90 protein-coding genes and 2 pseudogenes (1 of these 92 running past the window's edge) are annotated in these 115,343 nt (G+C 72.9%); 39 read left to right on the forward strand and 53 right to left on the reverse strand.

Annotated features, from left to right (window positions below):
* The 3 genes from CP969_RS28755 to CP969_RS28765 form a co-directional block, all read right to left on the reverse strand.
* Positions 1-1,060, reverse strand: the 5' portion of a protein-coding gene (locus CP969_RS28755) for a hypothetical protein (protein WP_016824266.1). 140 nt of this gene lie to the left of the window's left edge; the window shows 1,060 of its 1,200 coding nt (coding positions 1-1,060); the start codon lies at positions 1,058-1,060; its stop codon lies off the left edge, out of view.
* 210 nt (positions 1,061-1,270) lie between these two features.
* Complete coding sequence (locus CP969_RS28760; protein WP_016824265.1) at positions 1,271-1,489, reverse strand: hypothetical protein; 219 nt, start codon at positions 1,487-1,489, stop codon at positions 1,271-1,273.
* Positions 1,490-1,600: 111 nt separating this feature from the next.
* Positions 1,601-1,966: a YybH family protein gene (locus tag CP969_RS28765; protein ID WP_016824264.1), complete on the reverse strand. Its 366-nt coding sequence runs from the start codon at positions 1,964-1,966 to the stop codon at positions 1,601-1,603.
* Between the two features lie 101 nt (positions 1,967-2,067).
* Between CP969_RS28765 and CP969_RS28770 the strand changes: the two genes are divergently transcribed.
* Positions 2,068-2,958: a LysR family transcriptional regulator gene (locus CP969_RS28770; protein ID WP_026084803.1), complete on the forward strand. Its 891-nt coding sequence runs from the start codon at positions 2,068-2,070 to the stop codon at positions 2,956-2,958.
* 174 nt (positions 2,959-3,132) lie between these two features.
* Here the strand turns inward: CP969_RS28770 and CP969_RS28775 are convergent, their stop codons facing one another.
* The gene (locus CP969_RS28775; protein WP_016824262.1) at positions 3,133-5,973 is read right to left on the reverse strand and encodes a SpoIIE family protein phosphatase; all 2,841 of its coding nucleotides are present in this window, start codon (positions 5,971-5,973) and stop codon (positions 3,133-3,135) included.
* A 335-nt stretch (positions 5,974-6,308) separates the two neighbouring features.
* Here CP969_RS28775 and CP969_RS28780 point away from each other — a divergent pair, with 335 nt between their 5' ends.
* Positions 6,309-6,488, forward strand: coding sequence for a hypothetical protein (locus CP969_RS28780; protein WP_004982133.1), 180 nt, complete (start codon positions 6,309-6,311; stop codon positions 6,486-6,488).
* On the forward strand, positions 6,485-6,856 hold the full coding sequence (locus CP969_RS28785; protein WP_016824261.1) for a hypothetical protein: 372 nt from the start codon (positions 6,485-6,487) through the stop codon (positions 6,854-6,856). The genes CP969_RS28780 and CP969_RS28785 overlap by 4 nt, the downstream gene beginning before the upstream one ends.
* A 129-nt stretch (positions 6,857-6,985) precedes the next feature.
* On the opposite strand, the gene CP969_RS28790 is transcribed toward CP969_RS28785, so the two are convergent.
* Positions 6,986-8,122, reverse strand: a complete 1,137-nt coding sequence (locus CP969_RS28790) for a hypothetical protein (RefSeq protein ID WP_016824260.1) — start codon at positions 8,120-8,122, stop codon at positions 6,986-6,988.
* Positions 8,123-8,443: 321 nt separating this feature from the next.
* On the opposite strand from CP969_RS28790, the gene CP969_RS28795 reads away from it, so the two are divergent.
* Positions 8,444-9,304: a sulfurtransferase gene (locus CP969_RS28795; protein WP_016824259.1), complete on the forward strand. Its 861-nt coding sequence runs from the start codon at positions 8,444-8,446 to the stop codon at positions 9,302-9,304.
* Between the two features lie 119 nt (positions 9,305-9,423).
* Here CP969_RS28795 and CP969_RS28800 read toward each other — a convergent pair whose 3' ends face one another.
* The 10 genes from CP969_RS28800 to CP969_RS28850 all read right to left on the reverse strand — a co-directional run bounded on the left by CP969_RS28800 (position 9,424) and on the right by CP969_RS28850 (position 21,839).
* Positions 9,424-10,692 carry an ABC transporter substrate-binding protein gene (locus CP969_RS28800; protein WP_016824258.1) on the reverse strand — a complete coding sequence of 423 codons (1,269 nt, stop codon included), beginning with the start codon at positions 10,690-10,692 and terminating at the stop codon, positions 9,424-9,426.
* Positions 10,689-11,711: a hypothetical protein gene (locus CP969_RS28805; RefSeq protein WP_016824257.1), complete on the reverse strand. Its 1,023-nt coding sequence runs from the start codon at positions 11,709-11,711 to the stop codon at positions 10,689-10,691. Before CP969_RS28805 ends, CP969_RS28800 begins: the two co-directional genes overlap by 4 nt.
* Positions 11,708-13,096 (reverse strand): vWA domain-containing protein, encoded by a 1,389-nt coding sequence (locus CP969_RS28810; protein ID WP_039831427.1) that lies wholly within the window; start codon positions 13,094-13,096, stop codon positions 11,708-11,710. Before CP969_RS28810 ends, CP969_RS28805 begins: the two co-directional genes overlap by 4 nt.
* Positions 13,097-13,276: 180 nt before the next feature.
* Positions 13,277-15,586 (reverse strand): tetratricopeptide repeat protein, encoded by a 2,310-nt coding sequence (locus CP969_RS28815; RefSeq protein WP_026084802.1) that lies wholly within the window; start codon positions 15,584-15,586, stop codon positions 13,277-13,279.
* A 46-nt stretch (positions 15,587-15,632) separates the two neighbouring features.
* A complete protein-coding gene (locus CP969_RS28820; RefSeq protein ID WP_016824255.1) occupies positions 15,633-16,955 on the reverse strand; it encodes a S1 family peptidase in 1,323 nt (440 codons plus the stop codon).
* Positions 16,956-17,358: 403 nt separating this feature from the next.
* Positions 17,359-18,276, reverse strand: a complete 918-nt coding sequence (locus tag CP969_RS28830; RefSeq protein ID WP_016824254.1) for an SDR family oxidoreductase — start codon at positions 18,274-18,276, stop codon at positions 17,359-17,361.
* A gap of 214 nt (positions 18,277-18,490) precedes the next feature.
* Positions 18,491-19,285 carry an SDR family NAD(P)-dependent oxidoreductase gene (locus tag CP969_RS28835; protein WP_016824253.1) on the reverse strand — a complete coding sequence of 265 codons (795 nt, stop codon included), beginning with the start codon at positions 19,283-19,285 and terminating at the stop codon, positions 18,491-18,493.
* Positions 19,286-19,665: 380 nt separating this feature from the next.
* The gene (locus tag CP969_RS28840) at positions 19,666-20,538 is read right to left on the reverse strand and encodes a cytochrome c biogenesis CcdA family protein (protein ID WP_016824252.1); all 873 of its coding nucleotides are present in this window, start codon (positions 20,536-20,538) and stop codon (positions 19,666-19,668) included.
* The gene (locus tag CP969_RS28845; RefSeq protein ID WP_026084801.1) at positions 20,535-21,293 is read right to left on the reverse strand and encodes a DsbA family protein; all 759 of its coding nucleotides are present in this window, start codon (positions 21,291-21,293) and stop codon (positions 20,535-20,537) included. Before CP969_RS28845 ends, CP969_RS28840 begins: the two co-directional genes overlap by 4 nt.
* Positions 21,294-21,344: 51 nt before the next feature.
* Positions 21,345-21,839, reverse strand: coding sequence for a hypothetical protein (locus CP969_RS28850; protein ID WP_026084800.1), 495 nt, complete (start codon positions 21,837-21,839; stop codon positions 21,345-21,347).
* Positions 21,840-22,669: 830 nt separating this feature from the next.
* Here CP969_RS28850 and CP969_RS28860 point away from each other — a divergent pair.
* From CP969_RS28860 to CP969_RS34000, 7 genes and pseudogenes are all read left to right on the forward strand, one after another.
* On the forward strand, positions 22,670-22,948 hold the full coding sequence (locus CP969_RS28860; RefSeq protein WP_016824249.1) for a heavy-metal-associated domain-containing protein: 279 nt from the start codon (positions 22,670-22,672) through the stop codon (positions 22,946-22,948).
* A 97-nt stretch (positions 22,949-23,045) separates the two neighbouring features.
* Positions 23,046-25,307, forward strand: a complete 2,262-nt coding sequence (locus CP969_RS28865; RefSeq protein ID WP_016824248.1) for a heavy metal translocating P-type ATPase — start codon at positions 23,046-23,048, stop codon at positions 25,305-25,307.
* A gap of 202 nt (positions 25,308-25,509) precedes the next feature.
* Positions 25,510-25,830: a WXG100 family type VII secretion target gene (locus CP969_RS28870; RefSeq protein ID WP_016824247.1), complete on the forward strand. Its 321-nt coding sequence runs from the start codon at positions 25,510-25,512 to the stop codon at positions 25,828-25,830.
* A gap of 207 nt (positions 25,831-26,037) precedes the next feature.
* The gene (locus CP969_RS28880; RefSeq protein WP_016824246.1) at positions 26,038-26,391 is read left to right on the forward strand and encodes an RNase A-like domain-containing protein; all 354 of its coding nucleotides are present in this window, start codon (positions 26,038-26,040) and stop codon (positions 26,389-26,391) included.
* Between the two features lie 54 nt (positions 26,392-26,445).
* Positions 26,446-27,117 carry a hypothetical protein gene (locus CP969_RS28885; protein WP_016824245.1) on the forward strand — a complete coding sequence of 224 codons (672 nt, stop codon included), beginning with the start codon at positions 26,446-26,448 and terminating at the stop codon, positions 27,115-27,117.
* Between the two features lie 29 nt (positions 27,118-27,146).
* Positions 27,147-27,281: pseudogene (locus CP969_RS34670) on the forward strand (contact-dependent growth inhibition system immunity protein); the annotation flags it as partial.
* 319 nt (positions 27,282-27,600) lie between these two features.
* Positions 27,601-27,943, forward strand: a pseudogene (locus CP969_RS34000) (hypothetical protein); the annotation flags it as partial.
* Between the two features lie 189 nt (positions 27,944-28,132).
* Here CP969_RS34000 and CP969_RS28895 read toward each other — a convergent pair.
* A complete protein-coding gene (locus tag CP969_RS28895) occupies positions 28,133-29,662 on the reverse strand; it encodes a helix-turn-helix domain-containing protein (RefSeq protein WP_004982073.1) in 1,530 nt (509 codons plus the stop codon).
* Positions 29,663-29,726: 64 nt separating this feature from the next.
* The gene (locus tag CP969_RS28900) at positions 29,727-29,936 is read right to left on the reverse strand and encodes a DUF4236 domain-containing protein (RefSeq protein WP_004982066.1); all 210 of its coding nucleotides are present in this window, start codon (positions 29,934-29,936) and stop codon (positions 29,727-29,729) included.
* Positions 29,937-30,551: 615 nt separating this feature from the next.
* Here CP969_RS28900 and acnA point away from each other — a divergent pair.
* Positions 30,552-33,275, forward strand: coding sequence for an aconitate hydratase AcnA (gene acnA, locus CP969_RS28905; RefSeq protein ID WP_016824243.1), 2,724 nt, complete (start codon positions 30,552-30,554; stop codon positions 33,273-33,275).
* 249 nt (positions 33,276-33,524) lie between these two features.
* The gene (locus CP969_RS28910) at positions 33,525-33,863 is read left to right on the forward strand and encodes a hypothetical protein (RefSeq protein WP_016824242.1); all 339 of its coding nucleotides are present in this window, start codon (positions 33,525-33,527) and stop codon (positions 33,861-33,863) included.
* Between the two features lie 33 nt (positions 33,864-33,896).
* Here CP969_RS28910 and CP969_RS28915 read toward each other — a convergent pair whose 3' ends face one another.
* Positions 33,897-34,928: an acetylxylan esterase gene (locus CP969_RS28915; RefSeq protein WP_016824241.1), complete on the reverse strand. Its 1,032-nt coding sequence runs from the start codon at positions 34,926-34,928 to the stop codon at positions 33,897-33,899.
* 262 nt (positions 34,929-35,190) lie between these two features.
* Here CP969_RS28915 and CP969_RS28920 point away from each other — a divergent pair, with 262 nt between their 5' ends.
* The 6 genes from CP969_RS28920 to CP969_RS34770 are packed head-to-tail and all read left to right on the forward strand — an operon-like array spanning position 35,191 to position 41,428.
* Positions 35,191-36,183 (forward strand): ABC transporter permease, encoded by a 993-nt coding sequence (locus CP969_RS28920; protein ID WP_004982062.1) that lies wholly within the window; start codon positions 35,191-35,193, stop codon positions 36,181-36,183.
* A gap of 56 nt (positions 36,184-36,239) precedes the next feature.
* The gene (locus CP969_RS28925) at positions 36,240-37,112 is read left to right on the forward strand and encodes a carbohydrate ABC transporter permease (RefSeq protein ID WP_026084798.1); all 873 of its coding nucleotides are present in this window, start codon (positions 36,240-36,242) and stop codon (positions 37,110-37,112) included.
* A gap of 44 nt (positions 37,113-37,156) precedes the next feature.
* Positions 37,157-38,815 carry an ABC transporter substrate-binding protein gene (locus CP969_RS28930; RefSeq protein WP_016824239.1) on the forward strand — a complete coding sequence of 553 codons (1,659 nt, stop codon included), beginning with the start codon at positions 37,157-37,159 and terminating at the stop codon, positions 38,813-38,815.
* Entirely contained in the window at positions 38,812-40,329 is a 1,518-nt protein-coding gene (locus tag CP969_RS28935) for a GH39 family glycosyl hydrolase (RefSeq protein WP_016824238.1), read from the forward strand. Before CP969_RS28930 ends, CP969_RS28935 begins: the two co-directional genes overlap by 4 nt.
* Positions 40,326-41,009 (forward strand): hypothetical protein, encoded by a 684-nt coding sequence (locus tag CP969_RS28940; protein WP_016824237.1) that lies wholly within the window; start codon positions 40,326-40,328, stop codon positions 41,007-41,009. The genes CP969_RS28935 and CP969_RS28940 overlap by 4 nt, the downstream gene beginning before the upstream one ends.
* A complete protein-coding gene (locus CP969_RS34770; RefSeq protein ID WP_026084797.1) occupies positions 41,006-41,428 on the forward strand; it encodes a beta-galactosidase in 423 nt (140 codons plus the stop codon). Before CP969_RS28940 ends, CP969_RS34770 begins: the two co-directional genes overlap by 4 nt.
* Positions 41,429-41,446: 18 nt before the next feature.
* Here the strand turns inward: CP969_RS34770 and CP969_RS28950 are convergent, their stop codons facing one another.
* Together CP969_RS28950 and CP969_RS28955 are read right to left on the reverse strand one after the other, a co-directional pair.
* Positions 41,447-43,438 (reverse strand): alpha-glucuronidase, encoded by a 1,992-nt coding sequence (locus CP969_RS28950; protein ID WP_016824236.1) that lies wholly within the window; start codon positions 43,436-43,438, stop codon positions 41,447-41,449.
* Between the two features lie 248 nt (positions 43,439-43,686).
* Positions 43,687-47,490 (reverse strand): GH92 family glycosyl hydrolase, encoded by a 3,804-nt coding sequence (locus CP969_RS28955; protein WP_078495341.1) that lies wholly within the window; start codon positions 47,488-47,490, stop codon positions 43,687-43,689.
* Between the two features lie 439 nt (positions 47,491-47,929).
* Between CP969_RS28955 and ngcE the strand changes: the two genes are divergently transcribed.
* From ngcE to CP969_RS28990, 7 genes are all read left to right on the forward strand, one after another.
* Positions 47,930-49,396, forward strand: a complete 1,467-nt coding sequence (ngcE, locus tag CP969_RS28960) for an N-acetylglucosamine/diacetylchitobiose ABC transporter substrate-binding protein (protein WP_004982047.1) — start codon at positions 47,930-47,932, stop codon at positions 49,394-49,396.
* Between the two features lie 82 nt (positions 49,397-49,478).
* Positions 49,479-50,405 (forward strand): carbohydrate ABC transporter permease, encoded by a 927-nt coding sequence (locus tag CP969_RS28965; RefSeq protein WP_004982045.1) that lies wholly within the window; start codon positions 49,479-49,481, stop codon positions 50,403-50,405.
* Positions 50,406-50,408: 3 nt separating this feature from the next.
* Positions 50,409-51,332, forward strand: a complete 924-nt coding sequence (locus CP969_RS28970; RefSeq protein ID WP_004982043.1) for a carbohydrate ABC transporter permease — start codon at positions 50,409-50,411, stop codon at positions 51,330-51,332.
* A gap of 193 nt (positions 51,333-51,525) precedes the next feature.
* Positions 51,526-52,737: an ROK family transcriptional regulator gene (locus tag CP969_RS28975; RefSeq protein ID WP_004982042.1), complete on the forward strand. Its 1,212-nt coding sequence runs from the start codon at positions 51,526-51,528 to the stop codon at positions 52,735-52,737.
* Between the two features lie 134 nt (positions 52,738-52,871).
* The gene (locus tag CP969_RS28980) at positions 52,872-53,978 is read left to right on the forward strand and encodes a substrate-binding domain-containing protein (protein ID WP_016824233.1); all 1,107 of its coding nucleotides are present in this window, start codon (positions 52,872-52,874) and stop codon (positions 53,976-53,978) included.
* Between the two features lie 182 nt (positions 53,979-54,160).
* Complete coding sequence (locus CP969_RS28985) at positions 54,161-54,952, forward strand: ATP-binding cassette domain-containing protein (RefSeq protein WP_039830834.1); 792 nt, start codon at positions 54,161-54,163, stop codon at positions 54,950-54,952.
* Entirely contained in the window at positions 54,949-56,241 is a 1,293-nt protein-coding gene (locus CP969_RS28990; RefSeq protein WP_016824231.1) for a sugar ABC transporter permease, read from the forward strand. Before CP969_RS28985 ends, CP969_RS28990 begins: the two co-directional genes overlap by 4 nt.
* A gap of 269 nt (positions 56,242-56,510) precedes the next feature.
* Here CP969_RS28990 and CP969_RS28995 read toward each other — a convergent pair whose 3' ends face one another.
* Positions 56,511-57,056 (reverse strand): DoxX family protein, encoded by a 546-nt coding sequence (locus CP969_RS28995; protein WP_016824230.1) that lies wholly within the window; start codon positions 57,054-57,056, stop codon positions 56,511-56,513.
* A gap of 492 nt (positions 57,057-57,548) precedes the next feature.
* Here CP969_RS28995 and dxs point away from each other — a divergent pair, with 492 nt between their 5' ends.
* On the forward strand, positions 57,549-59,516 hold the full coding sequence (gene dxs / locus CP969_RS29000) for a 1-deoxy-D-xylulose-5-phosphate synthase (protein ID WP_004982029.1): 1,968 nt from the start codon (positions 57,549-57,551) through the stop codon (positions 59,514-59,516).
* A 147-nt stretch (positions 59,517-59,663) separates the two neighbouring features.
* Positions 59,664-61,187, forward strand: a complete 1,524-nt coding sequence (locus CP969_RS29005) for an amino acid permease (RefSeq protein ID WP_004982028.1) — start codon at positions 59,664-59,666, stop codon at positions 61,185-61,187.
* Between the two features lie 78 nt (positions 61,188-61,265).
* Here CP969_RS29005 and CP969_RS29010 read toward each other — a convergent pair whose 3' ends face one another.
* Genes CP969_RS29010 through CP969_RS29035 form a run of 6 tightly spaced genes read right to left on the reverse strand, consistent with a single transcriptional unit; the run spans position 61,266 to position 67,293 of the window.
* Entirely contained in the window at positions 61,266-62,495 is a 1,230-nt protein-coding gene (locus CP969_RS29010; RefSeq protein WP_016824229.1) for a beta-ketoacyl-[acyl-carrier-protein] synthase family protein, read from the reverse strand.
* Positions 62,492-62,752 (reverse strand): acyl carrier protein, encoded by a 261-nt coding sequence (locus CP969_RS29015; RefSeq protein ID WP_016824228.1) that lies wholly within the window; start codon positions 62,750-62,752, stop codon positions 62,492-62,494. Before CP969_RS29015 ends, CP969_RS29010 begins: the two co-directional genes overlap by 4 nt.
* An 8-nt stretch (positions 62,753-62,760) precedes the next feature.
* Positions 62,761-63,762 carry an NAD-dependent epimerase/dehydratase family protein gene (locus CP969_RS29020; RefSeq protein WP_016824227.1) on the reverse strand — a complete coding sequence of 334 codons (1,002 nt, stop codon included), beginning with the start codon at positions 63,760-63,762 and terminating at the stop codon, positions 62,761-62,763.
* On the reverse strand, positions 63,759-65,336 hold the full coding sequence (locus CP969_RS29025; RefSeq protein WP_016824226.1) for an AMP-binding protein: 1,578 nt from the start codon (positions 65,334-65,336) through the stop codon (positions 63,759-63,761). Before CP969_RS29025 ends, CP969_RS29020 begins: the two co-directional genes overlap by 4 nt.
* Complete coding sequence (locus CP969_RS29030; protein WP_223887118.1) at positions 65,333-66,274, reverse strand: alpha/beta fold hydrolase; 942 nt, start codon at positions 66,272-66,274, stop codon at positions 65,333-65,335. Before CP969_RS29030 ends, CP969_RS29025 begins: the two co-directional genes overlap by 4 nt.
* Positions 66,271-67,293 carry a 3-oxoacyl-ACP synthase III family protein gene (locus CP969_RS29035; protein WP_026084795.1) on the reverse strand — a complete coding sequence of 341 codons (1,023 nt, stop codon included), beginning with the start codon at positions 67,291-67,293 and terminating at the stop codon, positions 66,271-66,273. Before CP969_RS29035 ends, CP969_RS29030 begins: the two co-directional genes overlap by 4 nt.
* A 161-nt stretch (positions 67,294-67,454) precedes the next feature.
* Here CP969_RS29035 and CP969_RS29040 point away from each other — a divergent pair, with 161 nt between their 5' ends.
* Entirely contained in the window at positions 67,455-74,828 is a 7,374-nt protein-coding gene (locus CP969_RS29040) for a type I polyketide synthase (protein ID WP_016824224.1), read from the forward strand.
* A 61-nt stretch (positions 74,829-74,889) separates the two neighbouring features.
* On the opposite strand, the gene CP969_RS29045 is transcribed toward CP969_RS29040, so the two are convergent.
* Entirely contained in the window at positions 74,890-75,261 is a 372-nt protein-coding gene (locus CP969_RS29045; RefSeq protein ID WP_004982016.1) for a PIN domain-containing protein, read from the reverse strand.
* Positions 75,262-75,642: 381 nt separating this feature from the next.
* Here CP969_RS29045 and CP969_RS29050 point away from each other — a divergent pair, with 381 nt between their 5' ends.
* The gene (locus CP969_RS29050) at positions 75,643-75,843 is read left to right on the forward strand and encodes a hypothetical protein (protein ID WP_016824223.1); all 201 of its coding nucleotides are present in this window, start codon (positions 75,643-75,645) and stop codon (positions 75,841-75,843) included.
* 119 nt (positions 75,844-75,962) lie between these two features.
* Here CP969_RS29050 and CP969_RS29055 read toward each other — a convergent pair whose 3' ends face one another.
* The 4 genes from CP969_RS29055 to CP969_RS29070 form a co-directional block, all read right to left on the reverse strand.
* Entirely contained in the window at positions 75,963-78,092 is a 2,130-nt protein-coding gene (locus CP969_RS29055) for a 3-hydroxyacyl-CoA dehydrogenase NAD-binding domain-containing protein (RefSeq protein WP_016824222.1), read from the reverse strand.
* Complete coding sequence (locus CP969_RS29060) at positions 78,089-79,306, reverse strand: thiolase family protein (protein WP_004982009.1); 1,218 nt, start codon at positions 79,304-79,306, stop codon at positions 78,089-78,091. The genes CP969_RS29055 and CP969_RS29060 overlap by 4 nt, the downstream gene beginning before the upstream one ends.
* Before the next feature lie 118 nt (positions 79,307-79,424).
* A complete protein-coding gene (locus tag CP969_RS29065; protein ID WP_016824221.1) occupies positions 79,425-80,465 on the reverse strand; it encodes a LacI family DNA-binding transcriptional regulator in 1,041 nt (346 codons plus the stop codon).
* The gene (locus CP969_RS29070) at positions 80,462-82,885 is read right to left on the reverse strand and encodes a glycoside hydrolase family 2 protein (protein WP_016824220.1); all 2,424 of its coding nucleotides are present in this window, start codon (positions 82,883-82,885) and stop codon (positions 80,462-80,464) included. Before CP969_RS29070 ends, CP969_RS29065 begins: the two co-directional genes overlap by 4 nt.
* 150 nt (positions 82,886-83,035) lie before the next feature.
* Between CP969_RS29070 and CP969_RS29075 the strand changes: the two genes are divergently transcribed.
* Genes CP969_RS29075 through CP969_RS29085 form a run of 3 tightly spaced genes read left to right on the forward strand, consistent with a single transcriptional unit; the run spans position 83,036 to position 86,129 of the window.
* Positions 83,036-84,352, forward strand: a complete 1,317-nt coding sequence (locus CP969_RS29075; RefSeq protein WP_016824219.1) for an ABC transporter substrate-binding protein — start codon at positions 83,036-83,038, stop codon at positions 84,350-84,352.
* The gene (locus CP969_RS29080) at positions 84,352-85,302 is read left to right on the forward strand and encodes a carbohydrate ABC transporter permease (protein ID WP_016824218.1); all 951 of its coding nucleotides are present in this window, start codon (positions 84,352-84,354) and stop codon (positions 85,300-85,302) included. Before CP969_RS29075 ends, CP969_RS29080 begins: the two co-directional genes overlap by 1 nt.
* Positions 85,299-86,129: a carbohydrate ABC transporter permease gene (locus CP969_RS29085; protein ID WP_016824217.1), complete on the forward strand. Its 831-nt coding sequence runs from the start codon at positions 85,299-85,301 to the stop codon at positions 86,127-86,129. The genes CP969_RS29080 and CP969_RS29085 overlap by 4 nt, the downstream gene beginning before the upstream one ends.
* 39 nt (positions 86,130-86,168) lie before the next feature.
* Here CP969_RS29085 and CP969_RS29090 read toward each other — a convergent pair whose 3' ends face one another.
* The 5 genes from CP969_RS29090 to CP969_RS29110 form a co-directional block, all read right to left on the reverse strand.
* Positions 86,169-87,650 (reverse strand): TrkH family potassium uptake protein, encoded by a 1,482-nt coding sequence (locus CP969_RS29090; RefSeq protein ID WP_016824216.1) that lies wholly within the window; start codon positions 87,648-87,650, stop codon positions 86,169-86,171.
* 62 nt (positions 87,651-87,712) lie between these two features.
* Positions 87,713-89,026 (reverse strand): Trk system potassium transporter TrkA, encoded by a 1,314-nt coding sequence (gene trkA, locus CP969_RS29095; RefSeq protein WP_016824215.1) that lies wholly within the window; start codon positions 89,024-89,026, stop codon positions 87,713-87,715.
* A gap of 342 nt (positions 89,027-89,368) precedes the next feature.
* Positions 89,369-90,667 (reverse strand): ribonuclease D, encoded by a 1,299-nt coding sequence (locus CP969_RS29100; protein ID WP_004981996.1) that lies wholly within the window; start codon positions 90,665-90,667, stop codon positions 89,369-89,371.
* 220 nt (positions 90,668-90,887) lie between these two features.
* Positions 90,888-91,550, reverse strand: a complete 663-nt coding sequence (locus CP969_RS29105) for a helix-turn-helix transcriptional regulator (RefSeq protein ID WP_004923664.1) — start codon at positions 91,548-91,550, stop codon at positions 90,888-90,890.
* 279 nt (positions 91,551-91,829) lie between these two features.
* The gene (locus CP969_RS29110) at positions 91,830-92,462 is read right to left on the reverse strand and encodes a DUF3000 domain-containing protein (protein WP_016824211.1); all 633 of its coding nucleotides are present in this window, start codon (positions 92,460-92,462) and stop codon (positions 91,830-91,832) included.
* A gap of 203 nt (positions 92,463-92,665) precedes the next feature.
* Here CP969_RS29110 and hemE point away from each other — a divergent pair, with 203 nt between their 5' ends.
* Together hemE and CP969_RS29120 are read left to right on the forward strand one after the other, a co-directional pair.
* A complete protein-coding gene (hemE, locus tag CP969_RS29115; RefSeq protein WP_004981993.1) occupies positions 92,666-93,736 on the forward strand; it encodes a uroporphyrinogen decarboxylase in 1,071 nt (356 codons plus the stop codon).
* Positions 93,737-93,865: 129 nt separating this feature from the next.
* Positions 93,866-95,944: a SpoIIE family protein phosphatase gene (locus CP969_RS29120; protein ID WP_016824206.1), complete on the forward strand. Its 2,079-nt coding sequence runs from the start codon at positions 93,866-93,868 to the stop codon at positions 95,942-95,944.
* 10 nt (positions 95,945-95,954) lie between these two features.
* Here CP969_RS29120 and CP969_RS29125 read toward each other — a convergent pair whose 3' ends face one another.
* Positions 95,955-96,779 (reverse strand): rhomboid family intramembrane serine protease, encoded by an 825-nt coding sequence (locus CP969_RS29125; RefSeq protein WP_016824205.1) that lies wholly within the window; start codon positions 96,777-96,779, stop codon positions 95,955-95,957.
* 133 nt (positions 96,780-96,912) lie between these two features.
* On the opposite strand from CP969_RS29125, the gene CP969_RS29130 reads away from it, so the two are divergent.
* On the forward strand, positions 96,913-97,293 hold the full coding sequence (locus CP969_RS29130) for a hypothetical protein (RefSeq protein WP_004981987.1): 381 nt from the start codon (positions 96,913-96,915) through the stop codon (positions 97,291-97,293).
* 40 nt (positions 97,294-97,333) lie between these two features.
* Here the strand turns inward: CP969_RS29130 and CP969_RS29135 are convergent, their stop codons facing one another.
* Both CP969_RS29135 and CP969_RS29140 read right to left on the reverse strand, forming a co-directional pair.
* Positions 97,334-98,725 (reverse strand): FAD-dependent oxidoreductase, encoded by a 1,392-nt coding sequence (locus CP969_RS29135; protein ID WP_016824203.1) that lies wholly within the window; start codon positions 98,723-98,725, stop codon positions 97,334-97,336.
* A gap of 55 nt (positions 98,726-98,780) precedes the next feature.
* Complete coding sequence (locus tag CP969_RS29140) at positions 98,781-99,800, reverse strand: DUF4349 domain-containing protein (RefSeq protein WP_016824201.1); 1,020 nt, start codon at positions 99,798-99,800, stop codon at positions 98,781-98,783.
* Positions 99,801-99,991: 191 nt separating this feature from the next.
* Between CP969_RS29140 and hemG the strand changes: the two genes are divergently transcribed.
* Both hemG and hemQ read left to right on the forward strand, forming a co-directional pair.
* The gene (gene hemG, locus CP969_RS29145; RefSeq protein ID WP_016824199.1) at positions 99,992-101,449 is read left to right on the forward strand and encodes a protoporphyrinogen oxidase; all 1,458 of its coding nucleotides are present in this window, start codon (positions 99,992-99,994) and stop codon (positions 101,447-101,449) included.
* Between the two features lie 5 nt (positions 101,450-101,454).
* A complete protein-coding gene (gene hemQ / locus CP969_RS29150; RefSeq protein WP_004981978.1) occupies positions 101,455-102,183 on the forward strand; it encodes a hydrogen peroxide-dependent heme synthase in 729 nt (242 codons plus the stop codon).
* A 35-nt stretch (positions 102,184-102,218) separates the two neighbouring features.
* Here the strand turns inward: hemQ and CP969_RS29155 are convergent, their stop codons facing one another.
* From CP969_RS29155 to CP969_RS29165, 3 genes are all read right to left on the reverse strand, one after another.
* Positions 102,219-103,853: an alpha/beta hydrolase gene (locus CP969_RS29155; protein WP_016824197.1), complete on the reverse strand. Its 1,635-nt coding sequence runs from the start codon at positions 103,851-103,853 to the stop codon at positions 102,219-102,221.
* 87 nt (positions 103,854-103,940) lie between these two features.
* On the reverse strand, positions 103,941-104,762 hold the full coding sequence (locus tag CP969_RS29160; protein ID WP_016824196.1) for a TIGR04222 domain-containing membrane protein: 822 nt from the start codon (positions 104,760-104,762) through the stop codon (positions 103,941-103,943).
* A 114-nt stretch (positions 104,763-104,876) separates the two neighbouring features.
* Positions 104,877-106,163 (reverse strand): MbnB/TglH/ChrH family RiPP precursor modification enzyme, encoded by a 1,287-nt coding sequence (locus CP969_RS29165; RefSeq protein ID WP_252991198.1) that lies wholly within the window; start codon positions 106,161-106,163, stop codon positions 104,877-104,879.
* Between the two features lie 346 nt (positions 106,164-106,509).
* Between CP969_RS29165 and CP969_RS29170 the strand changes: the two genes are divergently transcribed.
* A complete protein-coding gene (locus CP969_RS29170) occupies positions 106,510-107,019 on the forward strand; it encodes a GNAT family N-acetyltransferase (RefSeq protein ID WP_016824193.1) in 510 nt (169 codons plus the stop codon).
* A gap of 198 nt (positions 107,020-107,217) precedes the next feature.
* On the opposite strand, the gene CP969_RS29175 is transcribed toward CP969_RS29170, so the two are convergent.
* The 10 genes from CP969_RS29175 to CP969_RS29220 all read right to left on the reverse strand — a co-directional run bounded on the left by CP969_RS29175 (position 107,218) and on the right by CP969_RS29220 (position 115,279).
* Complete coding sequence (locus CP969_RS29175) at positions 107,218-109,278, reverse strand: neutral/alkaline ceramidase (RefSeq protein WP_016824192.1); 2,061 nt, start codon at positions 109,276-109,278, stop codon at positions 107,218-107,220.
* 321 nt (positions 109,279-109,599) lie between these two features.
* Positions 109,600-110,880: an ArsB/NhaD family transporter gene (locus tag CP969_RS29180; protein WP_016824189.1), complete on the reverse strand. Its 1,281-nt coding sequence runs from the start codon at positions 110,878-110,880 to the stop codon at positions 109,600-109,602.
* Positions 110,881-111,470: 590 nt separating this feature from the next.
* Positions 111,471-111,767: a gas vesicle protein K gene (locus CP969_RS29185; protein ID WP_004981966.1), complete on the reverse strand. Its 297-nt coding sequence runs from the start codon at positions 111,765-111,767 to the stop codon at positions 111,471-111,473.
* On the reverse strand, positions 111,764-111,973 hold the full coding sequence (locus CP969_RS29190) for a gas vesicle protein (RefSeq protein ID WP_004981964.1): 210 nt from the start codon (positions 111,971-111,973) through the stop codon (positions 111,764-111,766). The genes CP969_RS29185 and CP969_RS29190 overlap by 4 nt, the downstream gene beginning before the upstream one ends.
* 35 nt (positions 111,974-112,008) lie before the next feature.
* Positions 112,009-112,905, reverse strand: coding sequence for a GvpL/GvpF family gas vesicle protein (locus CP969_RS29195; RefSeq protein ID WP_016824187.1), 897 nt, complete (start codon positions 112,903-112,905; stop codon positions 112,009-112,011).
* The gene (locus CP969_RS29200; RefSeq protein ID WP_004981959.1) at positions 112,902-113,249 is read right to left on the reverse strand and encodes a gas vesicle protein; all 348 of its coding nucleotides are present in this window, start codon (positions 113,247-113,249) and stop codon (positions 112,902-112,904) included. Before CP969_RS29200 ends, CP969_RS29195 begins: the two co-directional genes overlap by 4 nt.
* 91 nt (positions 113,250-113,340) lie before the next feature.
* Positions 113,341-113,646 carry a gas vesicle protein GvpG gene (locus tag CP969_RS29205; protein WP_016824183.1) on the reverse strand — a complete coding sequence of 102 codons (306 nt, stop codon included), beginning with the start codon at positions 113,644-113,646 and terminating at the stop codon, positions 113,341-113,343.
* Between the two features lie 4 nt (positions 113,647-113,650).
* Positions 113,651-114,403: a GvpL/GvpF family gas vesicle protein gene (locus CP969_RS29210; RefSeq protein WP_016824180.1), complete on the reverse strand. Its 753-nt coding sequence runs from the start codon at positions 114,401-114,403 to the stop codon at positions 113,651-113,653.
* Complete coding sequence (gvpJ, locus tag CP969_RS29215) at positions 114,400-114,924, reverse strand: gas vesicle protein GvpJ (RefSeq protein WP_026084792.1); 525 nt, start codon at positions 114,922-114,924, stop codon at positions 114,400-114,402. The genes CP969_RS29210 and gvpJ overlap by 4 nt, the downstream gene beginning before the upstream one ends.
* 34 nt (positions 114,925-114,958) lie before the next feature.
* Positions 114,959-115,279, reverse strand: coding sequence for a gas vesicle protein GvpO (locus CP969_RS29220; RefSeq protein WP_026084791.1), 321 nt, complete (start codon positions 115,277-115,279; stop codon positions 114,959-114,961).
* Positions 115,280-115,343: the final 64 nt, after the last annotated feature.

Below are 115,343 nucleotides of genomic sequence, written 5' to 3' on the forward strand. Positions count from 1 at the left end.
CGAACCGCTCGTGCGCCTCGCGCACGTAGCCCGCGCCCAGCGTGGTCAGGTCCATCTGGGTGTCCAGCAGCTCGCGCAGGTACTGCTTGTTCGGCTCGAAGGTGAGCACGTTCGGCAGCTCGGGGGCCAGGACCTCCTGCGGTTCGCGGCCGTCGTGCCGGCGCATCAGGTCGCAGGCGGTGTGCAGGTGCTCCAGCTCCATGTTCAGGTGCAGCTCCCAGATCGCCTTGACCTTGGGGTCGCTCTCCTGCTGCATGAACGAGTAGTACAGGTAGCACTCGTTGTACTCGTGGTTGACCAGCTGCTCCCACCACGTCTCGCCCGGGTCGACCAGCGACTCGTAGTGCGTGACGTGCTCCTCCTCGATCAGCCCGATCTCCTGGTAGAGCTGGCGGGCGATCGGCTCCATGTAGGTGGGGCCGGTGTTCATGTAGAAGTTCATCGTCTGCTGCTCCGCCGACATGATCGTCAACGCGTGCAGCTTCGACAGCGGATGCGCGACGTTCCTGTCGTAGGGGTCGCGGACGTTGTCGACCGGGTTGCGGTGGTGGTACTTCGTCGGCCGGCCGGGCATGACCTCGGTGAGGTTGTCGACGATCGACTCCGCCTTGCGGTGCTCGATCATCTCGTACAGGTTCGCGTACCGGTACAGGTGGTCGAAGTCCTCCAGCACACCGAACTCGTACGCCTGCTTCAGGTACGGATCCGGTTCCATCCGCGCCACCCATGCCGTCAGGTCCACCGCGACCTGCTCGTAGGCGATCGTCGTCTCCAGCACGGAGGAGACGCCGGGAAGGAGCCAGTTGACGGCCTTCTGCTGCTGGGCCTCGATGTAGCGGGTCTGGGCCAGCTGCCGCTTGATCTCGGGGTCGGGCGTGTGGCGGGCGAGCTGGTGGCTGAACAGGATCGCCTCGACCTCGATGCCGTTCATCGTGATGATGCGGCACCGGGTGTACGGGTCGCAGCGGTCCGGGTCGATCGGGTCCACGTTCAGCTCGCGCCAGCTGCGCAGTTGGCGGTCGAGCGGGATGCCCCGCTGTTCCAGGGGATTGAACGTCACGGGCACTCTCCTCGTCGAAGGGCCGAGCGGGCGGAGTGCCCCGTGACCGTCGTCCCTGTCCTGGAGGAGGCAGAGGCACCGGTCTCATGCTTGGGCCGTTCGGGAGGGCCTGCCACCGCGGTCGCCCGTACGGGTTACCCGGGCCCCGGGGACGGGGGTGGTGCCGTTCGCCCAGGAGGCACACGGCACCACGGCGTTCCGCGCGTCCGCCTACTTGGCCGCGTTCAGGGCGGCGAGTGCCTGCGCCCAGCGTGCGTACTTCAGCTCGGCCAGGTCGGCCACGGTCTTCACCCCGAACGCCTCCTGGAGCAGTTCGCCGTCACGGTCGGACACCCCCTTCAGCGCCGCCACCGGCGCGGCCAGGATCTCGGGCAGGCTCTTGTCCGCCCACGCCTTGTCCAGCACCTTGTCCAGGTCGATCGAAGCCATGTGTGTCGTCTCCCAAGGGATGAGGCGCACCCTGCGCCAACTTCTACAAATCTGTAGAAGTATAGGGCTGCCGGCGACCGCGCAGGACGCGGTTTTCGGCCGTTCGGCACCTCAGCGCGCGGGGGGCCGGAACTCCGGCCGGTCGATCAGGCGCAGCCAGCTCCCGTCGGGCCGGCGGCGGACCACCTGGGCGCGGGCGCCCGCGCCGTCGCGGGGCGGGGTCGAGGTGAGGGCGATGTCACCGCTGACCAGGGTCGGCAACGGCTCCTCCGGCTCGAAGTGCGGCGCGTCGGCGAGCACCTTCTCCCACAGCCGGCGGATGGCGTCCCGGCCGACGGTCACGGTGCCCGGCGGATACGCCATGACGGCGTCCTCCTCGTAGAGCGCGGCGATGCCGGCGGCGTCACCGGCGTTGGCGCGTTCGACGAAGAGGCGGGTGAGGTCCTCCGGCTTCATGGCCTTCTCGTAGGCGTCCACCACTGTCCTTTCCACGGGCCGATTCCTGGTGCACCCATGCTCCGTCGGCGCCCCGCCACAAGTCCAAGCAATGGTTCTGATCGGATCTACAATCAACGGTTATGGAACTGAGGCAGTTGAAGTACTTCGTGGCCGTCGCCGAGGAGGCCAATTTCACGCGCGCCGCGGAGCGCGTCCACATCAGCCAGCCCGGCATCAGCGCCCAGATCCGTCAGCTCGAACAGGACCTCGGCGCCACCCTCATCAACCGCTCCGGCCGCACGGCGGCACCGACCGCGGTCGGTGAGGTCGCGCTGGGCCACGCGCGGGCGGTCCTGGCGGCGGCACAGGCGCTGCGGGAGGCCGTCGACGAGATGAACGGGCTCGTCCGGGGCAGGCTCGTGGTCGGCATGGTCACCGCCTGCACCGTCACCCCGCTGTTCGACGCCCTGGCCGCGTTCCGCCGGGCCCACCCCGGCGTGGAGATCAGCCTGGTCGAGGACGACTCCGCCGTCCTCGTGGAGCGCGTCCGGGAGGGAGCCGTCGACCTGGCGCTGATCGGCGCGGCCGGCCGGCCGCCGCAGGACCTGGACGGCTGGCCGGTCGTCAGCGAACCCCTCGTCGCCGCCGTCCCGTCGGACCATCCGCTGGCCGCCCGGGAGGAGATCACGCTTACCGAGCTGTGCGGCGAACCGGTCATCTGCCTCCCTCCGGGAACCGGTGTCCGGGCGGTGCTGGACCGGACCGCCGCCGAGCACGGCCTCTGCCCGGCCGTCGCCCTCCAGGCGAGCGCCCCCGACGCGGTGATCGACCTCGCGCTGCGCGGGCTCGGGGTCGCCGTGCTCTCGCGGTCCATGGTCGCCGGGCGCACGGACCTGCGCGCCCTCTCCCTCACCGGCGCCGACCTCCCCGCGGTCCTGGCGCTGGTCTCCGCCCCCGCCGCGAGCCCGGCCCTGCGCGAACTCCTGGTGCACTGCCGCGCGTCCTTCCGCCTGCCCGCCGAGGACCGCTGAGGAGCCGCCACCGGGACGCCGACGTCCCCACCGGGCGGGAGATCACCGGGCCGTCGCTGCCGGACCGCGCCGCCGCGGCCGTCCGCAGGCCGCTCCCCGTCCTCCTCGGAACCGCGGGTCATGAAGGGCCTTCCCGCCGGTACGGGGCACCGCGACCGCGGGTGTTCGCCGGGCTCACAGGGCGGCGTCGGACCACTGCGCGAGCAGGTCGTCGTCGCTCAGCGTCCCCTCGGGCTCCCCTCGCCCGCCGTCCAGGAGCTGCTCGGTCCAGATGACCTTTCCCGTGGCGGTGTACCGGGTGCCCCAGCGTTCGGCGTACCGGGCGACGAGGAACAGGCCGCGTCCGCCCTCGTCGGTGGTCGCCGCGTAGCGCAGGTGGGGGGAGGTGCTGCTGCCGTCGGACACCTCGCAGATCAGATGGCGGTCCCGCAGCAGGCGGACGTGGATGGGGGTGCTGCCGTAGCGGATGGCGTTGGTGACCAGCTCGCTGAGGATGAGCTCGGTGGCGAAACCCACCTCCGTCAGGCCCCATGCCTCCAGCTGCCGGGAGACGTCCGCGCGGACGCGGGACACGTCCGAGGCCTCGCGGGACACGCCCCAGTCGGCGACCTGATCGGTGCCGAGCACCCGGGTGCGGGCGACCAGCAGGGCGATGTCGTCGCTCGCGTGGTCGGGGGGAAGGGCGTCGAGGACGGCCCGGCAGGTCTGCTCGGGGGACAGGTCGGGCTGGGACAACGCGTTCTGCAGGAGCGCCAGGCCGACGTCGAGGTCCCGGCCGCGCTTCTCGATGAGCCCGTCGGTGTAGAGCACGAGCCGGCTTCCCTCGGGCACCTGGACCTCGGCGGCCTCGAAGGGCAGGCCGCCCAGGCCCAGCGGCGGGCCGGCGGGCAGGTCCGGGAAGGTCACGGTGGAGTCCGGACGGACGACGGCGGGCGGCGGGTGGCCGGCCCGGGCCATGGAGCAGGTGCCGGAGGCCGGGTCGTAGATGACGTACAGGCAGGTGGCCCCGAGGATCGTCTCCTCGTCGTCCAGCTCCACCTGCTCCCGGTCGAGACGGGCCACCAGATCGTCCAGACGGGCCAGCAGCTCGTCCGGGGGGAGGTCGAGGGTGGCGAAGTTGTGCACCGCGGTGCGCAGCCGTCCCATGGTGGCCGCCGCGTGCAGCCCGTGCCCGACCACGTCCCCGACCACCAGGGCCACCCGGGCACCGGACAGCTCGATGACGTCGAACCAGTCGCCGCCGACCCCCGCCCGGGCCGGCAGGTAACGGTGCGCCACGTCCAGGGCGCTCAGTTCCGGCAGGCCGCGGGGCAGCAGGCTGCGCTGCAGGGTGACCGCCATGGTGTGCTCACGGGTGTAGCGGCGGGCGTTGTCCAGTGCCACCGCGGCCCAGGCGGCCAGCTCCTCGGCGAACGGCACGTCGCTCTCGTCGAACGACTCGGCCCGCCGCGAGCGCCAGAAGTCCACCACCCCCAGGATCGTGCCGCGGGCCCGCAGCGGCACCGCGAGCAGGGAGTGGATGTCATCGTCCAGGGCGCGCTCCGTGCGCCCGGCATCCAGCGTCCGCCACGTCTCGGCGGCGCCCGGACCCGTCTCCAGCACCGCCCGCCCGCTCTTCATGCACCGGGCCTGGGGCATGTCGGCGGCGATGGGGATCCTCTCGCCCACCGCCACCGGTGGCTGGTCGGCATAAACGCTGCTCAGAGCGACCCGGCACATCCCGGTGGGCACCCCGGACGGCTCCTCCCCGCGCAGCACCTCCTCGGCCAGTTTGACGGTGACCAGGTCGGCGAAGCGCGGCACCGCCACGTCCGCCAGCTCCCGCGCGGTGTGCACCACGTCCAGGGTGGAACCGATCCGCGACCCGGCGTCGTAGAGGAGCGTCAGGCGCTCGCGCGCCATCTCGGCCCTCCCGGACAGCTTCCGCAACTCGGTGGTGTCCCTGAGCGTCACCACGTTCCTGGCGCGTCCGTCACCGGGGGCCGTGCGCCGCTTGTTGATCGCCAGCAACCGGTCGGCCGAGAGACGCACCTCGTCGGTGACCGTTTCCTCGGACAGCAGCAGTTCGACGATGCCCGGATCCAGGCCCAGGTCGCCGACGTCCCGCTGCTCCGCGTCCGGCGGGAGGTTCAGCAGCCGTAGTGCCTCGTCGTTGGCCAGCACCAGCCGCCCGTCGTCCTCCGTGATCAGCACGCCCTCCCGCACCGCGTGCAGCACCGCGTCGTGGTGGTCGTACATCCGCGTCATCTCCTCCGGGCCGAGACCACGGGTCTGGCGCAGCAGCCGCCGACTGACCAGCGCCGTGCCGCCCGCGCTCAGGGCCACCGCCCCGGCCGCGGTCCCCAGGAGGACCGGAAGCTGCTCGGCCGCGGCGCTCGCCACCTTCTGCACCGTGATCCCGACCGCCACCGAGCCGAGGACCGTCCCGTCCGCCCCGGTGACCGGCACGAACGAGACCTCGGAGAGCCCTTCACTGGTCTCGATGGCGTCCGTGCGCGGAGCGCCCACGGGCCTGTGCGGGGCCGGTACGAGTGTCCCGATCAGCGAGGGATCGGGATGGGCGTAGCGGACCCCGTCCGGCGAGAACACCACGACGAGGTCGACACCGGTTCCCCGCCGGATCCTCTCGGCGAGGGGCTGGAGCGTCCTGGCCGGATCGGGGCCGGCCAGCGCCGACGACGTGTCCGGGGAGTACGCGAACGTCTTGGCGATGTCCATGGACCGGAGCCGGGCCTCACGGGTGCTGTTGTGCTGAGCCTGGAGCACGAGCACCACCAGCGCGGCGGCGACGACCAGGACCGTGACCACCACCTGCAGCAGGAACACCTGGCCGCCGACGCTGCGCACGCGGAACAGCGACCGCAGCCACCCCGCGGGCCGCCGTGGCCGGGAGCGGCCGGCATCCCGGCCCCGCTCCTTGCTCTCGCCCCGCCGCCGGTCGGACACCGGGCGTGCCCGGCGGCGGACGGTGAGGCCGGACGACGGGGCCGGAGGGCGACGGGGATGTGCGCTCACTGCTGCGTCTTCCTCCTCCCGATCGTCCGACCCGGGCGAGGTACCGGAATGTTCTTCGTATTCCTCACGAACAAGTCAAAGGTACTCTTCCCGGCCCACCCCGGTACGGTCACGGTCGGTCACCGAAGACGTCCGCCGCGACGGTCCGGCCCCCTTCCGCGGAGGAACGGACCGCGGCGCTTCCCGCGGTCCCCGTCCCCGGGCCCCCACCTCGGCCTCCCCGAACCGGCGGACGCCGTCGGCCCTTCCCCTTTCCCCCGGGTGGGCTACGATCTTGGCCGGCGTGCCGAGAAGTCCGGTCGGCCACGTGGTCCACGGTCCCCGGGAGTCACCCCATGACGATGTACTCCGCACGACGCGCGCACGCGTGGTGGGCGTCGATCGCGGCCGTCCTGCTCACCGCGGCCGGGCTGGTGACATGGGTCCTGCCCGGGCCCGGACTGCCGGTCCTCGCCCTGGGGCTGCTGTGCTCGGCCGTCGCCGGCGTCCTCTGGTTCCGCGCCCGATCGCGGTGAACGCGACACGGCCCGGGTCCACGCCGTCCCCCGGACGGCGGGCGTGTGTCCTCCTGGGCTTCTTCTGGCTCGCCCTCGCCCTGTCGTACGCGGCGCTGACGCTGATGGGGGAGGCGCAGCTCCCGGTCGTGGGGCCCGCGGCGATGACGACGGCGATCGTGTTCTTCCCCTGGCTGCGCGCCCACGGCCGGGCCTCGCTCGGTGCGGGCGCGGTCGGTGCCGTGGCGGCCTTCTCCCTGCTGGACGTGTTCAGGGAGCACGCGGAGAGGCTGACCGCCGACGCCGTCACCTGTGCCGTGGCCGCCGTGCCCGCCGTCGTGGTCTACGGCGTCCTGGCCGGACGCTTCCCGCGCCGCGCCCCCCGCTGAGCGCCCGGAGGACTCACCGGGGGCGGGAGCCGGGGCCGCCGACGGTGGCACGGCGGGCGGGTGCGCGGACGGGGCGGGCGGCCACCCGGCCTTCGTGTGCGCCGCCCCGCGCGTCACCCACGACGGGTGTCAGCCCTGTGCGTCCTCCGGGAACTCCTCTTCTCCGAAGCCCTCCTCGAAGCCCTCTTCTTCGAAGCCCTCTTCCCCGAACGCCTCCTCCGGGATGCCGCCGAAGAAGCCCTCCATGAGCTCGTCGATCCGCACCTCGGTGGCTCCCGCCGGGGCCGCGGCCTTCTCGCCCTTCCCCATGCGCAACACCAGCGCGAACTTCTTGACCTTCGCGTTCTCCGCCAACTTGGCCAGGTCCACGGAGACTTCGGTCAGCTCGCCGTTCTTCAGCGTGAAGTCGGCCGTGACCTTCTTGTTCGGCGCGTCCTTGAAGTCCTTGGCCGTCGGCAGCTCGGCCCCCGGCGGCAGTTCCTTCGCCAGCGGGCGGAGCTCCTCGAACAGCTCGGTCATCAGCGTGCGGAAGGGGGCCGTGGCCTTGATGTGCTCGGTGCCGTCCGACCCGCCGGAGGTCTTGAAGTCGACCTCCTGGGCGATGACCCGGCGCAGTGCCTTGACGATCTTCTTCTGCGTCCTGGCGTCGAGCGTGGGTTCCGCCGAGGGCGCCCCGCCCTCGGGGTCCTCGGCCCCCGCCATGCCCTCGCCGACCTCCTCCAGCTCCTTCGTCGCGATCTTGATCCACTCGCCCTCGAGGAGCTTCTTGAACGCCCCGGCGCTGTCGGGAAGTTCGTCGACGGGCGGCATCGGGGCGCCCATCATCTGCGGGAACGCGTCCACGTCGACGCGGAGGTAGGTGTAGTCGCCGACCATCCGGTACTCGAACAGGGCCCCGTCCGGGCCGCTGAGCTTCACCGCCACGGCGCTGAGGTCCTTCTCCTCGGACTTCTCGAGCGGCTTCTTGGACTGCACGGAGAAGGAGATCCGCGCGTCGCTGAACAGTTCGGCGATTTCGTCGGGCATCTCCTCGCCGGGCTCCGCCTCGGCGTCCATCGCCTTCAGCGTCGCGGCGTCGGCGTCCAGGTCCAGCTCGAAGGAGAGCGAACGCTCCTTGCCGAGCTTGTCGAAGGCCCGGTCGAGCTTCTGTCCGGCGGACAGGTTCTCCACCGTTCCGCAGGCAGCGGAACCGGCCAGGACCGCGGTGGCGACGGCGGTGGCGGTGAGGGTCTTGCGTATGGCGGAAATGATGGTCTCCTCATGCATGCGATCAGGAAGATCGCTGAGGAGACCGCTCACCGCCCCAAAAGGTTGCACGCCGCGTGCGGGCCGAGCCGCCGACGCGGAACCGGGAGAGGTCGTACCGGAGTTCGAACGGGGTGCCGTGCCCCGGGGAAGAGGTCCGCCGCGCTCCCGACGCGGAGCGGCTCCGGCCGGCCCGCCCGCACGGCCGCATGCCGCGTCCGGGGCCCCCGAACTACCCAGGTGTCCACCTACTGAGACATGTTTCTCAAACAGGTACGTTTGCAGGACACCTCGGCGTTTCGTCGGGGTCCGTAAGAACGAATGCAAGAAAAGGAAACCCGCATGTCTCACCCCCTGCTGGTGGACCCGGCCTGGCTGCACGAGCGCCTCGGGGACCCCGCGATCCGGATCCTCGACGCGACCACTTTCCTCACCCAGCCCGAGGGCGACGGCTACTACGACGTCGAGTCGGGCCGCCAGGCGTACGAGAAGGCCCACATACCCGGTGCCGTCTTCGCCGACCTGCTGAACGACCTCGCCGACCCCGACGCGGCCACCACGTTCACCGCGCTCGACAGCGAGACGTTCGCCGCCCGGCTCGGCGCTCTCGGCGTCGGCCCCGGCACCCACGTGGTCGTCTACGACCAGGGCCCGAACATCTGGGCCACCCGGCTGTGGTGGAACCTGCGGTACGAGGGCTTCGACGACGTGTCCGTGCTGAACGGCGGTCTCCCCGCCTGGATCCGGGCGGGTCACGAGGTCAGGAGCGGCGTGGAGTCCAACGAGCCCGCCGTGTTCACCGCCCGGCGCCGTCCCGAGCTCCACGCCGACAAGGACGCGGTCCTCGCCGCGATCGAGGACCCCGGCACCCGGCTGGTGAACTCCCTCGACCGGCCGACCTTCGCGGGCACCCGCCAGACCTACGCCCGGCCGGGCCGCATCCCCTCCAGCACGAACGTCCCCTTCCCCGACCTCGCCGACTCCGACGGCCGTCTCCGCGGTCCGGACGAGGTCCGCGGGCTCTTCGAGGAGGCCGGAGCCCTGGACGAGTCCAAGAAGGTCATCACGTACTGCGGCAGCGGCATCGCCGCCACCGCTCTGGCCTTCCAGCTGGCCGCCCTCGGCCGCCCCGACGTCGCCGTCTACGACGGCTCCCTCACCGAGTGGGCCGCCGACCCGGCCCTCCCCCTCGAAGTCGACTGACGCGGCTCACCCGGCCTCCCCGGACCCGAACCGTCGGGGGAGGCCGCCGGCCGCAGGCCGTCCGGCGGCCCGACCGGTTCCGGCCGGCCGTCCGGCGTGCGGGAGTGCTCTCCCCCCGCTCACCGCGTACTGCACACCCGCTTCGGCGCCGCTCTGCTGTCGACGCCTTGCGCGGACTGCGCGTCCTGCACCCTCTGCACATCCCGCAGGAGGCCCGGGATGTCGGGGTCCTGACCGTCGGCGGTCCTCGCGATGGTCAGCAGGACGGCCTCGTAGAAGGCGTCCCGCACGGCGGGCGCCATGACGTCCGAGGCGTCCAGGCAGCGGGGCCCTTTCCCGAGCCGCCGGGCGATCTCGCGTTCGACCGCGTCGCCCGGTGGTCCCACCCGGCGGTTCGCCGAGAAGACGTTCGCCCGCTCGGCCCACTTCTGCTGGCCCTCCTCGGAGGCCAGCCGCCGGATCAGCGCACGGGCCTGGGGGCGGTCGCTGAACAGCGCCGCGAAGTCGCCGGTCACCTCGTGGGCCCGGGCCCGGTCGCCGCCTCCGGGCAGCAGCGGAGCGGAGTCCGTCAGGCCGGCGTGCTCCGCGTCGTCCCGGTAGAAGGAGAGCGCGAAGGAGCCCTGGTGCTCCAGGGTGCACCCGCCCCGGTCGTCGAACAGCAGCCCGTTGCCGTCCGGGGCGCCGCGGTGGTCGGTGAGCAGGGCGTTCTCGGCCGCCTTCTCGTCCTGTCCGAGCAGATCGGCCCACGCCTCCCAGGCGGTGACTACCGGAGCGCTGCGCCACCACTCCACCTCGCCCGTGTCCAGCGCCCACTTCTCGTAGACCTTCGGGCCCGCCCGTTGCAGCACGAGGTCCTCGATCCAGTCGGTGCCGGGCCAGCCGGAGGCGCCGTCATCGCCCATGCCGATGCACCAACTCCTCATCGGGGCCGGTGCGTCGTCCGGCCGGTGCCCCTTGCGGTACCAGACGATGCTCTTCAGGTCCGCCTTGACCGGGACCCAGTAGACGTGTTCGGAGGGCGAGCCGGTCGACTTCCAGGGTGCGCCGTACTCCCGCGGGTCGTAGAGGCCGTCCAGCGGTTTGAGGAGGTTCTGGTCGGCGTACTCGGCGAGTTCGCCGAGACCCGGCATGATCACGATGTCCGGGGGCTCCCCCGACTGCACCTGGGAGAGCAGCACCTCCCGTTGGGCCGCGGTGCCCTGGTAGCGGAAGGGGATGCCGAAGTCCCGCAGCACGGTTTCGAACTGCTCCGCCTGCTTGGCCGTCCACGTCCCGAGGATGGTCACCGGTTCCTCCTCGTCGTGCTGGGCCCAGACCACCACCATGCCGCCGGCGGTGATCAGCAGCATGACCACGACGAGGACCAGCATCTTGAACCGTCGGGTCACCGCCGCCTCCAGTAGTCGTTGTCGAGCCGGAGACCGAGCCCCAGCGCGGGCAGGACGATGGCCAGCAGGCTGCCGACGAGAGCGCCCCGGTACACCCGGTCGGTCCAGGCGCCGTCGGCCATCTTCTGCCGGACGCCCTCCGACACCTCCGTGACGGACTGCTGCGCCTCGGCCGGTTCCGGGCCGCTCTGCCAGGACGTCTCGGTGATCTGCCACAGATCCCCGATCACCCCGTCGAGGTCGTCCTGGGTGGAGGACGTCGCCATCAGCGGGACCACCGCGAGCAGCACGGTGAGGACGAAGGCCGCGAGCAGGTACGGGTTCCAGTCGCGGCCGCAGCGGTCGCGCAGCACGAACAGCGCCGAGAGCAGGGTCAACGCCACCAGGACCAGGGAGAGTTCGGCGAGCCACCACCCGCCGCGCTGCCACCGCCCCATGGTGACCGTGGCTTCGGCGTGCTTCATCTGGACCTGCTGCAGTGCCTTCAGGCGGGGCGCGAGCCCCACCCCCTCGCGGGTGAGCAGCGAGTCCGCTTCCACGAGCTTCTGCTCCTGCATCAGGGGCTGGTCGCGGTAGCGGGACGTGCCGAGGCTGAGCGAGTCGCTGTAGGTGGCGAGCAGTCCCTTGACCGTGCCGAGGTCCTGGTCCGTGCGGTCGGCGATCCGGGACAGGCCCTGGTCGGCGGCCGAGAGCTGGGACCGGTAGGTCTCGCCCGAGCCCGCGACGCCGATGAGGTCCATCTCCACCAGGGCGTGGGCCTCCTGGTTGGCCCGCAGGGCCGCGAGCCGGGTGGCGGCGAGCCCCTGCACGGCCGGTGCCTCGCGGGACGCGAGGGCTTCGGCGCCGTGCTGGGCCTGACGGCAGGAGAGGAACAGGGCGGTCGACGCCACGGCCGTGAGCAGGAACAGGACCAGCAGGTGCACCTCCAGCAGCCGGCGGGTCCGCCAGGGGCGCAGACGCCGGCGCCAGAAAGCGGCGGGGGAGAGCCGGCGCCAGAAGGCGGCGCGTTCGGTCGTCACAGCAGCCTCTCCCCGCACGCGATGCAGTAACGGGCCTCGCTCCCGGCCGGGGTGCCGCAGTCGCCGCAGCGCGGGCCCGGCCGCGCGCCGACGGCGTCGGCCAGGGGGCCGCCGGGACGGGACCCGGCGCGCAGGATCAGCGGGCCGAGGGTACCGGCGTCGACGGCGCGCAGCCGGACCCGCCCCGCGGCCGCGTCCTCGATGTCGGCGACCGTGCGGATCTCGTCCAGCACCCAGTCCGTGCCGAACCGCGCCGCCAGCCGGGCGGCCTGCCCCAGGCGGTCCTCGGCGGTGTCCCGCTGGTGTTCCTGGAGGGCGACGAGCCCCTGGCGCAGAGCGCTCCGCATCCGGGCGGTGGCGTTGAGGCCCCGCACGCTGTCGGCGCCCGCCGGGTCGTGGGGCGGGGACTGCCCGGGCAGGTGCCAGCGCGCGGTGACGGGCGCGTGGACGTCGCCGATGGAGACCATGGCGAACTGCAGCTCGGTCTCCAGCGGATCGGCGTCGGAGTCGGCGACCAGGGTGAGCAGGTAGTCGCGTCCGCCCTGCTCCCACTGGTAGGTCGGGAAGCTCCAGCGGTGCGGCCGGCCGGGCTGGAGCAGCCCGCCGAGGCGGTGCGGCCGGGGCGCCTTCTCGCTGAGCGAGACCTGGCGTACGGAGGGCCGCACGGTCACTTCGATCGGAAGGTGGGGCGTGTGCACCCGGCGCAGCCGGTGGATGGCGGCAGTGATCGCATGGCCGAGACCGTCGTCCACGAACTCGGCCGTGCCGTGCAGCCGTTCGGCGAGGGTCAGCAGCGGATCGGGAGCCCAGTCCGCGCCCACGGCGAACACATCACAGGTGAACTGTCCCGCGCAGGCGTCCAGTTCCTCCTCGAGACGGGTGTCGCCGGCGGCGCTGCTGCCATCGGTGATCAGCACCAGATGGCGTACGGACACCGGTCGGCCGGCGAGCAGGGCGCGCGCACCGGCCACCCAGGCGGCGTACCCGGCAGGACGCGGCCCCTCCCGGTGCAGCGGGAGCGATCCGGCGACGAAGGCGGCCCGGCGCCGCTCCTCCCGGTCGGCGACGGCCCACTCGTCGTCGCCCCGCGGATAGCACCGGACCGGCTCGGGGCCGCTGCCGAGCACGGCGAAGGAGATGCGGTCGGGCAGGGCGCGCAGCGCCGACGGCAGGGCGTGCCGGACGGCTGCCCGGTTGTGTTCGGCGACGTCCACCGCGATGATCACGGCGAGCTGGACCGCGGGCAGGTCGGTGGGAGCGCCGTCGGCGGCCACGTCGACCCGCAGATGCGCCTCGATCTTCGCGCTCCGGTGCGGGCGCAGATCGCCGCCGAGGTCGACGCGCAGTCGGATGCCCGGCTGCGGCGGCCGGGTGTGGCTGCTCATGTCGTACGTCACCGCTCCTTCGCCTTCGTCGCCGCGGCACACCGTGTGCCGGGTGCCGATCCGGTCGGTCGTGCCGTGCGGTCGGTCGGTCGTACCGGGGGTCGATCTGTGGTGCGGTCGGTCGGTCGTGCCGTGGAGCCGATCCGGGGTGCCGTGCGGTCGGTCCGGGGTGCCGTGCGGTCAGAACACGGTCTGGGGCCGTACCGCGTGCATGAGGTCCACCAGGTGTTCGTGGGCGGCGGCCGGCTCCTGGTGGCGTGCCGCCAGCCGCCGGTAGAGCGACTCCATCTGTCTGCGCAACTCGCGCTCCGGCGTGCTCAGACGCCGCAGACCGCGGGCGTCGAGCCGTCCGGCGCCCCTTCCCGGGGAGCCGGGCCGGTCGCTGAGGCCGTGCACCGCGTCCAGTTTCCACTCGTGGAGTTCGGTGCTCAGGCGCAGCGCCTCGTCCTCGGACAGGCTCGGCTCCCCGGCGCCCGGTCTTCGGCCCACGAGGCCGCGCAGTTCGGCCAGCGCCGCGTCGACCTCGGCGGGCGCGGGCAGCGGATCACCGTCTCCGGGCAGCCGCGCCGCGCGGATGCGCAAGGAGGCGATCCGGGCGACGGTGTGGTCCAAAGTGCCCTGCCGGACCCGGCCGAGCACGTCGATGGCCGCCCGGCGGTCGCCCGCCCGGAGCGCGAGCCTGGCCAGGCCGAGGGCGGCGCCGCCGTGCGCGGGGTTGCGGGCGAACACCGCCTCGTACAGTTCCTCGGCCGTGGGCTCGGCCGGGTCGTCGCCGAGCCGCTCCGTGCAGTAGGCGAGGGCCAGTTTGGGCGCGTACTCGCCGGGCAGTTCGAGGTGGACCTGCGTGAAGTGGCTCCTGGCCTCGGCGACCTGCCGCGGGTCGTCGTCGAGGCCGGCGCTGCGCAGCGCGAGCAGGGCGCGGTGCCACTCCAGCCGCCACCGGCGCACGGCGGGCGGCCCGGGGACGGAGTCGGCCGTGTCGAGTTCCTCCTGGGCCCGCTCCAGGTCCTCCCGGGTGTTCCGGCCCAGCAGGACGCGCACGTTGTGCAGGCAGATCTCCACCGAGCGCGGCCTCACGCCCTCCTGCTCGAGGAGCTGGCCCGGGTCGTAGCCGCTGCTCACCTCGAACCGCGCCGTCTGCGGATCGCCCGGATACGGCCTCGGCACCGGCAGACAGGCGGCGATCTCGGTGGGCGTGGGGGCGCCGAGGTCGAGGGCCGGTGCCACGGGGGGCTCGTACCGGTCGCGGCGGGGGCGGTCCAGCCAGTGCTCGATGCCGGGCACCGTGCCGAGCCGGGCGCCGAGCAACTGGGTGGACGGCCGGAAGTAGTCGGAGGGCTCGGGCGGGTCGCTCTTGCCGCGCAGCGCACGGATCTCCCGCAGGGCGCCGCGCAGTTGGCCGACCATCTCACGGGCGTCGGCGAAGCGCCGGCCCGGGTCGGTCCGGACGGCACGGTCGACGACCCGCTCGAAGGAGGCGGTGCCGAGGCCGGGCACCTCGGTGACGGCCCAGCGGGCGAGTTCCCGCAGGGTGACGCCGACGGTGTGCAGGTCGTGGGCGACGGTGGGCACGGCCGACGTCCCGGTCTCGGGCGCCATGTAGTCGGGGGTGACGTGGGCGGGCGGCTGGGTCTGGCCCTGTTCGCGCATGCCGCCGAGATCGATGACCTTGATGCCGTCCCTGTGGTGCACGACGTTGGAGGGCTTCATGTCCCCGTACACGAAGACCCGTTCGCCGTCGGCGTGCAGGTGGTCGAAGGCTTCGAGGATCTGACAGCCGTACGCCGCGACATGCTCGATGTCGAGGACGGATTCACCGCGCCGGACCTCCTCGACGACTTTCGCGAGGGTGCCGTCACCGACGTCGTCCATGACGATGTAGCCGCCGGTGATCTGACCGGTGTCGTCGCTCCGGGCGACGAAGTCGCGGATCTGCACGATGCGGGGGTGGCGGATGGCGACGAGGTTGCGGCGTTCGACGTCGGCGAGCCGGGCGCCGTCGTGCTCGTACCGGTTGAGCAGCCCCTTGACGGCGACGACGTCTCCGAGATGGGTGTCCTCGGCGAGGTAGACCCAGCCCTGGCCGCCGTGCGCGATGGGCCCCATGATCTTGTACTGGTCGCGCAGCGTGTCGCCCTCGGTGAGTTCGGGCCGGTAGGAGTAGCGCGCGCCGCAGGCCGGGCAGAACCCCGTGACCGGCACCGGGCCCTCGGTGTAGGGCGGGGCGAAGGTGATGCCGCAGTCGGCGGACGAGCAGCCCATGCGGATGAGCAGCGGTGCCTCGGGGCGGACGAGGCGTTCCTCGGCGGGGCGGGGCTCCCGCTCGGGGAGGGCGAGGAGTTCGCGGGGGCCGAGTTCCCGCGGGTCCTCGGGCAGGGCGGGCAGCCCGGGGTCGTTCTCCGCGCGGCCGCACACGGCGCAGTGGCCGGTGGGCAGCACGGTGCCGCCGCAGGGGGCTCCGGTGAAGCACCGGTGCGGGCAGGTCGTCATCCTCTCGTGGTCCTCCTCCCCGGCCCGGGCCGGGCGGAGCACCGCATCACCGGTCCCCATGGCGGCTCAGGTCGGCGCGCAGGGTCCTGATCAGCGCGCGCAGCCGGGTGAGTTGCTGCTGCGGGTCCCGCACGTCCTCGATCAGGCGGAGCGTGGCCCGGTGCCGGTCGGCCGTCTCGGTCACGGAGCCGAGGGAGGCGCTGTCCACGACGTCGCGGCGGATCGCCCGGCTGAACTCCGCGCGCCGCAGGCGGTCGAGCAACATGTCCGCGTGGCGCAGGAGCGCGGGCCGCAGGAGCCGGTCGCGGGACGCGGTCCAGCCGGGGCCGCCCTCGTGGCGGAAGACGAGCAGCAGCCGGAAGCCGAACAACCGCAGCCGGGCCAGGACGTCGATCAGGGGACCGGGCCGGGGCTCCTCGTCGAGACCGTCGACGAGGACCGTGACCGGCCGGACGGGCGCGCGGTCGGCCGCCCGTGCGGGCGGGGGCTTGGCGCCGCGCAGCCAGTCCCAGTACGCCAGGTACTCGCCGGCCGGGAAGGTGACCTGGTCCAAGGCGTGGTCGATGAGGTCCGGCCTGCTGGCGCCGCCGCGGTGGACGACGTGGGCGCGGTGCGTCAGATGGCGCAGCGAGCGGTCCCTGCCGCTGCCCGGAGGCACCACGGTGATCTTCACCGGGTCCTCGTCCGGGTCGTCGAACCACCGGGTCAACCGCTCCTCGAAGCCGTGGTCCCAGGCGTGCGGGCTGATCAACTCCTTGATGAGCGGCGATAATTCGGCGATGCGGTCGAGGGGGATCAGATAGGAGAAGGAGAGCCGGTTGTCCTCGGGCAGCAGTCTGCCGAGGTCGCCGCGCCAGCTGACGACGAGGCCGACCACACGGGTGGGGCGGCCTTCCTGGGGCCGGGTGCACACGGCGGCGCCGCTGAAGCCGGCGCGCACCACCTCCGCCCTGGTGACGGCGTCGAGCTGCACCCGCTCACCGCTGGCGCCGCCGATGCGCCCCCACAGGCTCATGCCGTCGTCGAAGCCCTCCGCGTAACCGGTCGCGTAGACCTCCATCCCGCCCCACAGCCTGGGCTCCAGCGGGGCGCGGCGCGCCTGCGGGCGGGGACTGTCCAGACGCAGCACGGCGACGTCCTCGCCGCTCGCGCACTCCGGCAGCCAGCCGCCGGGCATGACGCGTGCCGCGACCGGTTCGAGCGCGCTGTTCTCGGCGAACTCCAGCCACATGACGGCGTCCGGGTGGCGCACCACGTGCGCGCAGGTCAGCGCCGTGTACTGGTCGACGAGCACACCGGCGCCACAGACGGGGCCGTTCGCGTCCTCGCGCCGCAGCCTGAGTCTCCAGTCCGCACGCAGTTCCCCCATGCTTCCTCACATTACGTGCAAAGCACGGTGCGTCCCTAGACTCGTGAGCCGGGTGGATCGGTCGACCGCCTCGTCGCAGGGCGGCGGCCGGCCCGGCGGGCCGAGCACGTACCGGGCGGTGGAGGCCGCGTCCGTGCCGTCGCCCCGGACCGTCTCGACGTCGCCCGCCCGGGGGTGGTCGAGGAGCCTGCCGGGGAAGCGCGTGCTCGGCCTCCCGCCCACCCGGTGCGCCGGGCCCGCCCCGCGACATCTCCCGCCGAAGGTATCGGGCGGTGTCCGCACCGCCCGCGCACCCGCTGCCGGCCCGGGGACGCGGCCCCGTCACCGGAAGGCGCCCGGCACCGACGGGCTCCGGCACCCGGGCCGGCCGGACGCGTCCGCCGCGCTCGACAGCACCGGCCGGCTACCGCGCGTCCCCGTCCGGCAGGTCCCGGCCGGGCCGGGACCTGGAGGCCGTCCGACCGGTCCGGCCGTCCGCGCCCAGGACCCCCGTGGCCTCGAACGGCTCGACGGCGGCCAGCCGCGGCAGTTCGCGTCGCGACAGCATCGTCACCACCGAGGGCATCGCGGCGCGGACGAGTTGGGCCGACCGGAGCCAGCCGGGCACGTACACCGACGGGCGGCGCCGTTCGATCGCGGTGACCAGGCGGCCCGCCACGTGCTCGACGGAGTACACCCTGCGCGCCGGCGGCGGCATGTGGCCGCGGAGCTCGCGCAGCACCGCGTACTCGTCCACGTCGCGGACCATGTCGGTGTCGGTCCAGTTGATGTAGGCGATGCCCACGCCCACGCGCCGGTGGGCCACCTCGGCCCGCAGCGCGTGGGCGAAGGACTCGACCCCCGCCTTGGAGGCGCAGTACGCGCTCATCATCGGCGCCGCACCGAGGGAAGCGAGCGACGCGACCTGGAGGAAGTAGCCGGAGGTGTCCAGCAGGTCCCCGATGAACGTCCGGGCCGTGGCGGCACTGCCGATGAGGTTCACCTCGACCACCCGGCGCCACACCGCGGGATCGGACTCGGCGAACGGGCCGCCCTCGGCGATGCCCGCGTTGGCGACCACGACGGAGGGAGGGCCGAGCCGCGCGCGGACGCCCTCGCCGGCCCGGGCCAGGCCCCGGTCGTCCGTGACGTCGGCCTCCCAGCACTCGCAGACGCCCGGCAGGGAGCGCTGGACCCGCCTCAGCGTCCGTTCCTCCCGCCCGAGCAGCGCCACCCTCGCTCCCCGTGCGGACAGTTCCCGTGCGATCGCCGCTCCCAGACCGCGTGCCGCTCCGGTCACGACGGCGGTCCTTCCCCGCAGAGGACTCTCGGTGCCCGGCACGGCGGCTCCTCTCACGCGGTGCGGACGGCCTTCTCCCGACCACCGTAAACACGGACGAAGCCGACGGCATGCCGGCGGCCCTGCTCCCGCCCCGCGCCCGAAGGCCACGGGCGGGGCTCCGGGCGGTCCGGGCGGTCCTCGGGCCCCCGTGGCCCTCACGGCCCGGCGTGCCGCCCCGGCCGCGACCGGGTCCGTGCGACGCGAGGCGGACGGGCTAGGGAAGCATGGCGCGGCGTCCGGGCGCGGCGCAGGACTGCATGGTCATGCCTCCGTCGACCACCAGGAGCTGGCCGGTGAGGTAGCGGGACTCGTCGGAGGCGAGGAAGACCATGGTGTGGCCGATGTCCTCGGGGGAGCCGAGGTAGGGGAGGGCGTTGCCGCTCCTCAGGCTGTCGACGACCTCCTGGGGGAGGTTGTCCTCCAGGGCGGGGGTCATCACGGCGCCGGGCGCGATGGCGTTGCAGCGGATGTTCCGGGGTCCGTACTGGGTGGCGACGGACTTGGTGATGCTGACCACGGCGGCCTTGACGGCGCCGTAGGAGGTCTGGAGGACGTCACCGACGAGTGCGGCGACGGACGCGGTGTTGATGATCGAGCCGCCGCCGGCGCGGATCATGTGGGGAACGGCGTACCGGGAGCCCAGGAGGGTGCTGCGCACGTTGAGGTCGACCGCCCGGTCGAACTCGGCCATGTTCATGCGGAGCAGGTCGAGGTCGGTGCGGGGGTCGGTGCCGCCGACGTGGTTGCACAGGACGTGCAGGGCGCCGTACGCGTCGACGGTGGCGGTGATCATGTCGGCGATGGAGTCCTCTTCGAGGACGTTCACCCCGAGGGGCAGGGCCTGGCCGCCCGCGGCGGTGATGAGGTCGGAGGTCTCCCGGGCCGCCTGCGTGTCGTGGTCGGCGACGACGACGCGGGCGCCCTCCCTGCTCATGAGTTCGGCGGCGGCGCGGCCGATGCCGCTTCCGGCTCCGGTGATGACGGCCACCTTGTCCTGCAGACGGTTCACGGTGGTGCTCCTTGCTGGTGGGGGATGCCCGTGTCGGTTCAGTGCTTCCCGGTCACGGCCGGCTTCCCGCGCGTCGTACTGCAAGTCGTACTGCAACCGGCGCCGCCGCCGTTCCGTCCCCGGCCACTTCGCACCGGCCGGGGGCGACCAGCACATGATCACGTCACGCACGCCGCCACCCGTCGCACGGGACCGGCGGGAGCGCCGCGCCGGACCGGAGCGGCCTCCGGGATTCTTCCGGACCCGCAGGCAGCGGCCACCCTCGCCGCCCCGCGCGACCGCCGCACCACGGCACCGTCACCGCGTCCGCAACGACGGTGGCCCCGGGGAGCGCCCCGGGGCCACCGTCTGCGCGACCGCCCAGGCGAACGGAGAGAGCGTCAGTCGCCCGCCACCGGACCGGGGGCAGTCTCACCGGTTCCGTCCTGCGCACGTGCGCGGTCCGGCCGCAGCAGGACGACCAGAGCTGCCAGAGCGCCGATCCCCGCGAGGACGAGCAGCACGACACGGTCGGAGACCGCGCCGCCGACACCCGACAACCACTCCTCCAGGGCGAACTCGCTGTCCACGCTCAACAGCGACGGCAGCGCCGACGTCCCGTCGAACGCGAGGAACGCGGCCCCCAGGACGATGAACAGCGTGCCGCCGACCAGAGACGTGCTGTGCAGTGACAGACGCCCCACGGTCAGCGTCCTCCCGCGCAGCCACCGCTTCCTGCCGAGGTCGAAGCGGTCCCACAGGCAGGCCAGCACGAACATCGGCAGGGCCATCCCGAGCGCGTAGACGGCGAGCAGCAGTCCGCCGTGTGCGGGGTCCCCGTTCACGGCGGCGACCGTGAGGATCCCGCCGAGGATCGGCCCGGCGCAGAACCCGGCCAGCCCGTACACCGCGCCCAGCACCACGACGGACACCGCCGATCCCGAGCGGCGCTTCCCGGCGGCCTGCTGGAGCCGGCGTGAGCCGAACCCCAGACCGAGGATCTGGGCGGCTCCCAGCACGATGACGGTCCAGCCGCCGACGGTGACCAGCACGTCGCGGTGCCCGTAGAACAGGCGGCTGGCGAAAGCCCCGGCGACCCCCAGCGGCACCAGCGTGGTGCACAGTCCCGCGTAGAACAGCGCCGTGCGCGCCACCAGCCTGGTGCGGTTGCTGAAGGAGTAGGCGAAGAACGCGGGCAACAGCAGGGCGCTGCACGGACTGAGCAGAGCGAGCAGTCCGCCGCCGAACGCCACCAGCAGCCCCACCTCGCTCATCGCCCGGCCGCTTCCGCCGCCGCGTCGACGGCCTCCTCGAAGGTGTCCGTGGGCTGCGCGCCCAGAACCGGCCGGCCGTTCACCAGGAACGCCGGCGTGCTGGCGACCCCCAGCGAGTAGCCCTCCTCCCGATCGCGCCGCACGGCCTCACGGGCTTCGGCGGACGCCATGTCCGCCCGGAACCGGCCGATGTCGGCGACGCCTGCCTCCCGGGCCATGCCGACGAGCCGGTCCTGGCTGAACTCGTCGGCGTTCCGCGCACGCGGCTTGCCGTACACCACGTCGTGGAACTCCCAGAACTTCTGCTGCCGCCCGGCCGCCCAGCCCGCCAGGGCGGCCCGCTCCGACTCCTCGCCGAAGACGGGAAAGTTGCGCCACTCGATCCGCAGAACGCCCTTGTCGACGTACGAGCGCAGCAGTTCGGGCTTGGTCTCCCGGGCGAACTTCCCGCAGAACGGACACTGGAAGTCGGAGTACTCGATCATCACGACCGGAGCGTCGGCCCGGCCGATCGCCAGGGCGTCCGACGGCTCACGACGCGCCAGGGCCAGCAGGCCGTCCTCGACCGGCGGCATCCGGCTGGGCTCGCTCACGACGGCCGGAGGCTGCTCGGACCGCGTGCCGCCCCCACTGCTCGTGCTGTCCAGGGTGAGGGCGAAAACCGCGGTCGCCGCCGCCACGACGAGGGCGGCGGAGGCCAGAACGGTCCGTCGACGGCCTGTACGGAGTGAACGCGGAGTGTTGTTGGTGGGCATGACATGCCTCTCCTGATGCGGAGGAAGAACGAAAGGAGGGGGAGCCCGACGTCAGGCGGAAGCCGGCACGGGGCACACGACCTGCGCCGACAAACGGCGCAGCGCGGCTTCGGCGAGCAGGGCAGCGGAGACGAGGGCCACCAGCGGCTGCACGGGGGCCCAGTAGCTGAGCGCCCCGGAGGCGCCGAGCAGCAGCAGGACCACCTTGTTGCAGACCGGGCAGCCGACCGCCAGGAACGACAGCAGACCGCCCAGCCATCCCAGACGGTCGCCGCGCGGGGGTCGCTCCGTTCCGGCCGGGGAGGGCCGGCGCACATAGGTGCTCAGCACGAGGCCGGCCAGGACGGCGGTGACGGCAAGTGCCGGGTAGTTCCACCACGGCACGGGAACCGACCGGGAGAACAGCGGGCTGGGGACCACATCGGTCGGCACGCCGATCACCACCGCGGTCATCAGCGCCCCGGCCCCGGCCGTGGCCCACTGCCGGGGCCGCCAACCGCGTAGCGCCGTACCCGCCCGGCTCAGTGAGCGCGCGGAAGAGGACATGTTCGGTTACTCCGTTCTGCGGGATTCAGGGACACGACGCAGCGGTCGGCCTAGATCCGCAGAACGGAGAGGAGCACAAGGGGGGAAGGAGGCGCGGGCCCCGCGGGCGGGGGCCGGGAACCGAAGGCGGACCTCGGCGTGGATGCCGGCTCCCGGGGGGACGGGCAGGACGCGACAGCCACGGGAGAATGGCCGTCGGCGCGGGGGGCGCTCTGCTCGAGAACCGCCTTCTTGCCGCACGGCGGCGCGGAGACGTCACCTTCCGCGACGCGTGAGGCCTGCCCCTGGAGCCGCACCTGTTCGGCGCCGACGGAGAACCCGGTCTGCGCGACTCCGTGCTCGGCCCGCCCCGCTTGGCGGGACACGCACAACAGCGCCACCACGGCGACGAGCAGGCCCAGCAGGGCGCCGAAACCGGCGAACGCCGGTCCACGTGCCGCTGGCCGCCTCATCATCACCCATCCACAGGTCGTACGAGCACAGCCACCATAAGCCAGCCGATCCGGCTCCCCCGCACCCCCGCCACCCCGTGTCCGCGTCCGTCTCGTCCCCGGCACCGCTTCCTTCTCCCTCCTCCTCCTCTGCTGCTGCCGTCGGCGTGCGCAGCGCGGATCGCCTCCCGCCCGCCCGCTCCACGCCGGTGGTCATGAGGGCTTTTTCTCCGCGGCGTCGCGCCTTCCGTGGCTGACATCCTCGACCCTGGTACCCCCTAGGGGTATGGCGGGAGAGTGCGGTGGGCGCTTGCCATGCATACCCCTAGGGGGTATACCTATGAATGTCATCAGTACCCCCCAGGGGTACCTGTACGCTCGCATTCTCCAGGAGGAACCATGTCCTGCTGCACCCCCGACGGCGGCTGCTCCACCGGCACCGCACCGGCCGAGGTCACCACGGGCAACACCACCGTCTACAACGTCTCCGGAATGACGTGCGGGCACTGCAAGGCCACGCTCACCCAGGAGATCGGCGCCCTGGACGGCGTCCTGGCGGTGGACGTCGACGTCGAGGCCGGCCGGGTCTGCGTCACCACCTCGAGCGAGCCCGACGACGCGCTGCTGACGAAGGTCGTCGACGACGCCGGCTACGAGCTCGTCGGCCGCGCGGCCTGAAGGCTCCGCCTGCCTGCCGGGCCCGCCCCCGGGCCCGGCTCCTTCTTCCCGTTTTCTGCACACCCACTTTCCTGCACACCCCACCCGAGGAGCGGTGATGGCCACCACGGTCCCTGACACAGCCGAGGTCGAACTCGCCATCGGCGGTATGACCTGCGCCTCGTGCGCGGCCCGGATCGAGAAGAAGCTCAACCGGATGGACGGGGTCACCGCCACCGTCAACTACGCCACCGAAAAGGCGAAGGTCACCTTCGACGCGGACGTCACCGTCGACGACCTGATCGCCACCGTCGAGGCCACCGGCTACACCGCCCGCGAGCCCCAGCCGGAATCCGCGCGCGGCGCGGCCGGTCCCGGCCAGGACGACGACTCGGGCCAGGACGACGAACTGCGGCCGCTGCGGCAGCGGTTGGTCACCGCGGTGCTGCTGTCGGTGCCCGTCGTCGCGATGGCGATGGTGCCGGCCCTGCAGTTCGAGTACTGGCAGTGGCTGTCGCTGACCCTGGCGGCGCCGGTCGTCACCTACGCCGCCTGGCCCTTCCACAAGGCGGCCTTCACCAACGCGCGGCACGGCGCGGCCACCATGGACACGCTGATCTCGGTCGGCACCTCGGCGGCGTTCCTGTGGTCGTTGTGGGCGCTGTTCTTCGGCACCGCCGGCACCCCGGGCATGACCCACCCCTTCGAGCTGACCATCGCCCGCACCGACGGCGCCGGCAACATCTATCTGGAGGCCGCCGCGGGCGTGACCGCGGCCGTCCTGGCCGGCCGCTACTTCGAGGCCCGCGCCAAGCGCAAGGCCGGCGCCGCGCTGCGGGCGCTGCTGGAGCTGGGCGCGAAGGACGTCACCGTGCTGCGCGGCGGCCACGAGGAGCAGATCCCGGTCGGCGAGCTGCGGGTCGGCGACCGCTTCCTGGTCCGCCCGGGCGAGAAGATCGCCACCGACGGCACGGTCGTGGAGGGCACCTCCGCCGTCGACGCCTCGATGCTCACCGGCGAGTCGGTCCCGGTGGAGGTGGGCGCCGGGGACGCGGTCACCGGGGCGACCGTGAACGCGGGCGGCCGCCTGGTCGTGGAGGCCACCCGGGTCGGCGCCGACACCCAGCTCGCCCGGATGGCGAAACTGGTGGAGGACGCGCAGAACGGCAAGGCCGCCGCCCAGCGCCTGGCCGACAGGATCTCCGCCGTCTTCGTCCCCGTGGTCATCGCCCTGGCCCTGGGTACCCTCGGCTTCTGGCTGGGCAACGGCGCCGGACTCACCGCCGCCTTCACCGCCGCCGTGGCGGTGCTGATCATCGCCTGCCCCTGCGCCCTCGGGCTGGCCACGCCCACCGCGCTGATGGCCGGCACCGGGCGCGGCGCCCAGCTCGGCATCCTGATCAAGGGCCCCGAGGTGCTGGAGAGCACCCGCAAGGTCGACACCGTCGTGCTGGACAAGACCGGCACCGTCACCACCGGCAAGATGACCCTGCTCGCCGTCCACACCGCCGACGGCACCGGCGAGGACGAGGTGCTGCGGCTGGCGGGCGCGCTGGAGCACGCCTCCGAACACCCCATCGCCCGGGCGGTGGCCGCGGGCGCCGCCGACCGGGTCGGTGACCTGCCGACACCGGAGGACTTCGCCAACGTGCCCGGCCTGGGCGTGCAGGGCATCGTCGAGGGCCACGCCGTCCTGGTGGGCCGCGAGCGGCTGCTGGCCGAGTGGGCCATGGGCCTGCCGGCCGCCCTGGCGCGCGCCAAGACCGAGGCGGAGTCCGCGGGCCGCACCGCGATCGCGGTCGCCTGGGACGGCGAGGCCAGGGCCGTGCTCGAGGTCGCCGACGCGGTCAAGCCCACCAGCGCCGAGGCCGTCGCCCGGCTGCGCGCCCTGGGACTGACGCCGATCCTGCTCACCGGCGACAACAAGGCCGTCGCCGAGGCGGTGGCCGCCGAGGTCGGCATCGACGAGGTCATCGCCGAGGTCCTGCCGGAAGGCAAGGTCGACGTCGTCGAGCGCCTGCAGGCCGAGGGCCGCAGCGTGGCGATGGTCGGCGACGGGGTCAACGACGCCGCCGCGCTCGCCCGGGCCGACCTCGGGCTGGCCATGGGCACCGGCACCGACGCCGCCATCGAGGCCGGCGACCTCACCCTGGTCCGCGGCGACCTGCGCGCCGCCGCCGACGCCATCCGGCTGGCCCGCAGGACGCTCGGAACCATCAAGTCCAACCTGTTCTGGGCCTTCGCCTACAACGTCGCCGCCCTGCCGCTGGCCGCGGCCGGACTGCTGAACCCGATGATCGCCGGAGCCGCCATGGCGTTCTCCTCCGTCTTCGTCGTCGGCAACTCCCTGCGCCTGCGCACCTTCAAGGCCGCCGCCTGAAACCCCGCCCGCACCCCCGCGGACGAGGGGCGGACCCGGTCCACCGGGCCCGCCCCTCGTCCGCGCACCGGCTCCCCGGCGGGACAGCCGCTCGGACACACGCGAAGGACGCATGCGCGACTTCATGCACAGCGAGCAGCGCGGGCCCGTGCCGGGTGAGCATGGTTCCGGCCCTTTTCCCGGACTCGCTCCGGCTCACCGGATGACGCCTTCGGTCCCGACCAAAAGTTCCAGAGGCGCCACCCTGCCTCTTCTGAACTCGCGTGAACTCGCCGGCGAACTGGAGGACATCCTCAAGAAGCTCAACGACAAGCTCGACGACCTCTATGACCGTGTCGTCCCGGTCGTGCTGTCCTGGGAAGGCGAGGCCCGCGAAGTCTTCGTCGACAAACTCGACGAGTGGGACCGCTCGGCGCAGGACCTGCGGGCGGCGCAGAAGTGGCTTCACGCCTGTGCGACCACCAGCCACGCCAATTGCACGGCCGCGCATCGGGCCGTGCTGCGGGGCTGGGGTGCGCGCTGATGGCCGGCCCACAGCCGGGCGCACAGGGGCCCGGAGGGCAGAACGGCACCATCGACGTCAAGCCGTCTGACCTCTACCGGGTGTCGGCGGGTGTCGCCGCCCAGCAGACGCCGATGGACAGGGGGGCCAAGACCCTTCTGGACGAGCTGAACAAGTACCCGGACGCCGGCGGTTACGGTACCGCTCCGCAGGCGTTCGCGACCTCGTATGCCAAAGTGGGCAATCGCCTCCACGTACAAGGACCTGACGTCCGCGCAGCGCCTGACTCAGGCGGCACTCGACGGCATCGACAACGCCCAGCGCGTCGAGGACTGGATCAAGATGGTGGAGAGGCGGATGGCCAACAACCCGAACTGGAACCCCGACAACTCGAAACTCGACCCGGCTCTCAAACTCACCGTGAGCGAGGTGACCGGTCGCACGGTGGAACGCGGTGACTACACCTCGCACGGTATGAATGCCTCGGCAAGCGAAGTACATTCCGTGCAGGTCGCGCTGAAGTACAAGAGGGGTATCGACCCGCCCTTCGTCGTCGTCACGTCGTACCCTGTCAGTCCTTAGTAGGTCGTAAGTTCGTTCGTGCTTCATGTTCGTGGCAACGAGGATGGCGACAGCTTGATCCCGCACACCGGAGCTCTCTTCACCGATGGTCCGGTGAGGAGGGTCCTGGACCTCGCCGCCGCGGTGCGGAACTCTGAGGGAGCGCTGTCCCTCGACGCCGAGCTGCGGCGTTTCATCCGGACCACGCGCGTAACCGTTGCGACGGACTGGGTGTGTCCGATCGAAACCGTGACCGCGCTGCTCGACCATGTCGCCGGTCTCTGCGCCGACGCTGCAAAAGCCGCGCCGCAGGAGTTACATCGGCTCCTGGAACGAGTCGGCGCCGGAACGGACGCCGCCGCGTACCTGCATTCCCTGGCGGAGAGGATCCGGGTCCTGGCACAGGATCCGCGGGACGACTACGACGAGCTTCCGTTGACCCGCTGGGAGATCGACGTCAGATTTCCCCGGCTTTCCGGATTCGGGGTCAACTGGGTGTACGAGGGGGAATACGCGACCCTTCAGGATTCCATTCAGGCCGCGATCGATTCCGAGCACCCCTACTGTGGCGAGTTCCTGGCCCCGCTCGCCGCCGAGGCCCAGTCCGCCCTCGTGCTCTTCCCGGGAGAGCAGGCGATGGCGGACGGCCTGTCCGCTGTCGTCGGCTGGACGTCCCCAACGGCGCTGCGTCACCTGCTCCGGGCCGTCGACGAGCACATGCAGCGGGAGCACACCGCCCTGCCATGACCCCCCATCTTTCGGAGGCTCCCTCCGCCATGCCGTCCCGGAACCGGTCCGCCACCTACCCCGACCGTGAAACCGCCCAGTGGGCCACCTACCGGGCCTCCACCGACCCCCAACTCGTCGCCCGCCTCGTCGGCGAGCTGCACGAGTTGCTCGCCCTCGACCTCGACGAGTCCGACTGCGCCCTGGCCGTCGCGGAGCTGGGCATGGAGGTCGACCCCCCCGGCGCCGTACGCCCCGAGCGGTTGGCTCGCCCACCTTGCCGACCGGCTCGCCCGGTCGAGCGCGGAGTACGGGCCGTCATCGCGGGCCGGGCAGGAGTAGCCCGGCTCCTGCACACATATCCGCCCGTCCGGAACTACCGGACCACACCGCCGTCGTCAGAAGAACAGATAGACATGGCCCAATCAAGCCCAGTAGCGCAGAGAGCTGCGGGTCCGGGGGCCGGCAGTGGGGGTTGCCCCGCCGGAGGTGGGGAGCGGCGACATCCCCGGCATCCGCCTGCGCAGACGCGTCCGCACCACCGTCCCGGACCCGGCGGCCTCATGGGTTCCCGACCTGTTCCAGCGGGATTTCACCGCCGCCCGGCCCGGCCGGAAATACATGGGCGACATCACCTGCCTCCCCCCTCGCGGGCGGGGAGTTCCTCCATCTCGCGACCGTGCTGGGCTGCTTCAGCCGCAAGGTCGTCGGCGCCACCTGCAGAAGAACGGTCTTCGTCTGGCTGACCCGCTGCAACACCCGCCGCCGGCACTCCGCCGACGGCCATCTCAGCCCCGACGCATACGAACGCCGACACCACGCCGTTGAACTCACGCTCGCCGCGTGATCAATGACCGCGTGCCTACCATCACGGGGGAAGGTCCGGGAAGGCCTCCTCATGTCGAGTGCGCGGAGACTGGAAGCCTTCGGTCCCGGCCGAAAGTCCCAGAAAAGTCCCAGAGGCGCCGCCACCGCCCCTCCCACCTCGCTTTCACGCAGGTCAGCATGGGCGTGACGGCGCTTTTTCTGAAGAGTCTCAGATGTCCCGGAAGGTCTCGATCTGTGCCCCGATCGAGTTCAGGCGTTCCGCCAGGTCCTCGTAACCGCGGTTGATGACGTACACGTTGCGCAGGACGGACGTGCCCTCCGCCGCCATCATCGCCAGCAGGACGACCACCGCGGGGCGCAGGGCCGGCGGGCACATCATCTCGGCGGCACGCCAGCGGGTCGGGCCCTCGACCAGGACGCGGTGGGGGTCCAGCAACTGCAGGCGCCCGCCGAGGCGGTTGAGGTCGGTCAGGTAGATCGCGCGGTTGTCGTAGACCCAGTCGTGGATGAGGGTCTTGCCCTGGGCCGCCGCCGCGATCGCCGCGAAGAACGGGACGTTGTCGATGTTCAGGCCGGGGAACGGCATCGGGTGGATCTTGTCGATCGGCGCCTCCAGCTTGGAGGGGCGCACGGTGAGGTCCACCAGCCGGGTGCGGCCGTTGTCGGCGAAGTACTCGGGGGAGCGGTCGTGGTCGAGGCCCATCTCCTCCAGGACCGCCAGCTCGATCTCCAGGAACTCGATGGGCACCCGGCGCACCGTCAGCTCCGACTCGGTGACGACGGCGGCGGCCACCAGGCTCATCGCCTCGACCGGGTCCTCGGAGGGGGAGTAGTCCACGTCGACGTCGATGGTGGGCACGCCGTGCACGGTGAGCGTGGTGGTGCCGATGCCGTCGACCTTGACGCCCAGGGCCTCCAGGAAGAAGCACAGGTCCTGGACCATGTAGTTGGAGGAGGCGTTGCGGATGACGGTGGTGCCGTCGTGCCGGGCGGCGGCGAGCAGCGCGTTCTCGGTGACGGTGTCCCCGCGCTCGGTCAGCACGATCGGGCGGTCGGGGCGGACGGCGCGGTCCACCACCGCGTGGTACTGGCCCTCGGTCGCGGCGATGTCCAGGCCGAACCGGCGCAGCGCGATCATGTGCGGCTCGACGGTGCGCGTGCCGAGGTCGCAGCCGCCGGCGTAGGGCAGCATGAAGCGGTCCGTGCGGTGCAGCAGCGGGCCGAGGAACATGATGATGGAGCGGGTGCGGCGGGCGGCGTCCGCGTCGATGGCCGCGAGGTCCAGCTCGGCCGGGGGGACGATCTCCAGGTCGACGCCGTCGTTGATCCACCGGGTGCGCACGCCGATGGAGTGCAGCACCTCGAGGAGGCGGTACACCTCCTCGATGCGGGCCACGCGCCGCAGCACCGTGCGCCCCTTGTTGAGCAGCGAGGCGCACAGCAGTGCCACGCACGCGTTCTTGCTCGTCTTCACATCGATGGCCCCGGAGAGCCGGCGGCCGCCCACCACGCGCAGGTGCATCGGCCCGGCGTAGCCCAGGGAGACGATTTCGCTGTCGAGTGCCTCTCCTATACGGGCGATCATCTCAAGGCTGATGTTCTGGTTCCCGCGCTCGATGCGGTTGACGGCGCTCTGACTGGTGCCGAGTGCCTCGGCGAGCTGCGCCTGCGTCCAGCCACGGTGCTGCCGGGCGTCACGGATGAGCCTGCCGATGCGTACGAGGTAGTCGTCTGCCATGGGGTTGAGGCTATCTCAGATATGAGATGGCACCTCTTGGGGGGTCCATTCGGGTGACGTGATGTCAGTATCCCCTGTCGCGCCCCTTGCTGTGGCGCGTGCGACGCCATCCGAAAGGTCCGGGCAAATCCATCGATGTCGTACGACGTCCGGTACTGCTCCGGGTGTAGCGCGGCCCGTTCCTGCTGCCCGTGGTGATGGACCACGAGCGCTTGTTGATGTTCAGCCGCACTCCCGGAAGGATCCGAAAGCTCTTGCGAAAAGTGAGCGGCATCCTGCCTCCCTCCGTATTCCGTGCCGTGGGAAGTGACCCTGTCTCAGCTCGGTTACCCCGCCGGGGCGGGGTCATGAGGGTGCGCGGCCGAGTCTCGCGGGCGGATCGGGTGGTCCGGCCGGGCGGGTCGGACCGTTCGGCTGGGCGGATCGGGCCGTCCGGCCGGGTGGGTCGGGCGGTCCGGCTTCGGGTGGGTTGGAACGTCCGGCGCCCCGGAGGGCGGCCGGTGCGCCGCGCCGGGTCGGGCCGGTCCGTCCGCGGTGGCGCCGGCGGGGTGGCTCGGCGGCGCGGCGGGGCCGTGAGGCGGCCGGGCCGGGACGGCGGGAGCGGGTGGATGGGACAGCGAGACGGCCGGGACGGGGCGGTGAGGTGGCCGGGGTGGGGAACCCGGAGCGGGGCGTGCGGAGCGAGTGCCGGGCCGGATGTGCCGGGTCCGGGCATGACCATTCGAGCGCCGTGTACTAGAGTTATCTCGACATCGAGATATCTGCCGAGGAGCACCGCAGCTGCCACACCGGTAAGGGTTACCTAACTTAGCCATACCTTAGCGGATCGGCCGAGATGCCGTGGCGGCAGGATCGTGGTGGTACGCGCACATCAATGAAGGAGACTGTCGTGTCGGCGAACAGCTTCGACGCCCGCAGCACGCTGCAGGTGGGCGACGAGTCGTACGAGATCTTCCGGCTGGACAAGGTCGAGGGCTCCGCGCGCCTTCCCTACAGCCTGAAGGTGCTGCTGGAGAACCTGCTCCGCACCGAGGACGGCGCGAACATCACCGCCGACCACATCCGCGCCCTGGGCGGCTGGGACTCGCAGGCCCAGCCGTCGCAGGAGATCCAGTTCACGCCGGCCCGCGTGATCATGCAGGACTTCACCGGCGTGCCCTGCGTCGTGGACCTCGCCACGATGCGCGAGGCCGTCAAGGAGCTGGGCGGCGACCCGGCGAAGATCAACCCGCTGGCCCCGGCCGAGCTGGTCATCGACCACTCCGTGATCGCCGACAAGTTCGGCACCAACGACGCCTTCAAGCAGAACGTCGACCTGGAGTACGGCCGCAACCGCGAGCGCTACCAGTTCCTGCGCTGGGGCCAGACCGCGTTCGACGAGTTCAAGGTCGTCCCGCCCGGCACCGGCATCGTCCACCAGGTGAACATCGAGCACCTGGCCCGTGTCGTCATGGTCCGCGACGGCAAGGCGTACCCCGACACCCTGGTCGGCACCGACTCGCACACCACCATGGTCAACGGCCTCGGCGTCCTCGGCTGGGGCGTCGGCGGCATCGAGGCCGAGGCCGCCATGCTCGGCCAGCCGGTCTCCATGCTGATCCCGCGCGTCGTCGGCTTCAAGCTCACCGGTGAGCTCCAGCCGGGCACCACCGCCACCGACCTGGTGCTCACCATCACCGAGATGCTGCGCAAGCACGGTGTCGTCGGCAAGTTCGTCGAGTTCTACGGCGAGGGCGTCGCCGCCACCTCGCTGGCCAACCGCGCCACCATCGGCAACATGTCGCCGGAGTTCGGCTCCACCGCCGCGATCTTCCCGATCGACGACGAGACGCTGAGCTACCTGCGCCTGACCGGCCGCAGCGAGCAGCAGGTCGCGCTGGTCGAGGCGTACGCCAAGGAGCAGGGCCTCTGGCTGGACCCGAAGGCCGAGCCGGACTTCTCCGAGAAGCTCGAGCTGGACCTGTCCACGGTCGTCCCCTCCATCGCCGGCCCGAAGCGCCCGCAGGACCGCATCGTCCTCGCCGACGCCAAGGCCCAGTTCGCCCAGGACGTGCGCAACTACGTCAAGGACGGCGGCGACGTCGACGAGGCCAGCAAGGAGTCCTTCCCGGCCTCCGACGCCCCGGCCATCTCCAACGGCGCCCCCTCCAACCCGGTCGAGGTCACCGCCCCCGACGGCACGACCTACACGCTCGACCACGGCGCCGTGACGGTCGCGGCCATCACCTCCTGCACCAACACCTCCAACCCGTACGTCATGGTCGCCGCCGCCCTGGTGGCCAAGAAGGCGGTCGAGAAGGGCCTGACCCGCAAGCCGTGGGTGAAGACCACCCTCGCCCCGGGCTCCAAGGTCGTCACCGACTACTTCGAGAAGGCGGGCCTGACCCCCTACCTCGACAAGGTCGGCTTCAACCTCGTCGGCTACGGCTGCACCACCTGCATCGGTAACTCCGGCCCGCTGCCGGAGGAGGTCTCCCAGGCGGTCAACGAGCACGACCTCGCCGTCACCTCGGTGCTGTCCGGCAACCGCAACTTCGAGGGCCGGATCAACCCCGACGTCAAGATGAACTACCTGGCGTCCCCGCCGCTGGTCGTCGCCTACGCCCTCGCGGGTTCGATGAAGGTGGACATCACCCGGGAGTCGCTGGGCCTGGACCAGGACGGCAACCCGGTCTTCCTGAAGGACATCTGGCCGTCCGAGGCCGAGGTCAACGACGTCGTGGCGAACGCCATCGGCGAGGACATGTTCTCCAAGTCCTACGCCGACGTCTTCGCGGGCGACGCCCAGTGGCAGGCGCTGCCGATCCCGACCGGCGACACCTTCGAGTGGGACCCGGAGTCCACCTACGTCCGCAAGCCCCCGTACTTCGAGGGCATGGGCATGGAGCCGGCCCCGGTCGAGGACATCGCCGGCGCCCGCGTGCTCGCCAAGCTGGGCGACTCGGTCACCACCGACCACATCTCCCCGGCCGGTGCCATCAAGGCCGACACCCCGGCCGGCCAGTACCTCACGGAGCACGGCGTCGAGCGCCGCGACTTCAACAGCTACGGCTCGCGCCGCGGCAACCACGAGGTCATGATCCGCGGCACGTTCGCCAACATCCGCCTGCGCAACCAGATCGCGCCGGGCACCGAGGGCGGCTACACCCGCGACTTCACGCAGGCGGGCGGCCCGGTCTCCTTCATCTACGACGCCTCGCAGAACTACCAGGCCGCCGGCGTCCCGCTGGTCGTCCTGGCCGGCAAGGAGTACGGCTCCGGCTCGTCCCGCGACTGGGCGGCCAAGGGCACCGCGCTCCTCGGCGTCAAGGCCGTCATCGCCGAGTCCTACGAGCGCATCCACCGCTCCAACCTCATCGGCATGGGCGTCCTGCCGCTGCAGTTCCCGGAGGGCCACTCCGCCGACACCCTCGGCCTGACCGGTGAGGAGACCTTCTCCATCTCCGGCGTCACCGAGCTCAACGACGGCACCACCCCGCGCACGGTGAAGGTCACCACCGACACCGGCGTCGAGTTCGACGCGGTCGTCCGCATCGACACCCCCGGCGAGGCGGACTACTACCGCAACGGCGGCATCATGCAGTACGTGCTGCGCAGCCTGATCCGCAAGTAAGCAGGCCACGGCCGCAACCAGGCGGTCGCGCAGGACGGTTGAGGGCCGCATCCCCGGTGACGGGGGTGCGGCCTTCGCCGCTGTGGGCGTTTACAACGGGAGCGCTCGGCGCTACCTTCCCCTCACGGGTGAGGTGGGAGCGCTCCCATCCCCGGTGGACCGGAACCCGCCGTCGGAGCGCCCCCCTCGCCCGGCTCCGCGGACCCATGCGCACGACCCGACAGACCCGCAGCGAGCGACAGGTGTGTCATGACCACGACGAGCCCTCGAGGTGAGCCCGTCCTCCGACCGGCCCTCTCCCGACCGGCCCTCTCCCGACCGGCCCTCTCCGTCCGTGCCAGAACCCTCTTCCTCGTCCTGGTCGTCCTGCTCGCGGCCCTGCCGGCCGCCGGGCTGGCGGTGGCGACGGGCGGCGGGGCCGGCGGCCACCGGTCCGAGGTGACCGTCACCGGCAACGGCACCGGCATCGGCGACGTGCCGGTGCCCGGCCGGCCGGCCGACCGGTCCCTCCCCGGCCCCGGCGGGGACGGCGGGACGCTCCTGTCCTGCCGGGCGGCCGAACCGCCGCACGGGGGACCGTCCCGGTGACGGCCGGACGCGCCGTCACCGCGGCGGCCCCGCTCAGGGACCCAGCAGGGAGCGCAGCCAGTCCAGTTGGCGCCGCACGTGCACCGCGTCCCCGCCCTCGTGCCCGTTGAACGGGTAGGCGTGGATCTCCTTGGCCGGCTCCGCGCCCGTCAGGCCCGCGTAGTGGTGGAACGCGGCGTACGCCCCGCTCGGCGGACAGACCGTGTCGCGCAGGCCGACCCCGAAGTGGGCCGGGGCGTGGGCGCGGCGGGCGAAGGAGACGCCCTCGACGTAGGAGAGCGTGCGGCGGGCGGCATCCTCGGCGCCCCGGTGGACCGCGAGGTAGGCGGCGATCTCGCCGTACGGGCCGGTGTCGGTGAGGTCCAGGGCGCGGGGGATGCCGCACAGCAGCGGGGCGGTGACCAGCACCGCCGCCAGGTCCGGCACCAGCCCCGCCACCGCCAGCGCGAGCCCTCCGCCCTGGCTGTTGCCGACCACCGCGACCCGTGAGGGGTCCACGCCCGGCAGGGTGCGCACGGCGGCGACCGCGCGCACCGCGTCGGTGATCAGCCGGCGGTAGTGGTAGTCCCGCGGGGCGAGCAGCCCGCGGACCGCCGGGCCGGGACCGCCCGGCGCGGTGGCGTGCGGGTCGGGGGTGTCACCGCCGCAGCCGTACTGGTCGCCCTGGCCCCGGTTGTCCATCAGCAGATGCGCGTACCCGGCGTTCACCCAGGTCAGCCGCTCGTGCGGCAGACCGCGTCCGCGTCCGTAGCCGGCGTACTCGACGACCGCCGGTACGGCGCCGGCCCGGCGGTCCGCGGAGTTCCCCCCGGCCCGGGCGGAGCCGGGGGCGCGGGGGAGGCTGAACCAGGCGCGCACCGGGTCGCCGGCGAAGCCGCGGAACGTCACGTCCCAGGTCTCGGTCAGCCGCAGCCCGCTCTCCACCGGGCGGGCCGAGACCAGCGGATCCCCCTCGGCCGACGCCTCCTCCAAGGTGGCCTCCCAGAAGGCGTCGAAGTCGGCGGGCTCCTCGATGTCCGGGCGGTGGCGCTCCAGTTCCGCCGGGGGCAGGTCGAACGCGGGCACGGGGGCACACCTCGCAGGGTCGGGGCGGACAGGAGGGCCGATCGTTGCGGGATACTGCCAGAAAGTTCCGGGGAGCGTAACGGGGCGGAGCCGCCCTTCGCCCCGGGTGCGATACCGGTCCGACCTTGCTCAGTCCTCTCAAAAACCCAGCGTGCACCACCCATTGACAGCGCTTACTGCTCCCCTTAGGTTGCCGCGAGGTTACCGACAAAAGCTCGAAAGTTTCGGTTCTGCGTCCTACGGCACGGAAGGCCCGAGCGCTATGAGCACCCCCACCACGTCGGCTCCGCCCCCCGGCACGCAGGACCCCCCGCCGTCGAGGACCCCGCCGCGCCGCACGCGTTCGCCCTCCCGCACCGGGTGGCGGCGGGCGCTGCGCAAGGACTGGCAGCTGTACTCGCTGGCCGTACTGCCGCTGCTGTTCTTCCTGGTGTTCCGCTATCTGCCGATGATCGGCAACGTGATCGCCTTCCGCCGCTTCGAGCCCGGCGGTTCGATCCTCGGCGAGCACTGGGTGGGCCTGCGCTACGTCGAGATGTTCCTCAGCGACCCCACCTTCTGGCAGGTGTTCAGGAACACCCTGTGGCTCGGCGGCCTCACCCTCGTCTTCTGCTTCCCGATCCCGATCGTGCTCGCCCTGCTGCTGAACGAGGTGCGCAGGAGGTCCCTGAAGCGGTTCGTGCAGTCGGTGTCCTACCTGCCGCACTTCCTGTCGATCGTGATCGTCGCCGGCATCACGCTGCAGATGCTCGCCACCGACGGCCCGGTCAACCACGTCCTGGGCTGGTTCGGGCACGACCCGATCCGGTTCATCCAGGAGCCCGAGTGGTTCCGCACCCTCTACGTCGGCTCGGAGATCTGGCAGACCGCCGGCTGGGGCACGATCCTCTACCTCGCCGCGCTCACCACCATCGACGAGGACCTCTACGAGGCCGCCCGCATCGACGGCGCCAACCGCTGGCAGCAGACATGGCACGTCACCCTGCCCGGCATCCGCCCGACCATGGTCACGCTGCTGATCCTCAACATCGGCACCTTCATGGCCGTCGGCTTCGAGAAGGTCCTGCTGCTGTACAACCCGCTGACGTACCCGACCGCCGACGTGATCTCCACCTACCTCTACCGGACCGGTGTGGAGTCCAACAGCTTCAGCTACGCCGCCGCGATCGGCCTGTTCGAGGCGGTCATCGGCCTGGTGCTGATCACCTCGGCCAACCAGCTCTCGCGCCGCACCGTGGGGACGAGCCTGTGGTGAACACCGTGACCTCCGGCCGCCGCGACCGAGGCCCCGGGGCCGCCCGCCGCCCCTTTGTGACCAGTCCCTCGCGCGGCTACCGGATCTTCCAGGGCGTCAACGGCGTCGTCCTCACGCTCGTCGTGCTGGTGACTCTGTACCCGTTCGTCAACATCATCGCCCGCTCGTTCAGCGGGGAGCGGCAGATCCGCTCCGGCGAAGTGACCCTGTGGCCCAAGGGGTTCAACCTCACCACCTACGAGATCGTCGTCTCCGACCCGATGTTCTGGCGGAACTACGGCAACACCGTGCTCTACACGGCCGTCTCCACCGCCGTCGCCATGGTGCTGACCACCTGTTACGCCTACGTCCTGTCGAAGAAGAACCTCAAGGGGCGCGGCGCGCTGGTCGGGATCGCCGTGTTCACCATGTTCTTCACCGGCGGCCTGATCCCCCACTACGTCCTCGTCACCAGCCTCGGCCTGAAGAACAGCGTGTGGGCCATCGCGCTGCCCAACGCGATCAGCGTCTTCAACCTGCTGGTGATGAAGGCCTTCTTCGAGAGCCTGCCGACCGAACTGGAGGAGGCCGCGCAGATCGACGGGCTCAGCACCTACGGCATCCTGCTGCGGATCGTGCTGCCGTTGTCCAAGGCGGTCGTGGCGACCATGGTCCTCTTCTACTCGGTCTCCTTCTGGAACTCCTGGTTCTCGGCGTTCCTCTACATGGACCGCACCGAGCTGATGCCGGTCACGGTCTACCTGCGCAACCTCCTCGCGGGCGCCACCGGGGGCACCGGCGCCGGCGCGGCCACCGAGCAGCTCACCCAGGTCTCGGCGAACATCCAGGCGGTCACGATCGTGCTGACCTCGCTGCCGATCCTCTGCCTCTACCCCTTCGTCCAGCGCTACTTCGTCTCGGGCGTGATGCTCGGCGCGGTCAAGGGCTGACGCCGCACCCCCGGTCGACCCGCCGACGGAACAAAGGAGTCCTCGTGAACCACAACGGACGGCTGTCACGGCGCCAGATCCTCGCCGCCGCCGGATTCATCGGCCTGGCCGGCCTCACCGCCTGCGGCAGCGGCGACGACGGCGACGGCGGCAAGGACCTGTCGAAGAAGCGGAACGGCGCCATGAAGGACTACCGCGTCGGCGACCAGTTCAAGGCCACCGAGCCGCTGTCCTTCAGCCTCCTGCACAACGACAACCCGGTCTACCCGATGAAGGGCGACTGGCTGTTCTGGAAGGAGCTCACCCGGCGCACCGGCGTCACCCTCGAGGCCACACCGGTCCCGCTGAGCGACTACGAGAAGAAGCGCAGCCTGCTCATCGGCGCGGGCGACGCCCCCCTCCTGATCCCCAAGACCTACCCGGGTGCGGAGACCGCGTTCGTCTCCTCGGGCGCCGTCCTCCCGGTCAGCGAGTACGTGCACCTGATGCCCCACTTCCAGGCCAAGGTGAAGAAGTGGCGCCTCCAGCCGGAGGTGGACTCGCTGCGCCAGTCCGACGGCCGCTACTACCTGCTGCCCGGCCTGCACGAGAAGGTCAAGGCCGGCTACTCGCTGGCCTTCCGCACCGACGTCCTTGAGCGCCACGGCCTGAGCCTGCCCACCACCTGGGACGAGGTGTACCAGGTGTTCAGGGCGCTCAAGGAGGAGTACCCCGACCGCTACCCCTTCTCCGACCGCTGGAGCACCAACACGCCGTTCCCCGCCGGCGCCCTGTTCCAGTACCTCGGCCAGGCGTACGGGGTGCGGGCCGGCTGGTCGTACCTGAACACCAGCTGGGACGCCGAGGCGGAGAAGTTCGTCTTCACCGGCGCCACGGACGCCTACCGCCAGGTCGTCGAGTACCTGCACACACTGGTCGCCGAGAAGCTGATGGACCCCGAGAGCTTCACCCAGACCGACGACGAGGCGGTCAAGAAGCTGCTGGCCCAGAGGTCCTTCGCGATCAGCGCCAACCCTCAGGAGCTGGTGCAGAACTACCGCTACAACCTCGGCAAGCAGGTCGAGGGCGCCACCGTCGAGATGATCCCGGTGCCGCTCGGCCCCGCCGGACCGGTGGTGCTGGGCGGCTCGCGCCTGGAGAACGGCATGATGATCTCCAGCAAGGCGCTCGACGGCGACGACTTCGTCGCCCTGATGCAGTTCGTGGACTGGCTGTGGTACTCCGACGCCGGCCAGGAGTTCTGCAAGTGGGGCGTGGAGAACGTCACCCACACCCGCTCCGGGCCCGGCGCGTACGAGCTGAAGCCCGGCATCAGCCTCATGGGCTCCGACCCCGACGCGCCCGAGGACCTCCAGAAGGACTTCGGCTTCTCCAACGGCGTCTTCGCCTACGGCGGCAGCTGGGCCCTGGTCTCCTCCTCCTTCGGCCCGGACGAGAAGGAGTTCCAGGACGCCATGGCCGGCCGCGAGCAGCTGCCCGTCGACCCGCCGCACCCGCTGCGCGCCGAGGAACAGGAGCGGGCCACCCTGTGGGACACCCCGCTGAAGGACCACGTCACCCAGAACACCCTGCGGTTCGCCCTCGGCAAGCGCCCGCTGTCCGAATGGGACGACTACCTCGCCGAGCTGCGGGCGAAGAACATGGATCAGTTCATCGACCTGCACAACCAGGCCCACGAGCGGTTCCGGAAGGAGAACGGATGATCCGCGTCCCCGCCGGGCCGGGCGACCGGCTGCCCGGCGCCTGGCGGAGCTGCGTCGGCACCGGCCGCCTCGACCTCGCCCTGCGCCGCGACTACCAGGACTCCCTCGCCCTCCTCCAGCGCGACATCGGCTTCGGGTACCTGCGCGGCCATGGCCTGCTCAGCGACGGCCTGGGCATCCACCGCCCCTACGCGTGGCAGGGCGTCCACCGCACCCACCACTCGTTCACCTACCTCGACCAGGTGATCGACGCCTGCCTCGGCCTCGGCATCCGCCCCTTCCTCGAACTCGGCTTCATGCCGGACCGGCTGGCCTCCGGGGAGCAGACGGTGTTCTGGTGGCGGGGCAACGTCACCCCGCCCGCCGACGAGAAGGAGTGGACGGCCCTGGTCCGCGCCGTCCTCGCCCACCTCGTGGACCGCTACGGCGCCGACGAGGTGCGCACCTGGCCGGTCGAGGTGTGGAACGAGCCCGACCTCCCCGACTTCTGGCAGGACGCGGACGAGGCGGCCTACCACCGGCTGTACGAGGCGACCGCGCACGCCGTGAAGGAGGTGGACGCCGCCCTGCAGGTCGGCGGTCCGGCGCTCTCGCCCGGCGCGGACGGCTGGCTGGAGCGGTTCGCCGAGTTCGCCGAACGCCGGGACGTGCCCGTCGACTTCGTCTCCCGGCACGCCTACACCTCCGGCCCCGCCCGGCACGTCCCCTTCGGCGTCCACCAGACCCTGGCCCCGGCGAGCGCCCTCCTGGACCAGTTCGCCGAGCCCCGCAGGACGCTCGCGGGCACCCGCCTGGCCGGACTGCCGGTGCACATCACCGAGTTCAACTCCTCCTACCGGCCCGACAACCCGGTCCACGACACCGCCTTCCACGCCGCCTACCTGGCCCCGGTGGTGGCGGCCGGCGGCGACCACGCCGACTCCTTCTCCTACTGGACGTTCAGCGACGTCTTCGAGGAGACCGGCATACCGACCGCGCTCTTCCACGGCGGCTTCGGCCTGCTCACCCACCGCCAGGTGCGCAAACCCACCTACCACCTCTACGCCTTCATGGCCCGCACGGGTGAGGAGCGACTGGCCCGGGGAGAGGACCACCTGGTGACCCGGCACCCCGACGGCCGGGTCACCGTCCTCGCCTGGGCCCCCGTCGACGAGACCGGCCGGACCCCGGGCCCGGACCGGCACACCGTGCGCCTGTCGGTGCCGGTCGGCACCGCCCCGCGCGGCGAGGCGTTCGTCCGCCGCTCCTCGGTCGACGAGGAGCGCGGCAACGCGTACACCGCCTGGCGGCGCATGGGCAGCCCGCGCTCGCCGCGCCCCGGGCAGCTCGACGTCCTGCACGAGGCCGCCGAACCCGCCCGCACCCACCACCGGCTGCCCGTCGAGGACGGCCGCGCCGTCCTCACCCTGACGCTGGCCCGCCACGAGATCACCCTCGTCGAGCTGACCCCCCTCCTCGACGAGACCCCGCCCTGGTGGGACGAGCGGCGGCTGCTCGGCGGGGAGGCGCCGTGAGCACCGCGGGGGCCGACGCCTTCGGCACCGGGGTCCTCTCCCGGGCCGCCGCCCTGATCCACACCCTCGTCACCGTCGAGGCCCTGCTGCTGCTCGCCGCCTCGCCGGGCCTCGCCGGCCTCCTCCTGCTCGGCCCCGACCCGGCCAACCTGCCCCTGGCCGCCCTCTGCCTGCTGCCCCTGGGCCCGGCCGTCTGCGCCGCCCTCCACGCCCTGCACCACCGCGGCCACGACCTCACCGACCTCCACCCGGCCCGCGCCTTCCGGCGCGGCTGGCGGCTGGGCGCCCTCCCCGTGCTGAAGCTGTGGGCACCGCTGCTCGGCTGGCTCACGGTCATCGCCTTCACCCTCACCCACTTCTCCGCCACCGGACTGCCCCGCTGGTGGGCGGCCCTGCTGGCGCTGACCGGCGCCGGCTCCCTGTTGTGGGGCGCGCACGCCCTGGTCCTCACCGCCCTGTTCGCCTTCCGCGCCCGCGACACCGCCCGCCTCGCCGCCTACTTCCTGTTCCGGCACCCCCGCGCCACCCTCGGCGCCGCCTCGCTGCTGGTGCTGACGGCCGCCGGGACCGTCCTGCTCACCGAGGCCCTGCCCGCCCTGCTCGCCGCCCCGCTGCTGCTGTCCCTGCTGCACGGCAGCCGTCCGGTGATCGCCGAGACCGAGAAGGACTTCACCGCATGACGCCCCGCACCCCGAAGATCCCCCACGGCGGCGACTACAACCCCGAGCAGTGGCCCGAGGAGGTGTGGGACGAGGACCACCGGCTGTTCACCCGGGCCGGCATCGACACCCTGACCGTCGGCGTCTTCTCCTGGTCTCTCACCCAGCCCGCCGAGGACACCTACGACTTCACCGTCCTGGACCGCGTCCTGGCCCGCCACGGCCTCCTCGGCCCGTACGCCGGACACCCCGGCCTGGAGACGGCCGCCCGGGTCGCCCCCGACGGCACCCGCCTGCTGTTCCTGCTCAACCACTCCACCGAACCGGCCCGCCCCACCGCCCGCGACACCGTCACCGACCTGCTCACCGGCAAGCGCACCGAGCGGGGCGAGCCCCTCGGTCTCGACCCGCTCGGCGTGGCGGTCCTGCGCCTGGAGTAGGGGCGCCCCGGACGGAGGTCAGTGGATGGTCCGCCCCCGCGCGTCCGGCACCCCGGACTTGCGCAGGAAGTAGCTGTTGACCTGGTCGCGCCACTCCCGGGCGCTGCGGAGCTGCTCCTCGTACCGCTCCGCCACGCGCGCGTGGCGCGCCGGGTCCACCAGGTCCGCGAGCCCGGCCCACACCCGCCGGGCCTCCTCCACCTCCGCCACGCCCTCGAAGCGCGTGTCGTAGATGTGCTGGATCACCGTCCGCCCGCTGTGCAGGACGTGCCCGTACGGCACGTGGTGGAAGAACAGCAGCAGTTCGTCCGGACAGGTCTCCACCGACCCGTACACCTCGGCCCACGGCCCGGCGTACTGCCCCGCGTACCCGGTGCCGGTGGCCGTGCTGCGGTCGACGCCGACGCCGTCCCGGTCGGCGAAGTGGTAGGTGCCCCAGGGGCTGTACTCGTAGCCGTCGACGCTCGGGCCGTAGTGGTGGCCCGGCTGCACCATGAAGCCGACGCCGAGCGGCGCGGTGTACTTCTCGTACGTCGCCCACGACCCGTCGAGCACGGCGTGCAGCCCGTCCGTCAACCGGACCGGATCCGCGCTCCGTTCGGGGGTGAAGGTGAGCCGGATCCACTCGTCGAGGACCGCGCCCGGATCCGCCCGCGGATCCCAGGCCAGCCGGCCGAAGGTGTACAGGTTGGCCTGGGCCAGCGGATGCCCGGTCCAGAACGGGTCGTCGCCGGCGTTGGACACCGCCACCAGCCCGCCCCGCGCCAGCTCGCCGACCCGGGGCCCCGACCCGCCCTCCGGCCGGAACCGCAGCACCTCGCTCCACATCGGGCCCAGCCAGCACACGTGCCGCTGCTGCCCGGTGTACTCCTGGGTGGCCTGCACCTCCACCGCGAGCCGGGTCCGGGGCATCGCGCCGATCAGCGGGGAGACCGGCTCCCGCACCTGGAAGTCCATCGGCCCGTGCTTGACCTGGAGCACGGCGTTGGGGGCGAACTCCCCGTCCAGCGGGGTGAAGTGGTCGTACGCGGCCCGTGCGCGGTCGGTGCTCCGGTCCCGCCAGTCCTGGTGGTGGTCGTAGACGAACGTCCGCCAGTGCACGGTGCCGCCGTACGGCTCCAGCGCGGCGGCCAGCGCGTTCGCGCCGTCGGCGTGCGAGCGGCCGTAGGCGAACGGTCCGGGCCGGCCCTCCGAGTCGGCCTTCACGACATAGCCGCCGAAGTCGCCGATCGCCTCGTACACCCGCGCCGTCGCCCCGCGCCACCAGGCGCGCACCGCCGCGTCCAGCGGATCGGCGGTGGGCAGCGAGCCCAGCACCATCGGCGCGGCGAAGGTGACCGACAGGTGCGTGCGGATGCCGTACGGGCGCAGCGCGTCCGCGATCGCGGCGACCTCGCCGATCCGGTCGGTGAGCAGGTGCGCCTCGGTCTCGTGCACGTTGACGTTGTTGACCGCGACGGCGTTGACGCCGCAGGCCGCGAGCAGCCGGCCGTACGCCCGCACCCGCCCGAGATCGCCCCGCGCCCGGCCGTCCGCCCAGAACAGCGAGCCGCCCGCGTACCCGCGTTCGACCTGGCCCATGACCGGGTGCACGGCCACGTTGTCCCAGTGGTCCAGCATGCGCACCGCGAGCGCCGGGCGGTGCTCCTCGCGGGGCCGTTCACCGCGGAAGGCGTCCTCCCCGAGCCGCACCACGTGGAACAGGCCGTACAGCAGCCCGCGCCCGCCGGACGCCGTGACGGTCGTCGTGCCGCCCCGCCGGGCCAGCGCGAACCCCTCGTCCCCGAGCCCGGCGCCGGCCGGTCCGCCGGTCACCTCGAGGACCAGTTCCGCGTCCTCGCCGCCGTCCCGCACGACCCGGCCGCCGAACCGCCCGCAGGCGTCGGCGACCTCGCCGTGCACCGTGTCCACCAGCGGCCCGTCGCCGGCGCGCAGGAGCGTGCGCCGGCGGCCGACCGCACGGAACGCGGCGGGCGGCAGCCAGGCCGCGTCGAAGTCCCCGGTGCGCATGTCAGGCGATCGCCCCGCCCGCGCCGCGCGCCGCCGTCACGAGCGGTCCCGTGCCCCGTCCGCCGATGGCCATCCGCGTCCTTCCCCCCGCCGTGGGCGTACCGCCCGCCGTGCGCCCCGCGCCGGCGGTCCGCCCCATTCTGGGGCACCGGACACGCGAGAGGTAGCTGTTGTGCCGGGGAGACGCACGGCGGGGGCGGGTTCGAGCCAGGCCCGTACCCACCCCCGCCACAGCGCCCTCGGACGCGTCAGCCCAGCAGCTCCACCTCCGTCAGCGCGGCCTCACCGGTCAGCACCAGCCGGTAGTGGCCGTAGGCCTTCGGCTCGGCGATCGAGAAGGCCCGGGTCTGCCGGTCCCAGCGGAAGGACTCCTCCGCCCGCTCGTCCAGGTCCCTCCACGTCGTCCCGTCGGCCGATCCCTGCAGCACCCAGCCCGTGGGCGCCTCGGCGCGGTCCGCGGACGTCAGCGTGTACTGCACCGCCTTCGTCTCCCCGGTGACGGGCAGCTCCACGGTGGACACCGTGGCGCCGGTCGCCGACGTGTCGTCGAACAGGGCGCCCCCGCCCTTCAGCGCGTCCTTGCGGGGCGTGGGCACCTCGTCGTCCCGGGTGATCGACACGGGGGCGGCGTCCTCGCCCGTGCCCCACGCCGACGGACGCGGGCCCATGTCGAACTCCAGGACGCCGCCCTTCGCGATCAGCGCGTGGGGGAGCGCGGTGGAGTTCCAGCGCTTGCCGTTGACCTTCAGGCCCTGCACGTAGACGTTCTCCGCACTGTTCTTCGGCGCCTTGACGACCAGGTCGCGGCCGTTCTCCAGGTGCACGGTCGCCTTCTTGAACAGCGGGGAGCCGATGGCGTACTCGCCGCTGCCCATCACCAGCGGGTAGAAGCCGAGCGAGGAGAACAGGTACCAGGCGGACTGCTCGCCGTTGTCCTCGTCGCCGTGGTAGCCCTGCCCGATCTCGCTGCCGGTGTAGAGCCGCGACAGCACCTCGCGCACGTTCTTCTGCGTCTTCCAGGGCTGCCCGGCCGCGTCGTACATGTACAGGGCGTGGTGGGCGACCTGGTTGGAGTGCCCGTACATGCCCATCCGGACGTCCCGCGCCTCGGTCATCTCGTGGATGACGCCGCCGTAGGAGCCGACGAACTCCGGGGAGGCCGTCTCCGGGGTGGCCAGGTACTCGTCGAGCTTGTCCGCGAGGCCGTCCCGGCCGCCGTAGAGGTTGGCCAGGCCGCGGCTGTCCTGCGGGGCGGTGAAGGCGTAGCCCCACCCGTTGGTCTCGGTGTAGTCGTGGCCCCACACGCGCGGGTCGTACTTCGAGGACTCCACGCGCCAGTCGCCCTCGGCGTTCCTGCCCTGGAAGAAACCGGCCTCGGAGTCGAAGAGGTTGACGTAGTCCTGGGCGCGGTCGAGGAAGTAGGCCGATTCCTCCTGGTAGCGCTTGTCGCCCGTCTTCCGGTGGAGGGCCTCGCCCATCTTCGCGATGCCGTAGTCGTTGAGGTAGCCCTCCAGCGCCCACGACAGGCCCTCGTGCGTCTCGGTGCCGGTGTAGCCGAGGAACGGCGAGGTCGCCATGCCCTTGCGGCCCACGCCCGAGGACGGGGGCACCACGGTGGCGTTCTTCACCGCCGCGTCGTACGCCGCCTCCGCGTCGAAGTCGACGCCCTTGACGTACGCGTCCGCGAACGCGACGTCCGAGGAGGTGCCGGTCATCAGGTCGGCGTAGCCGGGGGAGGACCAGCGCGAGGTCCAGCCGCCGTCCTTGTAGTGCTGCACGAACCCGTCGACCAGCTCACCGGCCTTGGAGGGGGTCAGGAAGGAGTACGCCGGCCAGGTGGTCCGGTAGGTGTCCCAGAAGCCGTTGTTCACGTACACCTTGCCGTCCACGATCCTGGCGCCGGTGTGCGTCGGGGTGTCCGGCTGCGGCATCCTCGAGAACGGGGAGGCGTACTTGTAGGTCCCGCCGACCTTCTCGAAGCCCGAGTTGGGGTAGAGGTACAGCCGGTACAGGCTGGAGTAGAGGGTGGTCAGCTGGTCCGGCGTGGCGCCCTCCACCTCGACCTTGCCGAGCAGCTCGTCCCACTGCCGCTGGGCGCTGCGCCTGACCGACTCGAAGGACCGCGAGCGGGGCAGCTCCTGGCGCAGGTTGTCCTTCGCCTGGTCGACACCGATCAGCGAGGTGGCCAGGCGCAGCGTCACGGTGCGGTCCTCGCCGGCGTCGAACCGCAGGAAGCCCTTGACGCCCTCCGCGGAGCCCTCCGTCACCGGCTTGTCGAACTCGCCGTACACGAACAGCCGGGTCGCGCCGGTGGACAGCCCGGACTTGACGTCCGAGTAGCCGGTTACGGTCCCGTTCTCCCGGTCGAGCGTCAGCCCGGCCTGGTCGGTGACGTTGTCGAACAGCACGGCCGCGTCGTCGCCGGGGTAGGTGAAGCGCAGCGCCGCCGCGTGGTCGGTGGGCGTCATCTCGGCCTTCAGGCCGTTCTCGAACCGCACCCCGTAGTAGTACGGCCGGGCGGTCTCGTTCTCGTGCCGGAAGGCCAGTTCGCGTTCCTCCCGCCCGAGGGCGGGGGTGCCGCCGGCGACGGACGGCATCACCTGGAAGGTCTGCCGGTCGCCCATCCAGGGGCTCGGCTCGTGGCTCGCGCTGAACGCCTGGATCGTCGGCAGGTTGTCCGCGTTGTTGCCGCGCGCGTAGTCGTACAGCCAGCTCAGCGAACCGGCGTTGGTCACCGGGGTCCAGAAGTTGAAGCCGTGCGGCACGGCGGTCGCGGGGAAGTTGTTGCCGCGCGAGAAGGCGCCGCTGGAGTGGGTGCCCCGGGTCGTCACGGCGTAGTCGGAGAGGTGGGCCCTGGGCCGTTCGGGGGCCACCCGCCGCAGCGCCACGTCGTCCAGCCAGCCCCGGAACTTCGCCGGGCCCTCGGGGGAGTCGTACGCCACCAGGATCCGGTCGACGGTCCTGCCGGCGGCCACCGAGCCGATCCGGGAGACCACGTTGTTCCACTGGTTGACGTAGAGGACCTTCGACGCGCCCTGTCCCCGCGGGGTCAGCGGGAACCCGTGCTGGTCGGTGGCGCGCAGGTCGCTCAGGTAGGTGCCGTCGGTGAAGGCGAGGTCCACGGAGACGTGGGTGGCGTCGTAGTCGAGGTCGCCGTCGGCCATCGAGGGGAAGATCCGGTACGACAATTGGGTGTTCCGGTCGACCGCCACGTGGACGTCGAACACCTTGTTGTACGAGTACGCCCGCCCGTCGGCGGTGTGCCGGCCGGCGTAACGCAGGGCACGCTTTCCGGTGAATCCGGCGCCCGCCTTGGCCGTGGGCGATCCGCTCGGGCCGCGGTCGACCAGCGAGAGCATGTCCTGCGGAACGGGTCCCTCGCTGTCGCCGGTGGAGAACTGGACGTCGGCCAGCTGGATGATGTCGCCGCCGTGGTTCTTCGTGAACTCGAGGCGGAAGTGCCGGTGGGCGGCGACGGCCGACGCGTCGAGGTCGTAGGTCTTCGTCTGGAACCGCTCCGCGAAGGACTCGCCCGAACGGGTGTCGAGGGTCTTCCACTCCTTGCCGTCGGCGGAGCCCTTCAGGGTCCAGTCCCGCGGGTCGCGTTCGGCGTGGTCGTTGGCCGAGGTGAGCGCGTACCGGACCGTCTCGACCGGTGCGTCCAGGTCGAACTCCACCCAGCCGGTGGGCGCGAAGGCCAGCCACTTGGTGCCGGGCTCGCCGTCGACGAGGTTCTCCTTCACCTCCCCGCCACCGGTGTTCTCCGCGCTGGCGCGGACGTCCGTGACGTGGTCGGTGACGTTGCCCGGAATGCCGGTGCTGTACCCGCCGTCGACGCCCGAGGCGCGTTTGCCGCCGCGGCGTGTGGTGTCGACGGTGTTCAACCAGTCCGGAGCGGGGTCCCCGGACTCGAACGACGAGGCGAACTCCCGGTCCGCCTTCGGCGGCGCCTGGGGCAGCGCCACCGCGACTCCCGGTGAGCCCGCGGCCAAAGCGAAGGCGGCCGCCGCGACGACCGCCGTTCCCCATCCGTGCCGAACCCTGTGCTGCATGCGCGAGCACCCTCCCTGCGCTGGACAACGTTGTCAGCCTCGATGCGCAAGCACCAGTAGTGGTCCAAGTGGCTTCTGGTGTCAAGGGTGTTGAATGCGGGATTCAGGCCCGGCGGCGAGGTTTTCTCCTTCGGGGGGACACGCCGACCGCTGGTATTCCCGTGAGGTCTCAACTCGGAAAAGACCCGCGGGGAACCTTGCATTCGATCTTGCTCCGTTGGCGGGAAGTGGACTATACCTGTCGGCACTCCGGGGCATCTTCACAGCACCCGATCGTCACCGACGCGTACCACGAGGAACGTCCCGCACCCGCGGCGCCGCGGCGCCACCGGTGCACCCCGTACGGCCGCACTTCCTGCACGACCCAGCTTGACCCGAACGCGGTGCCGGGAAGGATCCGGTTCACCGCCTGAGTCCTGGAGAAGGCGAGGACTTGAGCATGGGATCCACTTCCGCCGAGAACACCGGCGCCGGCGACAAGAGCACCACCGGCGTCGGCCGCCGCGCTCTGATCAAGCGGTCCGCCGCGCTCGGCCTGTTGTCCGTACCGACGATGAGTTTCCTGTCCGCGTGCGCCAGCGGGGGCGGGGAGGACCAGGAGAAGGCCAAGGCGGGCAAGAAGACCGCGAAGAACCCGCTGGGCGTCAATGACGGCGCGCAGATGGAATTCGTGCTGTTCGACGGCGGTTTCGGCAAGGAGTACGCCGAGGACGCCGTGAAGGTCTACGAGAAGAACTTCCCCAAGGCGAAGGTCGATTTCTCCGCCACCCAGAAGATCCAGTCCACCCTGCAGCCGCGGTTCAACCAGGGCAATCCGCCCGACCTCATCGACAACTCCGGCGCCGAGCAGATGGACATGGGCGTACTGGTCGGCAAGAACCAGCTCGCCGACCTCACCCCGCTGCTGGACGCCCCCTCGTACGACGACCCGGGCAAGAAGGTCCGGGACACCCTGCGCCCCGGCATCGTGGAGATGGGCCAGTTCGACGGCGAGAAGGTGTGGATCCTCTACTACGCCTACACGGTGTACGGCGTCTGGTACTCGCAGAAGGCCCTGGACTCGCTCGACGAGCAGTACCCGGAGACCTGGGACCAGATGCTCGCGGTCTGCGCGAAGGCCAAGAAGAAGGGCATGGCGGGCTGGACGTACGCGGGCAAGTACCCGTACTACCTCCCCTTCTCGCTCTACCCGATGATCGGCAAGGTCGGCGGCCGCGAGGTGCTCGACGCCATCGACAACCTCGAGCCGAACGCCTGGAAGCACCCGGCGGTCAAGGCGTGCTTCGAGGCCTACTACGAGCTCTACAAGAAGGGATACGTCCTCAAGGGGACCCCGGGCCTGGACCACATCCAGTCCCAGACCGCCTGGGCCCAGGGCAAGGCGCTGTTCCTCCCGAACGGCTCCTGGGTGGAGAACGAGTCCGCGAAGGTCATCCCCGCCGACTTCGGCCTCGCCGTCTCCGCCCCCACCGGTCTCGACTCCTCCGACAAGCTGCCCTTCGGCACCATCTGGGCCTCCGGCGGCGAGCCCTTCATCGTCCCGGCCAAGGCGAAGAACGGCGCCGGCGGCATGGAGCAGCTGCGCATCATGCTCAGCGAGGCGTCCTCGAAGAACTTCACCAGCAAGGTGAAGTCCCTGACGGCGTACAACGGCGGCACCGACGGCATCGAGCTCACGCCCGGGCTGCAGGCCGGTGTCGCCGCGTTGGACAAGGCGGGTGACAACGTGGTGAACCCGCGCCTGCAGGACTGGTACGTGCAGCTGCAGAAGGAGAAGATCGGTGTCTCCGGGCTCGGCGAGATGATGGCCGGCCGCATCACCCCGGCCGAGGCCATCAAGAAGATCCAGGGCTTCGCCGACGAGACGGCCAAGGACTCGTCGATCAAGCACTACAAGCACCAGTGAGGACCCGTCACCGGGGTCCGTCCGGCGCGTCCGCGCCGGGCGGACCCCGGCGGCACCCGCGCGCAGAACGGGGTCGGTAGCAATGCAGCACGGCAAGTACCGGTTCATCGTGGGGTTCCTGACGGTTCCCCTGGGGCTGTACGCGCTCTTCGTCATCTGGCCGTTCATCCAGTCGATCTACTACTCGTTCACCGACTGGACCGGCCTGAGTCCCGATTTCACGATGGTGGGGTTCGCCAACTACGAACGGATGCTGGACGACGACATCTTCTGGAAGTCGTTGCAGCACAGCCTGCTGTTCGCCCTGCTGCTGCCGGTGGTGACGATCGGTCTGGCCCTCTTCTTCGCCTTCATGATCAATGTGGGCGGCCGGCGGCGGCGCGGCGGTCCGGTGATCTCCGGGGTGCGCGGCTCCGCCTTCTACAAGATCGTCTACTTCTTCCCGCAGGTGCTCTCGATCGCGATCGTCGCCCTGTTGTTCGCGTTCGCGTACAACCCGGACAGCGGTGCGATCAACTCGGTCCTGCGGGCGGTCGGGCTCGACGGGGTCCAGCCGCTCTGGCTGGGCGACCCCGACCTCGCCCTGTGGGCCGTCATGGCGGTGCTCGTCTGGTCCACGGTCGGCTTCTTCGTGGTCCTCTTCTCCGCGGGCATGGCGTCCATCCCGGCGGAGCTGTACGAGGCCGCGCTGCTGGACGGCGCCAACCGGGTCACCACCTTCTTCCGCGTCACCCTGCCGCTGCTGTGGGACACCGTGCAGTCGGGCTGGGTCTACGTGGGCATCCTCGCCCTGGGCGCCGAGTCGTTCGCAGTCGTACAGATCATGACGACCGGCCCGGGCGGTCCCGACTACTCGACCACGGTCCTGGTCCTGTACGTGTACCAGAAGGCCTTCCGCGACGGCCAGGCCGCCTATGCCACCACCATCGGTGTCGCCCTGCTCGTCGTCACGCTGGCCTTCGCCGCCGTCGTGATGCGGCTGGGGCGGCGCGAGCGGCTGGAGTACTGAACGATGAAGACGACCGAGACGCCTCCTCCCGTCCCCGCCGAGCCGGGCGCCGCCCTCACCAAGACCGGCGTCCCGGCGGCCGCGCCCCCGAAGGAGAAGAAAGAGGGCACCGTCCTCAACGTCTTCTCGCACGGGATCCTCGTCATCTGGGCGATCATGGTGGTCATGCCGCTGGTGTGGGCGGTGATGACGTCCTTCAAGGACGACGCCTCCATCTTCGGCTCGCCCTGGTCGCTGCCGGACAAGCTGCACTTCGACAACTGGTCGCGGGCCTGGACCCAGGCCCACATGAGCGACTACTTCCTCAACACCGTGCTGGTGGTGGGGGGTTCCCTCATCGGCACGCTGGTGCTGGGGTCGATGGCGGCCTATGTGCTCGCCCGCTTCGACTTCCCGGGCAACCGGTTCATCTACTACCTGTTCATCGGCGGCATGAGCTTCCCGATCATGCTCGCCCTGGTCCCGCTGTTCTACGTCGTCAACAACATGGGACTGCTGAACACGATCCACGGGCTGATCCTGGTCTACATCGCCTATTCGCTGCCGTTCACGGTGTTCTTCCTCACCGCGTTCTTCCGGACCCTGCCCAGCTCGGTGGCGGAGGCCGCCTTCGTGGACGGGGCCTCGCACACCAGGACGTTCTTCCAGATCATGCTCCCGATGGCCAAGCCGGGCCTGATCAGCGTGGGCATCTTCAACTTCCTGGGGCAGTGGAACCAGTACATGCTGCCCACCGTGCTGAACACCGACGAGGACAAGCACGTCCTCACCCAGGGCCTGGTGCAGCTGGCCGTCAGCCAGGGCTACAAGGGGGACTGGTCCGGCCTCTTCGCGGGCCTGGTGATGGCCATGCTCCCGGTGCTCGCCGCGTACATCGTCTTCCAGCGCCAGGTGGTGCAGGGCCTCACCGCGGGGGCGCTGAAGTAACCCTCCGGAACCGCTTCCGCACACGCCGCTCCCGCCTTCGGGGGCGGCGTTCGTGTATGTGTCCGGGTACTCGGATGTGCCCGGAAACGGTTCAACCTCTTGACGGGAGGCGACACGAACAGCTCAGCTTAGAGTTCACTAGTTGGACATGAACGGGGTCTCGTCGAAGCGGCCCCGCGCGCAGGAGGTCGTCGTGGAGACTCCGGGGTCGCAGTCGTCGCTGCACCGAGCCAACCTGGAGCGGGTCGTCCGAGCAGTACGTCTTGCGGGTTCCCTCACCCAGGCCGAGATCGCGAGGACGACGGGCCTGTCCGCGGCGACGGTCTCCAACATCGTCCGGGAACTGAAGGGCAGCGGGACGGTCGAGGTCACGCCCACGTCGGCGGGCGGGCGCCGGGCGCGCAGCGTCTCGCTGAGCGGGGACGCCGGCATCGTCATCGGCGTCGACTTCGGGCACACGCACCTGCGGGTCGCGGTCGGGAACCTCGCCCACCAGGTGCTGGCCGAGGAGTCCGAGCCCCTGGACGTGGACGCCTCCTCGACGCAGGGCTTCGACCGGGCGGAACAGCTGGTCAACCGGCTGATCGCGGCCACCGGGGTGGACCGGTCCAAGATCACCGGGATCGGCCTCGGCGTGCCCGGCCCGATCGACGTGGAGTCCGGGAGCCTGGGCTCGACCGCGATCCTGCCGGGGTGGACCGGCACCAAGCCCGCCGAGGAGCTGCGGGGGCGGCTCGGCGTACCGGTGTACGTGGACAACGACGCCAACCTCGGCGCCCTCGGCGAGCTGGTCTGGGGCAGTGGCCGGGGGGTGCGCGACCTGGCGTACATCAAGGTGGCGAGCGGCGTCGGCGCGGGCCTGGTGATCAGCGGGAAGATCTACCGCGGTCCCGGCGGCACCGCGGGAGAGATCGGACACATCACGCTCGACGAGTCCGGCCCCGTCTGCCGCTGCGGCAACCGCGGCTGCCTGGAGACCTTCACGGCCGCACGCTACGTACTGCCGCTGCTCCAGCCCAGCCACGGGAGCGACTTGACGATGGAGGGCGTGGTGCGGCTGGCACGGGACGGCGACCCGGGGTGCCGTAGGGTGATCGCCGACGTCGGCCGCCACATCGGCAGCGGGGTCGCCAACCTCTGCAACCTGCTGAACCCGAGCCGGGTGGTGCTGGGCGGTGACCTCGCCGAGGCCGGTGAGCTGGTGCTCGGGCCGATCCGGGAGTCCGTCGGCCGTTACGCGATCCCCAGTGCGGCACGTCAACTGTCCGTTCTCCCCGGGGCGCTGGGGGGCCGGGCGGAGGTGCTCGGAGCACTGGCCCTCGCGCTGAGCGAGATGGGCGATTCGACCCTTCTTGACGGCACCGCCGCCGGGTCGCCGGCGATGGCCACTCCTGCCTTCACTTAGAGAACGGATGGCACCGTTGCCATCTCGTTAAGGATTTACTTCTTGACGTCGCACATGCGGCCGAGTTGACTTCCATCCACCTCGGCCGCAACGACGCGGCCTCGTCAGGGAGGTTTGAAGAAGTGAACAAGCGTATGCGTCGTGCCGCCGTCGCCATCGCCGCGGGTGCGATGGCCGTCTCGCTGGCCGCCTGTGGCAACGCCGCCGAGTCGGACGGCAAGAAGGACTCCGGCGACGCCGCTGCCAAGGGCAAGGGCGACGCCATCAAGGTCGGTCTGCTCCTGCCGGAGAACCAGACCGCGCGGTACGAGAAGTTCGACAAGCCCTTGATCGAGAAGAAGGTCAAGGAGCTGACGAACAACAAGGGCGAGGTCGTCTACGCCAACGCCAAGCAGGACGCCACCCTGCAGAACCAGCAGGTCGACACGATGATCACCAACAAGGTGGACGTGCTGATCCTGGACGCGGTGGACGCCGCCGCCATCAAGAACTCGGTGCAGAAGGCCAAGGACGCCGGCATCCCGGTCGTCGCCTACGACCGACTGGCGCAGGGCCCGATCGACGCCTACACCTCGTTCGACAACGTGACCGTGGGCAAGACCCAGGGTGAGGCCCTCCTCGAGGCGCTGGGCGACAAGGCCAAGGACGGCCAGATCGTCATGATGAACGGGTCCTCCACCGACCCGAACGCCGCCCAGTTCAAGCAGGGCGCCCACGAGGTGCTCGACGGCAAGGTGAAGATCGGCCGCGAGTACGACACCAAGGAGTGGAAGCCGGAGAACGCCAACGCCAACATGGAGGGCGCCATCTCCGCCCTCGGCAAGAAGAAGATCGTCGGCGTCTACTCCGCCAACGACGGCATGGCGGGCGGCATCATCACCGCCCTGAAGGCCGCCGGCCTCAAGGACATCCCGGTCACCGGCCAGGACGCCGAACTCGCGGGCGTGCAGCGCATCGTCACCGGTGAGCAGTACATGAGCGTCTACAAGCCGTACGGCCCGGAGGCCGCCGCCGCCGCGGAGATGGCCGTCGCGCTCGCCCAGGGCAAGTCGCTGGACCCCATCGCCAAGGACAAGGTCGACAGCCCGACCACCAAGGGTGTCCCCTCCGTTCTCGTCCCGGTCGTCTCGCTGACCCAGGAGAACATCAACGACACCGTGATCAAGGACGGCGTCTACACCGTCCAGGAGATCTGCACGGGCAAGTACAAGGCCGCCTGCGACAAGATCGGTCTGAAGTAAGCAGTCCCGAAGTCCCGTGACCCGAGCGGGAGTCCGCGATCCGGGCTCCCCGTACGGGACCGACTGCCACGCGCTCCGCCGGCGCCCCGCACACACCAGCCCCGCAAGCTACGCGGGGCGCCGGACGGAACACCCCCCCCAATTCTCTGCACAACCTTCCGCCGGGTCAGGCGGCGAAGGAGATGGTTCACGTGTCCGCTACGCCCGTGCTGGCGTTGCGCGGGGTCTCCAAGCGGTTCGGTGCCGTCCAGGCGCTCACCGACGTAGAGCTTGAGGTCCACGCCGGTGAAGTGGTCGCCCTGGTGGGCGACAACGGCGCCGGAAAGTCCACGCTGGTCAAGACGATCGCCGGCGTGCATCCCATCGATGAGGGCGTCATCGAGTGGGAGGGCAAGGCCGTACAGATCGGCAAGCCGCACGACGCCCAGAACCTGGGCATCGCGACGGTCTACCAGGACCTCGCGCTGTGCGACAACATCGATGTCGTCGGCAACCTCTACCTGGGCCGGGAGCTGCGCAAGCGCGGCGTCCTGGACGAGGTGGAGATGGAGCGCCGCTCCCGCGAGCTCCTCGACACCCTCTCGATCCGCATTCCCAGCGTCCGGATCCCGATCGCCTCGCTCTCCGGTGGTCAGCGCCAGGTCGTGGCCATCGCCCGGTCCATGCTCGGCGAGCCCAAGCTGGTGATCCTCGACGAGCCCACCGCCGCCCTCGGCGTCGAGCAGACCGCGCAGGTCCTCGACCTGGTCGAGCGGCTGCGCGAGCGCGGCCACGCGGTCATCCTCATCAGCCACAACATGGCCGATGTGAAGGCCGTCGCGGACAAGGTCGCCGTGCTGCGCCTCGGGCGCAACAACGGTGTGTTCGAGGTCAAGTCGACCTCGCAGGAAGAAATCATCTCCGCCATCACGGGCGCCACGGACAACGCCGTGACCCGTCGTGCGGCGCGCACCAATGGGGAGATCAAGAAGTGAGCACCGACAAGACCACGACGCCCGCCGAGGAACCCGTCGTGGAGAACCCCGAGGCGGCCCCCGCGGCGGTCGCCGCCGTCGACCCCCGGCTGCTCGTGCGCGAGCAGGGTCTCGCCGGCTACGTCAACGAGTTCAAGCGGAAGACGAAGGCCGGTGACCTCGGCTCCCTCCCCGTCGTGGTGGGCCTGCTGATCATCTGGGCCATCTTCACCAGCCTGAACTCCAACTTCCTCACCGCGGGCAACTTCTCCGACATGTCGGTCGCCATGGTCGGCACGGGCATGATCGCGGTCGGTATCGTCTTCGTCCTGCTGCTCGGCGAGATCGACCTGTCGGTCGGCTCGGTCAGCGGTGTCGCGGGCGCCACCTTCGCGGTGCTGAGCGTCACGCACGGGATGAACGAGGTACTGGCCCTGGTGCTGGCCATCCTCACCGGCACCGTGGCCGGAGCCATCCACGGCTTCGTCTTCGCCCGCATCGGTGTCCCGGCCTTCGCCGTGACGCTGGCCGGACTGCTGTTCTGGCAGGGCTTCATGCTGCAGATCCTGGGCGACAACGGCACCATCAACCTCGACTCCGAGGGCCTGGTCGCCCAGCTGACCAGCTACTACTTCTCCGACGTGGCCGCCGCCTACGGCCTGGCGATCGTCGTGACCGCGGGGTACTTCCTCACCGCCTTCTTCGACAACCGCCGCCGCGAGGCCGCCGGTGTGCCGTCCCGGCCGCTCAACGAGATCATCGTGCGGACCGTGCTGCTCGCCGTCCTGGCGTTCGCCGTGGCGATCGTCTTCAACCAGTACAAGGGCCTGCCGCTGGCCGTGGTGATCTTCCTCGCGGTCCTGCTGCTCACGGACTTCGTGCTGCGCCGCACCGCCTACGGCCGCAAGGTCTTCGCGCTCGGCGGCAGCGTCGAGGCGTCCCGCCGCGCCGGCATCAACGTGGACCTGGTCCGGATCTCGGTCTTCGCGATCGCCGGCACCTTCGCCGCGATCGGCGGTCTCTTCGTCGCCTCGAAGATCGCCTCCGCCAACCAGGGCGCGGGCACCGGTGAGTTCCTGATGAACGTCATCGCCGCGGCCGTGATCGGCGGTACGTCCCTCTTCGGCGGCCGCGGCCGCACCTGGGACGCGCTGCTCGGTGTGATGGTCATCATCTCGATCCAGTACGGCCTCGCGCTGGAGGGCATCGCCTCCCCGGTGCAGTACATGATCACCGGTGGCGTGCTGCTGGCGACGGTCGTCATCGACGCGGTCACCCGCAGGACGCAGAAGACGGCCGGGCGGGCCTAGGAACGCCGCTCCGGGACGCCGGTGACCCGCTCGCCGGGCGCTGGAACGAGTGAGGGCCTTCCGGGGCCGGTGTGGATCACGACATCCACCACCGGCCCCGGAAGGCCCTCGTGTTTGCCCGGGACGGCCCGCCGGCACCGACCGGCGGGCCGCCTCCGTCCCCGGGAGACGGACCCGGCACCCGGCCGGACCGCCGGGTGCGGTCCGGCGGTCCGGGCGGGCAGCCGCGGCCCCCGGCCGCCACGGCCCGGAGCCGTCGTCGGCCGTCGTCAGCCGCGGACCAGCAGGACGATGCCGGCGACCACGGCACCGAGGACGACGGCGGCGACGCCGTGCGTGAGCCGGTGGACCCGCAGCACGGGCAGGAAGCGGTCGACGGCGAGCCGGCCGGGGCCGGTGAGGGTCAGTCCGGCCGCGGCGACGGCCAGGAAGAGCTCGTACTCGACGCCGTCGGGGGCGAAGAAGCCGCCGCCCCACTTGACGGCCATCGCGTTGATCATGGTGCCGAGAACGGCGGCGCCGGCCAGCGGAGTGAGCAGGCCGAGGGCGAGAGCGAGCCCGCCCAGGGTCTCGGAGAGCCCGGCGATCAGGGCCATGGCCTCGCCCGAGGGGTAGCCGACCATCGCGAAGAACTGTCCCGTGCCCTCGATCCCGCCACCGCCGAACCAGCCGAACAGCTTCTGCGCGCCGTGCGCGGCCATGATCAGCCCGAGGCCCACCCGCAGGACCAGCAGCCCTGCGTCGTAGGCGGGCGAGGAGGTGCCCTCGACGCCGACGGCGGCGGAGGAGCTGGTGCGGTCGAGCGTGGAAGTCATCGCAGGGGTGCCCTTCTGGACGGAGAGATCAAAGGTTGAACTTTCAAATTCGACATCGACACTAACCGATGCGTGAAGTTTCAACAAACAGGGGTCCGTGCGCCCGCCGCGCCCCCTCGTCGGCGCGCGCCGCTCCGGCTTCGGGCCGGCGGAGCGGGCGTGGGGATGACGTGGGGGTGAGGGCCGGTCAGTCCGCCGCGCCGGCACGGCCGTTGGGCCCGAAGGGGTCGTCACCGCACTTCGCGGCCCGTTTCGGAGCGCCCGGCGGGGCGCCCCGCGGAAGTACCCGGCCCGCCCGTGGCGCCCGGCGCGCCCTCCCGGGCCCCGCGGGCGCCGGACGCCGTGGGGAACCTGTCGTAGGACGGGGCGATCCTGGGTACTGCCGAACGCGTGACGTACGACGCACCGCCCGGGCACCGCCCGCGGGAGCGGAACATTAGACTCGACCCGCCCGGCAACAGCTCGATCAGCTCTTACTGCAAGGAGGCACGGGTGCCGCTGCTGACCCGCATCAGGGGACCGCGCGATCTGGACCGGCTCAGCCTGGAGGAGCTGAACCAGCTGGCCGAGGAGATCCGGACCTTCCTGGTCGACGCGGTCTCCAAGACCGGCGGCCATCTCGGCCCCAACCTCGGCGTGGTGGAGCTCACCATCGCCCTGCACCGCGTCTTCGAATCCCCCAGGGACAAGGTCCTGTGGGACACCGGCCACCAGTCCTACGTGCACAAGCTGCTGACCGGCCGGCAGGACTTCTCCAAGCTGAAGATGAAGGGCGGCCTGTCCGGCTACCCCTCGCAGGCCGAGTCCGAGCACGACGTCATCGAGAACAGCCACGCCTCCACCGTCCTCGGCTGGGCCGACGGCATCGCCAAGGCCAACCAGCTGAAGAAACGCGACAGCCACGTCGTCGCGGTCATCGGCGACGGCGCGCTGACCGGCGGCATGGCCTGGGAGGCGCTGAACAACATCGCCGACGCCAAGGACCGCCCGCTCGTCATCGTCGTCAACGACAACGAGCGCTCCTACTCGCCCACCATCGGCGGCCTCGCCAACCACCTGGCGACCCTGCGCACCACCGACGGCTACGAGCGCTTCCTGACCCGCACCAGGGACCTGCTGGAGCGCACCCCGGTCGTCGGCCGCCCCCTCTACGACACCCTGCACGGCGCCAAGAAGGGCCTGAAGGACTTCATCGCCCCGCAGGGCATGTTCGAGGACCTGGGCCTGAAGTACGTCGGCCCCATCGACGGCCACGACATCGAGGCCCTGGAGTCCGCCCTGGCCCGCGCCAAGCGCTTCGGCGGCCCGGTGATCGTGCACTGCCTCACCGAGAAGGGCCGCGGCTACCAGCCCGCCCTGGCGGACGAGGCCGACCGCTTCCACGCCGTCGGCAAGATCCACCCCGACACGGGCCTGCCGATCGCCAGCTCCGGCGCCGACTGGACCTCCGTCTTCGGCGAGGAGATGGTCAGGCTCGGCGAGGAGCGCGAGGACATCGTCGCCATCACCGCCGCGATGCTCCAGCCGGTCGGCCTCGACAAGTTCGCCAAGCGCTTCCCCGAGCGGGTCTACGACGTCGGCATCGCCGAGCAGCACGGCGCCGTCTCCGCGGCCGGTCTGGCCCACGCGGGCGTGCACCCCGTCTTCGCCGTGTACGCCACCTTCCTCAACCGCGCCTTCGACCAGGTGCTGATGGACGTGGCCCTGCACAAGTGCGGCGTGACGTTCGTCCTCGACCGGGCCGGCGTCACCGGCACCGACGGCGCCTCCCACAACGGCATGTGGGACATGTCGATCCTCCAGGTGGTCCCCGGGCTGCGCCTGGCCGCCCCGCGCGACGCCGACCAGGTCCGCGCCCAGCTGCGCGAGGCCGTCGCCGTCGAGGACGCCCCGACCGTGGTGCGCTTCTCCAAGGGCGCCGTCGGCCCCGCCGTGCCCGCCGTGGGCCGCGTCGGCGGCATGGACGTGCTGCGCGAGCCCGGCACCGACACCCCCGACGTGCTGCTGGTCTCCGTGGGCGCCCTCGCCCCGATGTGCCTGGAGATCGCCTCCCTCCTCGACCGGCAGGGCATCTCCACCACCGTCGTCGACCCGCGCTGGGTCAAGCCCGTCGACGAGGCCATGGCCCCGCTCGCCGAGAAGCACCGGGTGGTCGTCACCGTCGAGGACAACTCCCGCGTCGGCGGTGTCGGCTCCGCCGTCGCCCAGGCCCTGCGCGACGCCGGCGTGGACGTGCCGCTGCGCGACTTCGGCATCCCGCCGCGCTTCCTCGACCACGCCTCCCGCGCCGAGGTCCTGGCCGAGATCGGGCTCACCGCCCCCGACATCGCCCGCCAGGTCACCGGCCTGGTGGCCAAGCTCGACGGGATCCCCCACTCCCGGCTCCGCTCGGGCGGGGGCGCCCCCGCCGAGCGCTCCGCCGCCGGCGCGGTCGACCCGGTGGAGTCGGCCCGCGACTGACCGACCGCCACGCGTCGCCCGGATGGGCCGCCCGTGCCACTGTGAGGAGTGGCGGGGGCGGCCCGTTTGCGTGAGGGTTCCTGTACCGGGGCATGCGACCTACGCCCCTCTCGATCATGTCGAGGACGACAAGCGTGGGAGGTACCCGTGACCAGCCCTCTCTTCCGGACGAAGAACGTCGAGCAGTCCATCCTCGACACCGAGGAGCCGGAGCACGCGCTCAAGAAGTCCCTGTCCGCGCTTGACCTGACCGTCTTCGGCGTCGGCGTCATCATCGGCACCGGCATCTTCGTCCTCACCGGTACGGTCGCCAAGAACAACGCCGGACCCGCGGTGGCCCTGGCCTTCCTGGTGGCCGGGGTCGTCTGCGCGCTCGCCGCGATCTGCTACGCGGAGTTCGCCTCCACCGTCCCGGTGGCGGGCTCCGCCTACACCTTCTCGTACGCCTCCCTCGGCGAGCTGCCCGCGTGGATCATCGGCTGGGACCTGGTCCTGGAATTCGCGCTCGGCACCGCGGTGGTGGCCGTCGGCTGGTCCGGCTACATCCACTCGCTGCTGGACAACGCGGGCTGGCGGCTGCCCGCGGCGCTCGGCACCCGGGACGGCGCCGAGGGCTTCGGGTTCGACATCCTCGCCGCCGCCCTGGTGCTGGTGCTCACCTGCATCCTCGTCCTCGGCATGAAACTGTCCGCCCGGGTCACCTCGATCGTCGTCGCCATCAAGGTGACCGTCGTCCTCGTCGTGATCGTCGCGGGTGCCTTCTTCATCACCGCCGACAACTACGACCCCTTCGTCCCGCAGGCGCAGCCCGTGCCGGCGGGCGACAACCTCGCCGCCCCCCTCATCCAGCTGATGTTCGGCTGGGCGCCGGCCAACTTCGGCGTCATGGGCGTCTTCACCGCCGCCTCGGTGGTCTTCTTCGCGTTCATCGGCTTCGACATCGTCGCCACCGCCGCCGAGGAGACCAGGAACCCGCAGCGCGACATGCCCCGCGGCATCCTCGGCTCCCTGTTCATCTGCACCGTGCTGTACGTCGCGGTGTCCCTCGTCGTCACCGGCATGCAGAAGTACACCCAGCTGTCCGTGGACGCCCCGCTCGCGGACGCCTTCAAGGCCACCGGGCATCCCTGGTTCGCGGGCTTCATCAGCTTCGGCGCCGCCGTCGGCCTGACGGTCGTCTGCATGATCCTGCTGCTCGGCCAGACCCGCGTGTTCTTCGCGATGAGCCGCGACGGGCTGCTGCCCCGGTTCTTCTCCCGGGTCCACCCCCGGTTCAAGACCCCGCACCGGCCGACCATCCTGCTCGGCGTCGTCATCGCGGTCCTCGCGGGCTTCACCCCGCTGAACGAGCTCGCCGCGCTGGTGAACATCGGCACCCTGTTCGCCTTCGTGATCGTCGCGATCAGCGTGATCATCCTCCGCAGGACCCGCCCCGACCTGCACCGCGCCTTCCGGGCCCCGCTGGTGCCGTTCCTGCCGATCCTGTCGATCGCCGCGTCGCTGTGGCTGATGCTGAACCTGCCCGCCGAGACCTGGCTCCGGTTCGCCGTCTGGATGGTCCTGGGCTTCGTCGTCTACTTCCTCTACGGCCGGAACCACAGCCGCCTGTCCCGCGGCGCGGGGGTGCGGCCGGGGGAGCCGCTCGAGCCGTCCGGCCCGGGCTCCCCCTGAACCGACGGGCCCCGAACCGACGGTCCGGCCCGGAACCGCCGGGCCTTCCGTCCGGACCGGGCCGGGCCGTGGTGCCGGTCAGGAGGCCCTGGCCAGGACCAGGACGACGTTGTGGCCGCCGAAGCCGAAGGAGTGGCTGACGGCGACGCGGACGTCCTGCCGACGGGGCTCCCCGGTGACGCAGTCGATCGTGAACCCGGGTGCCGGGGCGTCCAGGTTCGCGATCGGCGGCACCGTGCCGTGCTGGAGGGTGAGCACGGTCAGGGCCGCCTCGACGGCACCCGCCGAGCCCAGGCCGTGGCCGAGCACGCCCTTGGGCGCGGTGACGCTGGGGCGGTGCGGCAGCACCCGGGCGATCAGGGCCGCCTCGCCGGCGTCGTTGAGGGGGGTGGAGGTGCCGTGGGCGTTGACGTGGTCGACGTCGTGCGGGGCCAGGCCCGCGTCCGCCAGGGCGGTGCGCAGGGCCGCCTCCGCGCCCCGGGCGTCCGGAGCGGGCGTGGTGGGGTGGTGGGCGTCCGAGGTGCTGCCGCAGCCCACGAGCCGCGCGCGGACGCGTGCACCGCGGGCGGCCGCGTCCTCGGCCCGCTCCAGGACGAGGACGCCGGCGCCCTCCGCCAGGACGAAGCCGTCGCGGTCGGCGGCGAAGGGCCGGGACGCGGCGGTGACCGCGCCGGTGCGCCCGGACAGGGTGCCCATGCGCCAGAAGGCGGTGGCCGCCAGCGGGGTGACGGCGGCTTCGGTGGCCCCGGCCACCGCGATGTCGCACCGGCCGGAGGCGAGGAGGTCGCGGGCCACGGCGACGGCGGTGGCGCCGGAGGCGCAGGCGGTGGCCGGGGCGAGGCCGGGGCCCCGCGCCCCGAGGTCGATGGAGACCTCTCCGGCCGCCATGTTCGGGATGATCTGGGGGACGGTGAGCGCGGAGACCATGTCGGCGCCCTGTTCCTCCAGGCGCCTGGCCTGCTCCTCGCGCACCGCGTCCGAGCCCAGCCCGCAGCCGATGACGACGGCGACCCGGTCGCCGTCCCACGTCCGGGGATCGAGGCCGGCGTCGTGCACCGCCTCGCGGGCGGCGAGCACCGCCAGCACGGCGTTGCGGGACATGCGCCAGGCGGTGCGCCCGACACGGCGGTCCAGGTCGTCGCGGGCGAGGGGGACGCGGCAGGAGAAGTCCACGGGCAGGCCGGCCAGCGTCGGGTCACGGTCCGCCGCGGTGCCCGCACCGCGGCGGACCGCCTCCCAGGTGGTGTCGGCGTCCTCCCCGGCGGGGGTGATCAGGCCGAGGCCGGTGACGGCGACGGGCCCGGTCACGAGGAGGTCACCGCCCCCGTGCCGCCCGCGCGCAGGGCGTCGAGGCGGGCGACGACCTCGGCGAGGGTCGTGCCGCGGGAGGCGTGCTCGCTGCTGACCCTCACCCCGAGGCGTTCGTGGAGGATGAGCACCAGCTCCGTCAGGGCCAGGGAGTCCAGGTCCAGTTGCTCCAGGGTGAGTTCGGGCCGGATCTCGTCCTCGGGGACGCGGAAGGCGTCGGTCAGGATGGAACGGAGGGTGTCGTAGGTGTCCGGCATGCTGTGTCCTAGCTGCGGTCCGGGGAGGGGGAGGCGGAGCGGGTGAGCTCCGCGATGCCGGCCTCGAATCCGATCGGCGGCTCGAAGCCCAGGTCGCGGCGTGCCGCGGTGAGGTCGAAGTGGTGCGGATGCAGTAGTTCCGCGACCAGGAAGCGGCTCAGGGCGTGGGTGCGGGGGCTGCGGACCGCGCGCAGGAGCGCGTCGCTGATCGCGGCCCCGGCGGTGGCCAGCCGGGGCGGGACGGCGCACCAGCGGGCGTCGATGCCGGCGGCCCGCAGGAAGTGCCGGACGATCTCGCGCAGGGGGCGCGGGTCGCCCTGACCGACGAAGTAGGCCCGGCCGCCCGCCGCCGGCGACTGCCGCAAGTGGTCCAGGGCGAGCAGGTGGGCGTGGGCGGCGGTGCGGACGTGGGTGGTGTCGACGAGGTTGCCGCCGTCGCCGGGCATCGGCAGGAGGCCGGCCCGCACGGTGCGGGCGAGGGCGGGGGCGAAGTGGGGGTCGCCCGGCCCCCAGATGATGTGCGGGCGCAGCGAGACGGTGGCCAGCTCCGGGCCGTGGGCGGCCAGGACCAGGGCCTCGGCGCGCGCCTTGGTCGCGGGGTAGGCGGCCAGGTGGTGGAGGGCGAAGGGGAGGTCCTCGGTGACGCCCTCCAGGCCGCCGGGCCGGAAGGCGACGCTGGCGGTCGAGGTGTACAGGAGCGTGCGCACCCCGTGGGCGCGGCACTGCTCGAGCACGTGGCGGGTGCCGACGACGTTGGTCCTCCAGTAGGGCCGCGCCGGGCCGCTGACGCCGGCCAGGGCGGCGTTGTGGACGACGGCGTCGCAGCCGGCGACGGCACGGGAGACCGCGGCCGCGTCGGCGAGGTCGCCCAGGTGCTGGTGGACGCCCAGCCGTTCCAGCGCGGTGCTGGGGCGGCGCCCCAGGGAGGAGACGACGTCGCCGCGTGCGCTCAGTCGCCGGCAGATCTCCAGGCCGAGGAAGCCGCTCCCCCCGGTGACCAGTACCTTCATCGGACCCTCCCGCGCAGGCGCCGGGCGGCCCAGCCGGCCAGGCGCATGCGGTCGATCTTGGAGTTGTGCCGGGGGTCGGTGGGGAAGCCGGAGCGGATCAGCAGGGCGCCGACGCGGTGCCCTTCCGGATGGTCCTCCAGGGCGGCGCGGACGGCCGCCAGGACGGTGGCGCGGGGCGTGGCGGGCAGGGGCTCCACGCACAGCACGGGCAGTTGGCACACGGCCGTGCCGACCCCGACCAGGGCGGTGCGGCGGACGCCGGGGGCGGCGTCCGCCGCGGCCTCGATGTCCTCGGTGGCCAGGGTGAAGCCGGTGCCGGTGATCAGGTGGGCCCTGCGGCCGAGGAACCACAGCCGTCCCTCGTCGTCGAGCCGGCCGAGGTCCCCGGTGCGGTGCAGCACCCCGTGGTCGGTGGTGCTCTTGGCGGCGGCGTCGGCGTCGGGGCGCGCGTGGTAGGCGGGGCTGACGGTGGGACCGGCGACGGCGATCTCGCCGAGCCCGGTGGCGTCGGCGTCCAGGATCCGGGCGCGGACGCCGGGCAGCGGCTGGCCCAGGCAGGTGCCGGCGTGCCCGCCGGGCGGCCGGACCCGCGCGGCCCGCAGCTCGTGGTCGCCGATCGCGGAGACGGGCAGGCACTCCGTGGCGCCGTACACGCTGAGGATCTCGGCGTCGTCCGGCACGGCTTGGCGCAGGGCGTCGGCGAGACCGGTGCGCAGCGGGGCGCCGAAGGACAGGATCTGCCGGACCGAGGGCAGGGTGATCCCGCGGCGACCGCAGTGACGGGCGATCAGGGTGAGGACGGCGGGCGAGGCCAGGACGATGCTCGCCCCGTGTTCCAGGATCGGCCCGACGAGTTCCTCCGGCGAGGTGCGGGCCGGGGCCAGGTGGTTCACGGCCGGGGCGACGGTGGTCAGGCCCAGCAGCGGGCCGAGCAGCGCGACCGGCAGGAATCCGGCGAGGAGTACGTCGTCGGGCCGGGGGCCCATCAGTGCCGTCAGCGCGTCGAGCTGTCCGGCCAGGGTGGCGTGGCGGTACTCCGCGCCCTTGGGCCGCCCGGTGGAGCCGGACGTGAAGGCGATCATGGCCAGCTCGTCGCCGTCGGACTCCCGCACCCGCAGGGACGGGATGCCGCCGGCCGGTGCCCGGGTGGCCAGCCGCTGTCCCGGAAGGAGCGGCGCGGGACCCGTGACCAGGGGGATCCGGACGTGCGGACGGCCCCACCGCAGGGCCCGGCGCCCGAGGTGGGCCAGGGGTTCGCCGATGAAGACGTCCGGGGCGACGTCCTCGAGGCAGCGTCCCACCCCGGCGCGCGGTTCGATCAGGACGGGGACGGCGCCGAGGGCGACGAGGGCGTACGAGACGGCCGTGAGGTCGTAGGCGTCCCGGGTCATCACGACGGCCTTGTGGCCGGGCCGCACACCGGCGTCCCGCAGGGCCTGCGCGATGCGGTGGCAGCCCCGCACCAGTTCGCCGCGACTGATCCTCCGGGAGGTCCCCTTGCGGCACTGGACGAGGGCGAGGGTGTCGGGCCGTTCGGCCAGGTGTGCGGCGATGCCGGGAACGGTCACGGTCATGAGGCTCCCTGGAGGAAGTCGCGGACGAGGTCGCTCAGTTCGACGGCGGCGTCCTCCATCACGAAGTGCCCGGCGTCGGGGAAGCGGTGGATGACGGCGTGGGGGTGGCGGCGCGCCCACTCCTCCAGCAGGACCGGAGTGAAGACGGGATCGCGCATGCCCCAGCCGATGAGCAGGGGCAGTTCCGACAGTCCGGCCCCGGCACCGGGAGGTTCGAGCAGCCGCCACGCGGGGTCCGCGGGGTCGCGGGGGATCGCGCGGACGGCGTCGGTGACCGCCCGGCGCTCCGCGCGGCGGGCACAGGGCCTGAGGTAGGCCCGCCGCTCGGACGGGAGCAGCGGGCGGTGGACCCCGGCGCGCACGGCGATGCGGGCGAACGCGTTGGTGGCGTGGACGAGTTCGGCGACCGGCCGGTGGTCACGGATCCAGCGCAGGTAGAACGGCAGCCGGAAGCCGTCCGGGAAGGGGAAGGCCACGGTGTTGCAGACGACCAGCCGGGCCACCACGCCCGGATTGCGCAGTGCCCAGGCGACGCCGAGCGGACCGCCCCAGTCGTGCAGGACGAACGTCCAGCCCCGCCCGGGCAGGCCCTCGTCGCGCACCAGGTGCCGGTGGAGGATGTCCAGGTTCTCCAGCTGGGCCTCGTAGGGGTCGGGGACCCCGTCCGACGGCCGCAGGTGCCGGGACAGCCCGAAGCCCGGCAGGTCGGGTGCCAGGCAGCGGGCGTGCGGGGAGAGCCGGTGCAGCAGCTTGCGCCAGACGTAGCTCCACGACGGGTTGCCGTGCAGGAACAGCACCGGCTGCCCGGAGCCGAGGTCGAGGTAGTGCTGTCCGGTGACCGGCACGCGCCGCCAGTGCCGGGGCGCGGGGTAGTCCGGCAGCAGCCGCTCCAGGGAAGCGGGATCCGGGACCGGGACGTGCCCGGTTCGTGCGCTCACCACCGGACGAGGGCCAGGCCGAAGCTGAAACCGCTGGCCAGACCGATCATCGCCACCAGGTCCCCGCTCTCGATGCGGTCGGCCTCCCGCGCCTTGACCAGTTGCAGGGGGAGGGAGGCCGCCGCGCAGTTCCCGTGCTCGGCCACCGCGGGCATGCACCGGTCCTCGGGGAGGGAGAACAGCTCGAGCATCTCGCGGTACTGCGGCATGGCGATCTGGTGGAAGGCGACGAAGGCACTGGTGCGCACCGTCTCGAGTTCTTCGCCGGCGGTGGCCAGGATCCGGGGGGCCGCGTCGAGTGCCCCCTGGCGCAGGTCCCCGTTCAGCCGCAGCGTGGTGTGGTCGTCGTGCACGGAGAGGTGGTGCATGCTTCCCCCGCCGGCCACGGTGCAGGCCTCCCAGGCGTCGGAGTTGCTGGCGAACCGCAGGGCCAGGACGCCGGGGTCGCGTTCGCCCGCGGGACCGGCGGTGAGCACCATCGCGGCACCGGCGTCGGAAGCGGTGTAACCGGGCAGGGCCCTGAGGAGGTCCTGCCGGTCGGGGACGTGCCAGCGGGTGGCCAGGGTGGAAAGTTCGCCGCAGGCGATGAGGACCGTGCGGTAGCGGCCGTTCTCGATGAACGAGGCGGCCACCTCCATGGCGTTGAGGAAGCTGTTGCAGGCGTTCTTGACGTCGAACACCGGGCAGGAGGCGCCCAGTTTGGTGGCCACGAGGTGGGCCGTGGCGGGTTCGATCAGATCCTGTGAGGTCGCGGCGAACAGCAGCAGGTCCACATCGCCGACCTTCAGGCCGGCTTCGTCGAGCGCGCTGCGGGCGGCCGTCACGGCGAGGTCGGAGGCGTTCGCGCCGTCCTCGTGCACATGGACTCCGCGCACCCCGGTGAGATCCTCCAGCAGGCCGGGCGGCGGCGCGTAGCCACCGGTCTCGGCGACCTTGACGCGGGTCTCGTCCAAGGTCCGGTAGCGGGACGGCAGATGGGCGGAAACAGCTGCGATACGGGCACGGAGGGCTTCGGGCACCGCGTCACCGTAGCGGCGTCACGACCGCCACCGGGCCGTAATGCCGTTTGTACGACGTTCTCCACTCCAACGAGTGACCCACAGTGGATTTTTCACCCGTCACCCCTTTTCAATCCGCACAAAGGACGTGCAACCGGCGTGCGGAGGCGGGGGACTTGACGATGCATCGACTCGAGCGGGCCGTGGCGGTGGTGGGTGTCGGTTGCCGGCTCCCCGGCGGCATCACGGACCTGGACGGACTGTGGTCCGTGCTGCGCGACGGGCGGGACGTGGTCGGCGAGATGCCCGCCGACCGACTGCCCCGCGACCGGACGGTCGACCCGGGGACCGTCCGGCCCGGCCGCAGCTACACCGCCGCCGGCGGCTTCCTCGAGGACGTCGCCTCGTTCGACGCCGCCTACTTCGGCATGTCCCCCGCGGAGGCCCGGCACGTCGACCCGCAGCAGCGGCTGCTGCTGGAGATGGCCGCCGAGGCACTGGACGACGCGGCCGTCCCCGCCGAGTCGCTGGCCGGGTCGGACACCAGCGTGTACGTGGGCGTCTCCGACGTCGGCTACGGCACCAACATGATGATGATGCAGGACCACACGAGCCCGCACACCATGCCCGGCGCCACCCTGTCCATCACGGCGAACCGGATCTCGTACGCCTTCGACCTGCGCGGGCCGAGCATGGCCGTCGACACGGCCTGCTCCTCCGCCCTGGTCGCCCTGGACCGGGCCTGCCGCACCCTGCACGAGGGCGTCGGCCGCGTCGCCCTGGCCGGCGGCGTCAACGTGCTGTCCACCCCGTACCCCTTCGCCGGGTTCTCGTACGCGGGCATGCTGTCGCGACGCGGACGCTGCGCGGCGTTCTCCGCCGACGCCGACGGCTTCGTCCGCGCGGAGGGCGGCGCGGTGCTCGTCCTCAAGCGCCTCGCGGACGCGGTGGCGGACGGCGACCGCGTCCACGCCGTGCTGGCCGCCACCGGCAACAACACCGACGGCCGCAGCACCGGCATGATCGTGCCCAGCGCCGAGACGCAGGAGGCGCTGCTGCACGCGGTCTACGCGGAGGCCGGGATCGACGCGGACGACCTGGTCTACGTCGAGGCCCACGGCACCGGCACCCAGGTCGGGGACCCGGCGGAGGCCGAGGCCATCGGCCGGGCGCTGGGCCGGCGCCGCCGCGGCGGCCCGCTGCCGATCGGCTCGGTGAAGTCGAACCTCGGCCACCTGGAGCCCGCCTCCGGGATGGCGGGCCTGCTCAAGGCGATCCTGGTGCTGCGCCACCGGCTGGTGCCGGCGTCCCTGCACGCCCTCCCCCTCAACCCCCGGATCGACTTCGACGGCCTGGGCCTGGCCCCCGCCGTCGCCCCCGTCCCGCTGGACCCGGGGGAGAGGGCCGCCGTGGGCGTGAGCTCCTTCGGCTTCGGCGGGGCCAACGCCCACGCCGTCGTCACCCCGCCCCCCGCCGCGCCGCGGCCCGAGCCGGCCCCGGTGCCGGAGGGGCGCCCGCTGCCGCTGGTCGTCTCCGCACGGTCCCCCAAGGCGCTGAAGCAGATGGCCGCCCGCCTGGCGGAGCGGCTGCGCGAGACGGAGCCCGGGGACTTCTACGACCTGGCCCACACCAGCACCGTGCGGCGCACCGCACACCCGCACCGCGCCGCCGTACTGGCCGCCGGCCCGCAGGACGCCGCCCGGCAGCTGGACCGGCTGGCGGCCGCGGAGCCCGCCCGCGGAGCCGTGGTGCGCACGAGCGAACGGGACGGGACCGCGTTCGTGTTCTCCGGCAACGCCTCCCAGTGGCCGGGCATGGCCGCCGACCTGCTGGAGGGCGAACCGGCCTTCCGCCGGGCCGTCGAGGAGGCCGACGCGGCCCTGGCACCCCACCTGGGCTGGTCGGTGGCCAAGGAACTGGCCCACCCGTCCCCGGGGAAGTGGCGGCGCACCGAGGTGGCCCAGCCGGCCCTGTTCGCCGTGCAGGTGGGCCTGACCGCGCTGCTGGCCTCGTACGGCGTGCGCCCCCGGGCGGTGGCCGGGCACAGCGTCGGCGAGGTCGCCGCCGCCCACGCCGCCGGGGCCCTGACCCTGGAACAGGCGGCGCGGGTGATCGCCGAGCGCAGCCGCACCCAGGGCGCCACGGCGGGCCGGGGCCGCATGGCCGCCGTCGGCCTGCCCGAGGAACGGGCCCGGGAGGAACTGCTCCGTCACCACGACGTACTGGAGATCGCGGGGATCAACAGCGAGGGCGACGTGACCGTCGCCGGGGACGCCGACGCGCTGGCGGCCTGGGGAGCCGAACTGACCGGCCGCGGCGTCTTCTTCCGCGAGCTGGACCTCGACTACGCCTTCCACAGCCGGGCCATGGACCCCCTGAGGCAGCCGCTGCTCGACGCGCTCGACGGGCTCGAACCCGCCCCGGCCCGGATCCCGTTCGTCTCCACCGTCACCGGCACCCCGCTGAACGGGCCGGAACTCGACGCCGCGTACTGGTGGCGCAACGTCCGCGAGCCCGTCCGGTTCGCGGAGGCCGCCGCCCACCTCGCCACCGAACACGCCGGCGTCCTGGTCGAGATCGGCCCGCACCCGGTGCTGCGCCCCTATCTGCGCCGCACCGGCGCCACCTGCGTCACCACCCTGCACCGCGACGGGGACGGCCCCCGCGAGACCGCGGCGGCCGTCGCCGCCGTGCTCGCCGCCGACACCGCGACCGACTGGCGGCACCACTTCCCCCGCCCCGGCCGGGTGGTCGACCTGCCCGCCTACGCGTGGCAGCACGAACGGTACTGGCACGGCACCGCGCAGGACCGGGTGGTGGGCACCAGCGGCAGCGGCCTGCTGGACCACCCCCTGGTGGGCGAGCGGATGCCCGCCCCGCACCCCGTGTGGCACGGCACCGTCGAACCGCAGCTGGTGCCCTGGCTGGGCGACCACCGGATCGGGGACGACGTCCTCATGCCGGCCGCCGCCTACGTGGAGATGGCCCTGAGCGCCGGCCGGCGGGCCCTGGACCGCCCGGTGGAGGTACGGCACCTGGAGATCGGCCGCCCGCTGTCCGTGCCGTGGCCGGACCCGACGCCGGTCGCCCTGCAGACCGCGGTCACCCCCGACGACGGCCTCCTGACCATCAGCGTCCGCGAGGAGCACCGCGGGGAGTGCCTGCCCGTCGTACGCGCCCAGGTCCGCACCCTGCTCGGCACGGCACCGGACCCGCTCGACGTCGGCGCGCTCCGGGCGCGCTGCGACCGGCGCGTCGACGGCCCGGACTTCTACCGGACGTGCCACGGCATCGGCCTGAACTGCGGGCCGGACTTCCAGCTCATCGACCGCATCGACGCCGGCGACGGTGAGGTGCTGGTCAGCTACCGGCTGGAGCACACCGCCGACGCCTACACCGCCCACCCGGTCCTGATCGACGCGCCGTTGCAGGCCACCGTGGCCCTCGCCGGCGCGGAGGCGGAGTCCGCCGCGTTCCTGCCGACCGTGTTCGGCTCCGTACGCGTGTGGCGCACCCCCGCGCCCACCGGCGTCGTGCACCTGCGCCGCCGCAGCCGCAGCGCCAACGAGATGTGCTGGGACATCACCTACGCCGACGAGGACGGCACGGTCACCGCCGAGATCGAGGGCTGCCGCACCCGCCGCGGCCACCTGGCCGGGCGCACCCCGCTGACCGTCCAGCGCACCGTCCTGAGGGCCGCCCCCCACCGGGGGACCCCCGCCCCGCCCTCCCCGCTCCCCGAGCCCACCGAGGTGGCGCGCGCCGCCGGGCCGCGCATCGCCGCCGCACGCGCCGCCCTGGACGACAGCGGCCACCACCGCTTCACCACCGCCGCCGAGCAGGCGGGCGCCCACTGCTGGGCCCGGACGCTGCGCGGCCTCCTCACCGACCCCGCGGCCCCGTTCTCGATGGACGACCTGGTGGCCGGAGGCCTGCAGCCCCGGCACCGCCGGCTGGTGCGTCTGATGCTGCCGCTGCTGGCCGAGCACGGCCTCGCCCGGCCGGTGGGGGAGGTCTGGCAGCTGACCGGCGCGGAGGTGCGGGCCGAGGCGCTGCTGCGCGGCCTGGTCGAGGACCACCCCGCGTACGGCGCCGAGACGCTGCTCCTCAACCGGCACCTGCGCCGGCTCCCCGACGTGGTGCGGGGACGCGCCGACGCGCGGGAACTCCTGCCGGCCGGGGACAGCGCCCACGAGCAACTCCGCGAGACCGGCCCGGCCCACCGCTTCGCCCACCGCGCCGTGCAGGCGCTGCTCGGCGGCATCGTCGCCCGCTGGCCCGCCGACCGCCCGCTGCGCGTCCTGGAGATCGGCGCGACCACCAGCGCCCTGACGGCCGCGGCCCTGCCCGTGCTGCCGGCCGACCGGACCCGCTACACCTGCGCGGCCGCCACCGGCAGTGTGCTCACCCGCGCCGAACACCGCTTCGCCGCCCACGACTTCGTCGACCACCGCACCCTGGACCCGGACGCCGACCTGATCGGCCAGGGCCTGCCCCGGGGCGGTTTCGACCTCGTCCTCGCGGGCGACGCCCTGCACGCCACCACCGACCTGGCCACGACCCTGCGCCGGCTGCACGCCGTGCTGGCGCCCGGCGGGCACCTGCTGGCCACCGAACCGCACCACGCCCCGCTCCAGGCCCTGCTGTCCGGCACGCTGAACGACTTCTGGGAGCGCGGCGACCACACGCTGCGCCCCGTCTCCCGCGTCCTTCCCCGCGACCGATGGGCGCCGCTGCTGCGGCAGTGCGGCTTCTCCGGCGTGGTGCAGACCGGGCCCGAGGACCGCTCCGTCCTCCTCGCCGCGGCGGACCACGGCCACGGGCCGGCCCCCGAGCCGCTGCGGGCGGTTCCCGGCACCGCCTGGGTGGTCGCGGTCGAGGACGGCACCGAGACGGCGACCGCGCGGGCGCTGGCCGCACACCTCGGGAAGGCCACCGTCGTCACCGCACCGGACGAGGCCGCCGTCTGGAGCGAGTCCCTGCCCACCGGAGGCGATCCGCACGTCGTCCTGCTGCTCGCCGAACCCGGCCCGCACGAGGCCGTCCCCCGGACCACCCGCCGCGCGGCCCTCCTGCGCTCCCTGGCCACCGCCTGCGACGGCCTGGAGGGCGCCGCGCGCCCCCGGATCTGGCTCGTCACGCGCCCGACCGGCCTGTTCCCGGCCCCGGAGCAGCCGGCGCACCCGGTGGACGCGGCCGTCTGGGCGGCCTGCCGCACCCTCGCCAACGAGCGCCCCGACCTGTCCCTGCGGCGCCTGTCGTGCCACCGCACCGGTGACGCCGACGCCGACGCCCGCCGCCTGGCCGGCGAGCTCCTCGCCCCCGGCGACGACGACCGGAGCGCCCAGGAGGACGAGATCGTCCTGACCGCCCGGGGCCGGTTCGTCCCCCGGCACCTCCAACACCCGGCGGACGAACCCCCCGGCGTCCCCGCCGGCACGCCGTTCCTCCTGGAAGTCCGCGACCCCGGCCTGCGCCGGCGGCTGGTCTGGCGGCGGACGGACATGCCCGAACCCGGGCCGGGCGAGGTGGCCGTCGAGATGCGGGCCGTGGCCCTGAACTACCGCGACCCCATGCGGGCCAACGGCCTGCTGCCGCCCGAAGCGGTGGAGAACAGCCCCCTCGGCCGCGGACTGGGCACCGACGGCGCCGGCGTCGTGCGCGCCGTGGGGGAGGGGGTGCGGGGACTGAAGCCGGGCGACCGGGTCTGCGGCCTCGTGCCCGCCGCCCTCGCCTCCCACGCGACGACCTCCGCCACCGCCGTCGTCCGCATCCCCGACGGACTGGGCTTCACGGAAGCGGCGACCTTCCCCGTCGCCTTCCTGACCGTCCACCAGACCCTGGTCAACCAGGCTCGCCTCGCTCCCGGGGAGACCGTGCTGGTGCACGGCGGAGCCGGGGCGGTGGGCCTGGCCGTCCTGCAGTGCGCCCGCCGCCGGGGCGCCCGCGTCATCGCCACCGCCGGCACGGAGACCAAGCGGGACCTGCTGCGCACGCTCGGCGCCGAGCACGTGCTCGACTCCCGCAGCCTGGACTTCGTCCCCCGCGTGCGGGAGCTGACCGGCGGCCGGGGCGTGGACGTGGTGGTGAACTCCCTCAGCGGCGAGGCCATCACCCGGGGGATCGATCTCCTGCGTCCCAACGGCCGCTTCGTCGAACTCGGCAAGAAGGACATCTTCCTCAACAACCCGATCACGCTGCGCCCCTTCGACCGCAGCCTCACCTTCATCGGTTTCAACCTCGACGCCGTCATCGGCTCCCCGGAACTCGGCGCCCTCCTCCTCACGGACTTCGAGGCGGAGGCCGCCTCCGGCACCTACCGGCCCCTGCCCCACACGGTCTACCCCGCCGCCCGCATCGAGGAGGCCTTCCACCTCCTGCAGCACTCCCGGCACACCGGGAAGGTCGTCGTCACCTTCGACCCCCTGGACGAACCCGTCCCGGTGGAACCCGCACCCGGAACCCTCCGCCCGGACGGCGAGGGCACCTACCTGGTCACCGGCGGACTGAGCGGACTCGGGGCCGCCACCGCCCGTCGGCTGGCCGACCGCGGGGCCCGGCACCTGGTCCTGCTCTCCCGTCGCGGACCCGACGCCCCCGAGGCGCCCGCCCTGCTGCGGGAACTCGCCGACCGGGGCGTGCACGTCACCGCCCACGCCGCCGACGTCACCGAGGAAGCCGCGGTGCGCCGGGTCATCGAGGCCGTGGACGCCACCGGGCACCCCCTGCGCGGCGTCGTGCACGCGGCGATGCACATGGACGACGCGGTGCTGTCCGACCTCACCGACGACCGGTTCGCCGCCGTGCTGGCGCCCAAGGCGGCGGGCGCGGCCCTGCTGGACCGCCTCACCGCCGACCGCGACCTGGACCTGTTCCTCGTCCACTCCTCCGTCTCCGCGGGCATCGGCAACCCGGGGCAGGCCGCCTACGCGGCGGCCAACGCCTACCTGGAGGCCCTCGTCCGGGCCCGGCGCGGCGCCGGCCGGCCGGGTACGGCGCTGGCCTGGGGGCCGGTCGGCGGGACCGGCTACGTCGCCCGCAGCGGCACGGGAACCGCCATGACCGAGCGCGGCCTCGAACTCCTCACCCCCGACGAGGTCCTGACCACCACCGATCGCCTCCTGGCCGCCGGCACCGACGTCGCCGGAGCGGGCCGCTACCGCTGGGGAGCCGCCCGCCACCTGCTCCCCGCCCTGGCCGCCCCCCGGTTCGCCCCGCTGGTCCCGTCGGCCTCCGCGGCCTCCCCGGACGCCCGCGACGAACTCCTGCGCGCGCTGGCGGGCCTTCCGGCGGACGAGGCGGTGCACAGGATCACCGACGCCCTCGCCCAGCTCCTCGCGGGCGTCCTGCAGACCGATCCGGCCGACCTGGACCCCGCGCGCAACGTCACCGACTTCGGACTGGACTCGCTGCTGGGCATGCAGTTCCTGGTCCAGGCGAGGGACCTGCTCGGTGTCCGCCTCTCACCGGCCGACCTGGCCACCGGACGCACCCTGGCCCACTTCGCCCGCCTGGTCCACCAGCGGCTGGAGCCGGCCGTCGGCGAGCGGGAGTAGACGCGGGCGGGCGTCCGCCGCACCTACCGGGGCCCCGGTACGGCGGGCGGGCCCGCGGGCCTCAGCGGGGCACGGACCGCGGGCCGGTGACGTCCGCTCCCAGGGCCGTCACCCTGCGGCGCAGTTCGCGGTCGGCCGTGACGACCAGGACGGGGCGGTCGCCGGCCCCGTCCACCAGGGCGACCAGGTGGTCGTCGCCGCTGCCCGGGGCGGACTCCACCCGGACGCCCGGCACCGACTCCACCCCGCGGGCCGCGCCCTCGACCACCAGGACGATCTCCACCGGGCCGCGGCGGCCGGGCAGACCGTCCGACGCCAGCCGGTCGCGCAGGCGTTCCGCGGCGCCCCGGCGGTCCCGCCACCAGCCGTCGGGCACCGACCCGACGACGTTCGCGGCGTCGACGATCACGAGCGGGGCGGCGGTGTCGTCCATGCCGTCAGGGTCCCACGGAACGGCCGCCGCACCGGGACCGGACCGTCGTGCGGGGTCCGCCTGCGCGGGGTGAAGCGGTGGACGGCGCCCGGCTCCCGCGCGGCCGCGACGGCCGCCGCACCGTCCACCTGCCGTCGGACGGCGCCGTCCTGCGTCGTGCGGAGCCCGCCCCCGGCGGACCGCGGGAGGCGCCGCGCGGGATCGGCGGCATCCGGAGGCCGCGCTCCTCTCGTCGCCCGGCGGCCCCCTCGCGCCCGGCCTCGCCGTCTGCCCCACGGTGGACGGCCGCTGGCAGATCCACGCCGAGCGGCTGTCCCGCCTCGCCGCGGGCCCCACCCCGAGGCCGGCACGCTCGTCGCCTGCCGCAGCGACCTCGGCGGCGTGGCCCACCGCTTCCTGCCCGGTGACCGGCCCTGGCGGGAGCTGTCCGTCGCCGTCCTCGGCGGCACGTTCACCGGCGCCCCCGCCGCCGCCTTCGACGCCCTGGGCCGCGCCACGATCGCGGTCGTCGGCGCCGACGGACGCCTGGCCGTCGCCCGTCGGGCCGCCCCGGCTCCGCGGAGTTCGGACCGTGGACGGTGACGGGCTGAGCCGAGGGCACGGCTCGCGCGAGGCGGGACGGCACCGCGCAGCAAGAGGGCCCCCGCGGAGTGCGGGGGCCCTCTTCAGCCGTGTGCGACAGCCGTGTGCGACGGCGACGGCTACGCCGGGACCGAGGCCACCCCGGGCTCCAGGAACCGCTTCCCGTTCACCCGCTCCGAGACGCCCTCGCGGTCCAGGTACGGCGTGATGCCGCCCAGGTGGAACGGCCAGCCGGCGCCCGTGATCAGGCACAGGTCGATGTCCTGGGCCTCGGCGACGACGCCCTCCTCGAGCATGAGCCCGATCTCCTGCGCCACCGCGTCGAGGACGCGGGCGCGCACCTGCTCCTCGGTCAGGACGGTGTCGCCCTGCTCGAGCAGCGCGGCGACCTCGGGGTCGAGCTCGGGCTTGCCGCTGTCGTAGACGTAGAAGCCGCGCTTGCCCGCCTCGACGACCGCCTTGAGGTTCGGGGAGACCGTGAAGCGGTCCGGGAACGCCCCGTGGAGCGTCTCGGAGACGTGCAGGCCGATCGCCGGGCCGACCAGCTCCAGCAGCACCAGCGGCGACATCGGCAGACCGAGCGGCTCGACCGCCTTCTCGGCGACCTCGACCGGGGTGCCCTCGTCGATGACGTTCTGGATCTCGCCCATGAAGCGGGTCAGGATGCGGTTCACGACGAACGCCGGGGCGTCCTTCACCAGGACCGCGGTCTTCTTCAGCTTCTTGGCGACACCGAACGCGGTGGCCAGCGAGGCGTCGTCGGTCTTCTCGCCGCGGACGATCTCCAGGAGCGGGAGGATCGCGACCGGGTTGAAGAAGTGGAAGCCGACGACCCGCTCGGGGTGCTTCAGCTTCGAGGCCATCTCCGTCACCGACAGCGAGGAGGTGTTGGTGGCGAGGATCGCGTGCGCCGGGGCGACCGCCTCGACCTCCGCGAACACCTGCTGCTTGACGCCCATCTCCTCGAACACGGCCTCGATGACGAAGTCGGCGTCCGCGAAGCCCTCGGCCTTGTCCAGGACACCGGAGACCAGCGCCTTGAGGCGGTTGGCCTTGTCCTGGTTGATGCGGCCCTTGCCGAGCAGCTTGTCGATCTCGGCGTGGACGTAGCCGACGCCCTTGTCGACGCGCTCCTGGTCGATGTCGGTCAGCACGACCGGCACCTCCAGGCGGCGCAGGAACAGCAGCGCGAGCTGGGAGGCCATCAGACCGGCGCCGACGACGCCGACCTTGGTGACCGGGCGGGCCAGGTTCTTGTCCGGGGCGCCGGCGGGGCGCTTGCCGCGCTTCTGCACCAGGTTGAACGCGTAGATGCCGGAGCGCAGTTCGCCGCCCATGATGAGGTCGGCGAGCGCCTTGTCCTCGGCGTCGTAGCCCTGCTGGAGGTCGCCGTTCTTGGCGGCGGCGATGATGTCCAGGGCGCGGTAGGCGGCCGGGGCGGCGCCGTGCACCTTGGAGTCGGCGATGAAGCGGCCGCGCTCGACGGCCTGGTCCCAGGCCTCGCCGCGGTCGATCACCGGGCGCTCGATCTCGATCTCGCCCTTGAGGACGGCCGCGGTCCAGATCAGCGACTGCTCCAGGAAGTCCGCGCCCTCGAAGATCGCGTCCGCGATGCCGAGTTCGTAGACCTGCTTGCCCTTGAGCTGCTTGTTCTGGTTGAGGCTGTTCTCAATGATCACCGAGACGGCCTTGTCGGCGCCGATCAGGTTCGGCAGCAGCGTGCAGCCGCCCCAGCCGGGGACCAGGCCGAGGAAGACCTCGGGCAGCGAGAACGCCGGGAGCGCCGCGGACACCGTGCGGTAGGTGCAGTGCAGACCGATCTCGACGCCACCGCCCATGGCGGCGCCGTTGTAGTACGCGAAGGTCGGCACGGCCAGCTTCGACAGCCGCTTGAAGACGTCGTGGCCGCCCTTGCCGATGGCGAGCGCGTCCTCGTGCCGCTTGAGCAGCTCGACGCCCTTGAGGTCGGCGCCGACGGCGAAGATGAACGGCTTGCCGGTGACGCCGACGCCGGTGATCTCGCCGTCCGCGGCCTCCTTCTCGACCTGGTCGATGGCGGCGTCGATGTTCGCCAGCGACTGCGGGCCGAGGGTGGTCGGCTTGGTGTGGTCGTGACCGTTGTCGAGGGTGATCAGGGCGAAGCGCCCGGCGCCCAGGGGCAGGTCGAAGTGGCGTACGTGCGCGCTGGTGACGACCTCGCCGGGGAACAGCTCGGCCGCGCCCTTCAGAAGCTCTGCGGTGGTGCTCACTTGTCCCCCTCGAAGTGCGGGTTCTCCCAGATGACCGTCGCGCCCATGCCGAAGCCGACGCACATGGTGGTCAGGCCGTAGCGGACGTGCGGCTGCTCCTCGAACTGGCGGGCCAGCTGCGTCATCAGCCGGACGCCGGAGGAGGCCAGCGGGTGGCCGAAGGCGATGGCGCCGCCGTACTGGTTGACGCGCGCGTCGTCGTCGGCGATGCCGTAGTGGTCCAGGAACGCGAGGACCTGGACGGCGAAGGCCTCGTTGATCTCGAACAGACCGATGTCGGAGATGGACAGGCCCGCCTGCGCGAGGGCCTTCTCCGTCGCCGGGATCGGGCCGTAGCCCATGACCTCGGGCTCCACGCCGGCGAAGGAGTAGGAGACCAGGCGCATCTTGACCGGCAGCCCATTCTCGCGGGCGAAGTCCTCGGAGGCGATGACCGAGGCGGTGGCGCCGTCGTTCAGACCGGCCGCGTTGCCGGCGGTGACCCGGCCGTGGACGCGGAACGGCGTCTTGAGGTTCGCCAGGTTCTCCAGGGTGGTGCCCGGACGCATCGGCTCGTCGGCGGTGACCAGGCCCCAGCCGGTCTCCCCGCCCTCGGGGCTGGTGCGGCGCACCGAGACCGGCACCAGGTCGGCCTGGATCTTGCCGTCGGCGTACGCCTTGGCGGCCTTCTCCTGCGAGCGCACCGCGTACTCGTCGGCACGCAGCTTGGTGATCTGCGGGTAGCGGTCGTGCAGGTTCTCCGCGGTCATGCCCATGAACAGGGCGGACTCGTCGACCAGCTTCTCGGAGACGAAGCGCGGGTTCGGGTCGACGCCCTCGCCCATCGGGTGGCGGCCCATGTGCTCGACACCGCCCGCGATGGCGACGTCGTACGCGCCGAAGGCGACGGAGCCGGCCACCGTGGTGACGGCGGTCAGGGCGCCCGCGCACATGCGGTCGATGGAGTAGCCCGGGACCGAGGTGGGCAGGCCCGCGAGGATGCCGGCCGTGCGGCCGATGGTCAGACCCTGGTCGCCGATCTGCGTGGTCGCGGCGATGGCGACCTCGTCGATCTTCTGGGGGTCGAGACCCGGGTTGCGGCGCAGCAGCTCCCGGATCGCCTTCACGACGAGGTCGTCGGCGCGGGTCTCGTGGTAGACGCCCTTCGGGCCCGCCTTGCCGAACGGGGTGCGGACGCCGTCGACGAAGACGACGTCCCTGACGGTACGAGGCACGATGGCTCTCCTCCAGGGTGCGGGGTGGCACTGCTGCGTTGCGCTGAGCGCGCGCTCAGGACCCATGCTACTTGTGGGTAACGTAACAGCCCAGTCCCCCCGCCCCAAGCGGTGAAGGTCACACCTTCGGCGGAGCCGTCGAGCCGCGCGGGGTGAGGACGGGGGTCGGCACCGGGTGCGATCCGGGCCCCTCACCGGTGATCACTTCGAACAGCGTCCGCGCCACGTCCGCGCCGAACCCGTGCACGTCGTGGCTCATCGCGGAGAGCGTCGGATGGGTCAGCCGGCACAGCTGGGAGTCGTCCCACGCCAGCAGGGACACGTCGTCCGGGACCCGCAGCCCCATCTCCGCCGCCACCGACAGCCCGGCCACCGCCATGATGTCGTTGTCGTACACGATCGCCGTCGGCCTCTCCGGCGGCGCGGCGGTCAGCAGCGAGCGGGTCGCCCGCGCGCCCGCGTCCCCCGAGAAGTCGGTGGCCACCTGCCAGGCCCGGGCGGGCGGATCCAGCGCGCGGACCGCCCCGTCGAACGCGGTCGTGCGGATCGCGGTGTGCCCGAGCGCCGCCGCGCCGCCCACCCGGGCGATCCGCCGGTGCCCGAGCGCCGCCAGATAGCGCACCGCCTCGGTCACGGCCGTGGCGTCGTCGGTCCACACCGAGGTCAGCCCGCCGGTCAGCGAGGGGTGCCCGACGGCGACCACCGGCAGCCCGAGCCGCCGGGCCACCGCCGGGCGGGGGTCGTCGGCCCGGAAGTCGACCAGGATCGACCCGCCGATCTGCCGCCCCCGCCACCACGACTCCAGCAGCCCGGCCTCCTCGTCCTGGCCGCGCACCAGCCGCAGCAGCAGCGAGCAGGACCGCTCGACCAGGACGCTCTCCACGCCCGAGACGAACTCCATGTAGAAGGGCTCCAGACCGAGCAGCCGGGCGGGCCGGCAGACCGCCAGACCCACCACGTCCACCCGCGAACCGGCGAGCGTCCGCGCGGTCGGGCTCGGCGCCCAGCCCAGCTCCCGCGCCGCCCGGAAGATCCGGTCCCGGGTCGCCTCCGACAGGCCCGGCTTCCGGTTGAAGGCGAGGGACACGGCCCCCTTGGACACGCCGGCGCGCGCGGCGACGTCCTTGATCGTGACGCGGGGGGTCGGCGATGCCGTCATCGAGTGGGCTCCACGCAGTACAGGGCGCAGCGGGCGCTGTCCGGGTCCGGAGTCTTCCAGCCCCGCACCCCTATCGTCACCCGCTCCCCGGGCAGCAGGGTCACCAGCCCCCGGTCGGCCCGCGCGCCGGGGTCCAGCCGGTCGGCCTGCAGCAGCAGGTCCCGCACCAGGGTGCGGGCCGTCACCGTGATCCCGCCCGGTGCGAGCGCGACCTCGAACTCCGGCCGGGGATAGGCGACCTCCCGGTCCGGCACGGGGAAGTACAGCGCCCGCAGCCCTTCCCCGCTCCCGGCCCCGCCCGCGCGGGGGGACTCCGGTGCGTCGGCGACCAGGAACTCCTTCGGGCCGGACGGCACCAGCTCCGCGGGGACGCCGATCCGGGCGACGCTCCGCGCCCCGGCGGCCAGGTCCGGGTCCGCCCGAGCGATCACCGCGCCCTCGACGGACATCCGCCGCAGCCGCAGCGCGCCGTGCCACGCCTGTGCGCACTGGTTGACCGCGGCCAGCACCAGGCCCCCGCCCGCGCCGTCCGGGCGCACGGTCAGCAGCCGGTCCGCGTACAGCCGCCGCAGCTCGTGGTACAGCGGCTTCTCCCGCCCGTCCCCGTCGATCGCGGCCCACGACGTCACCGGCCAGCAGTCGTTGAGCTGCCAGAGCACCGTGCCCGCGCACACCGGCCAGTGGGAGCGCCAGTGCTCGATCCCGGCCGCCACCGCACGGGCCTGGTTGACCTGGGTCAGGTAGTGCCAGCGGTCGAAGTCCCCCGTCGGCACCGCGAAGTGGCGGGCCAGCCCGCGCTCCAGCTTGCCGTTGCCGTCCTCCGCCTTCTGGTGGTGCAGCATGCCGGGGGAGTCCGGCGCGAGCTCCTCCCCGGGCAGCGCCCGGCGCAGCGTGGCGTACGCGGGCGGCGCCTGCCAGCCGAACTCGGCCACGAAGCGCGGCACGTGGAGCCGGTAGTCGGCGTGGTCGGCGCGGTTCCACACCTCCCAGGAGTGGTGCGTGCCGTGCGCCGGATCGTTCGGGTGGTGGAGCCAGGACCCGGACCAGGGACTGCCCGCCGTGTACGGCCGCGTCGGGTCCAGCTCGGCCACCACGCGCGGCAGGACGCCCAGGTAGTACCCCTCGCCCCAGGAGTCGCCGGCCAGCCCCGGCTCCCAGTCCCAGTCCCTGAAGCCCCACAGGTTCTCGTTGTTGCCGTTCCACAGCACCAGCGAGGGATGCGGCATCAGCCGCACCACGTTCTCCCGGGCCTCCGCCTCCACCTCCCCGCGCAGCGGCTGCTCCTCGGGGTAGGCCGCGCACGCGAACGGGAAGTCCTGCCAGACCAGCAGCCCCAACTCGTCGCAGGCGTCGTAGAAGTCCTCGCTCTCGTAGATCCCGCCGCCCCAGACGCGGACCAGGTTCACGCCCGCGCCGGCCGCCTGCTCCAGCCGCCGCCGGTAGCGCTCGCGGGTGATCCGGGACGGGAAGACGTCGTCCGGGATCCAGTTGACGCCCCGGGCGAACAGGCGCTCGCCGTTGACGACCAGGGTGAAACCGGTGCCGTGCGCGTCGGGCGAGGTGTCCAGCTCCACGGTGCGAAATCCGATCCGGCGCCGCCAGACGTCCAGCGCCCGCTCGCCGTGCAGCAGCGTCAGCTCCACGTCGTACAGCGGCTGTTCGCCGTACCCGCGGGGCCACCACAGCCGTGCGTCCGGCACCTCGAGCCGTACGGTCCCGCGCGCCTCGCCGATCTCGGCGCGGGCGCGCACGCCGCCGACGACCGCCTCGACGGCGAGCGGCGCCCCGGTCCGGGTGCGCTCCACCTCGACCGCCAGCTCGACCCGGCCCGTGCCGTCCTCGACCGTGACGAGCGGGCGCACCCGGGCGATCCGGGCGGTCGACCAGTGCTCGAGCCGCACCGGCCGCCAGATCCCGGCCGTCACCAGCGTCGGCCCCCAGTCCCAGCCGAACGAGCAGGCCATCTTGCGCACGTACGGGTAGGGCTCGGCGTAGGCACCGGGCCGCTCGCCCAGCCGGCCGCGCACCGCCTCGGCCTCGTCGTGGGCGGAGGCGAACCGCACCGCGAGCCGGCCGCTCGTCCCGGTCACGTCGAAGCGGTACGAACGGTGCATGTTGCGCACCCGGCCCAGCGGCCGGCCGTCGAGCAGGATCTCCGCCACGGTGTCGAGCCCGTCGAAGACGAGGTCCGTCCGCTCGTGCGCGCCGGGTCCGGCGGCCAGCTCCGTCTCGTACGTCCAGTCCCGCCGTCCCACCCACGCCACCTCGGTCTCGTTGCGGCCGAGGAAGGGGTCGGGGATCAGCCCGGCCGCCAGCAGGTCGGTGTGCACGCACCCCGGCACCACGGCGGGGAGCGGCTCCCCCGAGCCGTCCGCCTCGCGCAGACTCCATCCGTCGGTGAGCGGTGTGACCTGACGCATGCGCACTCCTTAACCGGTTCAGAAATATCCGGGCAACGCTCTGGCATCGTTGGCGCAATAGAGACTTTACCGGTTCAGTAACGGGCTGCCAGAGTGCCGAACCAGCCATCCCACCCGTGCTCGTCCGCCCCGTGAACGGAGCTGGTGCACATGAACCGCCGCAAGGTACTCGCCGGATCGATCGCCGCCCTCGCCCTCCTGGCCTCCGCCTGCACGGGCACGGGGGGCTCCGCCGAGGGCGCGGACGCCGAGGCGCCCGCCGACCCGTCCGAGGTGAAGGGGTCCCTCACGGTCCTCACCCACCGGACCGACCTGGTGCAGGACGGCACGATGAAGAAGTACGCCGCCGAGTTCAACCGGACCTACCCCGGGGTGAAGGTCGAGTTCGACGCCCTCACCGACTACGAGGGCGAGGTCAAGATCCGGATGAACACCGAGAACTACGGCGACGTCCTGATGATCCCCGCGGTGATCGAGAAGAAGGACTACCCGAGGTTCTTCGCCTCCCTGGGCGGCGAGGCGGAGCGCAGCGCCAAGTACCGCTTCACCGACTACTCCACCGTCGACGGCAAGGTCTACGGCCAGAGCCCCCTCGGCGTCGTCCCCGGGTTCGTCCACAACAAGAAGGTCTGGAGCGAGGCCGGCGTCACCGACTGGCCCACCACCCCCGCCGAGTTCCTCGACGACCTGAAGGCGATCGGGTCGAGGACCGACGCGGTGCCGTACTACACCAACTTCAAGGACATGTGGCCGCTGACCCAGTGGACCAACGTCAACGGCTCCGTCGGCTGCGACCCGGCCGCCACCACCGAGCTCGCCGAGGGCGACCCGTGGGCCGAGGGCGCCGACCTGCGCGCGGCCGACACCCTGCTGTACGACATCGTGCGCGGCGGCCTCGCCGAGAAGGACCCGACCACCACCAACTGGGAGGCATCCAAGCCGAAGCTGGCCAGGGGCGAGATCGCCACCATGTGGCTCGGCTCCTGGGCCGTCGTCCAGATGCGGGACGCCGCGAAGCAGGCCGGTACCGACCCCGCCGACATCGGCCTCATGCCCTTCCCGGCGCAGCGGGACGGCGCGTTCTGCGCGGTGACCTCGCCGGACTACCAGCAGGCCGTCAACGTCCACTCCGACAACAAGACCGCCGCCCGCGCCTGGATCGACTGGTTCACCGACGAGTCCGGCTACGCCGAGGCCAACCTGGCGCTCTCCCCGCTCAAGGACGCCCCGCTGCCCGAGGTGCTGAAGCCGTACGAGGAGGCGGGCGTGAAGCTGCTCGACCTCGACGACGCCAAGGGCGCCGAGGTGAAGTCCCTCGACAACCGGTCCGAGGTCGGCATCTACAAGCCCGACTACCGCCAGGACCTCGTCGACCTGGCCCGCGGCGCGCGCAAGGGCAGCCTGGACGGCTTCCTCGGCGACCTCGCGAAGCGGTGGGCCGAGGCGCGGAAGTCCCTGGAGCCCTGATGGCGGACACCACCCGCGAGGCGGCGCGGCCGGTGCTCCCGGCCGCCCCCGCCGGGCCGAAGCGGGCACCCGCCCCGCGCGGCGCCCGGCTGTCGCGCCGCCTCACCCCCTGGCTGTTCCTGATCGCACCGCTGGCCCTGCTGCTGACCTTCACCTACGCGCCGATCGCCAACATGGTCGCGTACAGCTTCACCGACTGGGACGGCGTGAGCCCGGAGCTGACCTACACGGGCATCGGGAACTACACCGAACTCCTCACCCGGTCCGAGCTGTTCGAGGTGTTCTTCGTCAGCGGCTACTACCTCGCCGCGTCCGTGGTGCAGATCGTCGCCGCCCTCTACTTCGCCACGGTCCTGAGCTTCGACGTGCGCTTCCGGAACTTCTTCAAGGGCGTGCTGTTCTTCCCGTACCTGATCAACGGGGTGGCGATCGGCTTCGTCTTCCTCTACTTCTTCCAGGACGGCGGCACCCTCGACTCCGTGCTGGGCCTGTTCGGCGTCGAGACCGACCACGCCTGGCTGGGCACGCCGCTCTCCGCGAACACCTCGCTCGCCGGCGTCTCCGTCTGGCGCCACCTGGGACTGAACTTCGTGCTGTTCCTCGGCGCCATCCAGTCCATCCCGGGCGAGCTGTACGAGGCGGCCGAGATCGACGGAGCGAGCCGCCGGCAGCAGTTCCGGCACATCATCGTGCCCGGCATCAGGCCCGTGCTGAGCCTGAGCGTCATCCTGTCCGTCTCCGGCTCGCTGTCGGTCTTCGAGATCCCGTACATCATGACCGGCGGCGCCACCGGCACCGAGACGTTCGTGATCCAGACCGTGAAGCTGGCCTTCCAGTTCAACAAGACGGGGCTCGCCTCGGCCGCCGCCGTCGTGCTGCTGCTGATCGTCCTGGCGGTCACCTGGGTGCAGCGGCGCATCGTCCCCGACGAGAAGGTGGATCTCGTATGACCCGCCGTACCGTGGCCCGCGCCCTCGTCCACCTGTCGCTGGTGCTCGCGGCGCTGGTCGTGCTGCTGCCGCTCACCGTGGTCTTCCTGACCTCGCTGAAGTCCTCCGGGGAGATGGCGAACGGCAGCGGGGCGCTCACCCTCCCCGACGACCCGCTGAACCTCGACAACTACGTGACGGCGTTCCGGGACGGCCGGATGCTCTCCGCCTTCGGGAACACGGCCGTCATCCTGGTCGCCGCCGTCGGCGGCACGGTCCTCATCGGCTCGATGACCGCGTACGCGATCGACCGCTTCCCCTTCCGCTTGCGGAAGCTGGTGGTCGCGCTGTTCCTGCTCGCCGCGCTGGTCCCCGGGGTGACCACCCAGGTGGCGACCTTCCAGATCGTCAACGGCCTCGGGATGTTCGACAGCCTGTGGGCGCCGATCGCGCTCCACATGGGCACGGACATCGTGTCGATCTACATCTTCCTGCAGTTCATCCGCTCCATCCCGGTCTCCCTGGATGAGGCGGCACGGCTCGACGGGGCGGGCGCGTTCACCGTCTACCGCAAGGTGATCCTCCCGCTGCTCAAACCGGCGATCGCCACCGTGGTGATCGTGAAGGGGATCAACGTCTACAACGACTTCTACCTCCCCTTCCTCTACATGCCCTCCGAGGATCTCGGCGTGATCTCGACGTCGCTGTTCCGCTTCAAGGGCCCCTTCGGAGCGCACTGGGAGACGATCTCGGCGGGCGCGGTCCTGGTCATCCTGCCCACCCTGATCGTCTTCCTGTTCCTCCAGCGCTTCATCTACAACGGCTTCACGCGGGGGGCGACGAAGTGACGGCGGGCCCGCAGGCGCGCCGCGGAAGGCCGTGGCCGCCTACGCGCGCCAGTAGCCTCGGCGCAGCAGTACCGCCAGGGGAACGATCTCGATGCGGCCGAGGAGCATGAGAGCGGTGAGGACCGCCTTCGACAGTTCCCCGAGCGGCGCGTAGGAACCGAACGGGCCGACCTCGCCGAACGCCGGGCCGACGTTGCCGAGGCAGGCCGCGGCGGCGCCGAGCGCGGTGAACGCACCGGTTCCGGTCGCGCTCGCCTCGGCGTCGAGGGCGAGGCCGAGCGTCCCGAGGGCGAGGGCGAGCAGGTAGAGGAGGGCGAAGACGAGCGCCGAGCGGAGCGTGGGGTTGTCGACCACCCGGCCGCTCACCCGCACCGGGAGGACGGCGTCGGGGTGAACGGCCTGTTCCAGCTCGTGGCGGGCGAAGCGGAAGAGGACGAGATGGCGAACGACCTTGATCGAGCCGCTCGCCGACCCGGCGCAGGCCCCGACGAACATCAGCGCCAGCAGGGTGAGCGTCGCGAGCGTTCCCCAGTCCGACCAGTTCAGCGTCGCGAAGCCGGTGGTGGTCATCACCGAGACCGTCTGGAAGGCCGCGTGCCGGACGCCGTCGAGTCCGGCCACCGTGCCGGCGACGAACAGCTCGACCGCCATGACGGACGTGCTCACGACGAGCAGGCCGAGGTACAGGCGCAGTTCCTCGTCGCGGGAGACGGCCCGGAACTGACGCAGCGCGGCGAGGCGGTACAACCGCAGCAGGTTCACCCCGGCCACCGCCATCAGCCCGCACAGCACCCACTGCGTCACCGGCGCGAGGCCCCGGGCCGAGTCGGCCTCCGGGGTGAACCCGCCGAGGGAGACGGCGGACGTCGCGTAGGAGAACGCGTTGAAGAGGTCCATCCGCCGGTCCAGCCCGGCCCACCCCAGGGCGGCCAGGAGCAGGACGCCGAGCGCCGTCACCGCGAGGTAGACCTTCCACAGCCGTCGGGCGGTCCCGCGGACGGTCGCGCCGAGCGACTCCACCTCGACCGGTCCCGGCAGCTCGGAGCGCAGGAGTTCGCGGCCTCCGATGCGCAGCCGGGGCAGCACCGCGAGCGCGAGCACGATGATTCCCAAGCCCCCCAGCCAGTGGGTGAGCTGACGCCAGAACAGCATGTCGGGTCCGAGCGCGCCCACGTCGGTCAGGACCGTCGCGCCGGTGGCGGTGAACCCCGACATCGACTCGAAGTAGGCGTCGACCGGGTGATCGAGCTGCGGCACGTGGCCGAGCACGAACGGCAGCGCGCCGAACGCGGGCACGAGCAGCCAGACGGCGACGACGACGAGGAACCCCTCCCGGACGCCCAGCGGGGGCCGCTCGCCCGTCAGCCGCTTGAGCGCCAGGCCCGTCAGGGCCACGGCGAGCCCGGTGACGAGGAAGGGCCACGGGGGCTCACCGGCTGCGAGCGCGACGGCCGCCGGCGCGACGAGCGCGACCGCGAACCACGCGAGCAGGGCACCGACGACGCCCAGCGCGGTCCGCACGTCGACGCCGACGCGTCCGCGCGGACGCCACCGGCGCGGACGCGGCGACGAGCGCGGGGGCCTCACAGGTCGTGCTCGATCTCGGGGACGCGTTCGGGTTCGGTGAGGACGACGGCGCGGTCCCCGGGCCGCAGCTCGTCCTTCCCGTCGGGGAAGAACACGGCGCCGTCGCGGACGATCGCGCCCACGCCGGCCCCGGGAAGCGCGTCGACCGGGGCGTGCGCGAACCGGCTGTCGGGCCGGACGGTGATGTCGATCACCTCGAAGCGGTCGTCCCCCAGCATCGCCATCTGACGGGTGCGCTCGTCGAACGTGAAGCGGGTCATCTTCTCGGCGGTCTCGTCACCCGGATCGATCGTCACGTCGACGCCGGCGGCCTCGAAGACTTCGGCGGCAGCGGGATCGTCGAGGACCGTCAGCGTCAGTGCGACCCCGTGGACCTTCGCGAGCACCGCCGCGTGCAGGTTGCGCGAGTCGTCCCCGCCGGCGAACACCGCCGCTCCTGCCGTACCGATGCGCTCCTGGCGCAGGAACGCCGGGTCGAGGCCCGACGCGTGGAACACCCGCGCCCGGTCGAGTGCGCCGGCGGCCGCGCGCGCCCGTGCCGCGTCCGGCTCGACGAGCCGTACGGAGATCCCCCTGTCGAGCAGCACCCGGGCGATGGCCGTCCCCATGCGCCCGGCGCCGAAGAGCGCGACGTCGTCGACGGGATCGGCCCCGGTGACCAGACGGCTCCAGGTGCGCGCCGCCTCGGGCGACGCCATCGCGATCACCCAGTCGCCGGGCCGCACCACCTCGTGCGCGGTCGGTCTGATCCAGTTCCCGTCGCGCACGACGGCGACCACCCGCGACGCCGCGGGCAGGCCCGCGGCGCTCAGGGGGCGGCCGGTGAGCCACGGCGACTTCGCCTCGCGGACGTCGATGCCGAGCACGACCACCTCGCCGCCGGCGAAGAAGTCCACGTGCCGGGCGCCCGGCACGTGCAGGACGCGCTCGACGGCGCTCGCGGTCTCGAACGCCGTCGAGACGAGGAGGTCCACGTCGAGATCGCCCGCCCGCCAGGCCGCCAGGTAGTCCATTCCGGTGGCCCGCACGACCGTCCGCGCCGACGACAGCCGGCGGGCGAGCATGGCGGTCACCAGGTTGACCTCGTCCCGCGACGTGCAGGCCAGGACGAGCTCGGCGTCGGCCACACCGGCTTCGAGGAGCGTCTCGCGCCGGGTGCCGCTGCCGTGCGTGATCCGCACGTCGTAGGTGTGCGACAGGGCCTCCAGACGCGCCTCGTCGACGTCGATCACCGTGCACTCGTGCACCTCGGCGAGCGACTTGACCACGGTGTGGCCGACCTGGCCCGCACCCACCACGATGACCCGCATGCCAGCATCGTGGCACGCGGCCCGACCGGTCGCCCGGCACGGGGCCCCGGCCGCACCGCCTTGCACGTGTCGACCGGTCGGGGCGGGGCCGTCGGCTTTCCCCGGACGGCCGGGGCCCCGCCAGGACGGGCGCGGCGTCGGCGTCCACCGCCGTGGCGCCGGGAACGGCCCCGCGGCTTCCGCGGGGCCGTTCACCGCCGCGACGTCGCCGGACGCCGCTGCACCACCGCGAGAATGGCGCGGTATCGCCGCCCGGCAGGGGAGACGGTCCGGCCGTTCCCCTGGCGCCGTCCCTCCGGCCGGCCCGCTCGTCGGGCTCGGCGCATGACCGTCAGGGCACGCCTAGGCCCCCTGGTCGGCGCCGGAGGCCAGCGCGGTGACCAGCACCGGCGTCACCTGCTCCACCTGCCAGGCCCGCGCCCCGTACTCCGTCAGCACCGCGGCGACCGACCGGGCGTCGGCCGGCTGCGGCGGCTCCCAGCACACCCGGCGCACCGTGTCCGGGGCGATCAGGTTCTCCGGAGGCATGTTCAGCCGTTCGGCGAGCGCGGCGACCCCCGCCCGGGCCGCGGAGAGCCGGGCCGCGGCCACCGGGTCCTTGTCGGCCCACGCGCGCGGCGGCGGGGGGCCGGTCACCGGCTGGCCGGGCTGGGGCAGCTGGGACTCGCTCAGCGCCTTGGCCCGGTCGACGGCCGCCTGCCACTGCTCCAGCTGGCGCCGCCCCGCGCGCTGCCCGAACCCGTTCAGCGCGGCCAGGGCCCGGGCGTCGGCCGGCAGGGCGAGCGCGGCCTCCACGATGGCCGCGTCCGGGAGCACCTTGCCGGGGGAGAGGTCACGGCGCCGGGCGATCCGGTCGCGGGTCTGCCACAGCTCCCGGACGACGGCCATCTGCCGGCGCCGGCGCACCTTGTGCATGCCGGAGGTGCGCCGCCAGGGGTCCTTGCGGGGCTCCGGCGGCGGTGCCGAGGCGATCGCGTCGAACTCCTGCCGGGCCCACTCCAGCTTGCCCTGCCGGTCCAGCTCCTTCTCCAGCGCGTTCCGCAGGTCGACCAGGAGCTCGACGTCGAGGGCGGCGTAGCGCAGCCAGGGCTCGGGCAGCGGGCGGGTGGACCAGTCGACGGCGGAGTGGCCCTTCTCCAGCACGTAGCCGAGCACGTTCTCGACCATCGCGCCGAGGCCGACCCGGGGGAACCCGGCCAGGCGCCCGGCGAGCTCGGTGTCGAAGAGGCGGGTGGGCAGCATGCCTATCTCGCGCAGGCAGGGCAGGTCCTGGGTGGCGGCGTGCAGCACCCACTCGACGCCGGAGAGCGCCTCGCCCAGGGCGGACAGGTCGGGGCAGGCGACGGGGTCGATCAGCGCGGTCCCGGCGCCCTGGCGGCGCAGCTGGACGAGGTAGGCGCGCTGGCCGTAGCGGTAGCCGGAGGCGCGTTCGGCGTCCACGGCGACGGGGCCGGTGCCCGCGGCGAAGGCGGCGATCACCTCGGCCAGGGCGGCCTCGTCCGCGATCACGGGCGGAATGCCCTCGTGCGGTTCGAGCAAGGGGATCGGCGCCTCCGTAGCAGAAGATCCGTCGTCGTCCGGAGGGGCGCCTCCGGTGGTTCGCAGTGAACTGTCTGCTGCGGTGTCGTGGGCGTCGGTCACCTGTCAAGGGTATCCGTGTCACGAAGGCGCCCGTCGACGGAACGTTCCGTCGACGGGCGTCGGAGGGGCGTAAACCGGTCAGTGCGGTGAAGGACCGGGTCCACGGACCCGGGGGAGAGCGGAGCGGGAGCCGCGGCCGGTCCCGTTCACGCCGTGAACCGGCGGGCCGGGGCAGCGGGCGGGAACGGGGGGCGGGGGAGGAAGGGGCGGGCGGCGGGGGTCAGTGGATGATGCCGGTGCGCAGGGCCACCGCCACCATCCCGGCGCGGTCGCCCGTGCCGAGCTTGCGGGCGATGCGGGCGAGGTGGCTCTTGACGGTCAGCGCGGACAGGCCCATCGAGACGCCGATCGCCTTGTTCGACTGGCCCTCCGCCACCAGTCGCAGCACCTCGACCTCGCGGCCGGACAGTTCGCGGTAGCCGCCCGGGTGGCTCGGAGCACCCGGGGGGCGGCGGTGCAGGCGTGCGGCGGCGGCGCCGATGGGAGCGGCACCGGGACGGGTGGGGAGCCCGAGGTTGGTGCGGGTGCCGGTGACGACGTAGCCCTTCACCCCGCCGGCGAGGGCGTTGCGCACGGCGCCGATGTCGTCGGCGGCGGACAGGGCGAGGCCGTTGGGCCAGCCCGCGGCGCGGGTCTCGGACAGGAGGGTGAGGCCGGAACCATCCGGCAGGTGGACTTCGGCGACGCAGATGTCGCGGGGGTTGCCGATGCGGGGACGAGCCTCCGCGACGGACGAGGCCTCGATGACATCGCGCACACCGAGCGCCCACAGGTGGCGGGTGACGGTGGAACGGACGCGGGGGTCGGCCACGACCACCATGGCGGTCGGCTTGTTCGGGCGGTAGGCGACCAGGCTTGCGGGCTGCTCGAGGAGAACGGACACCAGGCCTCCTGGGGTGCGGGACGGGGCCGGCTCGTGGGGGTGAAGCCGGGACTAACCGTGCTTTCAAGGTCACAGTCGTCTTCGGCAACAAACCTGGTGTCCTTTAGGGAATGATCACGATCTGGTGAGTAACAATCTGCGCAATTCGGACGCGCGATCGATCATTCGAAGATCGAACGGTTTCGCTCCGCGTCGCAACGCTTCCGAAAGTGGCCGTATCGACAAAGAGATCGGCAAGGAGGGCGGCGTCGGGGACTGCCGGGGACCCGGAGGGGAAGCTCACCGCGACTGCGGTCCCCGGCGCTGCGGCAGCGTCACCACGGAGGAGTCCCCGGGGGAGGCCGGCGGCAGCCCCGCGACCTGGGCCAGCAGATCGCACCACGCGGCCAGGTGGGCGGCCGCGTCCGGCGCCCCGCCCCGGCCCTCCCGGGGCGTCCAGGACGCACGGATCTCGATCTGCGAGGCGGCCGGCCGCGCCGACAGCCCGCCGAAGTAGTGGGAACTCGCGCGGGTCACCGTGCCGCTCGGCTCGTCGTACGCCAGTCCCCGGGCCGTGAGCGCGCCGGTCAGCCAGGACCAGCACACGTCCGGCAGCAGCGGGTCCGCGGCCATCTCCGGCTCCAGCTCGGCCCGCACCAGGGTCACCAGGCGGAAGGTCCCCCGCCAGGCGTCGTGACCGGCCGGGTCGTGCAGCAGCACCAGCCGGCCGTCGGCCACGTCCTGCTCGTCGTCGACGACGGCCGCCTCCAGGGCGTGCGCGTACGGTGCGAGCCGCTTGGGCGCGGGGGTCGGCTCCACCTCGATCTGCGGCCGCAGCCGGGCGCCGCGCAGCGCGTCGACAGCGGCCCGGAAGGGCGGCGGAGGTGCGCCCCCGTGTCCGGGATCCGTCCCGGTCCCCTTCGGTTCGTCCATTCCGCCAGCGCCGTCCGACAGTCGTCCCTGAGCCGCAGCCATGCGGGGAAGATTAAGCGGAACGGGCGCCCGGCGCGGGGAGGGACACCCGCGCCGCCCCGCGGTGTCCGGATCGTGTCCCGCGGGCGCCGGGCGCCCCGGGGCGCGGGGGTGCCGGAGGACCAGGTGCGGGGGCGCCGGAGGACCATGCGAGACTTGCCGGTGTGAGTGCCAACGTAAGCCCGACGGCGGGGATGCAGCCGACCGCGACGTACGACAGTCCTTTCCTGAAGGCGTGCAGGCGCGAGCCGGTGCCGCACACCCCGGTGTGGTTCATGCGGCAGGCCGGGCGCTCACTGCCGGAGTACCGCAAGGTGCGCGAGGGCATCGGGATGCTCGACTCCTGCATGCGCCCCGAACTGGTCGCCGAGATCACGCTGCAGCCGGTGCGCCGCCACCGGGTCGACGCGGCGATCTTCTTCAGCGACATCGTCGTCCCCCTCAAGGCCATCGGCATCGACCTCGACATCAAGCCCGGCATCGGCCCGGTCGTCGAGCAGCCGGTCCGCACCCGCGCCGACCTCGCCCGGCTGCGCGACCTCACCCCCGAGGACGTCTCCTACGTCACCGAGGCGATCGGCCTGCTGCTCCCCGAGCTCGGCTCCACTCCGCTGATCGGCTTCGCGGGCGCCCCGTTCACCCTCGCGAGCTACCTCGTCGAGGGCGGCCCGTCCCGCACGTACGAGAACGCCAAGGCGATGATGTACGGCGACCCCGAGCTCTGGGCCGACCTGCTCGACCGCCTCGCGGACATCACCGCCGCGTTCCTCAAGGTCCAGATCGAGGCCGGCGTCTCGGCGGTCCAGCTCTTCGACTCCTGGGCCGGCGCGCTCGCCCCGGCCGACTACCGGCGCTCGGTGCTGTCCGCCTCGGCGAAGGTGTTCCGCGAGGTCGCCGACCACGGCGTCCCGCGCATCCACTTCGGCGTCGGCACCGGCGAACTCCTCGGCCTGATGGGCGAGGCCGGCGCGGACGTCGTGGGCGTCGACTGGCGCGTCCCGCTGGACGAGGCCGCCCGCCGCGTCGGCCCCGGCAAGGCGCTCCAGGGCAACCTCGACCCGACGGTGCTGTTCGCCGGCCGCGAGGCCGTCGAGGCCAAGGCGCAGGAGGTGCTGGAGTCGGCCGCCGGCCTGGAGGGCCACATCTTCAACCTCGGGCACGGAGTGATGCCGTCCACCGAGGCGGACGCGCTGACCCACCTCGTGGAGTACGTCCACACGCGCACCGCCCGCTGAGCCACCGCGGACACCGGGGCCGGCCGCGGCCCCGGTGACGCCGGCCGCGAGTCGGTCCCCGGACGTGGGGTACTGGGCCTACACACCGCCCACCACGTTCGCTCCCGGGCACGGGCGGCTGGAGGCCCCATGAGGCTCGAGATGTTCGACCCCGCTCCGATCGGCGTGGTGCTCACCCAGGGACCGGAGCACCGGCTCGCGTACACCAACACCGTCTACCGGAACACCTTCGGCGACCGTCCGCTGGGCCGGCCCATCCGCCGCACCTTTCCCGACCTCGAGCAGTCCGGCTACTTCGACATCTTCGACCGGGTGTTCGCCACCGGGAAGGCCGAGGTGCTCACGGCCGTCCCCATCGACCTGTCCTTCCCGGACTCGGCGGACACCGGAACGCGCTACTTCACGTTCAGCATCTCGCACGCCACGATAAGTGACGGCCGGCAAGGGGTGCTGGGCGTGATCGTGGAGGTCACCGACCAGGTGACCGTCGCGAAGCGGATCCGCGTCCTGTCCGAGGAACGCCGCCGCGCGATGCTGCGCTACCGCAGTCTGGTGCGGGCCGGATCCGAGATGGTGTGGGTGACGGACCCCGCGGGCAGGATCATCGAGCCGAGCCCCGGCTGGCAGCGGGTGACCGGGCAGAGCTGGGAGGAGTTCCGCGGCGACGGGTGGATCGACGCGGTCCACCCCGACGAACGCGCCGCCGTCCTCGAGACGTGGGGCCGGGCCCTGAAGGAGGGGCGGCCGCTGTTCGCCCAGACCTACCGGCTGCGGCTGGCCGAGGGCGGCTACCGCCACTTCGCCGTCAACGCGGCACCGGTCCGCGACGAGGACACGGTGATCGAATGGGTGGGCACCTGCCGCGACATCGAGCAGGAGTGGCAGAACACCCGCCGCGAGGAACTGCTGGCCCGCGCGACCGCCGTCACGGCCGACACCGCCCGGCTGGACGAGATGCTCGCCGCCCTCACCGGGGTGATCGTCCCCGACATCGCCGACAGCTGCACCATGTACCTCCTCCCGCAGGCCCTGCACCGCACGCCGGGGACCGCGCTCACCGCCGAACGCGTCGCCGCCGTCACCCGCGAGGGCCGCCCCGGCCCGCCCCCGCACCACGCGGAGCACCTGGGGCCCGGCAGCCCGCTCGCCCGCGCCGCCGACCGGCGCCGCCCGGTCCACGCCGTCTTCCCGCCCGGCTCACCCCCGCCCGACCTCGCCCCGCCCGGCACCGAACCCTGGCTGGCCCACGACGCCAACAGCGTCGTCCTGCTCCCCGTCGTCGTCGACGGCACCACCGCCGCCCTGGTCGTCGCCTCCGTCAACGGCGACCGCCCGCCCCTGGGGCAACCCGAGATCAGCCTGCTGCAGACGCTCCTGGAGCGGGCCCACACACCACTGAGCAACGCCCTGGAGTACCAGCGCACCCGGCAGGTGGCGCTGGCCCTCCAGCGCAGCCTGCTCACCGACCCGCCGGACGTGCCCGGCCTCGACATCGCCGTCCGCTACCGGCCCAGCACCTCGGCCGCCGAGGTCGGCGGCGACTGGTACGACTCCTTCGTGCTGCGCGACGGCGCCACCGTCCTCACCATCGGTGACGTCGCCGGCCACGACCTGCCCGCCGCCGTCACCATGAGCCAGCTGCGCAACATGCTGCGCGGACTCGCCCTCGACCGCCAGGAACCCACCGGCGAGATCCTGCGCCGCCTGGACGTCTCCGTGCAGACCCTCTACCAGGAGTGCACCGCCACCTGCGTCCTGGCCCGGGTCGAGCGCCCGGCGCCCGGCCGCTTCCAGCTCCACTACTCCGTCGCGGGACACCCCCCGCCGCTGCTGGTCGAGCCGGACGGCACCGCGCGCTTCCTGACCGGGGGCCGCTCCCCGATGCTCGGGCTGGCCCCGTACCCCGACTACGGCAGCGCCCTGGAACCGCTGCCGCCCGGCTCGACCCTGCTGCTGTACACCGACGGGCTGGTGGAGCGCCGCGAGGAGGACCTCACCGCCGGTCTGGAGCGGCTGCGCCACCACGCGTCGGCCGCCGCCCGGCGCCCGCTGGAGGCCTTCTGCGACGACCTGCTCGACGGCCTGTCGGAGGTCGGCAACGACGACGACGTGGCCATGGTGGCCGTGCGGCCGCCCGCGTCCCCGGCCGACGACCGCGACCGCCGGGACGACGGGGCCCACGAGGACCACGGGGGACCGGACCGGTAGCGGGCGCGCCCTACCAGCCCGGCCGGGCCCGCCTCCCGTAGAGCGCGCCGCGCGGCTCGGGCGGGGGCGGTGTGCCCGGCTTGAAGGGCCAGGCGATCAGCATGCCGACGACGAAGCCGACCACGTGGGCCGCGTACGCCACCGTCCCGGCGGCGGTGACGCCCGCGCCGGACGAGTACACCGCCTGGAGGACGAACCACAGGCCCAGCACGGTCCAGGCCGGCAGGCGCAGGGGCAGGAAGATCAGGAACGGCACCAGGACCCACACGCGTGCCCTCGGATACAGCACCAGGTAGGCGCCCAGCACCCCCGCCACGGCCCCGGAGGCGCCGATCAGCGGGGCGGCGGAGCCGGCGTTGAGCAGGGCGAAGCCGTAGGCGGCCGCGTAGCCGCAGACCAGGTAGAAGAGCAGGAACCGGACGTGCCCCATGCGGTCCTCGACGTTGTTGCCGAAGATCCACAGGAACAGCAGGTTGCCCAGCAGGTGCAGCCAGCCGCCGTGCAGGAACATCGACGTCAGGACGCTCAGCTCGGGGACCTTCGTGTAGCCCGGCGGCGCCACCACACAGCCCGGTCCCTGCGGCCCGACCCCGGTTGCGCCCGTGGGCACCAGGTGGGGCATCCGGTGGTGGATCAGCTCCTGCGGCACCACCGCGTACCGGCCCAGGAACGCCTCGAGGTCGCACAGCTGCGCGAGGGATTCCCCCTCGCCCGTCAGCGAGCCGGAGACCCCGGGGGTGAGGAACACGAAGACGGCGAAGTTGACGGCGATCAGCGCGTACGTCACCCAGGGGGTGCGCCGCGCGGGATTCACGTCATGGACGGGGATGACCACATCCCCCCAGGTGCCCGGGCGGCGGCCGGTGAATCCGCGGCGGCGCTGAACACCACCGTCCGGCCGTGCGTATCCCTCGTCAACCGCCCGCGGCGCGGGGAAGGGGTCGCGGGGCCGACGTGAGGAACAGGCGATGGACGACCGAGTGACCCCCGCGATACACGCGCTGCCCGACGGCGAGGCCGAGCTCACGCTCGTGGTGCGCCTGCCCTGGGAGGACGTCGCCCGGCTGGGCCAGGAGGCGGGGCGGCTCGCCGCCCAGACGCGGCGGCCGGTGACGCTGGACGAGGCGGTGAGCCACCGCCTGCGCTCGGTGCGGAGCGCGGCGCACGCCAGGCCGGCGGGGGAGCAGCCGCCCCCGGCGCCCGCGAGCGCGTCCGTGCCGGGCGCGTCCGTCCCGAGCGCCTCCGTGCCGAGTTCCTCCGCGTCGAGCGCCTCCGTGTCGTCCCTGCCCCCGCGCCCTCCGGCCGAGCAGGCCCGCCAGGCCATCGAACGGATCAACGGCACGGCGTAGCCGGACCCCGTCCGGGGCCCGCCGGCTCACCCGGCTCCGCTCACCCGGTGCCCCGGATCCTCCCCGCCGCCTTGCGGGCCGCCACCAGGACCGGGTCCCAGACCGGGGAGAAGGGCGGCGCGTACCCCAGGTCCAGGGCCGTCATCTGGTCCACCGTCATTCCGGCCGTGAGGGCGACCGCGGCGATGTCGACCCGCTTGCCCGCGCCCTCGCGGCCGACGATCTGGACCCCGAGGAGCCGGCCGGTGCGCACCTCGGCGAGCATCTTCACCGTCATGGGGGAGGCGTCCGGGTAGTAGCCCGCCCGGCTGGTCGACTCCACGGTGACGGTCTCGAAGCGCAGCCCCACCCGGTGGGCGTCCTTCTCGCGCAGGCCGGTGCGCGCGATCTCCAGGTCGCACACCTTGCTGACCGCCGTGCCGACCACGCCGGGGAAGGTGGCGTAGCCGCCGCCGACGTTGGCGCCGATGACCTGGCCGTGCTTGTTGGCGTGCGTACCGAGCGGGATGTGCCGCTGCTGCCCGGAGACCAGGTCGAGCACCTCCACGCAGTCGCCGCCGGCCCACACCTCCTCCTGCCCGCGCACCCGCATGGACCGGTCGGTGAGCAGTCCGCCGTGCTCGCCCAGCGGAAGTCCCGCCGCCCGCGCGAGGGCCGTCTCGGGCCGCACCCCGATGCCGAGGACGACGACGTCGGCGGGATGTTCGGCGTCCTCGGTGGCGACGGCCCGCACCCGGCCGTCGTCCCCGGTGAGCAGCGCGGTGACCTCCGCGTCGTTCACCATGGTGATGCCCAGGCCCTCCATGGCCTCGTGCACCAGCCGCCCCATGTCGGGGTCGAGGGTGGCCATCGGCTCCCTGCCGCGGTTGACGACCGTCACCTCGTAGCCGCGCTTGATCATCGCCTCGGCCATCTCCACGCCGATGTAGCCCGCCCCGACCACCACCGCGCGCCGCCCGCTCGTGCGGGCCAGCGTGTCGAGCAGCGCCTGGCCGTCGTCCAGGGTCTGCACCCCGTGCACCCCGGGGGCGTCCATGCCGGGCAGGTCCGGGCGGATCGGCTGCGCACCGGTCGCGATCACCAGCTTGTCGTACGACGTCCAGGACTCGGCCCCGGAGTCGACGTCACGCGCGCGGACCCGCCCCCGGTCGAGGTCGAGCTCCGTCACCTCGGTGCGCAGCCGCAGGTCGATGTCCCGCGCGCGGTGCTCCTCGGGCGTGCGGGCGATCAGCCGGTCCCGTTCGGGAACGTCGCCGCTCACCCAGTACGGGATGCCGCACGCCGAGTAGGAGGTGAAGTGGCCGCGCTCGAACGCCACGATCTCCAGCTCGTCCGGGCCCTTCAGCCGGCGGGCCTGCGACGCCGCGGACATCCCCGCGGCGTCGCCGCCGATCACGACCAGACGTTCCCTCGCGCCCCGCGCACCGTTCATGCTCATGCGGACACGCTACGGGGCACGGGGCGGTCCGGGCCCGCCCGGCCCCCGGCTAGCCCTTTCCGCCCTCCTCCGTGTCCTCCCCGCTGTCACCGCGGGCCGGCCGGGACGCCGACGGGAACACCGGCAGCGGGCCCGGGGCGCCCGGCGCGGGCACCGGCTCCGGCCGGCGCGGCAGCCGGGGGCGTACGGCCTTCAGCCACAGCAGGACGAGCAGGGCGGCCACCACCGCGAACGGCAGCACCGCGCCGACGGCCACCGCCAGCCAGCGCAGCATCGTCACGAACGCGTCCCAGCCGCCCGCGAGCGCGTCCAGGAAGCCGGGGTCGTCGTCCTTCGCGGCCTTCTCCACCGGCGTCTCGGACAGGGACAGGGTGACGGTGGCCAGGCTCGTGCGGTCCTTCAGCGACTCCTGACGGGCGAGCAGGGACTCCAGGTCGGCCTGGCGGGTGCTCAGCTCCCCCTCCAGGGTCACCACGTCGCTGAGCCGGGTCGCCCGGTCCATCAGCTCGCGGATGCGGGCCACGCTGGCGCGCTGCGTCGTGATCCGGCTCTCCACGTCGACCACCTGGTCGGTGACGTCCTGTGCCTTCGCCCTGCGTTCGAGGAGCTTGCCCGTGCCCTCCAGGTCGGCGAGGACCTCCTCGTACCGCTCGACGGGCACGCGCAGCACCACGCGCGTGCGCTCGCGGCCCTCGTCGTCCCGGGTGGTGGTCTCGTCGCCGACGTGGCCGCCCGCGTTCTCCGCGGTGGCGCGGGCCTCGGCCAGGGCCTTCGGGACGTCCTTCACCCGCACGGTCAGCGAGGCGGTACGGATGACGTGCTGCGCGGCGGCCTCCGGCGGCGCGGTCGCCCGGCCCGCGCTCGCGCCCGCGCCGTCCGCGCCGGACGCGCCCTGCTTCGCGCCCTCCGGCGCCACGGCCCGCTGGTCCGCCGGGGCCGCCCGGTCGGCGGCCGTGTCCGAGCCGCCGGAGGCGCCGCCCGCGCCGCTGCACCCGGTGACCGCGAGGGCCGCCGTCAGCAGGACCGCGGCCAGGACGCGGGCCGGTGGTACGGAACGTCGTGTGCGCATCTGGATCTTCCCCCCGGGGGTCGTGGCGACTGACGCTCCTACGACGCCGCAGCGGCACGGGACGACGACGCGGAACGGTCCCGATGCGGTCACGGTAGGGACTCGGCGGGGACTGCCCGGGGCGGCTCGGGGACCCGTCGGGGCCACATGGCCCTGGTGGGGCCGCCGGTGGCGTCTGAGAAGCTGGAGCCATGAGCGGATCAGGTACGGGCGCCGGCCGGCGGGTCGTCGTCATCGGAGCCGGCGTCGCCGGGCTGGCCGCCGCGCACCGGCTGCTGGAGCGCGGGGCGCGGGTGACGGTGCTGGAGGCAGCGGACCGGGTCGGCGGAAAACTGCTGCCCGGCGAGATCGCGGGCGCGCGGGTGGACCTCGGCGCGGAGTCGATGCTGGCCCGCCGCCCCGAGGCGGTGGACCTCGCCCGCGAGACGGGCCTCGCCGACCGGCTCCGGCCCCCGGCCACCGCGACGGCCTCGCTGTGGACCCGGGGCGCCCTGCGCCCGATGCCCAAGGGCCACGTCATGGGCGTCCCCGGCACCGCCGCCGCCCTCTCCGGCGTGCTCTCCGACGAAGGGCTCGCCCGGATCGAGCGCGACGCCGACCTGCCGCGCACCGAGGTCGGCGACGACGTGGCGGTCGGGGAGTACGTGGCGGCGCGCCTGGGCCGCGAGGTCGTCGACCGCCTGGTGGAGCCCCTGCTGGGCGGGGTGTACGCGGGCGACGCCTACCGCATCTCGATGCGCTCGGCGGTCCCGCAGCTCTTCGAGGCCGCCCGCACCCACACCTCCCTGACCGAGGGGGTCCGCGCGATCCAGGCGAGGTCCGCCGCCGCCTCGCAGACCGGTCCCGTGTTCATGGGCATCGAGGGCGGAGTGGGCACCCTGCCGCTCGCCGTCGCCGCGTCGGTGCGGGCGCGCGGCGGGGACGTCCTCACCGGCACGCCGGTCACGGAGCTGCGCCGGACGCCGGAGGGCGGCTGGCGGATCGTCGCCGGGGACCGGAACCTGTCCGCCGACGCGGTCGTCGTCGCCGTCCCCGCCCCCGCCGCCGCCCGCCTCCTGCGCGCCGAGGCCCCCCGGGCCGCCGCCGAACTGGCCGGGGTCGAGTACGCCTCCATGGCGCTGATCACCCTCGCCTACCGCCGCGTGGAGACCCGCCTCCCCGAGGGCAGCGGATTCCTGGTGCCGCCGGTCGACGGCCGCACGATCAAGGCGGCCACCTTCGCCTCGAGCAAGTGGGGCTGGATCGCCGACGAGGACCCCGGTCTGGTCGTGCTGCGCACCTCCGTCGGCCGCCACGGCGAGACGGAGGTCCTCCGCCGCGACGACGCCGACCTCGTGGAGGTCTCCCGGCACGACCTGAAGGCGGCCACCGGCCTGGACGCCACCCCGGTCGCCACCCGCGTCACCCGCTGGGACGACGGCCTGCCCCAGTACCCCGTCGGCCACCACGCGCGCGTGGCCCGCGTCCGCGAGCACCTCGCGGGCCTCACGGGGCTGGCCGTGTGCGGCGCGGCCTACGACGGCGTCGGCATCCCCGCGTGCATCGCGAGCGCGTACGCCGCCGCCGACCAGATCCACGGTGACCTGCGCGCCGCGCAGCAGCTCACCGCCGACCCGGTGCAAAGCCTCCACGGAGGAGCAGGAGAATAAGGGACATGAGCGACGCCACCACCCCCGCCCCCGACCGGATCCCGAACAAGGGCAAGCTGGCCAAGGACCTCAACGAGGTCATCCGCTACACCCTGTGGTCCGTCTTCCGACTGAAGGACGTGCTGCCCGAGGACCGCGCCGGGTACGCCGAGGAGGTCCAGGAGCTGTTCGACCAGCTCGCCGCCAAGGACGTCACGATCCGCGGCACCTACGACGTGTCGGGCCTGCGGGCCGACGCCGATCTGATGATCTGGTGGCACGCCGAGACCGCCGACCAGCTGCAGGAGGCGTACAACCTCTTCCGCCGCACCCGGCTGGGCCGCGCCCTCGCCCCGGTCTGGTCGAACATGGCGCTGCACCGCCCCGCCGAGTTCAACCGCGCGCACATCCCGGCGTTCCTCGCCGACGAGACGCCCCGCGACTACGTGAGCGTCTACCCCTTCGTGCGCTCCTACGACTGGTACCTGCTGCCCGACGAGGACCGCCGCCGCATGCTCGCCGACCACGGCAAGATGGCCCGCGGCTACCCGGACGTGCGCGCCAACACGGTCGCCTCCTTCTCCCTCGGCGACTACGAGTGGATCCTCGCCTTCGAGGCCGACGAACTGCACCGCATCGTCGACCTCATGCGCCACCTGCGCGCCTCCGAGGCCCGGATGCACGTCCGCGAGGAGGTCCCGTTCTTCACGGGCCGCCGCAAGGACGTCGCGGAACTGGTCGCGGGCCTGGCCTGACCCGTCCGCCCGCCCGGCCGCCCGACCGTCCCCGGTCAGGCGGCCGGCCGGGCGGCGGGCGCCTTCCGGACCGGCCCGCCCGTCGGCCTCGGTTCCGGCTCCGGGCGCGGCGCGCAGGACGCGTGCCGCCCCGGCACCCGCCCCTCGAGCAGATACGCCTCCAGGTGCCCGTTCACGCAGGCGTTCGGCCCGCCCGCGACGCCGTGGGTGCCGGCGTCCCGCTCGGTCACCAGCGCCGATCCCGCCAGCCGGCGGCGCAGTTCCAGGGCGCCGTCGTACGGAGTGGCCGCGTCCCGCTCGGCCGCCAGGATCAGCGTCGGCGGCAGCTCACCCTGCCCGGCGCGCACGTCCAGCGGCTGCTGCCGGGGCGCCCGCCAGTAGGCGCAGGGCAGATTGGTCCACACGTTGGCCCAGGTCTCGAAGGGCGCCCGGCGCGCGAGCCGGGTGTTGTCCCGGTCCCACACCGCCCAGTCCGTCGGCCAGGGCGCGTCGTTGCACTCCACGGCGAGGTAGACGGCCCGCGCGTTCTCCTTCTCCGCCGCCGCCTCCGGATACGCCCGGGCCTGCTCGACCAGCGGCCCGGGGTCGCCCTTCAGATACGCCGACAGGGCGTGCGCGCGGTGCGGCCAGTGGTCGTCGTAGTACCCGGTCTGCAGGAACGCCTCCTGCAACTGCCCCGGCCCGACCTCCCCGCCGGCCGGTTCCTTCGCCAGCCGCGTCCTCGCCCGCTCGTAGCTGCGCTGCACCTCGTCCGGCGTGCCGCCCAGCCCGTACACGTCGTCGTGCCGGGCGGCCCACGCCCGGAAGTCCGCCCAGCGGTCCTCGAACGCGGCCGACTGGTCGAGGTTGTTGCGGTACCAGATCCGCTCCGGGTCCGGGTTCACCGCCGAGTCGAACACCATCCGCCGCACGCGGGAGGGGAACATCGTGGCGTACAGCGCCCCGAGGTACGTGCCGTAGGACGCGCCCAGGTACGTCAGCCGGTTCTCGCCGAGCGCGGCGCGCAGGACGTCCAGGTCGCGCGCGTTGTTGAGCGAGGTGTAGTGCCGCAGCGCGTCCCCGGCCCGCTCGGCGCAGCCGCGCGCGTACGCCCGGGCCTGCGCGACGCGCTTTTGTTTGTACGCCTCCGAGGGGTGGACCGGTGCCTCCGTCGGCCCCTTGGCGAACTCCTTCGGGTCCGTGCAGGACAGCGGTGCGGAACGGCCCACCCCGCGCGGGGCGTAGCCGACGAGGTCGTAGGCCGCGGCGATGCGCTTCCACTCGGGGAGCGCGCCCAGGAGCGGGAAGGGCACGCCGCTCGCGCCGGGCCCGCCCGGGTTGTAGACCAGGGCGCCCTGCCGGGGCACCTCGCGCCTGCCGCCGGCGGGGTCCTCGCCCGTGGCCCGGACCCGGCTGACGGTGAGTTGGATCCGCTTGCCGTCCGGCCGGGCGTAGTCGAGCGGAACGGTGACCGTGCCGCACCGGACGGTGCCCGGCAGGCCCTCCGCGGCGGGGCACGCGCCGAACTCGATGCCCTCGCGCGCGGCGCGCGCGACGGCCACCGCGGTGCCGCGCAGCTCGGCCGCGGAGGGGGCGGCCGGGGTGGCGCGGGGAGCGCCGCCGGCCGGCGCGGCGGCCAGGGTGGTGAGCAGCAGGGACCCGGCGGCCACGTGGACGGCGGCGGTTCTCATCACATATCCCTTCGGTGCACGACGGCGACAAAAGGGATGTTTCGGTTGGCGGTTGGACAAGGCAAGCACCGTGCGCGGGTGTCGCCGTCAGCACTCCTGTTCGCCCCCGGCGCGGCGGTCGTGCCCCCCGTGGGCGAAGGCGGCGCGCAGGTCCGGTTCACCGACGGCGCGGATGCCGCGCACGGCGACGGAGGTGAGGTACGTACGGTCGTCACCGGCGCCGCCGGCCCCGCGGCGCAGGGCCCCCAGCAGCCGCTGGCCGGCGGGGGAGGCCCAGCGCGAGTACGGGTGGACCTCGAACCGGGCCGTCGCCAGGCAGCCCAGGGTGAGGACGAGCGGCAGGGCGAACCACAGGGCGACCAGGTGGCGCGGCGTCTCCGAAGGGGTCGGCAGCAGCAGGGCGGCGGCGCCCAGAGCGGCCACGGCCGGCGCGGCGAGCCGCACCTGGCGGACCGCGTCGGCGATCGTCGTCCCGGTGTGGCCCTCGGGCACGGCCAGCCCCGCCCGGACCAGCCGGTCGGCGAGGCCGCGCACCGGGTCGGCGGTCGCCGCGGCGGCCCGTACGGGCGCTATGGGGGACTGGCCCTCCGGCCCGATCGCCCCTATCACGGACCGCTCCATGTCGTCCCGGCCGTGCGGGTCGACCACGGTCGCCCAGCCGGTGCGCGCCAGCAGCAGACGCCGCTGGCGCGCCATGGAGACCAGGGTGAGGTCGGCGACCCGCCGGGGGCCGCCGGACAGGAACGCGGCCTCGTACAGGGTCAGGGGGGCCGCCACCGGATCGCGCTCCTCGCCGTCGGCCGCGCCGGAGCGCTCGACGGCCGCCGCGCGGACGGCGGCCAGACACAGCCGGGTGCACGCCGCACCGGCGACGACCCAGGCCAGCAGCAGGAGGAGGACCCAGAACATGGACCGTTTGTAAGGGACACGGTCGCGAAAACACCATGCCCCGTTCACGATCCGGGACGGAGTGCTGTCGATATGCGGTGTTCCGCCGGGATGTCCGGACGGGGCCGCGGAGGCTCACCGCCGCAGCAGCACCCGCCGCGTCGCCCGGGCCAGCCGCACCGCCGGCCGCCGTGACCGGGGCCTCGGCCCCGACCGCTCCAGCCACCACTCCCGCAGCTCACGCCGCGCCCGCGCTTCCCCGGGCCGCCCGGCCTGCAGCAGGTGCTCGGCGAAGTCCAGCGCGTCCCGCCGGTAGCCGCCGCCCATCGGCTGCTCCTGTGCGTACGCGAGGAAGGCGGCCCGGTACTCCGCCCCGAGGATCACCGGCAGTTCGGGCGCGACCTTGGCGACGACGTCCGCCCGCTTCGCGGCGAGCGCCCGCGCCTGCACCCCCATCCGCACCCGGTCGAACCCCTCGGGCACGGGCGTCCCGGCGACCAGCGCGGACAGCAGCGCGGTCTGCGCGAGGGCGAGCCGCTGCCGGGCGGGTTCGAGGGAGCCCCCCTCCGGCCCGGGACGGGCGGCGGGAGCACCCGCGGCCCCCGCCGCCACCTCGACGCGCTCCCTCGCGCCCTTGCCCGACGCCCCTTTCTCCGACGCCCCCTTCTCCAGCGCGTCCCGGATGGCTGCCAGCTCGCCTTCCAGCTCGGCCGGTTCCGGGAAGTTCTCGTCCCGCTCCAGCAGCACGCCGGGAGGGGAGACCCGGGAGGCGAGGTCGGTGAGGATGTCGAGGACGGGCCGGGGGACGGGGTGGGCGTGACTGTCGTGCCAGACGCCGTCCCGCTCGACACCGCCGGCGACATGGACGTACGCGAGGGCCTCCAGGGGCAGTTCGGCGAGGGCCTCGGCCGGGTCCTCGCCGCGGTTGACGTGGTTGGTGTGCAGATTGGCCACGTCGACGAGCAGCCGCACCCCGGTGCGGTCGGCCAGTTCGTACAGGAACTGGCCCTCGGTCATCTCCTCGCCGGGCCACGAGATCAGCGCGGCGATGTTCTCCACGGCGAGCGGCACGGGCAGCGCGTCCTGGGCGATGCGGACGTTCTCGCACAGCACGTCGAGGGCGTCGCGGGTGCGCGGCACGGGCAGCAGGTGCCCGGCCTCGAGCCGCGGCGAGGCGGTCGGCGCCCCGCCCGCCCGTACGAACGCGATGTGCTCGGTGACCAGCGGCGCCCCGAGGGCCGTGGCCCGCTCGGCGAGGGCGGCCAGCCGCTCCGCGTCGGGCCGCTCGGCCCCGCCCAGCCCCAGCGAGACCCCGTGCGGCACCACGGTCACCCCGCGCCCGCGCAGCCGCAGCAGCGACTCGGGCAGGTGCCCGGGGCAGACGTTCTCGGCCACGACCTCCACCCAGTCGATCCCCGGCATGCCCTCCACGGCGTCCGCGATCTCCGGCCGCCACCCGATCCCCGTCCCCAGCCGCACCGTCGTCCCCCTTCTCCACCGGGCTTCCCGGGCGCCCGGCCCCTCCGGCCACCCGGCCCCCGCCGGACGTCCTCCCGGACGTGACGGGGATATGGCCCCCGGGCCCGCCCCCGAACCCTGCGGCGGGCACCTTCAGAGCAACATTTGAGCTTCGGGGCGGACCGCCCGCACACCGGCCGGCAGCCGACCGGGCGCGAGAGGAAACGGCCGGAAGCAGGTGCTCGACTCGGGCCGGGGACAACCGACCTCGCGTGTCGTGGGACCATCCCGGTGAAAAAGAGGAGGAGTGATGCACCTGCGCGATGTATCGCCGGACGACGTCGACGCCTATGTCCGGATGCGGTGCGATCCCATCATGATGGCCGACCTCGGCGGGCCCCTGCCCGCGGAGGGGATGGCGGACAAGGTCCGGCGGGACGCCCGGCAGGCGGCGGCCGACCTCGGGTGGTTCAAGATGATCGTTCCCGACGGGGCCGGTCCCGACGTGGTGGCCGGGACGGTGACCCTTCGGTCCTGCGACACCGATGAGGGACCGATCTCCGAGATGGGCTGGATGGTCCTTCCCGCGTTCCAAGGACAGGGTCTGGGCAAACGCGCCGTCCGCACCCTCCTGGAGCAGGCCCGGGAGCAGGACCGCTGGGGACTCGTCCACGCCTTCCCGGCGACGGGCAACGCGGCGTCGAACGGCATCTGCCGGTCCGTCGGCTTCCGCTTCCTGTCGGAGGTCGACGTGTCCTTCGCGGGCCGGGCCCTCAGGAGCAACCACTGGGTCGTGGATCCGGGAACGGATCTGGCCTGAGGGCGACAGCCGCCGGGCGACCCCGGAAGGCGACGACGAGGTGCGGGTGTTCCACGGGGCGTGGGCCTCCGCACGAGGCCCGAGGTGCCCTTCCCCTGGGTTCCGGACGATGCGGAGCGCGTACCGGAGCAGGAACGCACGGCCTCACGTGCGCGGCCGGAGCCGGGCGGTGCGGTGACCCGTGCTCTCCGGACCGGGTCAGCGCACCGTGAAGGCCGGGGAGGTGCCGGTGAACGGGGTGACGGTGCCGGTCACGCCGCGCGCGTCGCCGTGGTAGACGATCCGGTGAGGACCCGGGGCGGCCCCCCGCGGGACGTCCCAGGTGACGGTGACCCGGGAGGCGGCGATCCCGTCGCGCTTCCAGTGGAACCGGGTCGCCCAGTCGCCGTCGTCGGCCACGGTGCGCCAGGTCCCGCCGGGCTCCTGGCGCTGGACCTCCAGGTACGTCTCCCCCCGGTGCAGGTCGTTGCCCGGGTGGGCGCCCGCGAAGACGACCTCGACGCGTTCGCCGGCCCGGTAGTTCTCCCGCGGCCCCACCAGCACGTCCCCGAACCTCCTGAAGAGCGGCGGTGCGTCCAGCACCACACCGGGCTGCAGGGAGAGCGCCTTGCCGGACAGGTCCGGCGCCTCGGGGCCGAGGGGCAGGTCCGTGCCGTCGCGCAGCGCGGTGGCCAGTTCGGCCGCGGTCTGCTGGAGCGCCGGGAGCTGCCAGCGGCCGAAGAGCGTGCTCCCGCCCTCGTACTGCTGCGCGTCGTACTCCTCGGGGGTGGTGAGGTAGTGGAAGTACGCGTTGGCGTACCCGGCGACCAGCACGTCGTCCAGGTCCGCGCCCACGATTTCGGCGACCGTGCGCCGCAGCCGCAGACCCGCGCAGATGGTGACCTCGCCCGGGATGCCGATGAGGTGGAGCCGGCCGATGCGGACCAGCATCACGGGCACCCGCTCCTGCACCCAGGGGTAGACGCGGTTCATCTCCCCGAGGGGCACGAAGACGTCCTTCGGCGCCTGCGCCCGGGCGAGCTCCGGTGAGACCGTGTAGACCACGGAGTCGGAGACGGCGTCCCAGAAGGGGTTCTCCCCTTCCGTGAACCCGGGGAAGGCCGGTCCGTCCTCCAGACTGCCGGCCGCCATGGAGGCGCCGACGCAGGGCTTGGAGGTCCGGTGGGTCCGTCCGTCGCCGGTGAACTCGGGACGCACCGTGACGTCGGAGAGGTCGACGTACACCAGCCGGGAGTCCACCGGGCCGGACAGTTCGACGCCGGGCTGCCGCAACTGGGCCGCGGCGGCCTCGTACTGCCGGAGCCCGTTGGCGCGGGTGCGGTCGAAGTCCTCCGGTGTGGTGGGCGGTTCCAGCTCGAGGTTGGGCGACATGTCGCCGCTGTTGGTCTGGGCGAACGCGGAGACGAACGCCGGGGAGCCGTCGGACAGGTAGTCGACGTCGTGGACCTCGCGCTCCCAGTGGTAGGCCGCGTACCCCTTGTTGTCCGCGCTGATCAGGCGGTTGTCCCCGGACATGCTGGTGCTGTGCACCGGGAACCAGTTGACGGCGCCCACCACCCGTCCGGCCCGCTCCACCCGGAGCAGGGTGGTGTGCGGGTCGACGGCGTCCGGGAAGTGGTCGCGGTCGGCCTTCGGGTTGCGCTCGAAGGCCGACCGGGAGCGGTTGACGCTCGCCCCGGTCAACGTGCCGTGGCTGAGCACCAGTTCGGAGGGCGCCAGGTCGTCGTGGGCCCGCTGCGCGGCTTCGAACAGGCCGTCCGCCACCGCCTCGAAGGTCTTGCGGTGGAAGCCGAACGTGGTGGTGTTGTACAGCAGGTGGTGCGCGTAGCCGCCGGGGCCGGCGTGGGTGTGGGTGGCGGTGATGAGCACGTTCTGCTCGGTGTAGAGGTCGCCGTACGCCTCGCCGAGCCGCCGCAGCACCGCCTGGTGCACGCTGGAGAAGATCATCGGCGAGTCGGCGACGATCAGCATGACCCGCCGGCCGCTCGCCTCGTCGACCACGACGAACGCGCGCGCCCGCAACCGGGTGTGCAGCCCGGCGGCCTGCTGGTCGAACCGGCCGTAGCCCATCATCCCGACCTCGGCCACCTCACCGGTGGCGTCGGCCAGACCCCGGCCCACGAGGTAACCGCCGCCGTCCGCGGGCGCGGCGGCGGCCCGGCTCGGGCCGGCCACGGCCGAACCCGCCAGCCCGAGGCCGGTGAGGGCTCCGGCCCGCAGGACCGTACGCCTGCTGTGCGGGGGGTGTTCCGTGGTCATCTGCTGCTCCTCCGGCTCGGTCGGGCCCGACGGCACAGGGGCGGAGCGTGTGCCTGCGTGTCCGCGCGGTCGCACCGCCCCGCCCGGGGACCTGACGGGGTGCAACGGGAGCTCGCGCGCGAGGACGCACACGCGGATGTGAACAACGTTCATGTTCCGCGTCGCCATTGGTACACCGCGCGCCACGGCCGTCGCAAGAGGTCTGCCGCAACGCCTGCGGCGAGCGGCGGCCGGGCCCGGGTGCGCCCTCCTCGCGCGGCCGGCGGACGACGCGGCCGGCGAGGTGCCGGCCGCCCTCCTCGCGCGGCCGGCGCCTCGTGATCACGCCAGGGCGAAGTAGCGCAGCCACACGTATGCGGCCGCCACGGTGGCGGTGACGGCGGTGACGACCAGTCCGTAACGGCTGAACTGCCAGAACGAGATGTGGTGGCCGGAGCGTTCGGCGATGCCGATGACGACGACGTTGGCCGAGGAGGCGATGATCGTGGCGTTGCCGCCGAGGTCCGCGCCGAGCGCGAAGGCCCACCACAGCATCCCCGCCTCCTCGGTGCCGCCGGCCGAGGCCACGATCTCGGAGACGATCGGGCTCACCGACGCCACGAAGGGGATGTTGTCGATGATCGCCGAGGGCACCACGGAACCGAACACCAGGGTCATCGCCGTCGCCAACAGGTTGTCGCCGGTCGCCTCGGCCGCGGCCTCGCCCAGATCGCCGATGACCCCGATCCGCACCATGGCGCCGACCATGACGAACAGTCCGGTGAAGAACGCCAGGGTCTCCCACTCCACGTCCTTCACCACGTCACCGGGGTCGAGCCGCGAGACCCCGAGCAGCAGCAGCCCTCCGCTGATGGCCACCACCGAGGGCTCCAGGTGCAGCCAGGTGTGGAGCACGAAGCAGGTCATCACGGCGAGGATCACCACGCCGCTGATGACGAGCAGCCGGACGTCCTTGATGGCCTCGCGCGGGTCGAGCTCCATCACGGACGCGGCGCGCTCGGGGTCGTGGGTGAACGCCTTGCGGAACATCACCCGGCTCATCAGGATGAACACGATCATCAGCACGATGACGACGGGCGTCATGTGGAGCAGGAAGTCGTTGAAGGAGAGGTTCGCGCGGGAGCCGATCATGATGTTGGGCGGGTCCCCGATGAGGGTGGCGGCCCCGCCGATGTTGCAGGCCATCACCTCGGCGATGAGGTACGGGACCACCGGCAGCCCGAGCCGCCGGCAGACCAGGATCGTCACCGGCGCGATGAGCAGCACCGTGGTGACGTTGTCCAGCCACGCGGACAGGAAGCCCGTCGTCACGACGAGCAGCACCATCAGCCGGTACGGCCTGCCGCGGGCCCGGCGCGCCGCCCAGATCGCGACGTACTCGAAGATCCCGGTCCGTTTCAGCACGGCGACGATCAGCATCATGCCGAGCAGCAGGAAGATGACGTTCCAGTCGATGCCGGCGTCCTCGGAGAAGAACGCGTGCTCGGCGTCGGTGGCCCCGATGAGCAGCATCACCACCGCGCCGCCCAGCGCGGCGGCGACCCGGTGCACCCACTCCGTCGCGATCAGCACGTAGACGGCGACGAACACGGCCACCGCCATCCACGTCGTGACGCTCAACGGGCCACCCGCCGGATGCTCCGCGGACCCGGCACGGCCGTACCGGCCGGACTGCGCACGGATAAGGCTGCCGCACGACGCGACAACGGCACGGGATCGGAAATCGCCTCGGAGTGATCAGGCCGCTGTGGCGCTGCGTGCATGGGTGCGGGGCCCCTCTCGTCGTCCGACGGCCCGCAGCACCTCCGCTTCCGCCATGGAGCCCCCTACCGCGCCCCCGCTCGGGGGAGGGCGGACGGACAGGTCCGTACGGCGCTTCACGGTTGTCGCAACCGAGGGCGCCGGCAGCCCGTGTCACGAGCGTTCGCCCTCACCGCACGACGGTCACTGGGCTGGGGCGGTGATGTCGTTTCACTTTCCCCCGCCTCCGGGAACACGTGCCATCAGGGTCAACACCCATATGGGGCAGCGGCGGACCTGTAGAGCCGATGGGGGTCGGACCCGGGGAACGCCCGCCCCGTCGGTGGCCGAAAGCCGGTCGGTCACCCGGCTCCGTCCCGCGCTCGGTGGGCGCACCGCGCGGCGGCCGGCGCGGGAGGAGGGGGGGCTCCGGCGACGGGGCCCGCTCCCGCTCAGTCTCCGTGAACGTCGGCGAGGAGGGGGCCCAGGGGGCCCAGGTCGAGGTTGAGGTCGCTGCGGCTCAGGCCGTGCCGGGCGCACAGGTCGTCCATGCGCCGGTCGAGCAGCATGAGCGCCGTACCGAGCCGTTCCTCCTGCTCCGGGCTCAGCGTGCCCTCGTCGAAGCGGCGTACGGCCTGGCGTTCCATGAGCTGGCGCAGCAACTCCACGACGGTGAGCACCAGGGCGGCCAGGTCGTTCGCGGCCCGCTCGGGGTCCAGGTCGAGGGCGTGGGCCCGGGGCGCCGTCACAGCGGCCCGCTGTCCGGCCAGGGTGCGGGCACCCGCTCGTTCACCGACGACAGCAGGGCGTGCAGGGAGATCCGCACCAGCGGCACGTCGGCGATGGCCAGGACCAGGTCCCCGCTGACGACGACGCCGGTCGCCAGGACGCGGTCCAGGAGGTCGACCAGGGGCACCCCGATCGGCGCGTACGGCTCGGGACCGTCCCAGGGCACCGGTGCCGGGCCCGGAGTACGGAGGTCCGGGCCGGTCACGAGCGGGACCCCTGCCCCGCACGGTCCTGTCCCGTGCGGTCCGGATCCGTGAGGCCCTGTTCCGTGCGGTCCTGTCCCGTGCGGTCCGGGCCCTCGTCCCACCGGGCGAAGGAGTACGGGATCCAGGGGCCCGACACGCCGACCTCCACGGCCGGATGCCGGCCGTCCGCGGCGATCCGGGCCAGGGCGCGGGTGAAGCGGGCGCGCTCCGCGTCGTCCACCAGGTAGGCGGCGTTGAGCAGTTGCGGGGCACGACGGCCCGTCAGCCGCTCGCTCTGCGGACGGTGCCGCACCGCCGCGACGGCGTACCGCCGCAGTTCCGCGTCGACGGCCTCCGCCTCGGCCAGGGCCCTGCCGTGCGCGTCCTGACGGTCGCGTCGCCGCGCGCTGGCCCGGCTGAGGTAGGCACGTCCACCGGTGTCCGCCCCGGCACCGGCGCCGCTGGCGGCGGCGTCCGCCGCGCGCTCGGCGGCGTGCACCTTCACCGCCCATTCCGTGCGGTCCCGGAGGCGGTCGAGCAGCGCGTCCAGCACCGTCTCCCGGGAGGTGACGGCCCGCTTCGCGGTCCGGTCGCCGCGGTACAGGGTCGCCATCGGCAGCGGAACGACGGGGCCCCGCCCGTGCGCGGCCTCGACGCCCCGGTGGTGGGCGCGGGCGCAGCGTTCCAGGTCGCCGGGCCGGTTGAGCCGCTCCGCCAGCGCCTCCTGGTCGAACAGCGCCGCGGGGACGTCCTGGACGACCAGGCACAGGCCGCCGGCGCGCAGCACGCGCAGCGGGCCGCCCTCCTCGTGACCGGTCGCCGCGGCCAGCGCGGCGGCGTCCGGCGGGGTGCGGGTGACGGCGAACGCGCAGACCAGGGCGGGTGCCGCCGGTCCGGCCGGGAGCCCGCTCACCGGGCGGCCCCCGCCGTCTCCTCGACGGACCCCTCGAGGGCGTCGAGCCGGGCCCGCAACTGCGCGTTCTCCTCGGCGAGCGCGTCCCGCGCGGCCCGGGACGACAGCGCCGGGTCGGTCTCCCACCAGTCGATGCCCGCCTTCTTCGCGGTGTCCACCGAGGCGATGAACAGGCGCAGCCGGATGGTGAGCAGCTCGATGTCGAGCAGGTCGATCTTGATGTCGCCGGCGATGACGATTCCCTTGTCGAGGACCCGTTCGAGCAGGTCCGCGAGGCTGCCGGAGGGAGGTCCGTAGAGCTGCGTCTCCTCCGGGCCCGGGTAGGGGTGGTCGACCGCTGTCACCGCGCACCCCCGAAACCGGCGGCGGGGGCGGTCCGTTCGCCCCGGCGGGGGGCCTCGCCGCCGTGGTGCCGGCGCCCCGCCCTGCCGCCGCTCATACGCGCCTCCTCTTCCTCTTCGCGGGGGCCATGAGGGCCGCGGGGGCCGTGGCGGTCGTGTGCCCGGCGGGCGGGCGGGCCGGGTGTTCGAGGAGGGCGAGCAGCCGCTCCTCCTCCCGCTCGAAGGCCGCCTCGTCGATGTCGCCCTCGTCCAGGGCCCGGTTGAGCGCGCTCAGGCGCGCCTGGACGGCGCGCGGGTCGTAGAACTGGCGCCGGGCCTCCTGGAGCAGGTGGTCGGCGATCCACGCCGTGCCCCGCACCGGGGCCAGCGGCAGCAGCAGGAGACCGCTCACGATGCCCACGGCGTCACCGCCCGGCCGGTGCGGGACGGGGGTCGACGAAGCTGTAGCAGGGCAGGGGCCCCGTCACGCTGAGCGCCAGCCGGTCCCCGCAGTCGCGGGCCCGCGCGGCCACCACCTGCCGGAACCGCCCTTCGTCGGCGGAGCGCAGCAGGAACGACGTGCTCAGCACGTGCTCGTCGTCGGTCGGGCCGTGCACCGTGCGCAGGGCGAGCGGGGTCAGATGGGCGAGCACGTCCCGCGCCGCGCGCCGCGCCTCGCGGCGGACACCCCGGGCGAGCGCCTCGCCGAGCCGGACGTTGGCCTCGTAGTCCGGCCGGCGCCGCGTCCGGCGGGCCAGCTCCCGCAGCTTCTCGTCCCGGCGCACCAGGTCGGCGAAGCAGCCGGGGACGACCGCGCCCTTGACGTTGAGCTCGACGCACCCCCGGACGCCGTCGAGCTGCCGCGTCAGGCGGACGGCGTCGGAGCGCAGTTGGGCCAGCAGGGCGTCCGGGTCGGGGCTGAGGACCGCGAACCGCATGGGCAGCAGGGGCCCCTGCGCGGCCAGTTCGTCCAGTACCGCCTGATGGGCCAGCAGATCGCGGCGCCGGGGCCGCAGCCTCGCGGGCGCGTCCGAGACCGCCGCGCACAGGCCGGACCCGGTCAGCAGCCGCACCGGGGCGCCGTCCACCCCGGGGTGGCGAGGGGCACGGACGCCGGCGGGGGCGATGCCGTAGACGTACAGGGCGTCCACGGCGGTGGTGGTGGCGGGCACGGTCACTCCTCCTCGTCCTCCTTCTCCGTGCGCCGGCGGCCGCGCGGGCGGTCGTCGTCCTCGGCGTCACCGCGGGGCCGCGCGGCCGTCCGGCTCCGGGAGCGCTGCGGGCTCCGGCCCCGCTCCTCGCGCTCGCGCGTGCGGGGCGGCTCCTCCGGCCCCTCCTCCTCGGTCTCCTCGGCCTCCTCGGGGGTGAGGAGGTCCCGCACCTTCTCGGTGAGGGAGTGCGCCTTGCGCTGGGCGCCCTTGCGCACGGTCCTGGAGACCGGCCCGCCGAACAGCTCGGGAACGGTCTTGGACCGCACGTCGTGCTCGAGGTCCAGGCGGTTGCAGGCCTCCGCGAACCGCAGGTACGTGTCGACGCTCGCGACCACGATGCGGGCGTCCACCTTGAGGATCTCGATGCCGACCAGGGAGACGCGCACGAAGACGTCGATGACCATGCCGCGGTCGAGGATGAGTTCGAGGACGTCGTAGAGGGTTCCGGCGCGGGGCGCGCAGACGACTTCGTCGTCGTAGGTGATCATGCGGTCGTCCTTCCGGATGCGGGCCGGGGTCCGGTCACTGGTCCTGGGCACCGCGCCGGTAGCGGGAGATCCGGCGGTACTGGAGCAGGTCGCCCGCCGGGTCGAGTTCGACCTCGTAGGTGGCGAGCAGACTGGTGGTGTCGGGGATGCGCGCCACCTCCAGCACGTCCACGTTGACGATCCAGCCGTCGTCCTCGCTCCGGCGGACCGCGGAGACCCCCTCCGTGCGGTGCCGGACGAGTTCGGCCAGGGCGTCCGCGGCGCGCCGGGCGGCGTCCCGGGCGTCCCGCACCCCACGCCCGCGCGTGGTGGTCCGGGACGCCGTGCCGTGCCGTCGCCCGCCAGGTTCTGTCACGCTGCTCACTCTGGCCCCGGACCACGGTCCGCGCACGCGCGGTTACCCCATCCGGGTCGGAGGG

This window comes from Streptomyces viridosporus T7A (assembly GCF_008704515.1).
Lineage (GTDB): Bacteria > Actinomycetota > Actinomycetes > Streptomycetales > Streptomycetaceae > Streptomyces > Streptomyces viridosporus.

Bases quoted from the DNA above. Each gene is read 5' to 3' on its own strand.
- trkA (WP_016824215.1), bottom strand. From the start codon at position 89,026: ATGCGGGTCATCGTGGTGGGTGCGGGCCAGGTCGGCCACACCGTGGTC.
- CP969_RS28795 (WP_016824259.1), top strand. From the start codon at position 8,444: ATGTCTCACCCCCTGCTGGTGGACCCGGCCTGGCTGCACGAGCGCCTC.
- CP969_RS28790 (WP_016824260.1), bottom strand. From the start codon at position 8,122: ATGCATGAGGAGACCATCATTTCCGCCATACGCAAGACCCTCACCGCC.
- CP969_RS28810 (WP_039831427.1), bottom strand. From the start codon at position 13,096: ATGAGCAGCCACACCCGGCCGCCGCAGCCGGGCATCCGACTGCGCGTC.
- CP969_RS28895 (WP_004982073.1), bottom strand. From the start codon at position 29,662: ATGGCAGACGACTACCTCGTACGCATCGGCAGGCTCATCCGTGACGCC.
- CP969_RS29155 (WP_016824197.1), bottom strand. From the start codon at position 103,853: ATGAGAACCGCCGCCGTCCACGTGGCCGCCGGGTCCCTGCTGCTCACC.
- CP969_RS29175 (WP_016824192.1), bottom strand. From the start codon at position 109,278: ATGACCACGGAACACCCCCCGCACAGCAGGCGTACGGTCCTGCGGGCC.
- CP969_RS28870 (WP_016824247.1), top strand. From the start codon at position 25,510: ATGACGCCTTCGGTCCCGACCAAAAGTTCCAGAGGCGCCACCCTGCCT.
- CP969_RS29045 (WP_004982016.1), bottom strand. From the start codon at position 75,261: ATGGACGACACCGCCGCCCCGCTCGTGATCGTCGACGCCGCGAACGTC.
- CP969_RS29135 (WP_016824203.1), bottom strand. From the start codon at position 98,725: ATGAACGGTGCGCGGGGCGCGAGGGAACGTCTGGTCGTGATCGGCGGC.
- CP969_RS28935 (WP_016824238.1), top strand. From the start codon at position 38,812: ATGATCCGCGTCCCCGCCGGGCCGGGCGACCGGCTGCCCGGCGCCTGG.
- CP969_RS28920 (WP_004982062.1), top strand. From the start codon at position 35,191: ATGAGCACCCCCACCACGTCGGCTCCGCCCCCCGGCACGCAGGACCCC.
- CP969_RS29025 (WP_016824226.1), bottom strand. From the start codon at position 65,336: ATGACCGTGACCGTTCCCGGCATCGCCGCACACCTGGCCGAACGGCCC.
- CP969_RS29170 (WP_016824193.1), top strand. From the start codon at position 106,510: ATGCACCTGCGCGATGTATCGCCGGACGACGTCGACGCCTATGTCCGG.
- CP969_RS28770 (WP_026084803.1), top strand. From the start codon at position 2,068: ATGGAACTGAGGCAGTTGAAGTACTTCGTGGCCGTCGCCGAGGAGGCC.
- CP969_RS29160 (WP_016824196.1), bottom strand. From the start codon at position 104,762: ATGTTCTGGGTCCTCCTCCTGCTGCTGGCCTGGGTCGTCGCCGGTGCG.
- CP969_RS29085 (WP_016824217.1), top strand. From the start codon at position 85,299: ATGACCCGCCGTACCGTGGCCCGCGCCCTCGTCCACCTGTCGCTGGTG.
- CP969_RS28865 (WP_016824248.1), top strand. From the start codon at position 23,046: ATGGCCACCACGGTCCCTGACACAGCCGAGGTCGAACTCGCCATCGGC.
- CP969_RS28900 (WP_004982066.1), bottom strand. From the start codon at position 29,936: ATGCCGCTCACTTTTCGCAAGAGCTTTCGGATCCTTCCGGGAGTGCGG.
- CP969_RS29180 (WP_016824189.1), bottom strand. From the start codon at position 110,880: ATGGCGGTGGCCGTGTTCGTCGCCGTCTACGTGCTGATCGCGACGGAG.
- gvpJ (WP_026084792.1), bottom strand. From the start codon at position 114,924: ATGATCACCTACGACGACGAAGTCGTCTGCGCGCCCCGCGCCGGAACC.
- CP969_RS28880 (WP_016824246.1), top strand. From the start codon at position 26,038: ATGCCAAAGTGGGCAATCGCCTCCACGTACAAGGACCTGACGTCCGCG.
- CP969_RS28965 (WP_004982045.1), top strand. From the start codon at position 49,479: ATGCAGCACGGCAAGTACCGGTTCATCGTGGGGTTCCTGACGGTTCCC.
- CP969_RS28815 (WP_026084802.1), bottom strand. From the start codon at position 15,586: ATGACGACCTGCCCGCACCGGTGCTTCACCGGAGCCCCCTGCGGCGGC.
- CP969_RS29120 (WP_016824206.1), top strand. From the start codon at position 93,866: ATGAGGCTCGAGATGTTCGACCCCGCTCCGATCGGCGTGGTGCTCACC.
- CP969_RS28910 (WP_016824242.1), top strand. From the start codon at position 33,525: ATGACCACGACGAGCCCTCGAGGTGAGCCCGTCCTCCGACCGGCCCTC.
- CP969_RS28850 (WP_026084800.1), bottom strand. From the start codon at position 21,839: ATGTCCTCTTCCGCGCGCTCACTGAGCCGGGCGGGTACGGCGCTACGC.
- CP969_RS28860 (WP_016824249.1), top strand. From the start codon at position 22,670: ATGTCCTGCTGCACCCCCGACGGCGGCTGCTCCACCGGCACCGCACCG.
- CP969_RS29165 (WP_252991198.1), bottom strand. From the start codon at position 106,163: ATGCCGGGGATCGACTGGGTGGAGGTCGTGGCCGAGAACGTCTGCCCC.
- CP969_RS28995 (WP_016824230.1), bottom strand. From the start codon at position 57,056: ATGACTTCCACGCTCGACCGCACCAGCTCCTCCGCCGCCGTCGGCGTC.
- hemG (WP_016824199.1), top strand. From the start codon at position 99,992: ATGAGCGGATCAGGTACGGGCGCCGGCCGGCGGGTCGTCGTCATCGGA.
- CP969_RS28780 (WP_004982133.1), top strand. From the start codon at position 6,309: ATGACGATGTACTCCGCACGACGCGCGCACGCGTGGTGGGCGTCGATC.
- CP969_RS29070 (WP_016824220.1), bottom strand. From the start codon at position 82,885: ATGCGTCAGGTCACACCGCTCACCGACGGATGGAGTCTGCGCGAGGCG.
- CP969_RS34770 (WP_026084797.1), top strand. From the start codon at position 41,006: ATGACGCCCCGCACCCCGAAGATCCCCCACGGCGGCGACTACAACCCC.
- CP969_RS28760 (WP_016824265.1), bottom strand. From the start codon at position 1,489: ATGGCTTCGATCGACCTGGACAAGGTGCTGGACAAGGCGTGGGCGGAC.
- CP969_RS28820 (WP_016824255.1), bottom strand. From the start codon at position 16,955: ATGGGGGAACTGCGTGCGGACTGGAGACTCAGGCTGCGGCGCGAGGAC.
- CP969_RS28955 (WP_078495341.1), bottom strand. From the start codon at position 47,490: ATGCAGCACAGGGTTCGGCACGGATGGGGAACGGCGGTCGTCGCGGCG.
- CP969_RS29130 (WP_004981987.1), top strand. From the start codon at position 96,913: ATGGACGACCGAGTGACCCCCGCGATACACGCGCTGCCCGACGGCGAG.
- CP969_RS28985 (WP_039830834.1), top strand. From the start codon at position 54,161: ATGGTTCACGTGTCCGCTACGCCCGTGCTGGCGTTGCGCGGGGTCTCC.
- CP969_RS29080 (WP_016824218.1), top strand. From the start codon at position 84,352: ATGGCGGACACCACCCGCGAGGCGGCGCGGCCGGTGCTCCCGGCCGCC.
- CP969_RS29140 (WP_016824201.1), bottom strand. From the start codon at position 99,800: ATGCGCACACGACGTTCCGTACCACCGGCCCGCGTCCTGGCCGCGGTC.
- ngcE (WP_004982047.1), top strand. From the start codon at position 47,930: ATGGGATCCACTTCCGCCGAGAACACCGGCGCCGGCGACAAGAGCACC.
- CP969_RS28950 (WP_016824236.1), bottom strand. From the start codon at position 43,438: ATGCGCACCGGGGACTTCGACGCGGCCTGGCTGCCGCCCGCCGCGTTC.
- CP969_RS28845 (WP_026084801.1), bottom strand. From the start codon at position 21,293: ATGCCCACCAACAACACTCCGCGTTCACTCCGTACAGGCCGTCGACGG.
- CP969_RS29075 (WP_016824219.1), top strand. From the start codon at position 83,036: ATGAACCGCCGCAAGGTACTCGCCGGATCGATCGCCGCCCTCGCCCTC.
- CP969_RS29040 (WP_016824224.1), top strand. From the start codon at position 67,455: ATGCATCGACTCGAGCGGGCCGTGGCGGTGGTGGGTGTCGGTTGCCGG.
- hemQ (WP_004981978.1), top strand. From the start codon at position 101,455: ATGAGCGACGCCACCACCCCCGCCCCCGACCGGATCCCGAACAAGGGC.
- CP969_RS28980 (WP_016824233.1), top strand. From the start codon at position 52,872: ATGCGTCGTGCCGCCGTCGCCATCGCCGCGGGTGCGATGGCCGTCTCG.
- CP969_RS29065 (WP_016824221.1), bottom strand. From the start codon at position 80,465: ATGACGGCATCGCCGACCCCCCGCGTCACGATCAAGGACGTCGCCGCG.
- CP969_RS29015 (WP_016824228.1), bottom strand. From the start codon at position 62,752: ATGCCGGACACCTACGACACCCTCCGTTCCATCCTGACCGACGCCTTC.
- CP969_RS28840 (WP_016824252.1), bottom strand. From the start codon at position 20,538: ATGAGCGAGGTGGGGCTGCTGGTGGCGTTCGGCGGCGGACTGCTCGCT.
- CP969_RS29110 (WP_016824211.1), bottom strand. From the start codon at position 92,462: ATGGACGAACCGAAGGGGACCGGGACGGATCCCGGACACGGGGGCGCA.
- CP969_RS28970 (WP_004982043.1), top strand. From the start codon at position 50,409: ATGAAGACGACCGAGACGCCTCCTCCCGTCCCCGCCGAGCCGGGCGCC.
- CP969_RS29020 (WP_016824227.1), bottom strand. From the start codon at position 63,762: ATGAAGGTACTGGTCACCGGGGGGAGCGGCTTCCTCGGCCTGGAGATC.